The organism is Planotetraspora silvatica (genome assembly GCF_016863315.1).
GTDB lineage: Bacteria > Actinomycetota > Actinomycetes > Streptosporangiales > Streptosporangiaceae > Planotetraspora > Planotetraspora silvatica.
Genome location: NZ_BOOQ01000055.1, coordinates 1 through 94,002 on the forward strand (window position 1 = coordinate 1; position 94,002 = coordinate 94,002).

Consider the following 94,002-nt stretch of genomic DNA (forward strand, 5'->3'; position numbering starts at 1 on the left):
ATCCCTCTACCCAGTCGACCATACGAGCCGGAAGACGCAGCAGCCCGGGGGTCGGCCGGAGAAAGGACTGTCCACCTACGCGAATTCTCATCGAGGCCGGCATGAGCGGTCACCGGTCGCCCGGGAAGGACGACACCCGGCCGGGCGCCCGGTTTCGACGCCCGGCCGGTGATGGGCGCTGCCTGGGTGATTACCTCTTAGGTCTGAAGTAGTGCCCGACCATGTATGCGGTGACCTGTGCGCCGATCTTCGCGCCCTGCACGTCGGCCGTGCGGGTGTGGATGCCTCCCCATATGCGGGCGTTGATCACCTCGGCGATCGCCTGCGAGAAGCCGCGGAAGTACCTGGTGGTACCCGAGTCCGCGCTGTACCCGCTGAAGGAGATGTCGTCCCGGCCGAAGAAGTACGCCAACGCCGACATGCTCGCCGCGGTGAAACAGGTATGTCCGGACGTGAAATCGGGGTGCGGCGGCGTGACGAGTAACGGCATCCAGGTGGGGTCGGCCTCCGTCTTCGGGTTGCCGTCGGTGTCGGCCAGCTGGATGGCGGTGACCGGACGCCAGAAGGTCCACGCCGCCTTCTCGTTGTAGCAGGCGGTCGTGGCGTCGGCTTCAGCCAGATCGACCATCGCGAACATCCGCGACGTCTGGAGCGTGTTCAGTCGCTGTGTCGTCGCGAGCTGCCGCTTGATCTCCCATTCGCCCAGATGCCGGTCATGCCACCAGATCGCGGCTTGCGTCTGGTCGGCCGTCCTGACCGTACTGGTCACCGAGCCGATCGTCTTGACCTCGTTGAAGTCCCGGGCGTACTGGCGACTGGTGAGCGCCGGCGGGCCGGACGTACGGAACATGGACGCACTGGGGATGAAGAACGGCTTGAGGTATCCGACCCACGCACCGTCGTTGGCGAGTGTGGGCGGCGTCGGCCGCCACTGACCAGGCTGGGTGCCGACGGGCCAGGTCTGGCTTCCGAACGCCCCGTCGTTCTGCCGCGCGGCGATCATCGCGGCGGCCGCCTGATCGCCCACGGTGATCCCGCGCTGCTTCGCGGCGCCGTAAGGAATCGCGGCCAGCGACTCGTCGTACTGCGTCTTCAACCTCTCCTGCTGAGCCGGGAACAGCGCGCTCAGCACGCGGAAGGCCGCGGTCGCGACGGCCGCGTCCGTCGACTCGTTTCCCTTTGCGGCCGGTGCGGTCAGGTACGGCTGGTACGGGGTGCCGGCGATCGCGTTCACCGCGTCGTAAACGGCTCCGTGGACCATCGCGAAACTGCGTGCCTGGACCTGCGGCTGCTGACGGGCGATGTCCCAGATCGCTGTCTGAGCGTTGCGGTCCCAGACAATGACGGCATTATCGGGCCTGTGCGAATCCGACGCGTACGCGAATGACGATCCGGCTCCCGCCGGCAACCCGGCGGCGACGACTCCGGCGACGGCCAACCAGACGACCTTGCGTTTTAGGACGGATGACCAGTGCATTTTACGTGATTTACGCATTTGGGCAAACTACTATACCGACCGCGGGCGCCACAGTGCCCGATCGGTCAAAAAGCCGATAATGACGTAACCGAAAACATGATCCCTCGCCGATAGGGGAACCGGTCGCATCTTCCTGCTTCGCGGACGGCATTCGACGGCTACCTGGAGGTCATCTCGAATTCGCCCGGGTGTACCGATACACGGAACCGCCGCGAACACGACCGGGAGTTTCCACCGGTCATCAGCCCGTAAATCATTCATCGCCGACGACCCGGGAACGATGTCCGTCAGTCTCGACCTTTCTGTTCGTAGATGCTTTCCGCGACCGCCGGAATCGGGGGCCGAATTTGAATGCGAACTCCTCATTTGAACGTCCTGCCCGGCCCCCGCAACAGCCCCATAGGGCTGCGGTACGAGAAGGCGCCGATGGTTCCCGTGTTCATGCGGAACATCACGCTGACCGGCGGCGTGGCGCCGTCACCCCCCGTGACCCGGTGGAGTTCGCGGCCTGGCAGCCGGATGTCGATCCGGGGCCGCGGCGGCGCGGGCAGTTAGTTACATCTGGTTGATTAAGCTATTGTAAGTATCCATGGAGCACACACCTCTGCCCTCCGACGGCCCACCCGTCGACGCCACCGAGGTCGCCGCCGCGCTGCGCCTGGCGGTCGGCCGGATCGCGCGCCGGGTGCGGCAGGCACATGCCATCGGCGACCTCACCAACGCCGAGATCTCCGTCCTGGCCCGGCTGGAACGGGACGGCTCGGCCTCTCCCGGTGCGCTGGCCGAGCTGGAGCGGGTGCGCCCGCAGGCCATGGCCACCACCTTGGCCGGGCTGGAGGAGGGCGGCCTGGTGACCCGGCGGCAGGACGCTTCCGACGGACGCCGGCTGCTCATCTCGCTGACCGACGCCGGGCTGCGCATCGTCACCGACCGCCGATCGGCGTCCCTCCAGCGCCTCGCCGCCGCCGTCAACGACGCCCTGAGCCCTGCCGAGCAGCAGCAACTGCTGGACGCTCTGCCGCTGATCGAGCGGTTGGCCGAGCACCTGTGACACCTGCACACCCTCAAGCCCCGCAGGAGGCGCGGCCCACCGCCTCCGATCGCTACAAGTGGATCGCCCTGTCCAACACCACCATGGGCGTGCTGATCGCCACCATCGACGGCTCCATCGTGATGATCTCGCTGCCGGCCATCTTCCGGGGCATCGGCCTGGACCCGCTGGCTCCCGGCAACATCGGCTACCTGCTGTGGATGATCCTCGGCTACACCCTGGTCTCCGCCGTGCTGATGGTCACGCTGGGACGGCTGGGCGACATGTTCGGCCGAGTCCGCATGTACAACCTGGGCTTCGTCATCTTCGCCTGCGCCTCGCTGGCGCTCTCGCTGGACCCGCTCGTGGGCGGAGGCGGGGCGCTGTGGCTGATCGGCTTCCGGGTGGTACAGGCCGTCGGCGGATCCATGCTGACCGCCAACTCGGCCGCCATCCTCACCGACGCCTTCCCAGCCCGGCAGCGTGGCATGGCGCTGGGCATCAACCAGATCACCGCTCTGGCCGGGATGTTCCTCGGCCTGCTGGCCGGCGGCGTGCTGGCGGCCGTCGACTGGCGCGCGGTGTTCTGGGTGAGCGTGCCGTTCGGCGTGATCGGCACCATCTGGTCGTACCGCTCCCTGCGGGAGGTCGGCACCCGCCGGTCAGGGCGGATCGACTGGATCGGCAACCTGACCTTCACCGCCGGGTCTGGCGTGTTGCTGGCCGCCATCACCTACGGCATCCAGCCCTACGGCGGCCACTCCACCGGCTGGACCAACCCGTGGGTGGTCAGCGGCCTGGTCGGCGGCGTGGCGCTGCTCGGCCTGTTCTGCTTCGCGGAGATCCGGATCGCCAAGCATCCGACGCTGCGGCCCATGTTCCAGCTCAGCCTGTTCCGCATCCGCGCCTTCGCCGCCGGGAACTTCGCCTCACTGCTGGTCTCCATCGCCCGAGGCGGCATGCAGTTCATGCTGATCATCTGGCTACAGGGGATCTGGCTGCCGCTGCACGGCTACGACTTCGAGCGCACCCCGCTGTGGGCCGGCATCTTCATGCTGCCGCTGACGGTGGGCTTCCTGTTCGGCGGACCGGCCTCCGGCTACTTCTCCGACCGCTTCGGCGCGCGACTGTTCTCCACCACCGGGCTGCTGCTGGTCGCCGCCTCCTTCATCGGCCTGGTGCTGATGCCGGTCGACTTCTCCTACCCGGTCTTCGCCGCGCTGCTGTTCGTCAGCGGGCTCGGGCAGGGAATGTTCTCCGCGCCCAACACCTCCGCCATCATGGGCAGCGTCCCGCCCGAGCAGCGCGGCGTCGCCTCCGGCATGCGGTCCACCTTCCAGAACTCCGGTAGCGCGCTGTCCATCGGCCTGTTCTTCTCACTGATGATCGTCGGCCTGTCAGGCTCGCTGCCGCAGGCGCTGAACAGCGGCCTGCAGGCCCAAGGCGTGCCGGCCGCCACGGCCGGGCAGGTGGCCGCGCTGCCGCCGGTCAGCACGCTGTTCGCCACCTTCCTCGGCAACAACCCGATCGGCCACCTGCTGGGCCCCAGCGGCGTGCTGAACACGCTGACGCCAGGCCAGGCGGCCACGCTCACCGGCAACCGGTTCTTCCCCGGGCTGGTCACCACGCCCTTTCACCACGGCCTGGTCACCGTGTTCGGCGCGGCCGCGGTGATGTCGCTGATCGCCGCGCTCGCCTCCGCCCTGCGCGGCAAGCACCAGCGCGCCGCGGCGGAACCCGCCGCACCGGCATCCACCCCTGCCCCCACCTCCGCGAACGGATGAGAACAGTGACACTCTCAGCAACCGCCCCGTCGGCCACCGCCCTCCTGGTCATGGACGTCCAGATCGGCATCGTCGCCCGCCTGCGGGACGAGGGCTACCTGCCCCGGCTGCGCACCGCGCTCGACGCGGCCCGCACCGCCGGCGTCCCGGTGTTCCATGTGGTCGTCGGCTTCCGCGAGGGCAGCCCGGAGGCGCACCCGCGCAACCGGTCCTTCGGCCACATCCCGGCCGGGTACTTCACCCCGGACGACCCGAACGCCGCCGTCCACCCGGACGTCTCGCCACTCCCGGGCGAGCTGCTGGTCACCAAGAAGCGGGTCAGCGCCTTCGCCGGGAGCGACCTGGAGCTGCTACTGCGCTCCGGGGACATCCAGAATCTGGTGCTGACCGGGATCGCCACCAGCGGCGTGGTGCTGTCCACCCTGCGTCAGGCCGCTGACCTGGACTACGGGCTGACGGTGTTGGCGGACGGCTGCGCCGACCCGGACCCGGAGGTACACCGGGTGCTGACCGAGAAGGTCTTCCCGCGCCAGGCCGAGGTGCTGACGATCGAGGCCTGGGCCGACTCGCTCAAGGCGGCCTTCGGGGATGCCGAGTACGGAAATCAGCGGTAGCGGTCGATCCTCGTCATGGCGCCTCTGCTCGGTCCGCGGGAGGCTGTGACACAGAATCCGCAGTACCTTTCGGCCCTGCCCACCGCACTGACGCCCGAGGATTCACGCCGCGGTACTTGCCGCTTCTCATGGGCCATCCCTCCCAGGCGCGGGCGGGCGAACGAGGCGTGCCGCCACCCCTCCGGGCACCGGTTCACACCTACCGCCAAGGCACGGAATCCCTGCCGGCCGCGCCGTAGAAGTCCACGCGCACGCTGACGTGTGAGTGGGATGGCGCGCCGTCAACGGGCGGGGGGAACGTGTCCCCTTGTCCGGCGCCCTGGCCACTCGCGATATTCACAACCGATGGGATATCAAATTCCAGGAGATGAACCAGACAAAGGCCAGTCCGAGAATTCCGGTGACCAACATGAGACCGCCCTCTGATTCGCTGCCCTGGCCATTGGTGATTTTCACAACCGTCGGGGCAACGGGGTCATAGAGAATCGGTACGCTGCTCCCCACGACGAACGGCTCCGTACTCTCGCCTGGGCCGCGCGCACGGACCACCTGCCCGTCCTCGGTCCTGAACTCGATCACCGGGCGATGTCTCACCCTGATCTCATCGTCCGACCTGCTCCCATACGATCTGCTGGACATGCTCGACGCGCCCGTGCCTCCACTCACCAAGGCTCGCCACCCAGTCCCGGATACGTTATCCACGACAATACCGGTGGCGGATCGACCGACCTGGTCGAGACGTTGGGATCGCCGCATGAGCCTGATCCCGCCGGCCACCAAAAACAGCGCTATTCCGTTACCACCGGTGAAGATGAACAGCGTTACCAACTCGAACCCCATATCGGCGAAGGTAGCGGGCAGCCGGTGCCATAAACAGCCATCCGTTCAGGGATTATTTTGTAGATCACACGGAACGGGTGCGCGTGGATTCGGGCGGCGGTTCACGGCGATCTTGGTGTGTCCCGCGGGCCCGCCGTCGCCGTCCAGGCCGAAGTAGCCGGCCATCCAGGTTTGGAACTCCTGCGAGATGGCGGCGCCGGGGCAACTATTCACTTGGGCGACACCGCAGCGAAAACGCCAGAGATCTACGCTGCCCGTGTCAAAGTCGACGACAGGGGGCGACATGGGGGCGAAATCAGGCCCTGCGGATACGCGGATCATGGGCATCGTGCACGGTGCGTTGCGCCGCGACCTCGACCGTACGCGGACGGCGCTGACGAGCGAGCCTCATCCGCTGGGACGCCAGCGTCGCGCGCTCGGCGAACACGTGGTCTGGATGATGGACTTCCTGCACCACCACCACTCCGGTGAGGACAAGGGACTCTGGCCGTTGGTGCGCGACCGCAACCCCGCCGCGGGCCCGCTCCTGGATTCGCTGGAAGCAGAACATCACAGGATCGTCCCGGCCATGGAGACGATGACGGCCACCGGGCGGCGCTACGCGGACACGACGACGGACGAGGCCCGCGTCGAACTCGTCGCGGCGCTGGACGAACTGAACGAAGTGCTCGTTCCCCATCTCGACCGTGAGGTCGAGGAGGGCATGCCGGTCGTGTCGAAGAGCATCACCCAAGCCGAGTGGCAGGCGTGGGACGAGGCCAACAACATCAAGCCGAAGTCGTTCGCCCAGCTGGGCCTGGAGGGACACTGGCTGATCGACGACATCGATCCCGAGGGCTACCAGATCGTTGTCAACCTCGTTCCCGCGGTCCCGCGGTTCATCCTCATTCGCGGTTTCGCCCGCGCGTACCGTCGCAGAGCCGCCGCTCGCTGGCAGCCCGACCTGTCGGCGCCGCGGGCCGACATGTGACGACGCAGTAGGCCGCATTTCATGATTGCCAAGGGCGGCTCGGCGTAAGGCCCCCGCGCATGGGACTCCATCGCGCGGGCAGGTCAGGTGGTGATGACAGCTCCCGGACCAGGCAGGATGTCGATGCCGGTGACGTCCATGGGACGGTCGCACACGGAGCAATGCAGCTCGACGTGGCCGATCTCTCCGCAGGCATGATGCCGGTACAGCACCGGCGGCCCGGCCCCGCCCGCCGTCCAGCGGTCACCCCACCGCACCATCACCATCAGCAGGTCGCACAACTCGGTCCCTTTGACGGTGAGCGCGTACTCGTACCGGGGCGGCCGCTCCGAATACTGCCGCCGTTCCAGCACGTCGTTGTCCACGAGCCATCTGAGCCGCTCAGTCAGCACCTTCCGGGAGATGCCGAGGCTCTGCTGGAGGTGGTCGAAGCGGCCGACGCCCACCATGACGTTGCGCAGGATCAGCGGCGACCACGGCTCGCCGATCACGTCCAGTGTGCGCGCAATCGAGCAGGCCATGTCACCAAACCGGGTTCGCTGCATGAGCTCGATGATAACCGAGAGGGTTCCCTGAGGAGACGGACCTCTGCTAGCGTTGGGGCACTGTAAGTTCCCTTAAGAGATGCACAAAGGAGCCCGCGTGAACCGTCCTCCCGTCGTGTCGGCACAGGAATGGCAGGCCGCGCGCGAGGCGCTACTGGTCAAGGAGAAGAAGCAGACCCGAGCATTGGACGCGCTGGCCGCGGAACGACGCAGGCTCCCGATGGTCCGCCTCGCCGACGGCTACCGCTTGACCGCGCCGGACCGATCGACGGTCGATCTGCCCGGCCTGTTCGAGGGCCACCGCCAGTTGGTGATCTATCACTTCATGCAGGCCCCGGGGCAGGACTGGCTGTGCACCGGCTGCGCCACCTTCACCGACAACATCGCCGACCAGTCTCACCTCAACGCCCGGCACACCCGGCTGATCCTGATGTCCCGCGCGCCACAGGACGAGATCGACGTCGTACGGCGGCGAATGGGCTGGACCGTGCCCTGGTACTCAGCCGGCGACGACTTCTACGACGACCTCGGGCTCGGCAACGGTTTCGGACTGAGCGTGCTGCTGCGCGACGGCGCGGAGGTCTTCCGCACCTACTACACCAGCGATCGCGGAGTCGATCGGCTCCGACTCGACTTCAACCTGCTCGACCTCACGCCTTATGGACGTCAGGAAGAGTGGGAGGACTCCCCCGAGGGCTGGCCGCAGGACCCGACGATGAGCCGGCTCCGGCCGCGTGACGAATACCCCGCACCGCCGCGGCCCTGACCCCCCTCCCGCCCTCGACCGGCGATCCCTGACCGCTTGCCCAGGAGGCAGCCATGGCACGCACCCTCACCGCCCCGGAGCGCGAGCACTTCCTCGCCCTGCCACACGTCGGCGTCCTCAGCGTCGCCGCGGACGACGGTCGTCCCCCGCTCACCGTGCCCGTCTGGTACGCCTACACGCCCGGCGGAAACCTGACCTTCTTCACCGGCACTCAAGGCCGGGTTGCACGCAAGACCCGGCTGCTCCAGCGGTCGGGAACCCTGAGCTTCTGCGTGCAACAGGCCGAGTTCCCCTATAAATACGTCACGGTCGAGTGCACGGTGGTGGAGGAGGACTGGACACCCTCGGTCGAGGAAGTGACAGCCATCACCTCCCGCTACCTACCGCCGGATCTCGCCCGCGCCTTCGCCGAGGCCGAGACCTCCCACTCGGCCGACACCTTCGTGCTGTTCACCGCGCGTCCCGACCGGTGGCTGAGCTTCGACTTCGCGGACGACGCGCCCACCTCAGCCGGAGACTGAGGCGCAGGTGGCGAGCACGAGGTCCTTCTGAATCCGCGCACGTTCTCCCTGGTGTGCTGCGGGATTCGCCTGACCCGCAAGCGACCTGCGAAAACGCTTCCGTCCGTGGCCATCGCTTGCCGGCACTTTCCGGTGCCATGCGCGGCCGGCAGACACGGATGTCAGAGACTGTCGAAGCTGACTTCTTGCATCGTCCCGTCCGGTCCCATCTGGAACATCCGCGGCGGCTCCATGGTCCGCAGCGCCTCGGCGTACATGGCTTCCCGTTCGGCCTGTTCCCTGCCCGACGGGTCGGTCACCTGGAACCCGTACAAGTGAACGGCTTCCGTGTCGATGTCGTCGGGTGCGGAAACCCCCTCCAGTACGAAGCCGAACAGCGCACGCAAGGCGTCCTCGCCCAACTCGAGAGGATGGAACGGCAACGGGTAGGGGCCCTCGTCCGGCCAGCCAGGCACGGGCTCGACAGGTCGCTCGCCTGCCCAGTACGGCAACTCGAAGTCATACGGCTCGCCGATGTTCTCCTCGATTCCGCCATCAGGCGACAGGCTCAGCGACCGGACCAGCACGCCGTCCTCCCACACCGCGAAAGCGAGCCAGTCCACCACCGAATGCATCCCATGCATGATGATCCGCCTGCCCGCACCGGCCTTCAGCAGGTGCTCAGGCAACTCAGACGGGAGGTCGAACACGAGCCTGCGATCACAGAAGAGTTCGGCCCCGGCCAACACGGTGGCGTACGTGACATCGTCCGGCGGGTAGACGCTGTCCCACAACGTGCCGTCCTCGGCGGGCGCGACCGCGTAACCGGGGTGAACCTGGCGAACCAGCGCCTCTGTCTCGGCCCGCTCCGAGCGCGTCGCGCCCAGCAACGCGGGTCGGATGTCGCCATCAGTGAACGCCAGCAATGCGGTCTTCGCGCCCATGCGGTCCTCCCGAATCTCAGCAAGAGCCCGCATATTACTTGCCGAGAACGACACAAGTCGATCTTGCGGTCAGCTCTGTACGTGGCCGACGGCGTCGAGGATGGAGGCGGCCACCGCGTCGGGCTGAGACGCCCCGACGGCGTGGGAGGCACCCGCGAGCTCACGGGTTCCGCGCGAGCCGGCGCGTTCGGCCATGAACCTCAGCGCCGCGGCCGGGATGTTGAGGTCGCGATCACCATGGACGAACCACGACGGCTTGGCACGCCAGCCCGGCTCGCTCACCGTCAGCCCGTCGGTCAGCGCCCGCTCGGTCACCGGCCGCTGCGTCGCCGCCATCAGGGCGGCCTCACCGGCCTCGAGATCGGCGCAGAACTGGTGATGGAACTTGTCCTCGGCGATCCGGAACTCGTTGCCGCCCGAGGCGACCGGATATGCGGCCAGCGCGCCACCCAGGCTGCTGCCCTCGAACTTGCCGGACAGCACCAGCGCGCTCTCCCCAGGCTCGGGCGCGAAAGCGGCGACGTAGACGAGGGCCCGCACGGCGTCGTTGGCGGCCGCCGCCTGACTGATCACCATGCCCCCATAGGAATGGCCGACCAGGACGACCGGCCGTCCGATGCCGGCGATCACGTCACGCACGTAGGCGGCATCGCCCTCCACACTGCGCAACGGGTTCGCCACCGCGACGGCGGACAGCCCGCGGCCGTGCAGACGCTGGATGACACGATTCCAGCTCGCCGACTCGGCGAACGCACCGTGGACGAGGACGACGACGGGTTGTTCGGTAGTGGTCATGAATTCGCCTTTCCGGAGGTCAGAGCTGCCTCGAGTACCTCGATGGCCTGGGTCACAACGTGCCGATCAGGCCGCCGTCGATGACGAAGTCCGCGCCGGTGACGTTGCCGGCGCGCTCGCTGGCGAGCAGGACGACGAGGTCGGCGACCTCGTCCGGGTGGGTGAACCGGCCGGTGACCGAGTCGGCGGCGGCCTGCTCCGCCACCGCGTGCGACTCGCCGCCGTTGTGGTGGGCGAGCGTGGCGGCGACGCCGTCCTCGCCGAGCCACAGGTCGGTGGCGACCGGCCCGGGGCTGACGGTGTTGACCCGGATCCCGTGCGGGCCCAGCTCCTTCGACAGGGACTTGCTGAAACTGGCCAGGGCCGCCTTCGCGGCGCTGTAGTCGATCACCAGCGGGTCCGGCAGCGACGCGTTGACCGAGCTGACGGACACGATCGTGCCGGCGCCGCGGCCGAGCATGAGCGGCAGCGCCTCGCGGGTGGCGCGCACCGCGGACAGGAAGTTGACGGTCAGGGTGGCGAGCCAGTCCACGTCGGTGACGGACGCGAAGCCGCCGGTGCGCGGGCGTACCGCGCCGACGTTGTTGACCAGGATGTCCAGGCCGCCGAAGGCCGCGCCGGCGGCCTCGACCAGTTCGGCCGGGCCGTCCAGGGTGGCGAGGTCCACCGCGACCGGGCGGACGCGGCCCCCCGCCGCCAGCTCGGACAGCTCGGCGCTGATGTGCCGCGCTCCGGCGGTCACACTGACGCCCTCTGCGGCGAGCGCCCGGGTGATCGCCAGCCCGATGCCCTTGCTCGCGCCGGTGACCACGGCGGTCTTGCCTGACAGGTGCAGCTCCACGACGGGCCTTTCTGCGGGACGCGGCCCCGCCCAGGAGCGGGGCCGCGTGCGGGTTCAGCGGGCGGACTTGGCGGCGGCGACGATGACGTCCACCACGGCCTGCGGCCGGGAAAGCATCGACAGGTGCGACGCGGCGACCTCGGTGACATGGCTGTGCGCCCGGTTCGCCATGGTGACCTGCAGCGACGGCGGGAGGATACCGTCCTTCGTGCCTACCAGGTACCAGCTCGGCAGCTTCTTCCAGGCGGGCGGCCCGGACGGCTCCTGCAGCGCGCTCAGTGCGATCGGGCGCTGCTCGGCGGCCAGCCGGGCGGCCGTGGCGGCCGGCAGATCACCGGCGAACGCCTGCGGGAACACCGCCGGCTTGATGTAGAGGTCGACGTCTCCGGCCGGCGCTCCGGGGTAGGCCACGACGTCGAACAGCGCGCTCGGGTCGCCGCCGCCCTGCAGCCCGAGGACCGTCTCGCCCTCGTCGGGCACGAACGCGTTGACGTAGACGAGCGCCTTCACGTCGGGGTCGGTGCCGGCCGCGTTGGTCACGACCGCGCCGCCGTAGGAGTGGCCGACCAGGACGACCGGGCCGCTGGTCCGCTGGGCGAGGAACGCCGACAGGTACGCGGCGTCGCCGCGGAGCCCGCGCAGCGGGTTGGGCGCGGCGAGCACGGTGTACCCGAGCCGTTGCAGCCGGCCGGTCACGTCCGACCAGCTCGACGCGTCGGCCCAGGCGCCGTGCACGAGAACGATGGTCGGCTTCGGGCGATCGTGACGGCTGGCGGCCGATGCCGGGGCGCCGAGCGTGAACAGGGCGAGGGCGGCCAGCGCGATCATCGCGCCGCGCCGGCGGAGGGGGCGGTTCAACATGATGGATCCAGCTCTCAGTCGAGGAAGGCGAGCAGACGCCGGGTGAGGTCGGCGGGATGTTCTTCGTAGATCCAGTGACCGGAGTCCGCGATCACGAGTCCGGTCACGCGGGCGGCGTACGACCGCACCTGACTGGGGACGAGATCGCCAAGGCTGCCGCTCGCGCCGATGGCGAGGTTCAGAGCGACTGGCGGGCGAGCCAGGCCAGCGTGACGTCGGCGACCTCGCGCCAACCGCCGTCGATGGTGAGCGAGTGCGCCCGGTCAGGGAATTCGTGGAAGTCGGTGACCGCGGCGGAGTGCCGGTACTGCTTCAGGGTGGCCAGGGTGACGGCCTCGGGCACGGTGTGGTCCCGGCCGCCGGTGATCAGCAGCAGCGGGCCGCGGGCCTCGTTCCCGGTCGCCACCTTGGCGGGCGAATGCGGGTCGAAGTTGGCCGCCGCGGCCTCGAACAGCGGCTTCCCGGGCGCCGGGATGCTCCAGCGCCGGTACAGCTCGCCGGACTCCTCCTCGGAGACGGCGTTGCCGAAGGCGTACCGGAACTGCTCCTCGGTGAGCGACACGGCCCGGTTGCGGTTGGCGGGGTTGCGGAACACCGGCAGTGCCGAGCGCAGCGCGGTCAGCGGCACCGGCAGCACGCCCTTGATCTGCGCGGCGTCGATCGCGACGGCGGCGGCCGCGAGGTCCAGCCCGAGCAGCTTCTGGGCGATCATGCCGCCGAACGAGTGACCGATCAGGATCGGCCGTTCCGGCAGGCCACTGATGATCTTCGCGTAGTGCTCGACGACGTCGTCGATGCCGTGACCGGCGATGGCCTCAGGGTTCGCCCGGGACTCCTCGACGGTCGCGCCGTCGCCGGGCCAGCCGGGCGCGCTCGGTGCGTAGCCGGCCTCCTGGAACAGGTCGGTCCAGGGAGTCCAGGAGGTGGCGTGCAGCCACAGTCCGTGGATGAAGATGACGGGGGTGCTCATGGTGACCTCTCAGCAGGTGATCAAGCCGACGGCGGGGACCCGCGACACTGCGGACGGGCACGGGTGATTCGCGGTTCCGCGGCCGGAACGGGCGTACGCCCGGAGGATCAGGACGCCGTGCCGAGCGCGGATGCACCCATCACGCTAGGGATCCGGCCCGCGAGCCACCCCACGTGAACACGTAGTCCTCGACCATCCGGGACCCGCACGTCGTGAACCCGCGATGTTCGGGCTCAGCCGGCCTGGATCGCCATCAGCCGGGCCAACTCCACCCGGGACCGCACCTGGAACTTCCGGAAGACCTGCCGCAGGTGGTAGTCGACCGTGTGCGGCGAGATGAACAGCAGGGCGGCCGTCTCCCGGTTGGTGAGCCCCCGGGCGACGTGTTCGGCGACGGTCCGTTCCGAATCGGTGAGCCGGGACCAGGCCGGTCCGGTATCGGCCGGCCGGCCGGCCAGCCAGATCACCGCGCCGGCCAGGACATGGCTGTCGTAGACGCCCTCACATCGCCCGGTCAGCGTCCCCGACGGCAGGGTCAGCCGCCCGGGGTGCCGCCCCGACGCGGTGCTCAGCCGCCGCCCGGCCCACTCCCACAGCAGCGTGCGGTCCGCGGACGACAGCAGGCCCGCGGCGGCGCTGTTCACGAACATGGTGTGGGCGTCGACGACGGCGACGGGCCCCTTCGCCTTCCGGCGCACCTCAAGGAAATGCGCGTGCAAAGCCCGATGCGGGCCGGGCCCGGCAGTGTGCGAATCGTGAGCGAGCACCGTTTCCTCCCCCTGTGTCACCTTGACCGGTCGTCCTCATGGAACCGCGCCGGGGCGGGCCGCCGAATCAGGGAAACACCCCAGTGTGTCCAAAGGCAGGGGTCAGTCGGCGGGGCCGTCCTTGAACAGCTCGCGCAGCTGCCGCCGGGAGGTGAGCCGCAGCTTCCGGAAGACCTTGGTGAGGTGGTACTCGACGGTCGAGGTGCTGACGTACAGCCGCCGGGCGATCTCCGCGTTCGTCGCGCCCTCGGCGGCAAGGGTGGCGATCTTGGTTTCCTGCGGGGTGAGCACGGAGCCGACCGGCGCGGCCGGGGGCGCCACCCGCTCGCCGGTCGCGGCGAGCTCCACCCGGACGCGCTCGGTGAAGATCCCGGCGCCCATCGCGGCGAACATCTCGTGCGCGATACGCAGCTGCGCCCCGGCCTCGCCGCGGCGCCGGTGCCGCCTGAGCCATTCTCCGTACAGCAGGTGGGTGCGGGCCAGGTCGGTGCGCATCCGGGTACGCCCGAGCAGTTCCAGCGCCTGCCGGTAGAGCGGCTCCGCGGCGCCGCCGGTCTGCTCGCCGAGCAGCGCACGGCTGCGCGCGAGCAGGCCGAGTCCCCAGGGCATGCCGCTGATCGGCGCCCGCTCCTCCAGCCGTGCCAGCGCCTGCCGTGCCGTGTCGGGGTCGCCTGCCCGTACCGCCGCCTCGACCAGGTCGGGCAGCACCCGGTTGCCGTTGCCCGGCGGGTCGCGGTCGAACAGCGGGCGGGCCCGGTCGAGCGCCTCACGGTAGTTGCCGAGGCTCACCTCCAGCACCGTCATGGCCAGGGCCGCCTGGTTGACCAGGGCTGTGACGTTCTGGATCGCGATGACGGCGATCTGGTCGGCGGCGGCGCGGGCCTCCTGCTCCCGGCCCTGCCAGACCAGCTGCTCGATCTGCCATTGCGGGCCGCCCCGCGGCATCACCCCGCTCATCGCGTACAGGTCGAAGTTCTCGGCGTAGTGCCCGTCGGCGACGGCGATCCGGCCCGCGCGCAGCTCGCTGCCGGCGAGCATGGTGAGCGTCACCCGGAGCGCGTGCAGCGCCCCGCTTTCGCGGCCGGACGCCGCCAGCCGGCGCAGCAACGCGGACCGGCCCTGCTCATCCCAGAGCTCGTCGGCGGCGAGCCCGCCGAGCAGCGCGAGCGGCATGCCCTCCTCGCTGAGCCGCTCCGCCGTGCACAGCTCGGCGACCGCGGCCCGCATCAGCGGCACCGCGGCCCGGTACCCGTCCGTGACCCGGGTGGCGAACGCCCGGGCCAGCAGGTCGGCCGCCGTCTCGGCCGGATCGGCCGGTACGGCGAGCACGGCACGAGCCACCTCGAGCGGCGTGGTGCCCACCGTGTGATCCAGCGCGACCATGGCGGTCTCCATCGCCTCCCGGAGCATCACCCTGGTCAGCCGCTCGTCCCGGCCGCCGAGCGCGGCGGCGGCGTCCATCAGGATCGCGGGCGCGTGCGCCACCCGGTCGTCGAAGTTGGCGACGGCGGCGCGCAACCGCTCCCCCATCGCCCGGGCGACCGGGGTGTGCAGCATCGGCCGCGCCTGGTCGAGCAGCCGGCGGACCGCGGCGATGTCCCCGGCGACCAGGAACGCCCCGGCCGCGGCGAGCAGCCGGCCGCCGCGCGCCGGTGCGTCCGGGCTGAGCTCGGCGGCGCGGGCCAGGAAGGCGGCCTGGGCGGTGTGGCCGCCGCGCAGTCCGGCCCGCTCGGCGGAGGATTCCAGGTCCCGGGCGACGTCCTCGTCAGTGCCCGCGGTGGCGGCGGCGAGGTGCCAGGCCCGGGTGTCGGGGTCGAGCACGGGGTCGCTGGAGTCCGCCAGCGCGCGGTGCGCGCGGCGGCGGTCGGCCGGCGTGGACGCGTTGTAGACCGCGGCCCGGATGAGTGGGTGCCGGAAGGTGACGCTGCCGCCGGCCAGGTCGCCGAGCAGCAGGATGCCCTCGGCGAGCGCCGGGTCGGCGTCCACCGGGGACATGCCCAGCAGCTCGCCGGCCCGCCAGAGCAGCGCCTGGTCGTGCGCGGGCGCGATCGAGGCGACGAGCAGCAGCTCCCTGGTGGCCGGGGGCAGCGCCCGGACCTGGCCCAGGAAGTAGGTCTCCAGGTGCACGCCCAGCGGGAGCCGTACCGGCAGCTCGGTGTGGCCCGCGAGCTGCTCCGGCGAGAGGGCGGTGGCGAGGGTGATGAGCGCGAGCGGGTTGCCGTCGGTCTGCTCCACCACCCGCTCGGCCACCGCGTCGTCGAGCGGCCCGGCGACGCACTCTGCGAGGAGCCGGCGGGCGGCCGCGTCACGCAGCCCGCGGACGGGGCGCACCGGCAGGCCCTCGAAGAGCGCGGCCCCGGATTCGCGTAGCGCGACGAGCACCCCGACCCCCTCCGCGTGCAGCCGCCGGCCGACGAACGCGAGCGCCTGGGCGGAGTCGCGGTCCAGCCAGTGCGCGTCGTCGACGAGGCAGAGCAGTGGCCGGTCGGACGCGATCTCGGCGAGCAGGCTGAGGGTCGCGAGACCGATCAGGAACTGGTCCGGCGGGGGGCCGTGCATCAGCCCGAACGCCCGCCGCAGGGCGTCGCCCTGGGGGCCGGGGATCCGTTCGAGCCGATCGAGGAACGGCGCGAGAAGGTGGTGCAGCGCGGCGAAGCCGAGCGGAAGCTCGGACTCGACGCCGGAGATGGTGAGCACCCGCAGCCCCGCGGCCGAGGCCGCCGCGGCCGCCGCCTGCAGCAGCCGGGTCTTGCCCACGCCCGGATCGCCGGCGAGGACGAGCGTGTCGCTGAGCCGCGCGCCGAGCCGCCGGATCACCTCGTCGATCGCGTCTCGTTCCGCGTCCCGGCCGTGCAGCGACGCGGGCGCCGGCCGGGGTCCCCGAGCGGTGACGTCGTCGGACACGATTCCCCCTCTCCCCCTCGACGATGCGTGCGCATGTGCCGGGGCCGGATTCGGTTCGACCAGGAGGCGGCACCAGGAGACTATGTCACCATGTCCAGCGAATCCGCTAAAACGGCACTTTTCGGGCGCGATCCGGAGATCGCCCGGCTCTCCGGCCTCCTCCGCGGACTTCGCGACGGAGGCGGTTCACTGGTCGTCCGCGGCGAGCCCGGCATCGGCAAGTCCGCACTGCTCACCGCGGCTGCGGACGCCGGCCGGGACGCCGGGCTGCGGGTGCTGTCCACGGCCGGAACGCAGGCCGAGTTCCATCTCCCGTACGCGGGGCTGCACCGCCTGCTGCATCCCGCCCGGCTGGACGACGGGGCGCTGCCCGATCCGCAGCGGCGCGCGCTGGCGGCCGCGCTGGGGCTCATCGACGCTCCCGTCCCCGATCTGTACCTGGTCGCGCTCGCCACGCTCAACCTGCTGATGGAGGCGGCGAGCCGGACTCCGCTGCTGGTGCTCGCCGACGACGGCCAGTGGCTCGACCCGCCCACCGCAGGGGTGCTGTCCTTCGTCGCCCGGCGACTGGAGGCCGAGCCGGTGGCGCTGCTCGCCACGCTGCGCGACGGCGTGCCCTGCGCGCTGGCCGAGGCCGGGCTGCCCGAACTCGTGCTGGGGCCGCTGCCGGACGCGGCCGCGGCGCGCCTGCTCGACGCGCGCGCCCCCGGCATGGATCCGCGGACCCGGCGGCGACTGCTCGACGAGGGCGCCGGCAACCCGCTCGCGCTGGTGGAACTGACCGGCGAATGGCGCGACCAGGGGGCCGGCCTGCTCTCCTCGCCGTGGCTGCCGCTGAGCGAGCGGCTGGAGCGCGCCTTCGGCGCCCGGCTGGGTGACCTGCCCGCCGCCACGCGAGCTCTGCTGCTCGTCGCGGCCCTCGACGACGGCACCGCACTGGAGGAGGCGATCGCGGCCGCCGCCGTCGTCACCGCCGGGCCTGTCGCGCACCACGACCTGGCGCCGGGGATTCGCGCCGGACTGATCGAGCCGGACGCCGCCCAGATCCGGTTCCGGCACCCGCTCATGCGCTCAGCGATCTACCAGGCCGCGACGCTGCCGCAGCGCCGCGCGGGCCATGCCGCACTCGCCGAGGCGCTCGCCCAGCAGAGTGGCGAACACGCCGCCGACCGCCGGATCTGGCACCGCGCGTCCGCCGCAGCCCGGCCCGACGACGAGATCGCGGCCGAGCTGGACACCATGGCCGCCCGCGTCGCGCAGCGTGGCGCCCCGACCGAGGCGGTGACCGCGCTGGAGCAGGCGGCCAAGCTCACCGAGGACGCGCGCCGGCGGGCCGACCGGCTGCTCCGGGCGGCGGACCAGGCCGTCGAGCTGGGTGGCCGCGACGTCGTCGTACGACTGCTGCGCCAGACCGAACTGCTGCCGCTCACCTCCCGGCAGCAGGCCCAGCTGCGGTGGATCCGGGGCACCCTCAACGACGGTTCGGACGGCCGGGCGACCGGCCCGCAGGAGCTCGCCGCCCTCGCCGAGTCGGTCGCCGCCGACGGCCGGCCCGAGGAGGCGCTGCGCATCCTGTGGAGCGCCGCGCTGCAGTGCTTCTGGATCGAGCCGGGCGCCGAGGCGCGCCGCCGGATCGTCGCGGCCGCCGAAAGCCTGCCGGTGCCGGCCGCGAACCCGCTGCTGCTGGCGATCCTCGCGTACGCCGCGCCGCTCGACCGCGGCGCCGTGGTCATCGACGGGCTGCGGGAGCTGTCCACGCAGCCCGTCATCGACCCGCAGGCGGCCCGGCTGCTGGGCTCCGCGGCGGTACTCGTCGGGGCGTTCGAGCAGGTGGAGAGCTTCTCCGCGGCGGCGCTGCCCGGGCTGCGCGCCCAGGGACGGCTCTACCTGCTCACCCGCTCCCTCGCCCAGCAGGCGTGGAGCGCGGTGCACCGGACCAACCTGAACGTGGCGATCCCGGCCGCCGAAGAGGCGGCCCGGCTCGCCCTCGAGACGGACCAGCCGCAGATGTACGGCACCGCCGTGTCCACCCAGGCGATGCTCGCGGCGCTGCGCGGCGAACCGGACCGCGCTCGGGAGCTCGCGGCGCGGGCCGAGGCGATGAGCGTCGCCGCCGGGGTGCGGCCGGTGCTCGCCACCGTGCAGATGGCCCGCGGCCTGGCAGCGCTGGGCGAAGGCCGGCACGCGGAGGCGTACGAGCACCTGCGCCGTCTGCACGACCCCGCCGATCCGTCGTACCAGCTCGCGCTGCGCTGCTATGTGGCGGCCGCGTTCGCCGACGCCGCCGCCGGGAGTGGTAACGCCGGCGCGGCGCGGACGGTGCTGCGCGAGCTGGAGGAGGTGGCGCGGACGACGCCCGCGCCTGCACTGCACGTGGGCCTGCCGCTCGCCCGGGCGCTGCTCGCCGACCCCGCGGACGCACGGGCCCGGTTCGCCGACGCGCTCGCCGCCGACCATGCCCGCTGGCCGTTCGCCCGGGCGTACGTGCAGGTGGCCTACGGCGAGTGGCTGCTCGACCAGGGCGATCCCGGCTCGGCCAGGCCGCTGCTGCGCACCGCCCGCGACACGTTCGACGCGCTTGGCGTCGTGCCGTGGAGCGACCGCGCCCGGCGCGGACTCCGCGCCTGCGGGGAGGCCAGTGCCGACCGCGTCCTGGCGGCCCGCGACAAGCTCACCCCGGTGGAGCTGCACATCGCCCGGCTCGCCGCCGAGGGTCTGTCCGACGAGGAGATCGGCGAGCAGGTCTACCTGTCCCGCCGGACGGTCGGCGCACACCTGGCGCAGCTGCTGCCCAAGCTCGGCATCGGCTCCCGGGCGGACCTGCCCGCCCTCCGCCGGGAACGGGCGGACTGACCCGCGCCGGCGGCAAAGGGCGGTGTTCAAGGTGCAAGTTCACCCTTGAGCAGCGCCGCCAACTCTGACGGCATCGACAGGAACGGGCTGTGGGAGGAATCCAGGCGATGCACCCGCTCCGCCCGCTGAGCCATCGCCTCCTGAGCGAACGGGGGGATGGCGTTGTCCGCCGTGCAGATGATGTAAGTGCCGGCAATGGTGGGCCAGGCTGCCCTGGAGACCGGTCCGGTCTGCGAGGAGTACGTCAAGCCGCCAAGTGCTACGACGCACGATCCGGTTCGAATGTTCCTCAGACCCTGGGATGTCACCGGACTACGGCGGGAATGGGCTGCGTCCTGGCGGCGCTTCCCAGCGGACCGCTGACCAAAGGGCGTGTCTCGGCAGATGCGCTCGCGGGTCTGCGCGGTCAGCGCCCCAGCGGCGGACTCGCGTCGCGCGATCTAGGATCGGGTCATGCCCTTGACCGCGAACGACGTCGACCGGTTCGAGGCCTCCAGACCGCGACTGGAGGCCATCGCCTACCGCCTCCTCGGCTCCGCCGGGGAGGCCGAGGACGCCGTGCAGGAGACGTTCCTGCGCTGGCAGGCCGCCGACATCGACCGCATCGAGGTCCCCGAGGCCTGGCTGACGAAGGTCCTCACCAACCTGTGCCTCAACCAGCTCACCTCCGCGCGGGCGCGCCGCGAGACCTATGTGGGCCAATGGCTTCCCGAGCCGCTGCTCGCCGGGGACCCGATGCTCGGTCCGGCCGACACCGCCGAGCAGCGCGAATCGGTCTCGTACGCGGTCCTCACCCTCATGGCGCGCCTCTCCCCCAACGAGCGGGCGGTGTACGTGCTGCGGGAGGCCTTCGACTACCCGCACCGGGAGATCGCCGAGATCCTCGACATCACCGAGGCCGCCAGCCAGCAGATCTTCCACCGCGCCAAGAAGCACGTCGCGGCCGGCAAGGCCCGCACCGAGGTCGACGAGGCAGCCGCCCGGCGGATCGTCGAGGAATTCCTGGCGGCCGCCACCAGCGGCCAGATCGAGCCGCTCGTGCGCCTGCTCACCGAGGACGCCATCTCGATCGGTGACGGCGGCGGGAAGATCCCGGCCGTCGCCAAGGCGATCGAGGGCGCCGTCGCGGTCGCGAGGTTCCTGAGGGGCCTGTTCAAACCCGGCGAGGCCAAGCGCGCCCTGGCCGGCGGCGCGCCCGAGGTCTATGTCTGGACCGCCAACGGCGACCCCGCCGTCGTGGCCGTCGTGGACGGCCGGGTCGTCGGCGTCATGTGCCTGGAGGTCACCGCCGGGGGCATCTCCGCGGTCCACAACCAGGTCAACCCCGACAAGCTCGAACGCGCGACCGCGCATTGGGCGGCCGCCGACCACGGGAAGCCCTTGTTCAACGCCTTCTAGCCACTGTGTGAGGTGCTTCACATCGCGTTCCTGTCAGGAAACGGCGGGCCGCCCGGTTCAAGGGGCAAACCCGCGCAAGACAGGAGCAAGGGAATGCAGCACCGCATCGTCGTCCTCGGGGCCGGATACGCCGGAGCCATCGCCGCCGGCCGCCTCGCCAAGCGGCTCCGCCGCGAGGACGTCGCCATCACCCTCGTCAACGCCGAGCCCGACTTCGTCGAACGCGTCCGCATGCATCAGCTGGCGACCGGCCAGGACCTCACGCCCCGGCCATTCAGCGAGATGTTCGCGGGCACCGGCGTCGAACTGAGGCTCGCGAAGGTCACCGGCGTCGACGTCGACCACAAGACCGTCGCCGTCAACGACGCGAACGGCGCCGAAGAACTCGCCTACGACACGCTCGTCTACGCCCTCGGCAGCGGCTGGAACGCCCAAGGCGTCCCCGGGACCGCCGAGCACGCCTATGAGATCGCCGGCCGCCCCGGAGCACTCCGGCTGCGCGAGCGCCTGGCCCGCCTCGACGGCGGGCAGACCGTGGTCGTCGTCGGCGGCGGCCTCACCGGCCTGGAGGCCGCGACCGAGATCGCCGAGGCCCGCCCGGACCTCAGCGTCGCCCTCGCCGCCCGCGGCGGCCTCGGCGACTGGCTCTCGCCCAAGGGCCGCGAGCACCTGCGGAAGGTCTTCGGCAAGCTCGGGATCACCGCGCACGAGCACGCCGCCGTCACCGCCGTCGAAGCCGACCGCGTCGCCACCGCCGACGGCACGGCCATCCCGGCCGCGGTCGCCGTGTGGACCACCGGCTTCGCGGTCCATCCGATCGCGAAGGCGACCGCCCTGGAGGTCACCGACACCGGCCAGATCGTGGTCGACGGGACCATGCGCTCGGTCTCGCACCCGGACGTGTACGCCGTCGGCGACGCGGCCATGGTGATGGGCCCCGGGGACAAACCGCTGCGGATGTCGTGCGCCTCAGGAACTCCGACCGCGTGGCAGGCCGCCGACGCGATTGCCGCGCGCCTGACCGGCGGGAAGCTCCCGAACGTATCGATCCGCTACTTCAACCAGTGCATCTCGCTGGGCCGCAAGGAGGGCTTGATCCAGTACGTCACCGCCGACGACCGCGCCCTGCGGGCGGTCCTGACCGGACGGCTCGCCGCCCTCTACAAGGAGCTGATCTGCAAGGGCGCCGCCTGGAGCGTCGCCAACCCGAGGCTCGGGCTGCCGACCCGGCGCCACCGCGTCACGCGGGAGCAGGCCGCGGGGGGCTCGGCCGTCCAGGCGACGGCGTAGAGCACGAAGCGAAGCGAGCGCCCTCGAGGCTGCCGCGTCCCAGGCCGGCCCTAATCGTGAACACCCCCTGAAGATCCGAACTCCGTACAGGCCCCAGTCAGCGGGCGACGCCGGCCGATCTGATCGAGGTGGTCGAGCTGCAGAGCGGCCGCCCGTCTGCCTGACTCACGCGGCCAACCTGGCGAGCACGGCCAGTCTGGCCAGAGCATCCGCGGACGGGCTGCCCGGCTGGGCCCGGCCGACGATGAGCTGCTGATCACGGGCGCTGTTGATCGTGAAAGACTCCGACCACAGGGTCATATCGCCCACTTCACGATGGTGCAGATGTTTCGACTCATGCGCCTTGACCCGCACGTCATGGCGGGCCCACAGGCGGCAGAAGTCGTCGCTTCCACGGCGGAGCTCCTCGATCAGCTCAAGCATGGAAGGGTCGTCACAAGCCGGTCCAGCGGCGGCACGCAGATTGGCGACCTTGGAACGGGCCTCGTTCTCCCAGTCTCGATAGAACTCGCGCCCGTCAGGGCTGAGGAAAGTCAGCCGCATGAGGTTGTCGCTGTCTCGCAACCCTCTGAACTGGGCGACTGCCAGCGGGTTCTTCGCCAGGACGTCGAATCGGCGGTTCACAATGAACCCGACGACGTGGTCCAGCTCCTCCAGGAACTGTGACACCTCGGCGCTGACGTAGTCGCTCCGATGGACGGGCATGTTCCGTCGGATTCGCGGGTCGGCGAGAGAGTGAAGATGATCGGCGGCTGCGGGCTCGAGCTGGAAGACACGTGCCAGAGCGGCGAGTACTTGATCAGACGGGTTACGCTCCCGGCCCTGCTCAAGGCGCATGTAGTAGTCGGTGCTGATGCTGGCCAGCGCTGCCACTTCTTCGCGGCGCAACCCCGAGGTCTTGCGGCGCGCAACGGTGCCGGCCAGCCCTGCCTGATCAGGCGTGATGAGCTGCCGTCGAGCGCGAAGGAACTCGCCCAGGTCGTTTCTGCTCATTCTCGTGACGGTAGGCATCGTCCACCCGCGGGGCCACCCAGCTAGCTGGTATATCTCAGCCTGCCTGTTGCGAGCCGACCGGGTGGTGAGGGCGCGATCCCCGATGTTCCGTCAGCTACTGGTCGATCACGACCTATGCCGACGGGCGAAGAGGAGAGCCGCGGCGCCGCCCGTGAGCAACGCCCCGGCGATCACGCGGGTCAGCCGTCCATACCCGCCAGAACCAGGGCCAGGCGGGTTTCCCCGTCACCGCTCAGGCGGACGGGGACACCCCAGTCCTGCTGGTGGACGTGGCAGGCGGGATACTCGATGTCCGGGTCGTCGTCGCATGAGGCGGCCATCACCGACACATGGAGCACCCCTTCGGCGACCTCGCCGTTGAGGACGAGATCCCGAAAGAGATCCGTGCCCTTGCCCTCGCCCTGGAGGAGCAACTCGGGCGGGGTGGAACCGACCAGCAGCCGGGTGGACGGCCCATAGCGCTCGTCCAGCTTCTGGCCGGCGGGGGCGGTGAAGACCACGTCCAGTCGCACGGCCCCCGGCGCCACAGCGGTGGCGGGCCGCTGGGTGCGGTGAGCCGCGCCCTCGACTCGTACGGACTCCTCCGGCAGCCGAAGCCTGGTCAGCCGGTGCCGGGCGGACTCCACGACGACGATGTCCGCGCCGTCCAGCACCGCGCCGGAGGGCTCGCGCAGATCGGTGGCGAGCGTGGTGACCTCGCCGGCCACCGGGTCGAAACGGCGCAGCGCGTGGTTGTAGGTGTCGCTCACGGCGACCGAGCCGTCAGGCAGTGCGGTCACACCCAGCGGGTGCTGCAGCAGCGCCTGTCCGGCCGCGCCGTCCCGGTGCCCGAAGTCGAACAGGCCGCGGCCGACGGCCGTACGGACCGTGTAACCGTCACCGTCCCGCTCCACCCAGCGCAGCGCGCTGGTCTCGGAGTCCGCGACCCACAGCCGGTCGCCGGCGGCCGCGAGACCGGACGGCTGGGCGAACCACGCGTCGGCCGCCGGGCCGTCGGCCAGTCCCTCATTGCTCGTCCCGGCCGCGAGTCCCACCGTCCCGGCCTGCGGGTCGTACGTCCACAACTGGTGGACGCCCGCCATCGCGATCCACACCTTGCCGTCCCACCAGGCGACGTCCCACGGCGAGGACAGGTCCACTTCCAGGGCCGGCCCCGCCGTCGGCGAACCCTGCCACCACTGCCGCCCGGTGCCGGCGACGGTCTCGATCGCGCCGTCCGCCGGGTCGTACGTCCGCAGCCGGTGGTTGACCGTGTCAGCGACGATCACCTTTCCGTCCGGAAGCAGCGCCAGCCCCTGCGGCTCGTTGAAGTCACCCGGCTCGCCGATCCGCCGCACGACGGTCTCGGCGTCCGCCTCCAGCTCCACGAGCTGATGCCGGGTCGAGTCCGACACGAGCAGGTTGCCGGACGGCAGCCGCAGCGCCTTCCCCGGGAACCGCAGATCCGTCGCCACCGGTTCCGGCGGCACATACGGGCCGTCTCCGCGCCGCAGAGTCCCCTTGGCGCCGTGCTCGGCCTCCAGTTGCGCGACGAGCACCTCCAGCGCGTGCGCGTGGCCCTCCCCGGAATGCTGGGCGACGATGTACCCCTCGGGGTCGATCACGGTCAGCGTGGGCCAGGCGCGCACCGCGTACTGCTTCCAGGTGACCAGGTCGGGATCGTCCAGCACGGGGTGGCGCACCCCGTAGCGCTCCACCGCGTCGACCACCGACTGGTGCTCCGCCTCGTGCACGAACTTCGGCGAGTGCACGCCGACGATCACGACGGTGTCGCGGTGCTTCTCCTCCAGCTCGCGCAGTTCGTCCAGGACGTGCAGGCAGTTGATGCAGCAGAAGGTCCAGAAATCAACGATGACGATGGATCCCCGCAGGTCGGAGAGAGTCAGCTCTTTGCCGCCGGTGTTCAGCCAGCCGCCCTTGCCTATCAGCTCGGGAGCCCGGAGCCGGGCACGGCGGGGAGCGGGTGCCGCGTCGTTCATGACGCAAGGATGCCATTCGCACACGACCGTTCGACCACGCCGGGGGTCGGCTTGCTCGTGACCATGCCGTTCGAGTGACCGGTGCGGACGGCGGACACCGTCCCTGTCGTCATTCGGTTGAGGGGTGTCCGGCCGGGGGTTGGTGTTCGGAAGCCCATCGAGCCCAGTCGGCGAGGGCCTGCGAGAGGCGGACGGCGGCTTCGATGGTCACCCGCATCGACTGCACCGGAGGGGCGGTGCCGAATTCGCCGCGGTCCTTGCGCTCGGCGTAGGCACTGTATTGCTCGGCCATACCCGAGTAGAACTCGACCTCCCGGCGCAGATGCCTGTCCAGGTCGTCGGGTTCCATCAGCCAGAAGAACAGGGACCGCAGAAGGGGCTGGAGACGCATGGTGTGGTCGACGTCGCCTTCGGCCAGCCATCGCCGGATCTCGGCCACCCCGGATTCGGTGATCCGATAGGCCGTACGGCGTCGCGGGCCCTCGCTGTCGACCTCGATCAACCCGTCGTCGGCAAGTCGCCGCAGCTCGGCGTAGATCTTGGGGTGCTGGGCGGGCCAGATCCGCCCGAGCACCTCCTGGAAGCGGCGGGCGAGGTCGTAACCGCTGGCCGGCCCCTCGGCCAGGAGGCCGAGCAATCCGTAGCGCAGCGACATCGCCGCCTCCTTGTCCGTGCCGACCGCCCTGGCCGGCCCCAGGACACATCTTGACATGTCCGATGGTCCATGTGATTACATGTCCCTAGGTACATGTCCTTTGGATACTGTGAGGTTCTCATGCGAAGCGATAGGTCCGTGCTCGTGACCGGGGCCGCCGGCGGGATCGGCACCGCCACCACACTGCGGCTCGCCGAACTCGGATTCACCGTCTACGCCGGCGTACGGTCGGAGGCCCCCCATTTGGCGAAGCAGCCGAGGGTACGGGTGGTGCAGATGGACGTCACCGATCCCGTTGCCGTCGAGGCGGCCGCCGCAGTGATCACCAACGAGACGGGCGGCCTGCACGCGGTGATCAACAACGCGGGGATAATCATCCAGGGTCCGCTCGAACTGGTTCCGCCCGGCGAGCTGCGCCGCCAGTTCGAGGTGAACGTGTACGGCCCCGCCCAGGTCACTCAGGCGTTCCTGCCTCTGCTGCGGGCCGGCCACGGACGGTTGATCAATGTCAGCGCCGCCACGGCCCGCGTCGCGTTCCCGTTCATGGGTCCCATCTCCGCCAGTAAGGCAGCGCTCGACTCCCTGTCGCACGCGCTCCGCGTGGAGCTGGCGAGCTGGGGGATCCCCGTGGTGATCGTCGACCCGGGATCGGCGGACACCCCCATCTTCGCCAAGGCGGAGAAGGCCGCCGCCGCGGCCCTGGCGCAGACCCCCGCCGACCGGGCCGACCTCTACGGCCCCGCGCTGGAGGCCATGGGCCGGGCGATGGCCAGGCAGAAGCCGGGACCCGTCGATCCGGCGGTGAAACTCATCGTCGAGGCTGTGCGGGCGGAGCATCCCAAGCCCCGGTACGTCGCGAGCAGCGCCCGCGTGATGACCGTTCTGTCGCGCCTGCCCCTGCGAACCAGAGACCGGCTACTGGCCCGTTCGCTCGGTCTCAAGGCCACGCGATGACGCCTCGCACGATCGTGGTGGTCCGCGCGGTCTGAGGCGGTGCGGGGCCTGCTCCCCCGCACCGTCCGCTATCGCCAGTCGGTGCCCGCATCGGTGTCCGCAGCCGGCGTTGGGCCGAGGGCCGTCCGTATCACGGTGACCGTGTACGCGCAGAGTACGGCGAGACCGGCCCACGCGGGGAGCGGGAAGTACCCCGCCGACGGCGCGTAGTGTTCCGTCACCTGCGGATACTCCACCAGCGTCTGCTTGACCGCGAAGCCGGCGGCCGGCGTGAGCCGCAGCAGCCAGTCGGAGACCGCGTCGGGGAGCAGCGGGAACGCCGTGACAGCGTAGGGCAGAGCGATCAGCGACACCCCGATGAGGATCGCTGACCAGCCGCGGCGCATCCGCACGCCGAGCCCGTATGCGACGACGGCGCAGAGCGCGAGCACTGCCGCGAGGCCGACGATCACCCGAGCGTCGGTCGGCACCGGCAGCGACGGCACCACGATGCCGTTGCCTTTCAGGCTCGCCATGCCCGCCGGGAGGACGATGCCGACCGCGACCAGACCGGTGACGAAGTTGGCCCCGGCGACGACAAGTGCCCGGGCGACGATCACTCGCCGGGATGCCGCCTCTCCGGCCGTGCGGGCGCCGTAGCGAGCCGCGACGATGACCACGATGATCAGCGCGACCGGCAGGCCGAGCAATGTGTTCTCGACGATACGCGTACCCTCCTCACCGAGCGGCCCGATGTCGCCGGTGCCGCTGATCGTGATGACGCCGTCCTTCTCCACGGCTCCCGATGCGTTGTGGTATTTCTCCCAGTCGGTGTGGTTCATCTCGCCGACCGAGTCGCTGTCCCACTTGCCGGTGGCGCCGCCCTCGACGGTGACGTCGTCGAAGACGCCGACGGCCTGGGTGAACCGGACCTCCTCGATCGCGCCGCCGAGGCCGACCTTGCGGAGCGTGAGGTCGCCGGGGGAGGTGGCGAAGAGGCCGACCTGCACGGTGTCCGGCAACCCGTCGAGCGTCGCGGTTGCGACGGTGTGCCACTGGCTGCCGTCGGCGGACTCGGAGCCGGTGATCATGTTGCCTGAGCGGGTCAGCCGCAGCCAGCGGGGGGACTGCGCCGAGACTCCTCCAGCACTGCCGGCGACGTCGTTCCGGTAGTCGTGCTGGAAGCGAACGCCGTGGCTGCCGGTCATCATGAGTGCCGCGTACTGCGAGCCCTCCCGCATGCCGTCCTTGACGATGATCCCGGCCTTCGCCCACGGCACCAGCCCGGACACGATCTGATCGTGGTTCGGCGGTGGATAGGTGATCGTCCCGGTCATCGAGGTCATCCGGACGGTGATGCTGCCCTCGCGGCTCAGGTCACGATGCAGGAACCAGAACTTGTCACTGACGATGGAACCGTCATCCGCGACAGGCACGGCCGGGCAAGGACCCGGGCAGGACGAGTGGATGTTGAACGTGAACAGCAGACCCAGTGCGATGACGGTGAGGGCCGCGGCGGTCAGGGCGATCAGACGCCCCGGGCGGCGGAACGCGGTCCATTCCCGGCGGAGGAGTTCGGTGGTCGACATGCCGTCGGTTCTACGGATCGGTGCGTAACACGACCCGAACCGGCGCCGTCATGCTGTTGTTAGGTTTCCCAGGGCATGCTGGCAACATGATCGGGCTGCGCAGTGGGACCGTGGGAGCACGGTTCACGATGTTGTACGCCGTCGTGTTCCTCTTGTCGGGCGTCGGGCTGCTGGGCTTGGCCTTCCTGCTCTCCGGCGGCAGCCTGAGCGACGTCTCGCCTGCTGGAAATCTCCCCGGCCAGGGCGGCGTCATTGCGGCGCAACAGCGCGTCCGGGAGTTGGAGGACCAACTGGCCGCGGTGCACGAGCACCAGTCTCGCCAACTGCTGGTCGGCTCGCTGCTGGCGCTGATCGTGATGGCAGTCGTCTCGGTGTTGCTCGGTCGGGTGCTGGCCAAGCGTGTCCTGCGGCCGCTGCGGCTCATCGCGGCCGTCACCCGCCGCATCTCCGCCGACAGCCTGGATCAGCGGCTGGCCGTCACCGGTCCGGCGGACGAGGTCAAGGACCTCGCCGACACCATCGATGAGCTGCTCGGACGGCTTGAGGCGTCGTTCACCGCGCAGCGGCGCTTCGTCGCCAACGCCTCCCATGAGCTCCGTACGCCGCTGTCGACGATGCGGGCATCGCTGGACGTCGCGGTCGCCAAGCCCGACCCGGCCGCCTCGACGGTGGCGCTCGCGGCCCGCCTGCGTCGGCAACTTGACCGGCTCGATCACCTGCTCGAAGGGTTCCTCGTGCTGGCCCGGGCGCAGCACGGCGCGCTGGCCGACGCCGCTCCGGTCGACCTCGGCGACCTGATCGACGCCGCACTGCGGGAAAGGTCCGCAGACGTGCGGCGGAAGGGGCTGAGTGTGACGGTCGACGTGCCGCCGGCAACGGCGACCGTGGGCAGCCCGGCGCTGCTGGCGCGACTGGTGGGCAACGTCGTCGACAACGCCGTGACCCACAACGAGAACGGCGGATGGATCGAGATCACCGGGTCCGCGAACGCGCAGGAGACGGCGCTGATCGTCGAGACCGGCGGGCCCGTCCTCGACCAGGGGAAGGTCGGCCGGCTGGCACAGCCCTTCGAGCGGCTCGGCGGCGAACGTACCGGCTCCTCGGGTCTGGGCCTGTCGATTGTGGCGGCCGTGGCCGCCGCACATGGCGGCCGGCTCGCCCTGCTCGCCCGGCCGGAGGGCGGCCTACGCGTGTCGATCACCCTTCCGGCCGCGAAGGTGCCGGTGGTGGCGTGAGGATCCTGGTGGTCGAAGACGACGACGCCCTCGCCGAGGTCGTCGCCGAAGGGCTACGCGACCAGGGGATGGCCGTCGACCTGGCGTACGACGGGCTTGCCGCCGCCGCCAAGCTGGACCTCACCGCGTATGACGTGGTGGTCCTGGACCGGGACCTGCCCAGCCTGCACGGCGACACCCTGTGCCAGATGATCACCGAGCGGGCGCACCGGCCGATGGTGCTGATGCTGACCGCGGCCAGTGCGCCCGGCGACCGGGTCAGCGGGTTGACCCTGGGCGCGGACGACTATCTCGCCAAGCCTTTCCACTTCCCGGAGCTGATCCTGCGCATCCAGGCGCTGGCCCGCCGCAAACCGGACGCGCGGCCCCGCATGCTGCACGTGGCCGGGATCGCGCTGGACCCGCTACGCCGCACCGCCGTTCGCGACGGACTGCGACTTGACCTCTCAGTGAAGGAGTTCGCCGTGCTCGAGGCACTGCTGCGGGCAAGCCCGGGCTTCCTGAGCACCGAAACCCTGCTCGAGCAGGTATGGGACGAGAACGCCGACAGTTTCACCAACACCGTCACGGTCACGGTGGGCCGGCTGCGGCGCAAGCTCGGCGACCCACCGGTCATCGCGACGGCGCGGGGAGTCGGCTACCGGATCGCCTCATCCACCGGCCTGCAGAGGCACGCAGGCGAGTGATGGCCGGGCAGGCGGCCGGGCAGGCGGCCGGGCAGGACACCCCGTAACCGCGGAGCCGGGGCTTACGCCTGTCCGCACGACGGCGCACGGGGCCGGCCCGGTCGGAGTCCGGGCCGGCCCCGTGTGGTGGGGTGGGTGTGCGTTACGGCGCGGGGACGCCGTCGAGGATGCCCACCGCGTCGGTGCCCGGGGTGACGACGAGCTTGCGGGTGAGGGTGTAGGAGCCACCCGCCGGCACGTCGACGTTGAACCGGCTCATCACCCAGTTGCCCGCGGCGTAGACGTCGAAGGCGCCGGCCGGCGTGCCGTAGACGAGACCGAAGACCTGCGGGTCGGTCCCGGTCATACCGATGTACGGCTTGGCCGGGGCGTAGGCCGCCGTCGCACCCGGCGTCACGATGCCGGTGCCCGGGATGACACTGGCCTGGCCGGCCGCGTCGTGGTCCATCGCGTCACCGGTCCACACGCTGAGTGGAGCCGAGCCGGAGTTGCTCAGCTCCGTCGAGACCGTGGCGAAGTCGTCGCCCGGCTTCAGCGTGTACGTCGTCGTCGCCGTCAGGCCCGTGATGTCCTTGACCGGACCCGACACCCGGACGACGGCCTTGTCGCCGGTCGCCTGGACGATCTGGACGTCGGTCGCCGCCACCGACCGGATGTCCCACGCGCTGCCGCCGGTCGGCTGGGTCGCCGAGACGTAGGGCAGGTTGATCCAGTCGAACTGGTCGGCCATCCCGCGGACGGCGATGTCGACCGGCTTGCCGCGGGTGCCACCGGAGAGCTGCGAGTCGTTGTAGGCGTCGGCGATCGCCATCGAGAGCTTGTCGTTCTCGAGCATGACGTCGCCGTAGCCCGCCTCGACCAGACCCGAGCCGATCTGCTTGCCGTAGCTCGCCTCGACCGTGACCGGGCGCAGCGCGACGTCGGCGACGCCGCTGCCCGCCGCCGGCACGGTGACCGCGCCGGTGGCCGTCTGGTAGCCCAGCTTGGACACCCGGACGTCGTACCGACCGGCCGGGGCCTTGACGAGGTACTTGCCCTGGGCGTCGGTGCTCGTGGTCGCGACCGCCGTACCGGCCTGCTCGAGGGCGACCCGGGCACCGGAGACGGCGGCGCCGCCCGCGGTGATCGTGCCGGCCGCGCGAGCGGCGTCCGGGACGGCCGCGTCGTGCAGGTCGATCTCGTCGGCCCACTTCGCGATGTTGCCGGTGGGGTCGCCGCCGGCGGTCGCGTAGTCGGTCAGGTGGTAGAAGCTGAACTGCTTGGTGGCACCGGGCGCCATCGTGGCGTCGTAGTACAGACCCTCGATGTAGCCGTACGCACCGACCGCGGCCGGCGTGTCCAGTGCCCACGCGAGACCGTGGGCGGCCTGGCCGTTCGTGGTGGCCGCGTCGGCACCGACGTATACGTACTTCCCGGTCCAGCCCGAGGTCTTCAGACCCGGGTTGACGCCGCTGAACCCGGGGATCCGCCCGTTGTCGGCCGAGCTGTCGGGGTCGATCATGTAGTTGAAGTAGCCCTGGTAGCCCGTCGTGCCGGTGTTGGTCAGCTTGACCGTCATCTTCACGATCGGAGAATCGGGCAGGGTTTCGTAGCGGACCTGCGCCTTGATGGCCGGGTCCGCCCGGTACTGCCCGTTGCCGACCACCGCGGCACCGTCGACCGCGAGGTCGGGCAGGTCGAGCTGGTCGTTCGGCCGGTCCCACGAGTCGGGCGGCGTGAGACTCGGACGCAGCAGCATTTCGCCCCAGTCGAGGGTCTCGGCGCCGTTGACGTCGTTGAGCATGAGGTCCGTCAGCGCGCCCTGGCCCAGACCACCGGCGAGGTTGTTGCCGCCGACGCCGTTGTTGCCGGCGGCGTACGGCGTCACGGACGCCCGGATCTTGTCGTTGGCCAGGTAGTAGTACTCCTTGCCGGTGACGACGTCCGTGCGCGTGCTGCCGCTGCCGTAGTCCGGCGCGTACGTCGACTTGCCGGCGACCGGGTGGACCACCTTGATCAGCTTCAGGTCGGCCGTCGTGTTGCCGGTGGTGCGGACCGTGACGCCGGCGGTTGAGCGGCCATCGGCGATCAGGCCGCGCTTGGCCGCCGTGACGGTCCAGGTCGACGCCGGCAGACCGATCCGGTAGTGGCCCCGGTCGTCGGTGGCGGTCACCGCGGTGTCCTGACCGTCGGCGATGGCGGTGACCTTCGCGCCGGCGATCGGAGCGCCCGTCTCCGGGTCGCTGACCGTGCCGGTCACGGTCGCCCAGCGCTGCGCGGACTCGCCGCCGGGCACGTAGGCGTAGAGGTTGCCGTCCCAGGCGCCCGCCACGACGGTGTTGCCGCTGACGGCCGGGCCGGCGCCCACCCAGGTGCCGATCTCGTGGCTCCACAGGATCTGGCCGGTGTCGGAGGCCAGCGCGTAGAACCTGCCGTTGTTGGCGCCGACGAAGAGCGTGTCGCCGGCCACGACCGGGCTGGACATGACGCCACCGTGGTAGATGTCGCCGGGCAGCGCCCGCTCCCAGATGACATTGCCGGTCTGGGCGTCGAGCGCGACGACGGCACCGCTCGGGAAGCCCATGTAGACGACGCCCTGCTTGACGGCCGCGGCGCTCGGGGTCGAGCCGCTCGAGACGAGCGAGGAGCGCGAACTGTTGTACGTCCACAGCGTCGCGCCGGTCGTGGCGTCACGCGCGACGATGCCGTTGTTGGCGCCGATGAAGACCTTTCCCTCGGCCGCGGTCGGCACGCCGTCCTGCCAACTGCCGAGCGACTCGGTTCCGGTCCACTTGCGGGCGCCGGTGGCCAGGTCGTAGGCGAGCACGCGGTCCGCGGTCTCGTTGCCGACGTACACGGTGCCGTCCATGACGGCGGGCGTGCCGTCGCTCATGGTCGCGCCGGACATCGGGGAGGCCCAGATCTGCCGCCCGGTGCGGGTGTCGAGCGCCTTGAGGACGCCCTGGCTGCCGATGCCGAAGCGGGTCTGGTACGGCCAGAGCACCGTGTGGCCGGAGACGGCCGGCGAGTAGTAGCCGTACGTGCGCTGGTTGTTCGGGGCCGGCGCCTGCTCGGGCACGGCCTTCCAGCGCAGCTTGCCGCTCTTCGCGTCGACGGCGTAGAGCTCCGAACCGAGGGTCGGCGCGAAGATCAGGCCGTCACCGTACGCGAGGCTGCCGTGGATCGACTGCGGCACCTTGACGTTCCACAGCTCCTTGCCGTCCTTCAGCCGGACGGCGTAGATCCGGCTGTTGCCGTCGCCGTTCTCGTCGCGGGTGCCCGCGTAGACGACGCCGTCGTGGATGACCGGCGACCCGGTGAGGAAGGTGCCCTCGGTGCGGAAGCTCCAGGCCAGGCGGCGGCCGGCCTCCTGCGCCGGCGCGACACCGGAGTGGGCCACGTCGCCGTGGTGCTGGTCCCAGTCACCCCCGGCGACCGGCTTGAGCGCCGGCCCGTGAGTGAGGGTGAAGTCCGCCGACTTGGTCCAGGTCTTGCCCGCCGCGTCGACCACCTGCACGTCGACGCTGTGCTCACCGGCCTTCTGCCGGTTGTGGGGCAGGTCGCCCTGCCAGGTGAACTCGCCGCTGTGGTGCAGCGGCATCCAGTTCTTGTCGCCGTCGATCCGGTAGCGCGCCGAGACGACCTCGTCGCCGGTGTCGTACGCGTTGATCTGGATGCCCGGGAACTTCGCGGCCGGCACCTTGGAGCCGGGCGCGGGGCTGACGATGGTGAGGTGCTCGTTCTCGCCGTACATCCGGAACGGGTTGTCGAAGCCCCGGCCCGCCATGTGGATGTAGCGGAAGCCGCGGGGCGCGTTGTCGATCGTGTACGAGCTCGACACGGTCTGGATGTGCTTGGCGGTCGAGGCGAACGCCGAGTTGTTCTCGACGTGGTTGGAGTGCTCGTGGCCGACCAGGATCAGCTGCGCCTTGTATTTCTCGAGCACGTCACCGAAGGCGTCGTACTCCGATGGCGAACCGAACGGGACGTTCATCGGCTGGTGGGTGAGGACGACGAGCTCGATGTCGTTTCTCGGGTTCTTGTCGAGCGGAACGCTCGCGGCGAGGTCGTCCTTGAGCCAGTCGAGCTCCTCGTCGAACGGCGCCGAGCCGTTGTTCTCGAGCACCACGAAGTGCCGGTTGCCGTAGTTGAACGAGTACCACTCCGGACCGACGTTCTTGCGATAGTTGTCGATCTTGTCTGCGTACGCCGACCCGCTCGCGTACTCGTGGTTGCCGACGGCCGGCCACACGCCGACGGCCGACTGCTGGGTGCCGCGACGATACGTGTCGAACTGCCCCTGGCTGGCGTCGTTGGTGAGGTCGCCGCTGACCGCGATGAAGCGCAGGTCGGTGCCCGTGGAGTTGATCTCACGGATCTGGTCGGGCAGCTGTGCGTTGACGTGCGGGTCGGCGACGTTGGCCCAGGAGAAGGTGTCGCCGTCGGAGAGGCCGTCACGGACGAGCGCGAAGTCCGCGGTCGGCGTGGCGTCGTCGGCGAGCTGGCCGAGGCCGGCCCAGAACTTCGGCTCCTTGTACTCGTCCAGGCCGAACCGGTAGCCCCTCGGCTGGGCGGCCCACACGATGTCCGTCTTGCGACGGTCGGTGGAGATCGTCAGCGAGTAGGAGCCGTCGGCGGCGGTCGTGGTGGCGACCTTGCCGTCGGAGACGCGCACGCCGGCGAGGCCCACCTCGTCGGGGCTGCGCCGGCCGTCGTCGTTGGCGTCGACGTACACGACGCCGCTGACGGTGGCCTCCGGCGGGTCGATGGCGGCCGCCGCGTACGACGCGAGCGGGCCCGCCACGACGCTGGCGGCGAGCCCCAGCATGGTGACGTACAGGACGACGCGCAGGCGCGCGCGTGTCCAGGTGAACGCGGACATCGGGATCCTTCGGGATGGGGAGAGGGCTGTCAGGTCAGGAGCGGCGAGCGTTCGACGAACCAGACCAGACCGGCACCGGCGACGGCGACGGTCGCCGCGACGGTGCCGAGCGTGAGAGCGCGGGCGGCGACCGGCGTGGTCGCGGCCTTGCGCAGGAACAGCAACGCCGGGAAGGCGAGCGCGATGATCGTCAACTGGACGAGTTCGATGCCGACGTTGAAGGAGACCAGGTCGGCCAGCGTCGAGAGCGACAGTGGCCCGTCGACGCTGAGCGCGCCCGCGAAGCCGAGCCCGTGCAGCAGCCCGAAGCCGAAGACCACGGGCAGCCGGTGGCTCGTCCTCGGCGAGAGCAGGTTGTCGACCGCGACGAACGCGATCGACAGCGCGATGAGCGGCTCGACGATCCACCCCGGCACGCTGATCCAGCCGATCGCGGCCAGCACCAGGGTCACCGAGTGGGCGACCGTGAAGGCCGTGGCGACCTCGACGACGTCACGCAACCGCTTCGCGCCCAGCAGCAGCGCCAGCAGGAACAGCATGTGGTCGAGCCCGGAGAGCAGGTGTTCCGCCCCGAGCCGGACGAACTGCGGGATCTCGCTGAGCAGGTCGGTGCGCCCCACCGTGACGCTGGTGCGGGCGGTGTCGAGCAACGTCGAACCGCGGCGGCCATCGATGTCGTAGGCCACCAACGTCTTGGTCTCGTCGACGACGCCGTCGGAGGCGCGGAAGATGTCGCTGCGGACGGTGAGCGCGCCGGACGCCGGGCAGCCGTAGGCGAGCGCGACCTGCACCGCGCCCGAGTCGGCGAGTTCGACGCGGGCGCCCTCCTCAGCGGTGCACCCGATCGAGCCTCGACTCAGCCGCAGCCGTTCGCCGACGTACGCCGCCACGTCGCTCGCGTGCGCGTCCAGTGAACTGCGCCGCACCTCGGTCGGCACCTCGGGGGCCGCGCCGTCGACGCCGACCGCGTCCGGGCTCAGGACACCGTCGAGACTCAGCAGCCGGGCGAGGGCGTCGTATTCCACGTCGACGACGGCGGCGACGTCGTCGCCCTGGCTGCGCAGGTCGACCGCGACCGAGGTCGCGCGGACGTGCGCCTGCGCCGGAGTGGCGATGAGGAGCACGGCGGCAAGGGCGGCGAGAAAGGCCAGCAGACGCACAGGCGAGCACTTCCGTCGTAGGGGGAACGGCGGTCGTTCCCCAACCCTGCAGTGCTCGCTCCACGCCCGGCAACTCGAGACGGCCCAATTCACCGACCCTTCCGCCGCCGGTCACCAGCCGGCCGAAAGCCGGGTTTCTGGGCGCCGAAGCCGGGTTTCGAGGCCCGGCCACGAGGCTCGCGTACGAATCCGGGTGAGCCGGCGCGTTCCAGTCAGCGCCACGGCTCTTCGGGGGTGTCGATTCGCCGGTTGTGGTGGTCCAACAGCCTGGACAGCAGATCGGTCAACCGCAGTCGCTCCTCGGGTGACAGCGGAGCCAGGAGTTCGTCCTGGCGTTCGGCCAGCCGCTCCTCCAGTCGCCGCAGCTGCCGCGTGCCCGCGGCGGTCAGCGAGATGATGTTGCGCCGCCGATCGGAGGGGTCCGGGGCGCGCTCGACCAGTTTGCGATCGGCGAGCTCGTTGACCGTTGCGACCATATCGCTGAGGTGGATGCCGCTACGGCGGCCCAGCGCGGCCTGACTGGCCGGGCCGAGCTCCTCCAGCGTCGCCAGCAGGCGGTAGTGGTAACCGCGGGCGTGGACGGACGAGAACCCGTCGGCCACCAGGCGATGCGCGTGGTTGGCGGTCTGGGTGAGCAGCCAGCTGGGCAGGCTCTCCCACCTGGCGGGCGTCTCCTCGGATGGGTTCTCCATGTGGCAAGTCTAACGAATCGTTGGGGGCACTAATGATTGTGATATCGTTCGGGCATCAAACGTTGGCCGACCAAACATTTGAGTGCCGAATGAATCCCCTGGAGTCAAGAAAATGATCAAGCCGTTCCGTATCGACATCCCCCAGGCCGACCTCGACGACCTGACCGACCGTCTCTCCCGCACCCGTTGGCCCAACGAGGTCGCCGACGCCGGGTGGGACTACGGCTTCCCGCTGGCGCGGCTCAAGGAACTGGCCGAATACTGGCGCACCGGCTACAACTGGCGCGAGCACGAGGCCAAGCTCAACGAGCTTCCGCACTTCACCACCGAGATCGACGGCCAGAACATCCACTTCGTCCACGTCCGGTCTTCGAAACCGGACGCGCTCGCGCTGATCCTCACCCACGGCTGGCCCGGCTCGTTCCTGGAGTTCCTCGACGTGATCGAGCCGCTGTCGCGCGACTTTCATCTGGTGATTCCGTCCATCCCGGGTTTCGGCTTCTCCGGGCCGACCCACGAGCGCGGCTGGGATATCGTCCGGGTCGCGCGGGCCTGGGCTGAGCTGATGCGCCGTCTCGGGTACGAGCGCTATGGCGCGCAGGGTGGCGACTTCGGCTCGGGCATCTCGACGGCGCTCGGCGCGGTGGCCCCGGAGCAGGTCGTCGGGGTGCACATCAACTACCTGCCGACCCGGCCGGTCCCGGACGCCGACATCGAACTGTCCGAATCGGATGAAGCCCGGCTGGACAAGATCAGGCAGCTGATGGCGAATCGTCCGCCGTACCAGGCTCTGCAGGCCACCACCCCGCAGACCATCGGCTACGCGCTGACCGACTCGCCGGTCGGCCAGCTGGCCTGGATCGCCGAGCGCTTCGCACAGTGGACGGACCCACGCTCGCAGATCAGTGACGAGCGGATGCTCACCGACATCTCGCTGTACTGGCTGACCGCCACCGCGGCTTCCTCGGCGCGGCTGTCCCGCGAGACTCCGCGGCGGATCGAGCCGTGTCCGGTACCGGTCGGCGTGGCGGTGTTCGCGCACGACATCACGCAGTCGGTGCGACCGCTGGCCGAGCGGCTGTACGACATCAGGCACTGGTCGGAGTTCGAGCGCGGCGGCCACTTCGCCGCGATGGAGGTGCCGGAGTTGCTCGCCGCGGACGTCCGGGACTTCTTCCTCACCCACATCAAGTAGGACTACCGGGTCGCCACCGGCCAGGAGACACCGACGTCGAGCTCGGCGAGCAGGCATCCCAACTCGTAGCGGGAAAGCGCATCAACACCGCCACCTCATGTCTGGATATAGGTGATTCCTGGCCGGACGAAAGCAGCGCCGTACGCCGATCGATGGGGAGCATGGAAGTAGGACAGACGGTCCACAGCCCGACATGATCCCCGGAAGGTCAGAGGTCAATGCCAGAGGTCATCGCGGGGTTGGAGATTCCTGAGACAGCGGCAGTCGCCGAAGCGACCAGGCTCATCCAGGAGACGACCAGCCCCCTCATCTACCACCACTCCCGGCGGGTCTTCTTCTTCAGCCAGATCCACGCCCACAAGCTCGGCGTGAAACCGGACCCGGAGCTGCTCTACCTGGCGACCATGTTCCACGACACCGGCCTCCTGACCCCCTTTTCCGACGTCGAGCAGCGCTTCGAAGTCGACGGCGCGGACCACGCGCGCAAATTCCTCCTGGACCGGGGCTTCTCGGCGGCCGCCGCCCAGACCGTCTGGACGGCGATCGCGCTGCACACCACGCCGGGCATCCCCAGCCGGATGGCCCCGGAAATCGCGACCACGCACCTCGGCGTCCTGACCGACGTTCTCGGCTTCGGCCTGGACGGACTGGAACACGATCAGCTGGGCGAAATCCTCGCCGTCCACCCACGAGGGGACTTCAAGAACGAGTTCCTGCGAGCCTACGTCGACGGGCTCAAGAACCGCCCCGAAACCACGATCGGCACCGTGAACTCCGACGTGCTCGAGCACTTCGTCCCCGGCTTCCGGCGCACCACGACGGTCGAGCACATCATCGGCTCGCCCTGGCCGAGCTGACCGGCCATCACCCGGGGCCACGCGATGAACGGTGGGGCACTTCGACAACGGACGTGGTGCTTCATTCGTCCTGCCCGTCCGCGCCATCGTGCGGTTCCCGAGCATGCCGCGCTGAATCCGAAAGGATTATCACATGAGCAAGCCCGCCAGCAGCCCCCTGTCCGCCGAGACGGGTGAAGTTCGACATCGTCATGGCACCCGCCTAGGAAACCTCGGCCGCCGGCTGAAGTCGCGCGGAGTCGTCGAGCAGGAGGAAACGGGCGGGCCGCCATCCGGTTACCGTTGCTCCGCATGACTCACACCGAGACAGAGATCAACGCGGAGTTGGTTCGGGATCTGCTGCGCGATCAGCACCCCGACCTGGCCGATCGCCCGTTGCGGCTCGGCGCGCGTGGCTGGGACAACCAGCTCTGGCGGCTCGGCGACGACCTCGCCGTCCGGTTGCCCTGGGCGACGCAGTCCGCGGACGCGCTGCTGCGTAAAGAGCACACCTGGCTGCCCGTCCTCGCCCCGCGCCTTCCTCTGCCGGTTCCCGTTCCGCAGCGTCTCGGCGAGCCCTCCGCTCTGTTTCCGCGACCCTGGATCGTCACCACCTGGGTGCCGGGCGCACCTGCCGACCGCGCCCCCGTCACGCGCGCTGCGGAGGCGGCCGACGTCCTGGCCGCCTTCCTGACGGCTTTGCACCAACCCGCCCCCGATCAGGCGCCCGCCGGCCGGGACCGCGGAGGGCCGCTGGCCGACTACTCCGAGGGGTTCGTCAAGGGGCTCGCCTCGGCCACCGAGATGGGGTTGATCCCCGACCCGGACGCCGTCCGCGCGGTCTGGGACGACGCCGTCGCCGCGCCCGGCTGGGCCGGCCCGGCGCTATGGCTCCACGGCGACCTGCATCCGGCCAACGTCCTCACCGCGGACGGCACCATCTGCGGCGTGATCGACTTCGGCGACCTCTTCGCGGGGGATCCGGCCGGCGACCTCGCCGCCGCCTGGAGCCTGCTGCCGGACGGCGCCGCCGACCGCTTTCATGACGCCTACCAGCCGGCCCCGGACGCCGCGACCCTGCGCCGCGCCCGCGGATGGGCGGTACGCCGCGCCCTCGGCGGCATCCATATCGGAGAAGCCGGCGTCCGCGGCCGCCCAGGCGGCAAGGCCACGTGGGGCCCACCCGCCCACGCCGCACTGCGACGCCTCATCGCAACGGCCCATCGCTGATCGATCGCCTCTCCACACGCTCGAATACCTTCGCGCCGTGAGCGGCAGTACGGCGACATCATCTGTCGCGATCAGGTGACTACGGGGTCAGGACGATCCTCCCGAAAACCTCGCCGGCGTCCATCTTCTGGTGCGCCAGCACGGCCTGCTCCAGGGGCAGCACCTCGTGCACCACCGTCTGGAGCTCGCCACGACCCGCGGCGGCGAACTGCTCCATCCTCACCGCACGTCGAGCTGGCTCCGCTACCGTCGCGGCGCTGAAGGCGGCAAAGGACATCGACTTCTGGAATGCGGACATCAACCTCGTGCCGAAGTCTGCCCGCGGCTGGCCCCCGACTGCGCCGACAACCACGAGTCGGCCGTTGGGGTTGAGCCTGTCGAAGAACGAAGGCATGTCTTCACCTGCTACGACGTCGATGATGACGTCGTAGCCCGGGGGATCGTCCGGCCCTCCTGCTCCTGAGCGGTCCAGCACGTGGGTCGCACCGAGGTCGCGCAGTCGACGGCCACGCTCAGGGGAAGACGTGGTGACCGCCACGGCGCCGGCACCACCGCGAGCCGCGAGCTGGACCGTCATGATCCCGATGCTGCCGGCCGCGCCGCGCACCAGCACGGCCTCGCCCGAAGAGAAGTGAGCATGGGCGAGACCGAAGTGGGCCACGACCCCGGAGCTTCCGAGCGTCACGGCGTCGACAGCGGAAAGGCTCGCCGGGAGGGGCAAGACCTCTCCGATCGGCGCAATCGCCTGCTCGACGTATCCGCCGCCCGTACCGGTGAACGCCCACACGCGCTGCCCGACCCATGCGGGATCGACGCCATCGCCCACCGCGGTCACCGTCCCCGCCACCTCGCCTCCTGGGACATGACCTTCCCGGAAGCCGTAGGCGGCGAGAGCACCGCTTCGGATCATGACGTCGACGCCTCCGACGCCGATCGCCTCACTGGCGATCAACACCTGTCCCCGAGCGGGAACCGGTCCGGGGATGTCGATGACTGCCAGACCCTCGGGACCCCCGAACTCCTCGATCGCAACTGCCTTCACTGTCGTCACTCTTCGTGAGCTCAATCAAAGCCGCAGCTAGGCGACCTCTGGTTGCTTGGGACGCTAACGGACGCCGGCGTCCGTTTAGCTAAAGTGAGAGAGTGGTCGACGATTTGCCTCAGAGGCTGCGTTCGGACGCGCTGGACAACCGCGAGCGCATCCTCGACGCGGCTCGGGCACTGTTCGCAGCCGAAGGCATGGACGTGCCGATGCGCGAGATAGCCCGGCGCGCCGGGGTCGGCCCTGCCACCCTGTACCGCCGCTTCCCCACCAAGCAGGCGCTGGCCACCGAGGCCTTCACGGAGCAGATGCATGCGTGCCAGGTCATTGTCGAGGAGGGGCTCGCCGACCCGGATCCGTGGCACGGCCTGTGCCTCGTGATCGAGAAGCTCTGTGAGCTGCACGCACGAAACCGCGGCTTCACCACGGCGTTCACCTCGGCCTTCCCCCACGCCATCGATCTCGCCGCGGGACGCGAACACGCGCTCACCTCACTCGCCGAGCTCGCGCGCCGTGCAAAGGACACCGGCCACCTGCGGTCCGACTTCGTCCTGGACGACCTCATCCTCATGCTGATGGCCAACGGCGGCCTGCACGCCACATCGCCAAACGCCCGGGTTGCCGCCTCCCGCCGCTTCGCCGCGCTCGCGATCCGGGCGTTTCGAGCTTGATCGGCACTCACCGCGATGCCCCGTGCCGCCTCGTGATCATGTAAAGCATCAGACGGGGCCCGAATTGTCAGGCATCAACCGAGGTCCGACAGGGCTGTAGCGACCATGGACGCCGGTGACAGTGGAGTGGGATCAGCGACACGCTGTTGATGGTCTTGAAATGAGTGCGGGCCTTCTGGCGTGGTGTGAGTCGACCAAGAAGCACGGCAGCAGCCGCCCGCCAGCACCGTCGCCTGCAAAAAGGACACAGTGATGCCTCTTTGGCACGTCTACCATCCCGTTGACACCTACACCGCGCAGCAGAAGGAGGAATTCGCTGCGGACGTCACACAGCACTACGTAGGTGCCGGTCTGCCGAGGTTCTACGTCGTCACCCTCTTCCACGAGGTGCCCGAATCCTCGTTCCTGATCGGCGGCGAACCGTCGAACACCGCCGTACGAGTGGTGATCGAGCACCTCGCTCGCCAACCGCTGGATCCCGCCACGCGAAAGCGAATCGCCGAGGAGTTGAACCGCCTGCTGGCCCCCCACACCCGGGACCGGGGCCTGTACTGCGAGTTCCACATCGACGAGACCCCCCGGGATCTGTGGATGATCGACGGGCTACGACCCCCTCCCGAGGGCAGCGAAGCCGAACAGCTTTGGGCACGCGAGAATCGGCCGGTTCCCTACTACTGACCGGCAAGTGATTCGAGGGATCCGCTAAATGACACGCTCGCTATCGCCGACGGCTTCTTAGTGCGCAAACGAATAAACCCTCTCTTCGCACCTGGGGCTACGGCCCAGCACATGACTCTTTTTCTGCTCACTTTTCATGGTGTGTACGATCTTGTCAAGGTTTCTTTGGAGTGTTACCAATATCAAGTTGGACGCTGCCAATGGCCCGTCACGTCCCATTCTGGAGGCATGTGTGTCGTCGTCTCATCGATTACGCATCGTCATCGCCGCATTAGCCGCAACCTCACTCGCCCTGCCCCTCGCCGGAACCGCCCAAGGCGAATCGAAGCAGGAGCAGCGGAAACTCCCGGCCGTCCACGGAGATGGGCACGGCAAGCCGGATAAGGACAACAGGAGGGGCCGAGTGGCGCCCCCGCCCTCGCCGAAGAAGCCCTCCAATGCGACCGTGCGATGGAACAACCTCGGCACACCCGCTCTCGTCACCTCGGAAGCGCCCCTCGCCGAGGGGCTCCCCGCCGACCCCGCACAGGCCGCACGCGACTACCTGAAGGCCAACACCAGCCTCTTCGGCCTGCAGGCCGACGCCGTCGACGCCCTGGAGACGGTCGCGGTCAACCCGATCGGCGAGGGACATGTCGTGCTCCTGCGGCAGAGATTCGGCGATCTGCCCGCCGGCTATGACGGCCTGGCGTCCGTCGGCGTAAGCGGAGGCAAGGTCGTGTACGCCTCCTCGACACTGTCGAGAGCCACGCAGACGCCTCCCGCCGCGGCCATCACCGAGCAGCAGGCACTTGAGGCCGCGGCCGCGGACGGCGAGATCGACCTGAGCGCCGCCTCGACCAAGCAGGTCGAGGAGGTGGCCGTCCCCGCCGCCGACGGCGTACACCGCGCCTACCAGGTCACACTGATCGACGAGGGGCACGACGCCGAAGACGAGCCCACCGCGTACACCACCTACGTCGACGCCGCCACCGGCGAGATCCTGGTCAGGGAGAACCTGGTCGATCACTTCGATCCCGACGGTCCGTCATGGTCGGTGTTCCCGGCCAACCCGCCGGCGGACTACTCCTCCAAGGACACGCGCCAGACCTGGTGCGCCACCCCCGGCCGAGGGTGCGACTACGTCGTCGGCGGGGACCCCGCCACCGGCAAGGCATGGGACGTCGACCCCAGCACGGGCACGCCGACGAACACCAGCCTCGGCAACGCGGCACGCACCTTCGAGAACCGCGCCAACGGCTCCTCCTCGTCCGTCGGCACCCGCACCAACATCCTCACCCCGAGCCGGAACTACAACTTCCCCTGGCAGAACCAGTGGTTCAAGGCGAAGTGCGACCCGGCCGCGTTCGACCAGCCCGGCGAGGCGGATCTCGAGGCCGCGATCGGCAACCTCAACGCGATGCACAACCGCATGCACGACTGGTCGTACCGCCTGGGCTTCACCGAGACCGCCTGGAACATGCAGACGAGCAATGGTGAACGCGGCGGTCTCGGCGGCGACCCCGAGCGCGGGAACGCCCAGGCGGGCGCCAGGGTCCTGTCGGTCAGGAACAACGCCAACCAGATCACCCCGGTGGACGGCGTCGCTCCGATCACCAACATGTACCTGTGGCAGCCGCAGGCCGGTGCGTTCTACGCGCCGTGCGTCGACGGCGACTACGACATGTCCGTCATCGGGCACGAGTTCACCCACGCCATCTCCAACCGCATGGTGGCCGGGCCGAACGCGGGACTCAGCGGAGCCCAGGCCGGAGCGATGGGCGAAAGCATCTCCGACCTGTTCGCCATGGAGTACCTCTTCGAGAACAGCTTCCGGCCGCGCGGCGACACGCCGTACGTGACGGGCGGCTACGTCACCGGGGACCCGGAGCGGGGCATCCGCAACTACGACATGTCGAAGTCGCCGCTGAACTACAGCGACATCGCCTACGACCTGGTCGGCCAGCAGGTGCACGCGGACGGTGAGATCTGGTCGGCCACTCAGTTCGACGTGCGCGACGCGTTCATCGACAGGTACGGCAAGGGCTCGTCCAAGGACCAGCAGGCCTGCGCCGAGGGCAAGAAGTCACTCGAGAAGTGCCCGGGCAACCGGCGATGGGTGCAACTGCACTTCGACGCGTTCCTTCTCACGGCTGCCGGCAACCTCAGCATGGTGGACATGCGGGACGCGATGCTGGCCGCGGACAGGATCCGCTTCGGCGGCGCCGACCAGGACATCATGTGGAAGGCGTTCGCCGAGCACGGCCTCGGCGATGGCGCGGCCAGCAACGGGACGGCCGACCCCGATCCCACGCCCAGCTTCGCCTCTCCGGACGGCGGCAACGCGACGCTGACCCTGGACCCGGCGGGTGAAGCCGCCGAAGCGCCCGTCCGGCTGTACGTGGGCGACTATGAGGGCCGCGCGGTCCCGATCGCGGACACCGATCCGGCGACCGCCCTCGGCGCGACCTTCCAGATCGTGCCCGGCTCCTACTCCTTCGTCGCGGCGGGTCCCGGCTTCGGCCACAAGCGGTTCACGTCCACGGTGAAGAAGAACCAGGTCAGGGACTTGCACGTGGAGATGTCCCGCAACTACGCCTCAGCCGCGGCAGGAGCTGCGGCGACCGGCGACGGAGTCAACCAGGGCAAGCTGATCGACGAGACCGAGGCGACGAACTGGGCCTCGCTCACCGCCCCGGTGGCCGGCCGGTCCGTCGTCGTCGACCTGGTGGGCACTCAGGCCGTCCAGATCCGCAGGGTCGCGGTTAGCGCCATGCTCCGTCCGGACATCGGCGACCTCTCCGACCCCGGCGGCCAGAACCGGTTCAGCGCACTGCGGGCCTTCGAGGTTCTGGCATGTGACTCGACTCACGGGACCGACTGCGCCGACCCGGCGAACTACACCAAGATCTACACCAGTCCCAAGGGAGCCTTCGACACCAGCGTCCCGCGCCCCCGCGGCGGCGACCTGATCATCAAGTCGTTCGACGTCCGCAAGACCAATGCGACCCACCTGATGTTGCGCACGGTGTCCAGCCAGTGCACCGGCAACCCGCTGTACGCGGGCGAGCAGGACAAGGACCCCAACTCCACCACCGACTGCGCCACCGCCAGCGCGTTCGCCGGTCAGATCCGGGCCGCCGAGTTCCAGGCGTTCTCCCACTGACCCGTCGACCCCATCACGTCAGCAGCACCGGTGCCCGCCACCCCGTGGCGGGCATCTTGCGTACCGAAGCGTGAACCGTCGAACGGGCTCGATCCGATGATGGGGTGTGAGCGCCGTATCTGAGCAGAGCGACGCGGAGTTGCTGGCCGCGATCGCGGCCGGCGACCGCGCCGCGTTCGAGGCGCTGTACCGGCGTTACGGCCCGTGGTTGGCGACCCGGCTGCGGTACCGGTGCGCGGACTCGGCGCTGGTGGACGACGCGGTGCAGGAGACGTTCCTGGCGGTATGGCGCGGTTCGGCCCGGTACCGGGAGCGCGGTGACGTCGCCGGCTGGCTGTGGCAGATCGGGTTCCGGCGGCTGGTCGACGCGATCCGCGGACAGCACGCCCGGGATCGGCTGCTGCGGCTGCTGTCCGGTCACCGCTGGCGTGCCGCGCCCTCGGCGGAGGAGGAGCTGCTGCTGGGCGTGGAGCATGGCGACCTGGCTGGGGCGCTGGCCCGCCTGTCCCCGGAGCTGCGCGCGGTGATGCAGGCCACGGTGCTGGACGGGCTGAGCACGCACGAGGCGGCGGCCCTGCTGGGCATCCCGGTGGGCACGGTCAAGACCCGGGCGATGCGGGCGCGGCGGCAACTGCGTGGGGACCTGACATGACGACCCCGGGAGGTGGGCGATGAGCGCCCGTGACTGGCACGTCGCGGACGACGACTTGCGGGCATACGCCGTCGGCGCGGCGCAGCCGCCGTGGCTGTGGTCGACCGAGGCACACCTCGCGGCCTGCCCGCGCTGCCGGCAACGACTGGCGGAGCACGTCGATCCTGCCGCGGTCCGGGCCGGCTGGGCACGGCTGGACGCCGAGCTGGACGCCCCCCGGCCCGGGCCGGTCGAGGCGCTGCTGGTGCGGCTGGGCCTGCCGGCGCACACCGCGCGCCTGCTGGCCTGCACACCGGCGCTGCGCAGATCGTGGCTCACCGCGGTGGGCTTCGCCCTCGCGATCACCACGGCCGCCGCGCACCTGGCGCGGTCGAATACGGTACCGATCCCGCTGCTCGCGATCGCCCCGCTGCTCCCGCTGATCGGCGTGGCGATCTCGTTCGGTCCGCGCGTCGACCCCAGTTACGAACTGGCCGTCGTCGCGCCGCTGCACACCTTCCGCCTGCTGTTGCTGCGCTGCACGGCGGTGCTGTCCACGACCACGGCGCTGACCGGCGTGGCCAGCCTCGCCATGCCGGAATACGGCCCGGTGGTGCTCGGCTGGCTTGCACCGTCGCTGGCGTTGACCCTGTTGAGTCTGGCGCTGACGCCCCGGTTCGGCCCGGTCACGGCGGCCCTCGCCGCGGGGTTCGGTTGGCTGGCGCTACTGGGGGCCACCGTGCACGTCACCACCGGCGAGTCGGTCCTGTTCACCGCGCCCGGCCAGGCCGGGCTCGCGGCCGGCGCCGCCGCGTCCGCGATGGCCCTGTGGAAGGTCCGCGCCGCCTTCGATACCAACCGCCACCTGGGTCGCGCCGCCGACCCGACCACGAGGAGGACGATGTGACGACAGTGCAGGCCGAGGGACTGTCGCTGCGGTTCGGGCGCACGACGGCCCTGGAAGGCGTGTCGTTCGCGCTGGACGACGGGGTCACCGGGCTGCTCGGGCCGAACGGCGCGGGCAAGACCACGCTACTGCGCATCCTGGCCACCGCGATCCCGGCGGACGCCGGGCAGTTGCGCATCCTCGGCGCGGACCCGCGTGGCGCCGCCGGGCGGCTGGCGGTCCGGCGCCGCCTCGGGTACCTGCCGCAGAACCCCGGGTTCCACCAGCACTTCACCGCGTTCGAGTTCGTCGACTACATCGCGATCCTCAAGGAGATCGTGGATGGCCGGCACGACGAGGTACGCCGGGTGCTGCACGCGGTCGGCCTGGACGACCATCGCGGCAAGAAGATCAAAGCCTTGTCCGGCGGTATGCGCCAGCGCGTCGGATTGGCCGCGACACTGCTCGACGACCCGGCACTGGTGATCCTCGACGAGCCAACCGTCGGCCTGGATCCCGAGCAGCGGCTACGGTTCCGGGAGCTCATCGCGCATATCGGCGAGGGCCGTACCGTGCTGCTGTCCACCCACCAGACAGAGGACGTGTCCACCGTCTGCCAGCGCGTCATCGTCATGAACCAGGGCCGGATCCGGTTCGAGGGCGAGCCGTCCGCCCTCGCCGCGGTGGCCATGGGCCGGGTGTGGACGAGCCGGGCCCGGGCGGATGGCGCGCTCGCCGCATGGCGCACCGGCAACGGTGACTACCACAACATCGGCGACCCGCCGCCCGACGCGCGACTGGTCGATCCGAGCATCGAGGACGGGTACCTCATGCTGATCGACGCCGCGAGCCTGGCGGGTGCGGCATGACCGCGGTGCTGGCTGAAGCGCCCGGCACCCCGGCGGTCGACGCCGCCGCGCGGCACCGGGCCGTCCTGGCCCTGGCCCGGGTGGAGACGGTACGGATGCTCCGGCACCCGGTGACCGTCGCCGCGACGCTTCTCCTGGCCGGCTTCTGGGTGTCCTCGTGGTTCGCGATCGGGACCAGCCGCTACCCCGTGCTGCAGGACCTCGACCGCGACAGCGCGATCGGCATGATGATTCTGCTCGGCGGCGCCGCGCTGATCGTCGGCAACCTCGCCGTGCTGCGGGCGCACCGCGACGGCACCACGGGCCTGAGCCAGGTGCTCATCCTCCCGGACCGTGCGCGTACCGTCGCTCACCTGTTCGCACCGCTCCCACTGGCCGTGCTCGGCGCCGTCCTGATCGTCGCCCGCATGGCGATCCTCGCGATCTGCACTCCGGCCGCGGGCCACCCGAACCCGTACGAGCTCGCGACCGGCCCGGCCACCGTCCTGCTGCTCGGCGCACTCGGCGTCCTGCTGGGCCGGCTCACCCGGTCGGCGGTCGTCGCACCCCTGGCGCTGCTCGTCGTGCTCGCCGGCCTTGCCGTACTCGAACCGCTCGCCAACGGCGGAAAGGCCCTGTGGCTGGCACCGCAGGGCGGGTCGGTACTCCCGATGCCCGTCCCGGTATCCCTGATGGGCCGCCCGGCCGCGGCCCACTTCGCGTACCTCCTCGGCCTGGCCGGGCTGCTGTCCGCCGCCGCCGTGCTGCGCGCCGGCGCCCGTGGCGTCCGGGTGGCCGTGGCCGGGGTGGTGGCGCTGGCCTGCGCGGTGGCGGGCGGCACGGCACAGCTGTCCGCGCCGGGTCACGCCGTCGTCGCGGCCCGGACCGCGGCCATGAACCACCCGTCCCAGTACGAGACCTGTCGGGAGCTCGGGCACGTCGCCTACTGCGCCTTCGCGGGATTCAGCCGCTGGATCCCCGCGTGGAACACGGTCGTGCAGGCCGTCGTGGCACAGGTACCCGCCACGGCCCGGTCCGCGCGGCTGACCATCCGGCAACGCATCGTGTTCGTGAGCTTAGGCGGCGGAAAAGGGCCGGAGCAGCTGCTCGCCGCGTGGCGGTCGGACAACGCGGCCGCCGGTACCCCCGGGGCGATCGGCATCGACACCCAGTGGGGTGACAGCCGCTCCGCCGCCGACCTTGCCGCGCAGGTCGCGTACCGGCTGGTCACCGGCCGGGCCGGCGAGGCACACGTCGAGCAAGGCGCCGAACTCGCCGGCGCCACCGCCTGCGGCGGCGCCGGCGTGCTCGTCGTCTGGCTCGCCGGGCAGGCCGGCACGCAGGCCCGCACCGGGCTGCGCCGGCTCACCGAGGACGGGCGAGATCCACGGGGCGGTGTCTCGTTCGACCAGAACCAGCTGATCCCCAGCGTCTACGTACCGGCGCCCGAACTCACTGTGGCGACACAGGCGCTGGCCCGCCCGCGCGCCGACATCGCCGCCCGGGTCCAGCGGTCCTGGGCCACGCTGACCGCGCCCGGCACCACCGCGGCGCAGGCAGCGCAGATCCTCGGCGTACCTGCCCCAGCCGCGGGCACGGCCTGCTGATGAACGCCAGGACCCTGTACCTGCTGCTGCGGCCCACCGCGCACGCCGTCAAGTGGCGGCCGATGGTGGCCGGCGCGACCCTGGGGCTGGCCATCCTGCTGGTACCCGAGGCGCTGACCTCGCGGCTGACCGATGCCCATCTGACCACGCTGGCCCGCATCGCGGCGATCTGCGTCGCGCTCGGCGCGGCGTTCCTCCTCGACGACCCGGCCACCCGCAGCACCCTCACGGTGCCGACGCCGCGGCTGGCCCGCAACCTGGTTCGGGTCGCCCTGGCCGGGCCGGCCGTCGCTCTGTGGTGGGCGCTCACGCTCGGCCTGGCGAAGACGACCGGCCACCACGCGGCCGCCGCGCACTTGCCCGTCGCCGCGTTGACGCTGGAGGCGGCGACCCTGCTGGCCACCGCCCTCGCCCTGTCCGCCATCGCGCAGCGCCGCACCGTCGATGGGAACACGAGCGTCGTCGCGGCGCCGGCCGTACTGCTACTCGTCGCTGTCGCCTGGTTCCTGCCGCACCCGGTGGAGCTGGTCCTCAGGCCCACCGACCCGCACTGGACGGCGTCGCACTACAACTGGGCGGCTGCCCTCGCGACCGCGCTCGTCGCATTCCTGTGGGCCAGCCACGAGCGCGCGTAACTCGTAGGCCATGGTTCGGCGGCATCGGCGTGACGCTGGTGCCGGCCGTCCTCGTGTCGTTCTCTTCATACGATCTGCTCGCCGACCCATGCGGCACGCATGATGCCTTCCAGGTCGGACACGGTCACTGGTCGGGGGTTGGACGGCGGGACCGCGGGCAGGGCCAGTTCCGCTGCCCGGCGGATATCGGACTCCTTCAGCCCGATGGCGGCGAGTGAAGCCGGTGCGCCGAGCTCAGCACGCAGCGCGTCGAGCCCGGCCGCGGCGTTCGGCACGCCGAGCAACTCTTGGATGCGCTCGGCGGCATCCGGCGCGAAGGGGGCGTTGAACGCGGTGACGTACGGCAGCACGATCGCGTGCGTCTCGGCGTGCGGCAGGTTGTACGCCCCGCCGAGGGTGTGGCAGATCTTGTGGTGCAGCCCGGAGCCGGCCGAGGCGAATGCGACCGCGGCGAGGTAGGCGCCGTACAGGGTCTGCTCGCGCGCGTCGAGGTCACCGGGGTCGGCGATCAGGCCGCGCAGTCCGGGGAAGAGCGCCCGCAGCCCCTCGGTGCCCAGCGCGCGGTTGATCGGGTCGGCGCGCGGCGCCCAGAACCCGTCGACGGCGTGCGCCACCGCATTGAGGCCGGACGCCACCGCCAGGGTCGTCGGCAGGCCGGCGCTCAGCGCGGCGTCGTAGACGACGACCTTCGGCAGCACCCTGGGATCCACTCCCGTCGTCTTGCGCTGTCCCTTGGTCATCCCCCACACGTCGGTGGCCTCGGACCCGGCGAACGTCGTCGGTATCGCCACGATCGGGGCGCCGGTCCTCAGCGCCACCGCCTTCGCCAGACCGGTCACCGAGCCCCCGCCGATGGCGACGATCGCGTCGACGTCGGCGGCGGCCGCAACCGCCGTCGCCCTCTCGGCGTTCTCGACCGGGACGTGCTGCACGATCTCATCGATGCGCCGCACCACCGGGGCTCGCTCGGCGATGGCGTCGGCGAGCGCGACGGCGAAGGCATCGTGGACGAGCAGGATCCGCCGCGCCCCGAGTTCCTCCACCGCCGCGACCGCGTTGTCGGCGGCTGCGCCCGTGCCGAACAGGACGCGCTGCCCCAAAGTCACATGGTCGAACGTGAATGACACGATCTACACCATACTGAGCATCGAGCAGCGGGCACCGCCCGCCGAGCCGCTTCCCGGTGACCGCGGGAGCAACGTCCGTCCCTTTGTTACGACTTGGCGCGCTCTGCTTCTGCGATCGCCGCGTACTGGCGCTCGAGCGCCTTCGCCGCGCCGCTGCGCCAGCTCTCGGCCATGGACGCCGCCATGGGATCGGGGAAGATGTCCTCCTCCTCTTTCTCCACTCCGTCGAAGATGCCTTGCGCGACGGACTCCGGAGAGGCCTTCGGCATGTCGACGTCTCGGCTCATATCGGTGTCTACGATGCCGGTCAGGACGGCATGAACGCTCACGCTCCGTCCGGCCAGAAGGGCGCGCAGCGACTGCGTCATGTTGAACGCGGCTGCCTTTGAGATCGAGTAGGCCGGGATGAGCGGCAAGGGGGCGAAGGCGTTCACCGACAGATTGTTGACGACCGCTCCCCCGGAACGCATCAGCAACGGCAGGAACGCCTGGGTCACGTCGTAGGTGCCGAAGAGGTTGACGGCCAACTGCCGCTCGAGCACGAAACGATCGCTCAAGTCATCGTAAAGCGCCACGCCGGCATTGTTGACGAGCACATCGAGAGATTCGACCGCTTCGACAGCCATCTGAATCTGCCCTCTGTCGGTCACGTCCAGGGTCAGAGGCGTGACGCGCCCATCCGAATGGTCCATGGACGCGCGCGTACCGACATACACCCGGTTCGCGCCTCTCCTCAATGCCTCCTCGACCAGCGCCCGCCCGATACCGCGATTGCCGCCGGTAACCAGAACCGCCCTGTCTGCGATTGTCGCCATGATGACGATCTCTCTTTCTTCCCATGTGGTCGTATAGGCCGGACACGCCGGGATGACACGCCTCGGCCAGGTATTCCAACCCAAGGCCGCTGCCCGGTTCAGGTCGCGAGCGCGGGCGTGAGACCGAACGTCGGTACCAGGCTCGGGTCCATGAATGCTGTGATGCGGCTGATACGGGCCCCGATCAGGGTCAGGACCTGGACGCCGTACGCCTCATACCGGCCGTCGTCCGCGCGCTGGTAGATGACGTACGCGGGCTGGTCGTTGGCGCGGGTGGGCACCATCCGCCACAGGTCGCGGCGGAGTACCCCATCAGCCAGGAACTCGACGACGGCACGCCGGCCGGTGAACCAGGTCGGGATCGGTGGCATCTCCAGTTCGACGTCGGCGCGCAGCAGGTTCACCAGCGCGTCGGGGTCGGCCCGGGTGAAGGCGTCGACGTAGTTGTCGAGAAGGGTTCGCCGGGTTTCCTCTTCCGGCTCGGCCAGGTCGTCCTGGACCGGTCCGGCCTCGGCCAGGTGGGCTCGGGCGCGCCGGAGCGCGCTGTCGACGGCCGCGGTCGTCGTGTCGAGCATGTCGGCGACCTCGGCTGTCCGGAACGCCAGGACGTCACGCAAGGTCAGCACGGCCCGCTGCCGGGCGGGCAGGAACTGCAGTGCGGCGATGAAGGCGAGCCGCACTCCCGTCCTCCTGGCCACGATGGTCGCCGGGTCGTCGGCGGCGAACAGCGCGTCGGGCGCCGGCTGGAGCCACGGCATCGACGGCTCGTCGGCAGCCACGGCCACCCGGTGATCGTCCGAAGGAGCGCCCAATCCCGACGGTAGCGGCCGCCGTGAGCGTGTTTCCAACGCCGTCAGGCAGGCCATGGTGGCGATCTTGTACAGCCATCGCCGCACCGAGGAGCGGCCCTCGAACCGTTCGAACGCGCGCCACGCTCGCAGGTAGGTCTCCTGCACCAGGTCCTCGGCGTCATGGATGGAGCCGAGGATCCGGTAGCAGTGCGCGAGCAGTTCCGGCCGGAACGGCTCGGCCAGGGCGGCGAACTCGGCGTCCGAGGGCATCGCGGCTTCTCCCGGGGGTGCTGTGAGGGTCACTGTAGGCCGCGGCTCAGCTGACCGGGCGCAGTCCGGCGCCGCTGACCAGGTACTCCGGAGCGCTGCCGGGGTCCCCGGCGTATCCGCCGCTGAGCGCGGATCCGGCCAGGGCGGCTCCGCTGGACATCGCCACGACCACGCTGCCCGGCGCCAGCGGCTCCCGCAGCGCCGCCCGGGTCCAGGTGAAGACGTGCCGGGTGTCGGTGTGCCAATTGCGGCTGAAGGTTTCCCAGGTCTGCTCGTGTACGGGCGCCATGTGCGGCGTGGCTCCGGCGTTGAGGACCAGCAGGCTGGGACGGTATTCGCGGATCACGTCCTGCGCGAGCGCTTCGTCGGTGGCATCGGCGGCGACGGGTGTGAAGCCCTCACCGTGTTCGTTGCGTACGGCGCGTAGCTCCTGCTCGTCGCGGGCGACGCCGACGACGCTGGTGCCCATGGCGACGAGCGCACTGGCGATCGCGCGCCCAAAGCCCCGGCTGGCACCAGTGACCACGGCAGTTTGCAAGAAATCGGACATCAGGCACTCCGAAGAGGTGATCGGGTTCAGTCCTCATCTAGACCAGCCGCCGGAGGAGAATCCGTCGCCGCAGCCGGAATCGGGGGAAGTGATGTAGGTCACAGTCGCCCGGCCAGTTCATGGGCCCAGCGGGGTCGTAGCCCAGGTCCAGGGCTGCCACTGAGACGGTCAGCAGCCAGGTGGCAAGGCCGCGGTCTTGTCAGGGTGTCGAGGAAGCCAGCCAGAGGGCTGCTCGGCTGCGGCCCGGCTGGGGCTGCTCCCGAGATCGCCTGCGCTGCGTATCAGCGGGTCATGCCAGGCATAGATGGGCACCCGGCAGCCACTGACGTCAACCCAGTCGGCGACTCACCGACTGCCGATGAGCTGGACGCCCGGGGGGAGTTGAGCCTGTTCCTGGGCATCCAGGAAGGCCTTGACGACGGCGGCATCCGAGCGGCGCCTGGTCCAGAAGAGGGCGACTTCTCGATGGGCGGTCGGGGAGTCGATGGTGCGGGTCGCGAGGCCTTCGGTGCTGGTGGTTTCCAGGGCGAGGCGGTTGATGATCCCGATGCCGAAGGCCGAGCGGACGAGCGCGACCAGGGTGGCCGGCTGGTCGGTGAGGTAAGCGATGTCGGCTCGTGCCGCCTCCTCGCCGAGCGTGTTGCGGAGGTCGAATCCGCCGCCTTCCTCCTCACTTCCGGCCGGGTTTCCGATCAGCGGGCGCTCCAGGATGTCGGCGACGCTGAGCGAGTCCTTGTGGGTGAGGGGATCCTGCTCGCGCATGACGGCGACGATGTCCTCCCGCCAGATCGTCCGGTGGCAGAGCGTCGTCTCGTGCATCTTGGGGAGGAGGGGCCGGAACGCCAGGTCGACGGCGCCGCTGACGACCATTTCCTCCAGCGTCGAGGCGTTTCCCTCGTGGAGCTCGATGGTGATGCCCGGATACTTCGCCGTCAGGGCCCGAAGGACCGCGGGCAGGTAGGTGGAGCTGACGCTCGGATAGCTGCCGATCTTTACGTGGGCGACGAAGTTGTCGAGCGTGCTGCGGGCCATCTCGACACCGCGCTGGAGCTCCAGCAGGGCGTTCAAGGCATGGCTGCGGAACAGTTCACCCGCCTCGGTCGTGCAGATGGGGCGTGCCTTGCGATCGAAGAGGGTTACGCCGAGGGCGTGTTCCAGCGCGGCGATGTGCGCGCTGACTCGCGACTGCGACAGATGCAGCACGATGGTGGCCGCGCCGAACCCGCCCTTGTCGGCCACGGCGAGAAAGCTGCGCAGCCACGCGGTCTGGAGCGACATGGCGTCCCGGGGATCGCGCGGGGCGAGATCCACGATCTCCTCTGCGGGTTCCCCGACCGGTGGGCCGCTCATCGTGGTCCCCGCTGGGCCATCTCGACGAGTTCGGCCAGATGGAGTACCCGCGTGCGGAGCCGAGCCCGGCGCACCTCGGTGATCAGCTGACGCTGGCAGCCAGGGTTTACCACAACCAGGAAATCTAGTTTAAGGCTGGACAATTCCGCCATCTTTGGGGCCAGAACTCGTCGGCTGTCGCGGCGTCTGAGCAGGGAGTAGGTGCCTGCCGCGCCGCAGCAGTCGGCCGCGCCGGGCACCTCGATGTAGTCTCCGAGCGCGCTGATCACGCGGCGGGGCGCCTCGCTGATGCCCAGCCCGTTACGCAGGTGGCAGGAGTCCTGGAGGCCGATACGGGCCCTACGGCCGTCGACGAGGATCGGGCCAGGCAGCGGGCCGTCCTCGAGCAGTGCTTCGGAGTAGTCGACCACCCGGTCCCGGCCCACGACGGCGGCGAGGTGGGCGCTGCAGCCCCCGGCGGTGGAGATGATCCGGCCGGGTCGGTCGGCGAGCCGGCGGGCCATCTGTTCGCCGAGGGCTCGCTCGCCGTTGTGGGCGTGGAGCGCTCCGCAGCACCCCTGGTCCAGTGGGATCGCGACGCCCGGCAAGGTGGTCGCGGCGGCGCGGCTGACCCCGGGCAACAGAACGCGCTCGAAGCAGCCGAGCATCAGGGTCGTATCCGTCTCGGGGGTGGTGAACCGGGCATGCCGCCGGAACCTGCCCACCAGCCGGATGAGCCGCTCGCGCGCTGCGAAGGCCAGCAGCGGGCGGATGCGCATCGGGCGCCTCCGACCCTTCCACTGGGCGTCGCGTAGGTCTTCCAAGAGCCTCCCGTAGGGGACGCCCGCGGGACACACCGGTTCGCAGGCGCGACAGCCGAGGCAGAACGAGCCCTGTTCGAGCGCCGCTGGATCGAACAGGTCGATTTCCCCGCCCTCGACGGCGCGCATGAGGGCGATGCGTCCGCGCGGCGAGGACGACTCGTCGCCCGTCAGCTTGTAGGTCGGGCAGGAGGGCAGGCAGAAGCCGCACGAGATGCAGGTGCCGAGGTCGTCGGCGTCGAAGACATCGGTCATCGCGTGACCTTCCCGGGGTTGAGGATGCCCGCTGGGTCGAAGGTCTTCTTGATCCGGGCCTGCAGGGCGGTCTGGGCGGCCCCGAGCTGTGCTGAGAGGTAGGGCAGTTTCGCGGCGCCGACTCCGTGCTCCCCGGTGATGGTGCCGCCGAGGTCGATCGCGGCCTGGAACACCTCGGCGAACGCTGCGTCCACTCGCTCGCGCCCGGCGAGGTCGGCTGGGTCGAAGCAGCCGGTCGGGTGGGTGTTCCCGTCGCCGGCATGGCCGAAGGTCGCGATGGTGACCTCGTGGGCCTCAGCGATGGTGTTGATGCGGTGGACCAGGTCGGGCAGGCGGGAACGCGGCACTCCGACGTCTTCCAGGATGGTCGCGCCGCCCGACCGAGCCAGTGCCGGTAGCGCGCAACGCCGCGCAGCCAGCAGTGCCTCGGACTCGGCGGCCGCGGTGGCGACCTGTACCGAGGTGGCTCCGTGGTCGGGCATGAGCCCGGCCATCGTCCGCAGCGTGCGGGCCACCTCGTCCGGGCTGCCGTCGTCGCCGAACAGCAGCAGAGCGCCCGCCGCGGTGTCCAGGCCGAGCCGGGCGTGGGCCTCGACGGCGCGGATGCACCGCGCGTCGAGGAACTCCAGGGTCGCGGGGAGGATTCCGGCGGCGATCACGCCGCCTACCGCCTTGCTCGCCGATTCCAGGTCGGGGAAGTAGGCCAGCCCGGTGCCACTGGCCGCGGGCGCCGGCCGCAGGGCGAGCGTCAGTTCCGTCAGCACCGCAAGGGTGCCCTCCGACCCGGTGAGCAGATGGACGAGGTCGTATCCGGCGACGTCTTTCAGTAGCCGCCCGCCTGCCCGAATGATCTGCCCGTCTGCGAGGACGGCCTGCAGGCCCAGGACGTAGCCGCCGGTGTTGCCGTACTTGAGGCCGTGCAGCCCTCCGGCGTTGGTGGCCACGTTCCCGCCGAGGGTGGACACCCGCTTGCTGCCAGGATCGGGCGGGTAGTGCAGCCCGTGTTCGCGCACCGCCGCCGCCAGGGCCTGCGTGGTGACGCCAGGCTCCACGACGGCGATCAGGTCGACCGGGTCGATCGACAGGATGCGGTTCATGCGCGTCAGCGCGAGCACGATCCCGCCCTGGACCGGAACGGCCCCGGCGGCGAGGCTGCTGCCGGCGCCGCGCGGGACGACAGGGATCGAGCGTTGGTTCGCCCAGGCCAGGATCCGTGACACCTCCTGTGCGGAGCCCGGCCTGACGACCGCGGTCGGCAGGCCGGCGAAGCCGAACGTGGCGTCCGTCCGGTAGGGCACCAGGGCCGCCGGGCGGACTTCCACGTTGACCGACCCCACGATCTTGCTCAGGTCGGCGGAGATCGCCTTGGTGCCGGAGAGGGTCCTCATGCCGCCGTCATCCCGCCGTCGAGGACGAGGGCGGCCCCGTTGACGAACCTGCCCTCGGGTCCGGCGAGGAAGGCGACCATGGCCGCGACCTCCTCGGGCGATCCCATGCGGCCGTCCAGTTGCCGTGCGGCCATCGCCGCGCGGGCCGCCGCCGGGTCGGGGGCGTTGGAGAGGATCTTGCCGATCCATTCGGTTTCCACGGTCCCGGGGCAGACCGCCACACAGCGGATCCCCTCGCGGGCGTGGTCGACGGCGACCGCGCGCGTGAGGCCGACCAGCCCGGCCTTGGACGCGCAGTACGCGGCCCGGCTGGCGAGCCCCACCTGGCCGCCCACAGAGGCGATGTTGACGATGACGCCGCTGCCGCGGTCGAGCATCAGCGGAAGGATCGCCCGGATGGTGAGGAACGGCCCGGTCAGATTGACCGCCATGACGCGGTTCCAGTCCGCGTCGCTTGTCTCCAGGACGGTCGCGGCCAGCCCGATCCCGGCGACGTTCACCAGTACTTCCGGGGCGCCGACGGTGACCGCGATCTCCCGGGTGACCGACCCGACGGCCAGCGGGTCGCATAGGTCGACGGTGAAGGAGCGAGCCAGGCCGCCGGCTTCCCGGATCAGGCCGGCGGTCTCGGCGAGGCCGGCCCCGTCGAGGTCCATCATCGCGATCTCGTGGCCCTCACGGGCCAGGCGCAGGGCCGTGGCGCGTCCGATGCCGGAGGCGGCGCCGGTCACTACGGCGACGGCGCTCATGAGTACGTCGTCCCGGGCAGCGAGCCGTCCATGGCGTATCCACCGTCGACGTCCAGGCAGGCGCCGGTGGTGTAGCACGCCTCCTCGGAAGCGAGGTAGGCGATGGCGGACGCCACCCATTCGGGGGGCGCGATCTTTCCTAGGGGGATCTTCACCTTCAGGCGGCTGACGATCTCTGGGGTGTAGATCGGCTCGCTCATCGCCGTACGAGTGGCGCCCGGCCGCACACAGTTGACGGTGATGCCGTGGGGCGCCAGTTCCGAGGCCATCGTGCGGGTCATGGCCTCCAGGCCGCCCTTGGTCGCGGTGTAGGGCGCGGCGTTCGGCTCGGAGACCACCGCGTGGACGGAGGACACGCTGACGATGCGACCTGGCGTGGCGTGGTCGACCATGATGCGGGCGACGGCCTGGCTGAGGAAGAACACTCCGGTCAGGTTCACCGCGAGGACGCGGTCCCAGTCGGCCCGGGTGACCTGGAGGAAGGGGGCGATGTGCAGGATCCCGGCGACGTTGGCCAGCACGTCGACCCGTTCGAACTCCCCGCGCAGGTATTCCTCCAGCCGCTCGGCGGCGTCCGGTTCGGCGACGTCCAGGGCGAGCTGGTGGAGCCGCTTGTCCCCCGGCTCCGCCCAGGGCCGGGAGTGATTGATGTCGACCGCCACGACGGTGGCGCCCTCGCTCAGCAGCCGGACCGCTGTCGCGCGGCCGATGCCGGAGTCTGCGCCGGTGACGACGGCGACCTTGTCGCTGAATCTCATGCGGTGACCTCTCGGGTGAGGCGGAAGGGGGTGGCGGGCCGTCCGGGCGTCTGGGCGTCGCGCCGCAGCACCGCGCCCGACAGCGGCCACTCCACCAGCTGGGAGGGTGTGAGACCGAGGGAGGCCGAGGTGATGTACATCGTCTGGAGCCCGGGCCCGCCGAAGGCGACACTCGTCGGACGCAGGACCGGGACCGGCACTCGCTCGGCCGCGGCGCCATCGGGTGTGAAGCGGGTCACGTGCGCTCCGTCCCAGAAGGCGCACCAGACGTCGCCCTGGGAATCCACACGCAGGCCGTCGGGAACGCCGGGCAGTGAGGAGGTGTCGGCGAAGATTCGGCGGACGGTGGCCTCCCCGGTCTCCGCGTCGAAGGCGTACCGGTGGATGAGGTCGGCGCGGGAGTCCACGAAGTACATCCACCGGCCGTCCGGCGACCAGTCGATGCCGTTTGAGCAGTAGAAGCCCTCATCGACCGTCGCGTAGGTGCCGTCGCCGTCCAACCGGTAGAGCCGGCCCTCCGGCCGCGTCTCGCCGTCCTCCAGCGACCCGGTCCAGAACCGCCCGGCGGGGTCCACCGATCCATCGTTGAAACGGCAGGCTGGACGGTCCGCCTCGGGATCGCTGAGGAAGGTGCGGCCGCCCGTCCGCAGATCCAGGAGATGCCACCCGGTCCGCATGCCGGCGATGAGCACCTGCGGATCGTCGGTGAGGCCGAGACAGCCGACCTGGGCCTGGACATCGATCCGGGCCGGCTGCGCGGCATCGACGGCCTGGGCGAAGACTGTTCCCTCCATGATGTCCACCCAGTAGAGGGTGCCGGTCCGCGCGTCCCACAGCGGCCCCTCGCCCAGCGTGGCACGGCCGTCCCAGAACACTGACGTCATACAACGGCCCCCATCCGCCACGGCACGATCTCCTCGGTTCCGAACCCGAGTGCCTCCGACTTGCTCGGGGTGCCCGACGCCATGTCCACCAATGCCTCGAACAGCAGGATTCCATGGCGGATCTGATCGTCCCGGGACATCGCCGGACCGGCGTCGAAGTCCATGTCGGCGCGCATGTGCTCGAACAGCCGAGTGGTGGTGCTGATCTTGAGGCTGGGGGTGGGGCGCGCTCCGAAGACCGATCCCCGCCCCGTGGTGAACGCCAGCAGGTTGGCGCCGCCGGCGACCATGCCTGTCGCCGAGACCGGGTCGTATCCCGGGGTGTCCATGAACGTCAGTCCCTTGGCGGTGACCTGGTCGGCGTAGGCGACGACGTCGTTGAGCGGGCTCGTGCCGCCCTTCAGCACGGCGCCCAGCGACTTCTCCCAAATGGTGGTGATGCCGCCGTCGCGGTTGCCCTTGGACGGGTTGTTGTCCAGTTCCGCGTCATTGTTCGCCGTGTAGGCCTGCCACCAGGCGATCAGGTCGTCGATCCGCCGGCCGACCGCTGGTGTGGCGGCCCGCGCGCGCAGAATGTGCTCGGCGCCGTAGATCTCGGGCGTCTCACCGAGGATGACCTTGCCGCCCGCGGCCACCAGCAGGTCGGCCGCGACACCCAGGGTCGGGTTGGCGGTCAGGCCGGAGTAGGCGTCGCTACCGCCGCACTGCAGTCCCAGGGTCAGTTCGGAGACCGGGATGGGTTCGCGCCGCATGCCGGCCAGGCGTGACGCCATCGCCCGGAGGGTGTCCAGCGCGGCGTTGACAGTGGCGGCCGTCCCGCCGAGGTCCTGGATGGAGAGGGTCTCGACGGCCGGGCCGTCTCCCAGGACGTGCTCCGGCTGGTTGATCTCGCAGCCCAGACTGACCACCACCGCGCCGGCGAGGTTCGCGTGCCCGGCGTAGCCGCGCAGGGTGCGGCGCAGGATGTCGTCTCCCGCGGTGCCTTCGGCCATACCGCAGCCCAGGTCGTGGGTGAGGGCGATGACGCCGTCCAGACCCTCCGCCTTGATCTGGGCGTTGGCGGCCTGCGCGATCATCCGTGCGACCGTCGAGGAGCAGTTCACCGTTGGAAGAACCGCGAAGTAGTTGCGGGTCGCCGCCCGGCCGTCGGGCCTGCGGTAGCCGAGGAAGTGGTCGCGGGTCGGTGTGGCCGGAGGAGTCCAGACGGACGGACCGGCAGGTGCCGTCGCCGGTCCGAGGTTCTGCGACCCGACCCCGAGGTTGTGCAGGTGCACGTGGGCGCCTGGAACGATGTCGCGTAGCGCGATGCCGATGACTTCGCCGTACTTGCGCACGCGCGCGCCCTCGGCGATGGCGCGCACCGCGACCTTGTGGCCCGCCGGGACGTCGTCGACCGCGGCGACGACGCCACCGACGACCCGGACGGGCGTCCCGGCGCTGACGTGGTTGCGGACGAGCCCTACGTCATCCACGCCCTCCAGCGGAACCAAGGGGACGGCGATTTCGGGGGGCGGTTGTACGGTCATCCACGCTCCAGCGCGCGGAGCAAGTCAACCTTAAATACGCTCGATAGGGATGCAGATGTGGTCACGCACGTCACCTTAGGTCCGGCAGTAGTTCCGGACGAAGCGCGAGTAACGAAACGATGCCATCCGTCCTGCAAATAGTCGCAGGCCTGAGGCGGAACCTGAATGGCGCCCGCCGAATAGAAGTCGCCGGGGAACGAATTTCTGCGGCTAGTGTGGGAAACCGTCCCGGTCCGAGGAAGGCAAGAGCATGAAATTCGCACGGCACGGCAGTCGCGGCGCGGAAAAACCGATCGTGTGCGACGCCGACGGACGCTGGCGGGATCTCACTCCGGTCGCCGGGGACGTGACGCCGGATGTGCTGACGCGGCCGGAGTCCGAGTTCGGCCTGGAGTCGCTGCCGGTCGTCACCCGCCTGGAGCGATTCGGGCCACCGCTGGCGGGCGTGGGAAAGATCGTCTGCATCGGACTGAACTACCGGGACCATGCCGAGGAGACCGGGGCCGTACCGCCTGCCGAGCCGATCGTCTTCCTCAAGGCGCCCGATACCATCGTCGGCCCGGACGACGACGTGCTGATCCCGCGCGGCTCGCGTAAGACCGACTGGGAGGTGGAGCTCGCCCTCGTCATCGGGGCGAAGGCCCGCTACCTGGACGGCCCCGAGTCGGCCCTGGCGTGCGTCGCCGGTTACACGATCAGCAACGACGTCAGCGAGCGCGAGTTTCAGCTGGAGCGGGGCGGCCAGTGGGACAAGGGCAAGAATTGTGAGACCTTCAACCCGCTCGGCCCGTGGATCCTCACCGCCGACGAGGTCCCCGATCCGCAGAAGCTGGACCTGCGACTGTGGGTCAACGGACAGGTGCGCCAGGATGGGACCACCGCCGACATGATCTTCAATGTGGCATACCTGGTCTGGCATCTCAGCCAGTTCATGGTCCTCAACCCCGGCGACGTCATCAACACCGGCACCCCCGCGGGCGTTGCGCTCGGCAGCCCTGGCCTGCCCTATCTGCGCGCCGGCGACGTCGTGGAGCTGGAAATCGACGGCCTGGGACGCCAGCGCCAGAACTTCAAAGCCGCGCACTGAGCGCGGAGGGCCGGTCGCGGAGTCCGCGACCGGCACGGGCGTCACTCCTCGTCAGAGGACCTGCTGCCACTTCTGGTTGGTGCCATTCCCGCACGACCACAGCTGAACGTTCGTCGTGCTGTACAGATCGGCGTCCAAGCAGAGCTTGGAGTCGACACCGCGGATCGTCCCGTCGGAGAAGAACAGCCACTTCTGGTTGGCGTTGCCCAGGCAGTCATGGACGACCACCCGGGTGCCGTTGGTCTTGCCGAAGCCGTAGGCGTCCAGGCATTTCGTTCCGTCGTAGACCGTGAGCGCGTTGCCGGCAGACCTGGTCCACCGCTGGTTGTCGCCGTTCCAGCAGTCCCACACCTGAAGCTGGACGTCATTGTTGTGTGAGATGCCCGGTATGTCGAGGCACTTGTTGTACCAGGGGGTGCGTAGCTGGCTCGTGCTGGAGCCGGATCCGCCCCAGGCGTACTTCAGCCGGTCGACGGCCGTGGGGTTCGGTATCCACAGTGGCAGGTTCTGGGTGCCGCCGGCGAACGCGCTGTAGAGCCGCAGGATGTTCAGCGAGTCGTGGTCGGGGCTGGTGGTCCGACCGCCGATGCCGTGACACCAGATCGCGCCCAGGTGGTAGTCGTGAACGACGTCGGTGATGGCGCGCAAGTAGGCGACCTCCTTGGGGGTCGCCGCGCCGGGGGTGGCGGAGTAGTCGATGCCGTTGTCGGCGTCGGCGCCGAACTCCTCGATGACGGTGCGGGACGAGCAGTTGCCCATGTAGGTCTTGATGTCGTTGACCCACTCGGTGTAGGTCCGCGCCGGGTAGGGGAAGGCGTAGCGGTGCATCGCGAGGTAGACGCCGTCGAAGCGGGAATCGTTGCACAGCGGGCGCAGGTCGGTTCCCCAGCCGCCGCCGTCCGCCTGGGCGCCCTCGATGAACATCCGCTCCCTGGGGAAGCCGTTCGCGGTCTGGCGGGCGATCCAGTCAGCCGCGAAGTTCAGCCACTGGGGGGTGGTGAAGCCGATGGGCTCGTTGATCGGGTCGAAGTAGATCAGAGGATTGCCCCGGTACCTGACGGTGAGGGTGTCCCACATCTGGTTCCAGGTATTCAGGTAGCTGTCGACGACCTTGTTGCTGCCGTCCTCCACCCAGTAGCAGAGGATGACCTTGAAGCCCCGGGCGGTCGCGGCGTCGATGACGCCGTTGTAGGTGTTCCAGGCAGTGGTGGCGGGGTTGATCGGCAGCCGGACGGTGTCGGCGCCCAGGGAACTCTGGAACGCGGCGAACATGGCGTCGGCCTTGCTCCGGGCGGCGTTGTAGTCGTCGCCGGCCGACAGGCCTTGCAGGACGAGTCGGTCGAAGGTGAAGTTGTCACCCAGGCGGGACCAGTGCACGCCCTTGAACTGGCTGGGGTCCAGGACGGCGGCGGCGGCCGGCGACGCGCCGGCCATTGCCATGATGGGCGCCAGCAGCAGGGAGATCAGTGCGGCCGACAGCCAGGCCAGCGTGCGGCGGAAGAGGTCGGGTGGGGCGGCTTGGGGGCGCGGCATGGATTTCCTTTCCGCTCTGGCGCGCAAATTGCGAATGCTGTTTTTCATTCGCCCGTAGCGCGCCCTTAATAGCTTGGAAATGAACGTATCGGCGCTTCCCAGACGCGTCGATCGCGACTTCCGGGACTCGCCGATCCGTTGAACGAATTGCCGCTGGAGTTTCAGGACCTACGTCTCGACCACCGGCCGATTCCGTCGACGGACGCTGCGATGAATATGACGGCTCCGGTGATGATCTGCTGGTCGAAAGAGGCCAGTCCGAGCAGGCTCATTCCATTGGAGACAAATCCGAGGAAGAGCACTCCGACAGCTGTGCGCAGCAGGCTGCCGCGTCCGCCGAACAGGCTTGTGCCACCAAGGACGACGGCGCCCACGATGTTCAGCAGCAGCGGGCCGCCCATGCTGGCGCTCGCCCCCGCCAGCCCGGACGTCAGGACGATTCCGGCGATCGCCGAGAACAGCCCCGCCACTGCGTAGACGCTCGCCTTGGTCCTGGCGACATGAACGCCGCTGATTCGCGCGACTTCGACGTTGGCGCCGACGTGCAGGACGCGCCGTCCCCAGGCGGTGCGTGTCAGGACGGTCTGGGCGACGGCGTACAGCACGACGGCCAGCCACACCGAGTACGGGACACCTCCAGGGCCGTCGATGCTGAACTCGATGAATCCGGCGGGGACCGGAGCGATCGTCTTGCCGTGGCTGAGGAGCGTGGTGGCTCCGCTCACGACGTAGAGCGCGGCGAGAGTCACGGCGAACGGGACGACAGGCAACTTTGCCGCGACGGTCCCGACCACCAGGCCGATCGCGGTGCCTGCGAGTATGCCCGCCGCGGCACCCGCCAGGACGCTGCCGGTGCTCGTGATCACCCAAGCCGCAGTGACCCCGCCGGCGCCGATCACGCTGCCAGTGGACAGGTCGATGCCGCCCGTCAGGATGACGAACGTCGCGCCGATCGCCGCGATCGCGACGACCGCGGACTGGCTGCACACGTTGATGATGTTGGAGGGGGTCAGCACTCCCTCGGTGAGGACGCTCAGGACGGCGATGAGGACGACCAGTGCGGGCAGCATCGACAGGTCGCCGAGCCAACCGGGACGGCGGGCCGTATCGCGCAGCCACGACGCGGGCTTGATGGACCGGGTGGGAGGCGCGGCGGAGGGCGCCTTGACGGCGCCCTCCCCGCGGACGGATTCAGGCACCGTCGCAGCCCCACACCTGCGAGCTGGTCGTGGCGAAGTTGGCCTGGTCGAGACTGAGGCCCTTCGTCTGGACCGAGTTGGGGCTGACGCTCTTGCCTCCCAGCGCGGTAGTGATCCCCGATATGGCCTGCTTGCCGAAGTCGTCGACCGGGGTGGCGATGTCGGCGTCGAGGGTCTTGTCCCGCATGGCCTTGCAGCCGTTCTGGTCGCCGTCGATGGTCACCAGGAACACGTGCCCAGGATCCCCGACCGGGGCCAGGCGCCCGGCCGCCTTCAGCGCGGACTGCACGGAGGGCAGCAGGAAGTCCGACGGAACGAAGATCGCGTTGATGTCGGGGTTCTTCTGGAGCGCGTTCGAGGTGCCGTCGAGGGCCTGAGCCGGATCCCAATTGGTGGGGACCTGGCTGACGACGGTGACGTTGGGGTCGCCCTTCAATGCCTCGTTGAACCCGTCCCTACGGCCGATCGCGTTCTGATCGGTGAGCGCGCCCACCAACTCCAGCACCTTCAGCGGTTTGGTCTTGCCCGCGTCGACGAACTCGGCGGCGGACAGCTTGCCGTCGGCGACCGGGTCGCCGGTGATCTGGAACGTGATGTTCTGCTGGTCGGCAACAGCCCGGTCGATCGCGATGAACGGGACATTGCGGGCCTTGGCCAGGCTGACGGAGGAGGCGATCTGCTGGCCGTCCTGGGCGATGACGATCAGCGCGTCAACCTTGCGCGTCTGGATCAGGTCCTGAATCTGGGAGGACTGCTTCTGTGGGTCCTTGTCGGCGACAGTGAAGACGACCTCGTACCCGGCCTCAGTGGTCGCCTTCTCGATCGCCGACTTCTCGGCCTGGCGGATGGCGTTGAGCAGATCGAAGCTCACGCCGATCGTGATCTTCTTGGCGGAGCCGTCCGAGCCGGACGCCTTCTGAGACGAACCGCAACCGGTGAGCACCAGAGCCGACGCCGCAAGGGCGGCCGTCCATCGGATGAAGGTGGGGGCGTGCATTGGGGGATGTCCTTTCCTTATGACACAGCGGCCGGACGCAAGGCTTGAGCCAGAGTCCGCCACCGGGTTCCGGCGGCGATGACCGCGACGAGCAAGATGCCGCCGCGGACGATGTCGAAGACGTAGGGCGAGGCTCCGGAGAACACCAGCCCGGTCTGAGCGGTAGTGAGGACGAGGGCGCCCAAGACGGTGCCGGTGATGCTGCCCCGCCCGCCGAACAGACTGGTTCCGCCGAGCACCACCGCTGTGATCACCGTGAGCTCGTAGCCGTCACCGATGGACGGCTGGACGGCTCCCAGCCGGGCGGTCTGGGTGAGCGAGGCGAGCGCCGCCAGCACGCCCGCGAGCGCGTATGCGCCGATCGTCACCGCCCGCACGGGCAGCCCGGCGTTGAGGGCCGCGGCCCGGTTGGAGCCGACAGCCTGGAGGTACCGGCCGAAAACGGTCCGGCCGAACACCAGCACTCCGCCCAGCGCGGTCGCGGCGGCGAGCAGGACCGGAGCGGGTACGCCGAGGAGGCTGCTGGTGCCGATCCCCCGCAGGTGCGCGGGAAGATCGATGTTCTGCTGGCCGGTGATGTGGCCGCCGGCGCCCCGGAAGACCTGCATCGAGGCGAGGGTGACGATGAGGGCGGGAACCCTGGTCAGCGCGACCGCCACCCCGTTGACCAGGCCCATCAGCAGCCCGGTCGCGGCGATGGCGGCGAACACCACGCCGGCGGGGGCCGAGGCGAGCGCCCAGCTGGACTCGATCGCAGCCGCCAGAAACAGCATCGACCCGACGGACAGGTCGATCCCTGCGGTCATGATCACAAAGGTGGCCCCGACGGCCGCGATGATCAACGGGCTCGCCTGGATGGCGATGTTGCGGAAGTTCGCCACGGTGCCGAACTCGCCATAGAGGCCAGACAGGGCGAGCACCAGGACCAGCCACACGGGCAGAAGCGGCTGCCGACGCAGGGCACGTGCACACCATTGGGAGGCGGATCTCATCGGATGCCTCCCGTCGCCAGGCGGATGACGGCCTCCTGGGTCGCACGTCGTCGGTCGAGGATCCCGGCCAGCCGACCGTCGTGCATGACGCCGACGCGATGAGCCAGCCCGAGCACTTCCTCCATTTCGGAACTGATCAGCAGCACAGCCGTTCCGGCGCGCGCGAGATCGGCCAGGAGCCGGTAAATCTCGGCCTTGGCACCGACGTCGATGCCACGAGTGGGCTCGTCCAAGATGATCAGCCGCGGTTGTCCGCTGAGCCATTTGGCCAGCACGACCTTCTGCTGGTTGCCGCCGCTCAGTGATCCGCCGTCCACCTCCTGCCCACTGCGGGCCGTCAGGGCCACTGCAGTCGCAAGGTCCTTGGTGAGACGGCTTTCGGCCGCATGGTCGAGCCACCCGAGCGGCCGGCAGACCGAGCCGAGGCCGACGATCGAGAGGCTCTCGCGGATCGGCCGTTCCAGGAACAAGCCCTCGTTCCGCCGGTCCTCGGTGACGAAGGCGATTCCCGCGGCGATTGAAGCGCGGACGTCGCCGCGCCGCAGCGGCTGTCCGGCCACCTCGATCCGCCCGATCTTGCCCGCGAGCCCGAAGATCGCCCGGGCCACCTCGGTACGGCCCGATCCCATCAGCCCGGCCAGACCGAAGATCTCGCCCTCGGCGACGTCGAACGAGACTCCCTCGACCCGCGCACCGTCGCCCAGATCACGAACCGACAGCGCGATCTCCTGCCGCGGCTTCGTGGTCTCGGGGTATCCCTGGGCGAGCTCGCGCCCCACCATGAGCGCCTCGAGCGTGGAGCGGTCGAGCTCGCCGGCCGGCCGGTCGGCAACCAGCCGCCCGTCCCGCATGACTACGATCCGCCGGCTGAGCCTGAAGATCTCTTCGAGATAGTGGGTGATGTAGAGGACCGCCACCCCGTCGTCACGCAACTGCTCGACAATCCGCATGATCATCTCGCGTTCGTCGAGATTGAGCGAGGCGGTCGGTTCGTCGAAAACGATGGCCCGGGGCTCGGTGGCCAGCGCCTTGGCAATCTCTACCAGCTGACGCCGTCCAGCGGAGAGTTCGCGCACGACGGCATCAGGCCCGAATCCGGCGCCGACCCGCCGTAGCAGGACAGAAGCGGTGCGCCGCAAGGCCGCGGGCCGAACCGTGCCCACACGGGACGACCTGAGATGGCCGATGAGAATGTTCTCGGCGACCGTCAAGTCCGGAAAAAGGCTGGTCTCCTGATGCACCGTGGCCACGTTTCCCGCGTCACCGAAATCGACGTGACCGGAGTCAGGCCGCAGAATTCCGCCGATGATGTTCTTGATCGTGGACTTTCCAGCCCCGTTCTCCCCGGCCAGAGCAACGACCTCGCCGCCCCGGACCGTGAACGAGACGCCATCCACCGCTACGACACCACCGAACGATTTCGACAGCCCGGTCACCGTGATCGCGGTCACTCGACATGCCACCTTCGGCACACGGCGATAGGCATGGGGCCTCCTCAAATTTCTTCGACGCCGCTCATACGGCAGTGATGCGCAATTCCCGAACGATCTGTCTGGCTGCGGGAATGTTGCGAACCTATGGCCCGAGGTGCACAGTGTGAAGCGCATGTTCCGGCAGGCACCGATCCGTTAATCGAATCAGCGTGTTGCGGGCAGACCTAGTCGACCTTGGCGACGGGCCCCTCGCCGCTTCTGCGCCCCCGGTGCGAAACCGCCCACGCCCGCGACCAAAAGAACGGCCGCCGCCTGCGCAAAGCCGCCGACCGGCAGCCCGTCGCCCCGCAACGCCCCGGGAGACGGTCAGACCTCGGCGCCGGAGGATCGTGACGCGGGCTCAAGCTGGAGGACGATTCCAGAGGACCGCCCGGTCCGCCCCTTGCCGGTTGAACTCCAACCTGTCCTGGATCAGGGGATGAGTCGGCCGCGCCACGAGGTTGGCCGGGCCTACCGGACCATGCGGTCGATCACTTCCTTGGTCGACGGGACCCAATGGGCGAGGAACCGATAATTGATGATCGCCGCCTGGTAGCCGTCACCCCAGTCTGGGTGCCGGGGGCCGGCGGTGGCGTCCTTGACGACCGCGACCTGGAAGCCCTGTTCGAGGAATTCGCGCAGGTGGGATTCGACGCACAGGTTCGCGAGCATGCCGCCGAGGATGACCTTGCCGATCCCGCGTTTGCGCATCTGCAGGACCAGATCGTTGGTCTGCGGCCCGAACACCTTGTGCGGCGCGGCGACGATCGTCACGCCGTCGTCGATGTACGGCTTGAACCGATCCAGCCAGTCGGCGCCGGAGTCCGCGAAACCGGTCAGATCCAGCGGTCCGCTCCGGGCGAACGTGCGGGTCCGGAGTTCCTCCGCCTCCAGAGGACCGTTGAACAGCCAGCCGTTGTCGGTGGGATAGAAGTAGTGAGGGGATATGAACACCTCATAGCCCTCTTGCTTCGCAGCCCGGAAGATCCGCTCCATGTTCTCGACCGTGCCGTTCTCAGTGACGCTTGCGCCGACCGCCGCCCAGCTCGTCCCGGTCTCGCTCAGCACGTCGTTCTGCGGGTCGATGAACACGACTCCGGTGTCGCTTCGCTGGATTTCCATTGCATCGTCGCCCCCTTTGCCGTTCGCGGAGGCAGCGGGCTCGGCTTCGCGGGCCCGACCCCTATACGCACGGCTATAGCCGTCACGTACCCGCTTACGGCCGGTTGGCAACAGCCACTGCCGCCAAAGCGAGGCCGGGTGCCCCCAGCAGGTGACGCCTCGATCGGCGGATGTCGGGGTGGCCCGGCGGACAACACCGGATGTTAACGGTCACCCGACGGCCGGATGATGCGTGCGTCAAGTGCCTGCTCCTTTCGACCCCACCCAGAGGAGACCTGTCCATGCGACCTCCGCGCCGGTTATCACGCTGGCGGCTGGTGCTGATCGGGCTCGCGACCGTGCTCACCGCGACCACGTTGGTCAGCGTCCCGGCGAGCGCCGACGGCCCGATCATCCGTCCGACCACCCCGCCCGTTCGGCCGACCCTGTTACCGCCCCCGCCGACTTTCTTTCCGACTCCTCCGCCGACTTTCCCGCCGATCCCTCCGTCCGACCCCACACCCAATCCGCAGCCGACGTGTCCGCCCGACTGTGCGCCGCCGCGCACGCTCAAGATCGCAGGGGCGGGCGACAGTTACACCAGTGGTGAAGGCGCGACCCATGACCACAAGTACCTGACATTCCCGGACGGCTCCGAGGACTTCCGGCATCAGAGCGGCTACGCCCCGCTCCCCCTGGCGTGGGACTACCTGCAGTCGGGCCGCTATCCAACCGGCCAGTACACGGTCCAGCCCGATGAGATCAGCACCACCTGGGGCACCGGCAACAGCGACCGCTTCATCTTCAACGCGTCCTCGGGCGCCAAGGTGAGCCACCTGACGGACGTGCAGTTCGAAGACGAGGACCACACCGACATCCATGAGGTGCGGAACGTGCGTCAACTCGCGGGCGTACCCAGGGACCTCGACATCTTCTACTTCGGGCTCGGCGGCAACGACGCCGACTTCGGGCCGCTGATGAAGATGGTGCTGATAGGCCACTACTCCACCGTGGGCACCGACACCTACATAAGCAGACGCAAATCTCAGGCGCGCCTCGTCCACTACAAGGTGCAGCAGCTGATCGGGAACATGCCGCAGGTCTCGGCCAACGTCGAGCAGGGCCTGGTGAACGTGAAGGACGCCACAGACAACGCGGAGATCGTCGTGGCGCTTTACCCGCTGCCCGTCAAGCCGTCAGGCAACACCGATCACAAGCAGATCGGCGGCCTGGCCATGGACGAGATCTATCCGTTCGCCGTCGCGTTGAACCAGGCGATCAAGGACGCGGTCGACCGGTTCCGTACGAGATTCCCGCAGAGAAAGGTGCACGTGTTCGACCCGAACACCGCGGGGCCGAACGGCACCAGCGTGGTGGCCGGCCACGAGCTCGGCCAACCGGATTCGTACTTCAACGGAGTGATTTCCCGGACCGAGCTCTTGGCGCGAGGCAAGATCTTCAACGCGCTTCAGGAGAGCTTCCACCCCAACGAGCTCGGCTCCGTGGCGATCGGGCGGGCGCTGGCGACCTGGATGGCCGGCGAGTTCCCGGCCTTCTTCCCGAACGGACCCGACTTCAACAGGGTCATCACCAACCCGCAGGCCGCCGCCGACGACCCGGAGGCCGACCAGGAGCTTGAGGAATGGGTACGCGCCAACCCCGGCAAGCTCTGCGACGGAGACTCCATCGACAGCATCTGCCACTTCATAGGCCCGGACGGTGACGTGACGATCCCGCTTGAGGTGTTGCTGAACCCGATCCGGCTGAAGCCGATTCCGGGAGCTCCGACGGTCGGCGGCTCCGGGGGTGGCGGGTCGAGCGGCGGGCCGGCACCGTCGTCCTGGATTCCGGCCACCTACAGCAGCGCGCCGTCCGGCGTCCCGGCTGGCGGCATCAGCAACACCCCCACGGGGGATCCCTGCGATCTCCTCGTGAAAGCGGAGCCCGGCCTGCAGGTGGCGGTCTCCTCGTCCACGCTGAGCGGCGGTGGCCTGCAAGCACCCATGGATCTCACCTGGGTCCACTTCCTGACAACCGATCGGGCCGACCCGTGTCAGAAGGGCGAGAAGATCGACCCGGAGAAGCTCCGGGAGCAAGCAGAGGCGTGGTTGAACGGCGGTCCGCTGCCGGAATGACCGGCACCGGACGCCGCCGTTGATCGCAACCGCCGGGCGGGCGCGCACCGCCCGGCGGCCCTGGATCACCGGCAGCACCGACGGGGCTCACTCGGCGGGCGGGAGACCGTCCGGGCTGGTCAGCCGCCGGGTGAGCGCCACCCGGGAGCGCACGTCGTATTTGTTGAAGATGCGGGCGACGTGGGTCTCCACCGTCTTCTGGCTGACCTGGAGGCGCTCGGCCACCTCCCGGTTGGTCAGCCCTTGGCTGACCAGTTCGGCCACCTGGCGTTCCCGCGCCGTCAGCACCGGCGGCCCGGCGGTGCTCCGTGCCGCGTGCCGGGGACCCTGCGCGGCCAGCCGGCGCTCCACCCTGGCCAGTTGGCCGGCGAGCCAGTCCGCGCCCGACTCCCTGTAGGCGGCCTTGGCCCGGGCGATCTCGGCGCGGCACTGCGCCACGTCCCCCATGCGGCCGTGGATGTCGGCGAGCAACTGGTGCACCAAGCCGCGTTCGGCGGTGGCGCCGCTCTCGGCGAACCGCTCGGTGGCGATCCAGGCCGCCCCCACGGCGCCGCCCAGGTCGCCGCGGTGGTACAACGCGCGGGCGCGGGCGTCGTAGGCGGTGCCAAGGCGATAGGCCGGGCCGCCGGCGGCCGCTGCGACCGCCGCGGCCGATCGGGTGAGCGCGGTACCGACGTCGCCGTCGGCACCGGCGTGGATCGACTGCACCGCCAGCCGTTCCACCTCGGTGTCGCGGGACAGGGCCGGGGGCAGCGGCGGCGCGTGACCCGCCCCGGCACGGCCGGCGGCGAGCCGGACCCGCACCACGGACACATGCGCCATCGCCAGCCACCAGGGCGAACCCGGAGCGGCGTCGGCGAGCCGGTCGGCGAGCGCCATGGCGGGGCGCACGCCGTGCCGCCACAGCACCGGCAACAGCATGACGCACCGGGCCATCGCCAGGGTCTCGCTGCTCTGGATGTACTCGGAGGCCGCGGCGGCGTGCTCCGCGACGTCGATGGCCTCCGCCAGCCGGCCCGTCCGGGCCTTGTGGTGGGCCTGGGCGATCAGCAGGTACGGCATGTCGTTGCTGCGGCCGTACATCGTCGCCAGGTCGATGCCCCGGGCCAGGTGGCGCTCCGCGTCGTCGAGCCGCTGGAGACAGGTCTCGCCCCAGGAGAGCGGCGCGACGAGTTCCACGTGCGTCGCGAGGGCGGTGTCCGGCGCGCTGTCCATCAGCCACCCGGCTCGCCTGCTGTGCGAACGCGCCGCCGCGACGTCGCCGTCCTGCAGGCAGGCCAGGGCCAGCAGGGCGTACGCGGCGGCGCTGAGCGTCGGGTCGGCCGTCTTCGACAGGATCTCGATGGCTTCGAGCGCATGCCGGCGCGCGCCGCCGGGGTCCGCCCGCAACACGGCCACGGCGGCCAGTTCCAGCAGGAGCGGGGCCCGCGCCCGCAGGTCCTGCCCGGCCCGGCGGGCCTGCGCACTCAACAGGGCCCGTGCCTCGTCGAGCCTGCCGAGCAGCCGCGAGATCACGGAGGAGAAGGCCACCGCCTCGGTGGCCACGTCGTACGGCAGGTGGATGACGTCGTGCAGGATGCGCCGGCCCTCGGTCAGCGAACTCACCGCGGTGCCCCGCGCCAGCCAGGTGAGCAGGTGGCCGCGATACGGCACGAGGTCCTCGCGTTCCGGCAGCACCCGCAGGGCGTCATGCAGCAACCGCACCGCGGTCGCCGGGGCCGAGCCCACGTACGCGATGCCCGCGTCGCCCAGCGTCCTGGCGGCCTCCTCGTCACCGTGCTCGGCGCACCGCTCGGTGTGGTGGGCCAGCAACGCCAGCGACCCGTCGTTGCGGCGCAGGTAGCCGGCGACCCGGGCATGGGCGGAGATGCGCCAGCCAGGCCCGCACGTGTCGTACGCGGCGGCGCGTACCAGTGGGTGGCGGAACACGAACCGGGCGCCCGTCAGCGCGCCGAGCCCCTGCCGGCAGAGCTCGTCCACGGCGGCGGCGGCGGCCGTCGCGCCGTCGAGTTCCGCGACGTGGGAGATGACGACGAGTGAGGCCAGCTCGCCGGCGACCGCCGCCGCGTGGGCCGCACGCCGGCCGGTCGGGGTGAGCCGGTCCAGCTCCCGGCGCAGCACCGCCAGCAACGTCTGCTCGAGGGCGAGCGCCGCCCCGGGCCGGCCGTCGGCCAGTTCCGTCAGTGTGTGGTCGTCGGCGTCCAGCAGCGACCGCAGGAACAGCGGGTTGCCGCCGCTGACCCGGTACATCAACCGTCGCCGGTGCGGGTCCACCCCGGGCGGGAGCAGCGCGGCCACCGCGTTCTCGTCGAGCGGGTGCAGGCTCAGCCGGGTGACGCGCGGATCCTGCCGGGCGAGGGCGTCGCCCACCACGGCCGGGATCATGGCCGACCGGCAGGCGATGGCCAGCACGAACCCGGCGGCCGGCGGCCGGTGGAGCAGGAACTCGGTCAGTTCGAGCGACGACGCGTCCGCCCAGTGCAGGTCGTCGAGCGCCAGCACGGCGCCGCGGTCGGCGGCCAGATGGGAGAGGAGCGCTCGGACGCCTCGATAGGTGTGGTACCGATCCAACCGGCCTCGAGTTGTGTCGCTCGTCTCGCCCGTCGTCAACAAGGTGCGCAGCGCCGCCTCGGCGAAATCACCGGGCCGGGTGCCGGTCGGCGCCGCACCCGGGGTGCCGTACTCGTCGGACAGGCGGGTGAAGGCGTCCACGTACATGCCGAACGGGACGAGGCTCTCGAACTCGGTGGCGCTGCCGGCGAGTACGGTACGCCTGGCGGCGTGCGCCCGTTCGGCCAGGTATTCCAGCAGCCGCGTCTTGCCCATGCCCGGCTCGCCGTCGATGAGGACCAGGCGGTGTTCGCCGGCCGCCGCGTCGGCGAGCGCCGCGTCGATGCGGGCGAGCTCGTCGCCCCGCCCGACCGGCTCGGGCCGGGACAGCCGGACAGATCCCGATCCCGCAGGCCCACCATCGGACATGGAGCCCCCCGGTTCGTCCGGCGGTCACACCGGCTGCCGGAGCGCAAGTCGGCGAGCACGCCAGGACCCAGTCGCACGGTCACGTCGCGATGATCATACAGATCGGGATCGGGGTTCATGGCGGCCGGGTCGCCCGCGGGAGCCGTCGTGCCCTCTATCCCGTCGGCGCGGGTTTGATGGCCAGGTTCGCGACGGTGGCGTGGTCTGCCTCGAGGCTGAAGACATGGGTGAAACTGAAGCTCGCCCGTTTCGTGTCCGAAGGCAGGTGCCCGGGGAACACGACCACCCCGTCGACCCGGACGCCGGGCGGGACGGCCGTGGGCCACCGGCTGCGGAACGGGTCACCGCTCAGTGTGGTGCCGTCCGCCGCACTGAGCTGGCTGTATCCGTAAACGGGAAGTGACAGCGACTCGGAACCCCTGTTGCGTGCGGACAGTTCGACCCGGGTGAAATGTGAGGTGACCAGGATCCGGCGAACGGTGAGAGTGAGGGATCCGGACGTGGTGGTCTTCTGTGCTCTGAGGACGTTGGTCCCCGTCTCGTCGCCGGTGACGTAGCCGCCGACATAACGCACGCCCAGGGCGACGGCGGCCGCGCCGCCTCCGCACAGCGCGATCACCAGCAGCACGGCGGCGAAGGCCGGCATTCCGCGCGACCGCTTCTGCGGGGAAGCAGGAGGCCAACGGATCTGATCGCTCGGCGCACTCGGCGGCGATCCGCCGTCCCCCTGCACGACCGTGATGACACCGGTGATCGCGACAAGCCCGACGACCAACCCGAGCCCGACGGGGTTCGTCCAGTCCTTACCGGCGAAGCTGATGGCCGCGTCGAGGGCGATGCCGACGACAGTGGCGATGATCGAGAAGAGGATCGCGCGGGCGAACCGCCCACCGCCTATCCGCCGCATGAGCACCACCATCTCGTGGTACGCCTGACTGCCAGGATGTCCAGGAAGGGCGTCCGCTCCGCTGCCGTAAGGCTTTCTTTCACGTCTCGGGCCCGAGTTCATGATCTCCGAGGCGGCCTCCTCACACAATGGGTCAATTCGCCAGAACGATCACCGTGATGGCTGAGGGCGCTATCGGGGCCGGGGCGATACCGGCCCAGAGGATCGCCGAACACGGGCCGGCCCCGCACAGGCCAATCTGCGTACGTCAGTCTCCGGCGAGCGCGGCGTGGACGGACGAGACCGCGCTCGCGCCGTCGCCGACAGCCGTGGCCACGCGTTTCGTCGAACCCGAGCGCAGGTCGCCGACCGCGAAGACCCGGGGTGCGCTCGTCTGGTACGGCAAGGCCGATCCGGCGGGCAGCCCGACGTCAGTGAGCACGAACCCGTCCTCGGCCTTGGCCACGCCGGTCAGCCAGCCCGACACCGGGTCGGCGCCGACGAAGCAGAACAGCGCACGGCTGGCCAGCCGTTCCGGCCGCTCGCCGGGCCGTTCGACGACGACCGACGTGAGGGTGCCGTCGCCGGCCAGTTCGCTGACCGTGCTGCCGGTGTGGACACGGATCCGGGAATGGGCCCGGATCCGGTCGGTCAGGTAGGACGACATGCGGGCCGCGAGGTCGTGGCCGCGGACGACCAGATCGACCGTCGCGCCGCGGGCGACGAGGGACAGGGCCGCCTGCCCGGCCGAGTTGGCGCCCCCGACGACGGTCACCGGCCGGCCCTCGTAGCCCCGGACGTCCGGCTCGGTCGCGGCGTACCGGATGCAGCCGGACCGCTCGAACACCGCCCATCCGGGGATGTCCAGACGCCGGTATCGGGCGCCGGTGGCAGCGATCACCGCGCGACACTCGACGCGGACCCCCTCTTCCAGGACGACGACCGGCCGCCGCTCGTCGGAGAGGTCGAGGCCCCTCACGACGCAGGGCGAGTGGATGCGTACACCGAACTTGAGAGCCTGGACCATGGCCAGGCGGGTCAGGTTCACGCCGCTGACCCCGTCCGGGAAGCCCAGGTAGTTCTCGATGCGGGCGCTCTTGGCGGCCTGGCCGCCGAGCCCGCTCCGGTCCAGCAGCACGGTGACCAGGCCCTCGGACGCCCCGTACACCGCGGCGGCCAGGCCAGCGGGACCGGCGCCGACGACGACGAGGTCGACCGGACCTCCGCCGTCCCGGTACGTGAGGCCGAGCGTCTGCGCGACCGTTCTCGGCGTCGCGCGCCGCACCACCGAACCGTTGGCGATGGCCGCCGGGAGGTCGGCCTCCGTCAGCCCGGCCGAGGTCATCAGGGAGCGCCCGGGGGGTGAGGTGGCGCTGCGCCAGGTGTGGGACAGCAGCATCTGCGTCACGTAGCGGCGTAGTTCCAGCGTCTCCGCGGAGTCCGGCCGGCCGACGATCTCCAGGGCGCCGCCCGCCGCCGCGCGGAAGACCTCGCGCCGCTCCTGGAACGCCGCGAGCAGCAGTCCGGCGATGTCGTCCTGCTCGGCGAGGGCCCGGCGCAGCCGCGTCGCCCCGATGCGGACGACCGTCCCAGCGGACGTCACCCGGGCGGTCAGGTAGACCTGCTGTCCGGTCAGAAGGTTGAGCTCGCCGAGGAAGTCTCCGGGGCCGCCCCGGTAGATCAGGCGTTCCGGCTCGATCGCCGTCGCGTCCCGGACGATGTCCACCGTCGCCGTCCGGAGCAGGAAGAAGTCATAGGAGTCGTCGCCGGAGGTGTACAGGTTCCGGCCGGCCCCGACGTGCTCCTCCTCGCCGTATCCGGCAAGGCGGCGGAACTGCTCGTCGTCGAGGACCGGTCCCCGCCGGGCCGGACGGTGGCGCTTCGGCCAGGCGACGGTCACGACGTACAGGAGCAAACCCGCCGACGTGAAGACGAAACCGGCCCAGACAGTGGACAAGGTGCCCCAGCCGGCCTCCAGGGTGACCGCGCCGCCGATCGCGCCGAGGGAGTTGGCCAGGTTGAGGGCGGCCAGGTTGAGCGCGCCCATCAGGGTCGGGGCGTCCGGCGCGAAGCCGGTCAGCCTGACCTGGATGGTGGGGATCGCGAACATCATGGTCGCGCCGACGCCGAACAGGCACGGCAGCAGGACCAGCAGATCGCCGCCCGCCACGCCGATCAGCACCAGCAGCGCCAGGACACCGCCGTACCCCCAGATCAGGCCCCGGTGCTTGTACCGGTCCGCGACGCGCCCGCCGAGGTGGTTGCCGACCGCCATGCCGAGGCCGAAGACGGCCAGGGCGACGGGGATGAGCGCGGCGTCCCGCCGCGCCGCGTCGGTGACGAAGGGGCCGATGAACGTGTAGACGGCGAAGATGCTGGAGATGCCGAGCGAGGCGACGGCGACCATCAGCCAGACGTTGATCCGGCGCAGGCCGTTCAGCTCGCTCCTGACGGGGCTGCCGTGCAGGTCGTCGGTACGGGGTAACCAGGCGACCAGTGCGACGCCGGCCAGCAGGCCGACGGCGACCACGGTCCAGTACATGACACGCCACCCGGCGTGCTGGCCGATGAAGGTGCCGACCGGCGACCCGGCGATGGTGGCGACGGTGAGTCCCCCCATCACGGTGGCGAACGCCTTGCCGCCCTTGCCCGGCCCGTAGACGTACGCGGCGACGACGGCACCGGCGCCGAAGAACGCCCCCTGGACGCTGCCTGCGACGAAGCGGAAGACGACAAGCAGTACGACGTTCGGCGCCAGCGCGGACAGCCCGTTGCCCACCAGGAAGAGCACGACCAGGCCGAGCAGCAGCGTGCGCCGGTTGACCCGGGCGGCGAGCAGAGTGATCAGCGGAGAACCGATCACCACCCCGAAGGCGTAGGTGGTGATCGCGTACGTGGCGACCGGGATCGACACGTCCAGGTCGGCGGCGAAGAGCTGGATGATGCCGTTGCTGCCGAACTCGCCGGTTCCGATCGCGAAGGTGCCCAGTGCCAGCGCGAACAGAGCGAGCCTGGGGTTGACGGCGGGCTTCTCGGCGGAGGTGTGCCGTTTCTCCTCGGCGGCGCACTGGCCTTCGTACGCGCGGACGAACATGGTCAGCGGGCCGCGCGCTTGATGAGGTCGGCGGTCACGGCGGGTTGGGAGATCATCGCGACGTGCGAGGAACCGACCTCGCGTATCTCCGACCCGGCCCGCCGCGCCATGAACCGCTGCGCCTCGGCGGGCAGCACCTGGTCGTTCCTGGCGACGAGGTAGTAGGAGGGAATGGTCTTCCACGCCGGGGTTCCGGAGGGCTCCCCGAGGGTGCGGGCGTCGGCGGGCCGCTGGCCGGCGTGCATCAGATCGGTGGTCGATTTCGGTACGTCACCGGCGAAGACGTCGCGGAAGAACTCCTTCTTGATGTAGCCGTCGACGAGTCCCTCACCGTAGGGACGGAAGTCCAGCGCCGCCTCGCTGAGCTTGCTGCCCGGGAACCTCGTCTGCAGTGCCAGCAGCGAATCGCCCTCGTCGGGGGCGAACGCGGCCACGTAGACCAGTGCTTTCACGTTCGGGTTGCCGGCCGCGGCGTTCGTGGCGACGATCCCGCCGTAGGAGTGCGCGGCCACGACGATCGGGCCGCTGAGGGTGGCGAGAACACTGGCCAGGTAGGCCGAGTCGGTGGCCACGCTGCGCAGCGGGTTCGCGGGCGCGATGACCTGATGGCCGTCGCGGATGAGCTTGGCGGCGACGTCGTTCCAACCGGAGGCGTCGGCGAACGCGCCGTGCACGAGGACCACCGTGGGTTTGGGCTTGGCTTCCGTCCGGGGATGCGCCTGCGCCTCGGACGTTCCCAGCAGCGCCCCGGTCGCGACCGCGGCGGATCCGGCCAACACGGCTCGGCGAGTCGTCGTCATGATGTTGCACCTTTCACCTCGAATTGCAGTCAATGTAGATTCCGGGCACTTGACGATCACTGAACGAGCGATTCAATCGTCGTCCAGTACGCCGATTTAGCCTGCGGCCATGAAATCGGCGAAAAGTGAAAGCTCCCGGATCTGGGGCCTGCGGTTCCACCTGCTTTTCTACGTCCTGGGCAATCTGGCTCAGGTCATCGTGTGGTGGGTCTACGACCCCGACCACTTTTTCTGGCCCCTGTGGTCGATCGTCTTCTGGGGCATCGGGCTGGCCTTCCATTTCTGGGGTGTCTACTCGCCGCCCAAATCCAGAACCGAGTACTGAGCCGTGTCGTTCTTCGCCGAGTTCGTGCGCGCCCCCATGACGGTCGGTGCGGTCGCGCCGAGCGGTCCGGCGCTGGCCATGGCGGCGACGGCGGTGGTGCCCCGGACCGGTTCCCCGGTCGTGGTGGAACTCGGTCCGGGCACCGGCGCCTTCACCGGCGCCATCCAGCGACGCCTCGCGGGTCGCGGCCGGCACATCGCCGTCGAGATCAACCCACGGTTCGCATGGCGGTTGGCCGAGCTCCATCCGGCGGTCGACGTCGTGACCGCGGACGCGGCCGGCCTTGTCACGGTGCTGACGCAGCGCGGGCTCAACGAGGCCGATGTCGTGGTCAGCGGCCTTCCGTGGGCGGCGTTCACCGAGAACAGGCAGCGTGACGTGCTGGCCTCGGTGTCCGCCGCGCTGCCGCCGCACGGCGTGTTCACCACCTTCGCGTACGTGCACGCCCGATGGGCACCACCCGCGCGGGCGCTGCTGCGGTCGCTGCGCTCACGCTTCGACGAGGTCGTCGTCAGCCGGACGGTGTGGGCCAACCTTCCGCCCGCGCTGGTTTACTACTGCCGTCGCCCCAACACCCGCTGAGCGGTCAGGTCGGGGAGCAGTCGCTCGGCGCGATGCGCGAAGAGGTGCGCCTCCCGCAACGACAGGCTGCTCGGCACAGACTGCCAGAACTCGTCAGGATGCCCCAGAATGTCCGCCATGGATTCCCCCTTGGTTCTGGCCAGTCTGCCTTTCGCCCTCGGCATCGTCATGCTCGGACTTGGTCTCGGCCTGACCCTGGACGACTTCCGGCGGGTGGGCCAGTATCCGAAGGCGGCCGTGGTTGCGCTGCTGTGCCAGGTCGTGCTGCTGCCGGCGATCTGCTTCGGCCTGGTGGTGGCGTTCCGGCTCCCGCCGGAACTGGCGGTCGGGATGATGGTGGTCGCGGCGTCGCCCGGTGGCCCCACGGCCAACCTGTTCAGCCACCTGTTCGGCGGGAACGTCGCGCTGAACATCACGCTCACCGCGGTCAACTCGGTGCTGGTCGTGGTCACCCTGCCGATCGTGGTGAACCTCTCGGCCGGGTACTTCCTCCCCGGCGGGGCCACCCTCGGGCTGCAGTTCGACAAGTTGCAGCAGGTCTTCGTGATGGTGCTCGGGCCGGTCGTGATCGGGATGCTCGTGCGCGCGCTGGCACCGCGGGTGGCGCAGCGGCTCAACCTCCCCGTCCGGGTGCTGTCAGTCGTGGTCCTGGTCACGGTCATCTCCGCCGTGCTGTACGGGGAGCGGGAGAACCTCGTCGACTATTTCGTCTCGGTCGGGCTGGCCGTGCTGGCCTTCAACATCGTGAGCCTGCTGATCGGCTACGGCGTGCCGCGCCTGGCCGGGGTCGATCACGGCGCGGCCACCGCGGCCGGGTTCGAGATCGGCATCCACAACACCGCGCTCGCCATCACGATCGCGCTGAGCCCGGCGCTGCTGAACAGTGCCGAGATCGCCATCCCGGGCGCGGTGTACGGCATTGTCATGTTCTTCTCGGCGCCCGGGTTCGGCTGGTTGATCAGCCGTCGAACTCGAATGAGCTCCGCCCTGTGACCCTTCTCGGCCCGGGTGGCCTGATGTCACGATCTGACGCCGAAGGCGGCTCCCCGAGACGGTGTCGCTCGTGCTGGGCAGTGCGATCAAAGCTCGGCGAGGAACCTCTCCGCGCGGCGGGCGAAGAGGTGGGACTCGCGTTCATTGGACTGGTCGCGGGCTTTTTCGGCAGCGGCTCGTACGACTTCGGCGGGTTCGCCGCGGGCGTGGAGCAGGCGCGCCCGCAGCAGCAGGACAAGTCCTTCGGCGTAGCGTTGGCCGTAGGCCTCCAGTGCCTGGTCCGCTCGGTCGAGGGCGATGGCCGCCTTGTCCGGCCTACCGGCGGCCAACCACATCTCGGCGAGCAGTCCGTGGTGGTACGCGACGCCCCACCGCGGCGGGTCGACCAGCGTCCCGGCCACGAGCTGTTCGGCCTCCGCCGCGATACCGGCCGGGTCGTCGCCTACGAGGGCACGGGCCCAGTACCAGTTCAGCCGGATGTAGTGCTCCTGCTGGATGGCGGCGCGGCCGGTGCCCACGGCCGTCCACCGGTTGATCGTGCGCATCACCCAGTCCGCGTCCCCGGCCATCGAGGCGATGATGGTGATGTAATAGGCCCAGGTCGCGACCGCATACGAGTCGTCGGGGCCGTTCCACTTGTTGATCATGACCCCCGCCGTCTCGGCGTCCCCGTGTAGTGCCGTGACGACGGCCTGCCAACCGGGCCACTCCCCCGAGACGTCACGCCGGATCGGGCTCTCGCTGTGCGAGGAGACGACCCCGTCGAGAAGGGCGGGGTTGTTCTCGCTGAAGCACCGGTATGCCTCGCCGATGTTGCCGATGTCCCACTGGTGCAGGCCCCAGGCTTGCCGGCCGTACACTCGGACGACCGGATCGGAGGACGCCTCCCCTTGGTCGTACAGCCGGCGGACCAGGCGAACCCGGTCCCACTCCAGGAAGGTGTAGGCCCCGAACAGGCGGGCGAACAGGAGGCCCGCGGCCTCCACCTCCCGGCCGAGTTGACGGGCCAGAAGTTCCGCTCGCTCCAGCAGATCGAAAGTCGTGCCGCCGAACCCGGCTTGCCGACGCGGGGCGATGGCGAGGAGCGAGAGGGCGGAGAGCTCGAGTTCCGGGAGCCCGGCGGTCCGCGCGATCTGGGCGGCTGACTCCAGGTGCCGATCTGCGGCGGCGAACGCGAGCTTGGCCGCCGCGCGACGACCTGCGCGCTTCAGCGCCTCTACGGCGCGAACCGGGTCGGCGAGGGGCCTGGCGGCCCACAAGTGGAAGGCGAGGCGTTCGGTGATGGACTCGTCGTCCGCATGGCCTTCTTCGAGCGCGTCCGCGACCCGCAGGTGCAGCCGGATGGCCCGCCCGTGCTCCGTGGTCTCCGTGACCGATTCGCGAACCAGGTCGTGCGCGAAGCGCCACGCGAACGGGTCCTCCGGCTCCGATTCGAGCAGGCCGAGCGCGCGCAGCGGTTCGAGGCGTTCGAGACAGTCCGCGACGTCGGCACCGGCGGCGCGGGCGAGCAAGCCGAGGTCGACGTCGCGGCCGATCAGCGCCGCGACCTGCAAAAGGTCGCGAGCGTTGTCGTCGAGTCCGGCCATTCGATCGCGGACGACGTCTCGCACGGTGGACGGCACCCCACCCCGGGCCGATGCGTCACCGTCGCCGAGCGCGCCACGGTCGCTGAGAAGCCGCGCCAGTTCGCGGACGAAGAAGGGATTGCCGGCGGTCCGAACGTGGATGTTGCGGGCGATGTCCGTGCTGGGTTCGTGGCCGGTCTCGCGGCGGATGAGTTCGGCCACGGCGGTCAGACCGAGCGGGCCGAGCCGGATCCTGCGGTGGCTGGGCAGCCGGCTGGCCGCGGCCAGTGCCCGCGAAAGGTCGGAGCCGGGTGTCGGTGCGCGGTCGCGAAGGGCACCGATGATCGCGGTCCGGGCGGGTAGCCGGCCCACCACGTGGCCGAACAGCTGGAGCGAGGCGGCATCGATCCATTGAAGATCGTCCATGACCAGCAGAATCGGCTGTTCGGCCGAAGCCTGGCCGATAACAGTGACGACCTGCTCGAACAGGCGGAACTGGGCACGGCTGCCGGTAACCGGCGGCGCGGCGTCATCGTCTCCGGATTCGAGGAGACGACCGAGTTCGCCGGCCCGCCACTTCTCACGCGCCGGCGCGGGCAGGCTGTCGACGACGACGGTGAGTGCCTGCTCCCATGGCCACATCGAGGGTGTTCCGTCGCCTTCCAAACAGGAAGCCCAGACGACGAGCGCGCCACGCCGGTCCGCGACGGCGGCGGCCTCTTCCAGCAGGCGCGTCTTCCCCGCGCCCGGTTCGCCTTCCACGATGCCGAGCCCGGTGCGGCCGGTGAGCGCCGCCTCGATGGCCTGCCGCAGTACGCCGAGTTCCTCACCCCGGCCGACCAGTCCGGCTGCCTGCCTCGCCGGTGCCCGGTCACCGTCATTCTCCGTGCTCGTCGCCACCGGCGGCCTTGAGGTCTGCGTAAGCACGCGCAGGTGCGCGGCCTGCAGCGCCGGGCCGGGGTCGATGCCGAGTTCCTCGGCGAGGCGGTCACGGACCGCGTGGAACGCTGACAGCGCCTCCGCCTGCCGTCCAGCGGCGCCGAGGGTGGTGATGAGGCCGGCATGTACGGGTTCGTGGAACAGCGCCATCGACGCGGCCAACTGCAACGGCGGGATCACTCGCTCCGGTCGATGTAACGCCACGGCCAGTTCGGCCGCTGTCGCGCATGCGACGTGGAACTCGTCGTCGAGGGCGGCCAAGACCGGCATCGCGATCGATCCATGGGAGAGTCCGTCCCCCGCGGGTCCCTGCCAGAGGCCGAGCGCTGTGACGTAGTGGTCGAGCGCCACTTCGCGAGCCTGCTCGGCGAGGGCGGCCTGGGCGGCTTCGAGGAGTTCCCGGAACGTGACGAGGTCGAGCGTGCCGGGCCCGGCGCTGAACACGTACGCGTCGCCGCGGCGGTGCAGGTACGCACCGGCTGCCCGGGCGGGGACCGCGGGTTCGAGCACCCGCCGCAATGCCCCGACGTACTTCTGGATGATGTTGAGCGCGCTGGCGGGGGGGTCCTCGGCCCAGATCAGGTCGATCAATTCTCTCGTGCTGACTGGACGGCCCACGCGCGCCAGGAGCAGGGCCAACAGCTGCGCCTGCTGGCGGGGACCGGCGTCCAGTTCGACGCCGTCGCGCCACAACCGCAACGGACCGAGGATCTGCAGGCGCAGCGAACCGGCGCCGACCAACAGACCTTCGCCGTCGGGCCTAACGGAACGGGCTGGCCCAGTCACGTCTGTCGACTCCCGGATGGGCATTACAGATTTGTCCGCCTGCGACCCGTTTCGGACCGCAGGGTGCACCGAGTCTACTGGTCCAGGATTGGTCGTAGAAAGGTCGGCGGACACGCCACCTCGAGCCGGGTTGAATGAACGAGCGGAAGTCGCCGTTCACTGCTTTCGATATTCGTTCAGTAGTAGTCAAGTTCGCTTTCGTATGTTGAGGCCGGGCGCCGATGAGGTGCTTCTACGCCCGCCGTGACCTCCTTGAAAGCGACGACCCGTCCGCGCAGGCAGATGACCTGCCTCCCACACCAGCCCATGCGTAACCCGAGCCATAAGGAGCGTTGGATGCCGACGCGCGTGAACCGGCAGACCGTCGATCTATCCGCCTATCCCGACCTCATGGTCCTGTACCTCGGCATGCGGGTGAATCGTCTGTACGGGATCCGGACCTTCTTCAGCTTCGGCCGGAAGATCAGTGAGTCGGTCGCGGGCAAGCCGGACGGGCTGTTGCTGCACGAGCCCGTGTACTACTCGTTCTTCCCGATGAACATGGGGATGCGCCAGTACTGGCGGGACCTGCCGTCGCTGCTCGCCTTTGCCCGGTCCGAGCCACATCGGGAGTGGTGGCTGGACTTCCTGCGGGACTCGGGCGGAACCGGTTTCTGGCACGAGACGTACTCGATCAGGGGCGGCATGGAGGCCGTCTACGACGACGTGCCCAAGCCGCTCGGGTTCGGACGGTTCGCCGGGATCGGGCGCGCTCGTGGACCCATGTTCGGTTCCGCGGCTCGCCTGGGACGCACCGAGCACGGCAGCCCGGTCCTGAGTGAGACGGACCTCTACGAGTCCTAGGTGTACTGACCACGGAGTGTCCGCCCTGTGACACCGACCGTCGGCGGAATTCACGGGTAGCGGCACATGTTCGCCGGGCCCGCGAATGCGGCGATCGTGGCGGCGGACATACCCTCCCGGGCACCGTCACCTCGCTCGTGCCGACGGTCATGGCTGCCCAGAGCTCATGAGTGGTGTCACCCTCCTAGAAGCGAAGGCGCGAGTTGGGGCTGACGGGAACGTTCTGGGAACTCCCATGAGTCATGCCGAGTTGTCGAGCAAGCTTCCTCACGCTGACCAGCGTGCACGCATCGGCGCCCACTGCCGCCGCGCGGTCGAGGCGTACCTTCGGGTGGTCGTCAAGCTGCCGTGCAGAGGCAACAAGCGTCGGAGACGGCCTCGCGCGAGCCGACCACCGAAGCAGACCGGTGAGATCCCACATCGCGGGACCCGCTGAACAGTGCCGCCCCAAAAGCGAGTATCGCCCCGTGCTGTTTCATCCGTTCGAACCGGCTACCAGGGCGTCGCACGCGGTTGAGCGGCGCGGTGCACGGAATGATGGTCGGCGAGTTCGCCTGAGAGTTGACGGGAGCCATGAATGCGGATCGGTGTCGTCTTTCCCCAGACCGAGATCGGCCCGGACGTAGGCGCGGTGCGCGCCTACGGCCAAGGGGTCGAGGAGCTCGGTTTCCGGCACGTGATGGCCTATGACCACGTCGTCGGAGCCGACCCGGCGGTCCACCAGGGCTGGCAAGGTGTCTACGACGTGCGGACCACGTTCCACGAACCGATGGTCCTGTTCGGCTACCTCGCCGCACTGACCTCACTGGAACTCGTCACCGCCATCATCATCCTGCCCCAGCGGCAGACGGCCCTGGTGGCCAAGCAGGCGGCGGAGGTCGACCTGCTCAGCGCCGGCCGGTTGCGGCTGGGCGTGGGCCTGGGGTGGAACCAGGTCGAGTACGAAGCCCTCGGCCAGGAATTCACCACCCGGGGCAAGCGCGTCGAGGAGCAGGTCGAGTTGCTTCGCCGGTTGTGGACCGAACAATCGGTCACCTTCGACGGCACCTATGACCGGGTGACCGGAGCGGGGCTGGCGCCCCTGCCGGTGCAGCGGCCGATCCCCATCTGGTTCGGCGCACAGTCGCCCGCGGCGTACCGCCGCGCTGGACGACTCGCCGACGGCTGGTTCCCGCAGATGGCCCCAGGCCCGAAGCTGGATGAGGCCAAGGCGATGGTGGACGAGGCCGCCGCGCAGGCGGGACGCGACCCCTCCACGCTCGGCATGGAAGGACGGGTCAACTGGACAGGCGACGCGGAGGAGCTGAACGATCTGGCCCGCCGGTGGCGGCAGTCCGGCGCCACTCACATCGCCATCAACACCATGAAAGCGGGCCTGCGCTCGGTCGACGAGCACCTGTCCGCGCTGGAGACCGCCGCCGAGACGCTCGAACCGCGGAAAGGCTAGGCCGGTCGGGAAACAGGCTCGGAGATCAGGCGTAATTCGGGTTGGGTGAACCGCCTCCCGAAACACGGGACGGCGGTGCGGCCCCGCGCGGGGCCGCACCGCCATCTCATCCGGGTGAGAACGTTATGCGATCGCCGGTTCGCCCGAGGAGCGCGGCGCACTCACCGGCGCCTCGTCGAGCGGCTGCGGAGGAGCGTTGAGCACCGCCTCGTCGATACGGCCCTCGCTACGGGCGACGAGGACCGGCACCACGATCTGCCCGGCGACGTTGGTCGCGGTGCGGATCATGTCGAGGATCGGGTCGATGGCCAGCAGCAGGCCGACCCCCTCGAGCGGCAGTCCCAGCGTGCTCAGTGTCAGCGTGAGCATGACGATCGCGCCGGTCAGACCGGCCGTCGCGGCCGACCCGACCACGGACACGAACGCGATGAGCAGGTACTCGCCGATCCCCAGATGAACGTTGAACACCTGCGCCACGAAGATCGCCGCCAGCGCCGGGTAGATCGAGGCGCAGCCGTCCATCTTGGTGGTCGCGCCGAAGGGCACGGCGAAGGAGGCGTAGTCACGGTCGACGCCCAGACGCTCGATCGTGACCTTCTGCGTCAGTGGCAGCGTGCCGACCGAGGAACGGGAGACGAAGGCCAACTCGATCGCCGGCCACGCGTTGCGGTAGAACGTGATCGGGTTCACCTTGCCGACCAGCGCGAGCAGCGTCGGGTAGACGGCCAGCAGGATGATGAAGCAACCGATGTAGACGCCGAGGCTGAGCTTGGCCAGCGGCGCGAGCAGGTCCCATCCGTACGTGGCGACAGACTTGCCGATCAGGCCGGCGGTCCCGATGGGGGCCAGGCGGATGACCCACCACAGCGCTTTCTGGACCAGTTCGAGAATCGAGCGGCTGAAGTCGAGGAACGGCTCGGCCTTCTCGCCGATCGCGATGGCCGCCGCGCCGAGGACGATCCCCAGGAAGACGATCTGGAGGACGTTGAGCTCGGTGAACGCCGTGACGATGTTCGTCGGGATGATGCCCGTGAGGAAGTCGACCCAGGTGCCGACATTCTCGGGCGCCTTCGCGCCCGCCGTGCTCAGGGTGACGCCCTGGCCCGGGTTGATGATCAGTCCAAGGCCGATGCCGACGATGACGGCGATCAGCGCGGTGGCCAGGAACCAGAACAGCGTCTTGCCCGCCAGCCTGGCCGCGCCGTTGACGTTGCGGAGGTTGGCGACGCTGACCACCACGGCGGTGAACACCAGCGGCGGCACTGCCAGCTTGAGCAGCTGGACGAAGATTTTTCCGACTTCGGTGAGGGTGGTGGCAAGCCAGGCGACGTCCCAGATGCGGGCGGCGAAACCGAGGGCCACGCCCACGACCAGGCCCAGCAGCAACTGCAGGGAGAAAGAGAATCTCTTCACGATGAGGAAGGCTCCGAAAGACGGCATGCCTGAGAGGGCATGCGAAAGGGGGGTGGGTGAGGGGTCGGGGGATCGAGCGTTCGTCGAAACGCGATCAGCGACAGAGGGAGCCGGTCAGACGACAGAGATCGATGTGCAGCCGCTCAACAAGCCACACAGACAGGACGGAAAACCTCACGCGATCAGCAAACCGCAGTCAATAGGACAGTATTCCGATCGCAAAAGTGATCTAGCTCATAATCCGGACTTTCCTAGCCGGAAGCGCCGGGAGATCAAGGGAGATCGCCGCAGCCCACATCGCCGGCGCGCTGTCCCTCGCCGATGCCGCCGCGGTCGTCGCACTCCGCAGCCAGGCGATCGCGACCATCGGAGCGACGGGCCGGATGGCCTCTGTGCCCCTTCCCGCCGACGAGGTGCGCAGACGACTGGCCGACTGGGGCGACCGGCTCAGCGTCGGAGCCGTCAACGGGCCCGCGGTCACCGTGGTGTCCGGTGAAGCCACAACACTGACCGAGTTCGTCACCGTCTGCCGCGCGGACGACCTCGACGTGCGGGAGGTGCGGGTCGACTACGCCTCCCATTCGCCCCTGGTCGAAGCGGTGAAACCTCGTCTCATCGAGGTCCTGTCGGATATCCGTCCTCGCACGTCGGACATCGCTTTCTCGCGGTGAAGCTGGCCACCGACCGCTCACGCGCCGTCGTCGTCACGCCGTGACGGCCTTGCCGCGTCCGTACATACACGGGCTCGACTGCGGCAGGCTTCACACCTGCCACTGCTCATCACGGTCAACCTCATCGGAGGGCTGACCCGCATCGACCGGCCGGCCGCAATGATCGCAGCGTTCACGCTGCCCAACGGCCGGAGCCGTAGCTGATACGGAGAGCGGCCATCGACGCCCGCGTTCCGCCCACCGGCCCGGCGGCCGTAACGCGCCGGCGGAGGCACGTCCCCGAACCTCCGACTCTGCCTCCCGACAGCAGAGATCGCCGACGATGAAGCGCCCGTGCCGACGCCGGCCAGGTACTCCCCCACGGCGTGCCTTTGCTGAACATCCATCCCGCACCTGGCCACGCCGACGACCCTTGGCCGGCACCGCCTCCACAGACGAGTCCCGGCACCCAGACCCAGCCGTCGGCCCCACCTGCTCTGGGCGATCCGGGTCGTACGTAAGAAGGCGGCCATCGGCTCGCTGATCGGGCGGTGAACTTCATCACGTTGATCCGGAACTTAGCTATGCCTAACCTAAGTAAATCTGCATTTACTTGGCCTATCCCCCGAGGTGAACCGTGCCTTTCCCCACCATCGCGGCGGCTCCGCCGCCTTCAACGCCGCTGGGTCCCTTCTCTGACTCCGCGGTGGCATGGACGACATGGATCACACTCATGGGATTCGTCGGCCTGACCGCGCTGGCGCTTTTCGCTGTGGGGCCCGCAGTCCGGCGGATCGGCTCCGACGGGCTCGCCCCCGTCACCGCGCGACTGGCACGAGCCGCCCTCGTCCTCGGAGTGCTGGCGGTGCCCGCGGTGCTGACCGACCTCGCGCACGGGGCGTCGGAGTCCGGCGGATACGACTACGCCGCGGCCTGGAACTCGCTGTATGACGGCAGCAACGCCGGACGGTTGTCCGGACTGGAGGTCACCCTCGCATTGGTGGGCGCCGCGCTGGTCGCTCCGCTCGCGTACCGGACCGTGGCCGGCGGCCGTGCGAGATCGTGGCTGCTCGGCATCGGCCTGGCGGCGGGCGCAGTGGCGCTCGGCACGACCAAGTTTCCGACCAAAGCACCCGACGACTGGGGCCGGACCAGTTTCGAGACCGTGATCTGGATGGTGCACCTGCTCGGCGGCTCGGTCTGGATTGGCGGGCTGGCCGGGCTGCTGCTCCTCGCCCTGCCCGGCGCCGTCCCCGAGACAGCGCGGGCTGCGTTCTGGTCTGCGGCCATCCGCCGATTCTCCGTACTGGCGATGAGCTGCGTGGCGGCGATCACACTGTCCGGCCTGTTCCTGTACTGGGAGCATGTCGACGGCCCCGCACAGCTGTTCACCACCATGTACGGCCGGGTGCTCGGCGTGAAGATCCTCATCTTCGGCACCATGCTGTCGCTCGGCATCTTCAACCAGTTCTGGCTGCATCCCCGCATCGACGCTCTGCGTGCCGACGGTGACCAGCGGCGCCTGCGGACCATCCTCCTCCGGCAGTTCCCCGCCCTGCTCGCAGTCGAGTTGCTCCTCGGCATGACGGTGCTGTTCGTCGCGCCCTTCCTGCATGGCTCCGCCCGTAACCAGGCATTCCAGGCCGAGGCCGCCAAGCACGCCACCTCGCCGTCAGCGGAGCTACCGAAGATCCCCGCCAAGCAGGTCAGCGCATCCACCTGGGCCTGGGGCACCGCCGAGACTCTCGCCGTCATCGTCGTCATGGTCGCCGGCTACCGCGTGTCCGGGCGCATCGCCCGGAGCAGGACCGCAGCGGCCGCCGCCGTCACGATGAGCAGAGGTCCCGACGACCTCGTCGGCGCATAGCCGTTACATCTCTGCGTACAGCCGTCTCTGTACGCAGAGATGTAACACTCAGACGGATGATCTTGAAGTGACGGCTACGGCCGGGCCGACTCTCGATCCGGGTTCGCAGCCGGCAGGCGGAGCACGAACCGCGCTCCCCTCTGAGAATCCTCGATCGCGAGAGACCCTCCGTGAGCGTTCACCGTCTCGAGGGAAAGGGCCAGGCCGAGCCCACCACCCCCGGGATCCAGGCGCCGCCCCTCCGCCAAGCGGACAAAGGGTTCGAAGACCCGTTCGCGGTCCTCTGGTGCGATGCCCCGGCCGTCGTCCTGTACGGTCACGACGGCCTGCTCGCCGATGCACTCCGCTGTGACGTCGACGTGAGAACCGGCGTGCCGCTGCGCGTTCGTCAGAAGGTTGCGCAGGACGCCCGCGACTTGCACCCGGGTGCCGAGGACGGTGGGGTGGCACGTCGCATTCACCCGTATCGGCGTGCCGGAGGAGAGGGCGACCGTCTCCTCCTGAAGAAGGGCTGACAGGTCGAGCGGCTCGGTGGCGGATGCGCGGGTCTCCGTGACCCGGGTGTAGGCCAACAGGTCGTCGATGATCGCCTGGAAGCGTTCCGTGGTGCGCAGAGCCGTCCGCATGGTCTGGTGCGGATCCACCCTCCCGGGGGTAGGTCAGCGCCTCATCCAGTTGGGCATGCAGAGCGGCGACCGGAGACCTGAGCTCGTGCGAGGCCACGGAAGCGAAACGCCGCTGAGCGGTCACCGCCTCCTCCAGCCGTTCGAGGTACTCGTTCGAATTGTGCGCGAGTTGTGCGATCTCGTCATCGCCGGGCGGTGTCGGAACTCGTAGGGTCAGGTCGCCCGCCGTGGCCTCGCTCATCCTCTCGCTGATCGCCTTCACCGGGCGCAGGGTCCGGCCCATCACCACCCAGGTGACCCAGACCGCCGTCGCGGAGGCGAACAGGACGGCGGCCCCGATGCCGATCTCCAGGTAGTGATTCGCCAGGCCGGGGGGCTGCTCGACACCGACGTAGACGTAGTGGGACTGGCCGTTCCACACCAGGTAGGACGCCTGTGGACTGAGCCGCATGGCCGTGACCAGGATGGGCCTGTCGTCCCACGACGGGTACTCGGTGAGGTTGATGATCCGGTCGTCGGCGGGGGGACGGACCGAGCTCAGCGGGGGCTTTCCCGCCGCCGCCGTGTTGGCCGCCGCCACTCGCCCCCGATCATCGACGAGTTGGAGATAGGCGACGTGACCCACCGAACCCGGCGGTGGCACGTAGCCGGGCCGCATCGCGTCGGCCCACTCGAAGGCGGCCCGGCGTGTGTCGCGGAAGATCCAGCCGTCGACGAAGGCGCCCACCACCGTGAGAACGATCAGAAAGAACAACCCCACGATGAGGGCGTAACGAGCACGGAGTGCGGGAACGACCGACGCCGGCGCGTGACCGGCCCCCACCGTCGGCCAGTCATTGCCCCCCTTGGCGATGCATCTCCGCTGAGAGCCGCCATAGAGTTCTGACAAGAATCCTTTCACCCCACTTGACGCCATGTGTGGAGATTCATACGGGTGTGCGGCCGCCGGATCCTCATCCCTTACGTCCACCCGGTCGCGGGGTGGCCGGCCACCTCGACCTGGCCGACCTCGTCGAGGTCGTGGAGCTCCCACGGAACACCCTGTTTCCCCGACTTACTCGACTGCCGGTGGCGGAGACCTGCCAGCTTGGCCAGCGCCCGTTCCGACGGGCTGCCGGGATCGGTCTGGAAGACGATGAGCCTTTGGCCGGGAGCGCAGTCGACGCTGAACGCCTGGTAGCGCAGGGTCAGGTCTCCCGCGTCCGGGTGGTGGACGCACATGGAAGCGCCGGCATCCGTACAGACGTCATGGTGGGCCCACATTCGCCGGAAGTCCTCGCTCGCATCCGACAGCTCCTCGACCAGCTCGAGCAATGTCGGGCTGCAGTCCGCTCCCGCCGCGGCACGGAGATGGGCCACCCTGAGTCTGGCTTGCGCCTCCCAGTCCACCCACAACTCACGCACCGCTGGGTTCAGGAAGGCAAAGCGCATGATGTTGTCGGTGTGCTCCAAGCCCTCTTGTAGCGCGGCGAACAACGAATTCTGGGCGAGAACATCCAGAAGGTGATTCATCACGAACGCCGGCTTGTCGTCCCAGCTATCCAGAAGGCGCAACACGTCCGGATGAACCCGATCCGTCTGCTGCGGACGGCCGCGATCGCATATTCCAGAGTGTGCGAGGCGGTGAAGGTGCTCGGCGGCCTCGGGACCCAGTTGCAAGACCCGCGCCAGTGCGCCAAGCACCTGATCCGAAGGCCGGCACTCCCGGCCTTGTTCGAGCCTGATGTAGTAGTCGAGGCTTACGGCTGCCAGGCTCGCGACCTCCTGCCGACGCAATCCCGGCGTTCGGCGGCGGTCGTCGATCTGTATCAACCCCACCTGATCAGGGGTGGTGAGCCGGCGCCGAGCGCGAAGAAACTCACCCAGCTGTTTTCCGCTCATAGCTCGCCACGGTAAGCATCACCCACCCGATGGGGTACCCGGCCAGCTGGTAAATCTCAGCCCGGCCTGATGCGAGCCAACCCGCATCGCCGGTGCGATCCCCATATCCGACCAGCGATGAAGCGCCCCCATAGCGCCCCGGGGGCCGCGGAATCGAAGGCTGGGTGCCCGCCGCGGATAGTCGGCGGGT

79 protein-coding genes and 1 pseudogene are annotated in these 94,002 nt (G+C 69.8%); 33 read left to right on the plus strand and 47 right to left on the minus strand.

Features of this window, described 5'->3' with window-relative positions; translation table 11 throughout:
• Positions 1-190 precede the first annotated feature (190 nt).
• The gene (locus Psi02_RS35135) at positions 191-1,477 is read right to left on the minus strand and encodes a vanadium-dependent haloperoxidase (protein WP_203980181.1); all 1,287 of its coding nucleotides are present in this window, start codon (positions 1,475-1,477) and stop codon (positions 191-193) included.
• 589 nt (positions 1,478-2,066) lie between these two features.
• On the opposite strand from Psi02_RS35135, the gene Psi02_RS35140 reads away from it, so the two are divergent.
• From Psi02_RS35140 to Psi02_RS35150, 3 genes are read left to right on the plus strand one after another with little or no spacing between them, the layout of a single operon-like run.
• Positions 2,067-2,528 (plus strand): MarR family winged helix-turn-helix transcriptional regulator, encoded by a 462-nt coding sequence (locus Psi02_RS35140; protein WP_203980182.1) that lies wholly within the window; start codon positions 2,067-2,069, stop codon positions 2,526-2,528.
• Positions 2,525-4,291 carry an MFS transporter gene (locus Psi02_RS35145; protein WP_239095428.1) on the plus strand — a complete coding sequence of 589 codons (1,767 nt, stop codon included), beginning with the start codon at positions 2,525-2,527 and terminating at the stop codon, positions 4,289-4,291. Before Psi02_RS35140 ends, Psi02_RS35145 begins: the two co-directional genes overlap by 4 nt.
• A gap of 5 nt (positions 4,292-4,296) precedes the next feature.
• The gene (locus Psi02_RS35150) at positions 4,297-4,905 is read left to right on the plus strand and encodes a cysteine hydrolase family protein (RefSeq protein ID WP_203980183.1); all 609 of its coding nucleotides are present in this window, start codon (positions 4,297-4,299) and stop codon (positions 4,903-4,905) included.
• Between the two features lie 336 nt (positions 4,906-5,241).
• Here Psi02_RS35150 and Psi02_RS35155 read toward each other — a convergent pair whose 3' ends face one another.
• Positions 5,242-5,745: a DUF3592 domain-containing protein gene (locus Psi02_RS35155; RefSeq protein ID WP_203980184.1), complete on the minus strand. Its 504-nt coding sequence runs from the start codon at positions 5,743-5,745 to the stop codon at positions 5,242-5,244.
• A 319-nt stretch (positions 5,746-6,064) separates the two neighbouring features.
• On the opposite strand from Psi02_RS35155, the gene Psi02_RS35160 reads away from it, so the two are divergent.
• On the plus strand, positions 6,065-6,715 hold the full coding sequence (locus Psi02_RS35160; RefSeq protein WP_203980185.1) for a hemerythrin domain-containing protein: 651 nt from the start codon (positions 6,065-6,067) through the stop codon (positions 6,713-6,715).
• An 83-nt stretch (positions 6,716-6,798) separates the two neighbouring features.
• On the opposite strand, the gene Psi02_RS35165 is transcribed toward Psi02_RS35160, so the two are convergent.
• Positions 6,799-7,260, minus strand: coding sequence for a winged helix-turn-helix transcriptional regulator (locus Psi02_RS35165; protein WP_203980186.1), 462 nt, complete (start codon positions 7,258-7,260; stop codon positions 6,799-6,801).
• Between the two features lie 97 nt (positions 7,261-7,357).
• On the opposite strand from Psi02_RS35165, the gene Psi02_RS35170 reads away from it, so the two are divergent.
• Complete coding sequence (locus Psi02_RS35170) at positions 7,358-8,026, plus strand: DUF899 domain-containing protein (RefSeq protein WP_203980187.1); 669 nt, start codon at positions 7,358-7,360, stop codon at positions 8,024-8,026.
• Positions 8,027-8,079: 53 nt separating this feature from the next.
• The gene (locus Psi02_RS35175; RefSeq protein ID WP_203980188.1) at positions 8,080-8,547 is read left to right on the plus strand and encodes a pyridoxamine 5'-phosphate oxidase family protein; all 468 of its coding nucleotides are present in this window, start codon (positions 8,080-8,082) and stop codon (positions 8,545-8,547) included.
• Positions 8,548-8,708: 161 nt separating this feature from the next.
• On the opposite strand, the gene Psi02_RS35180 is transcribed toward Psi02_RS35175, so the two are convergent.
• From Psi02_RS35180 to Psi02_RS35210, 7 genes are all read right to left on the minus strand, one after another.
• On the minus strand, positions 8,709-9,524 hold the full coding sequence (locus Psi02_RS35180) for a DUF6928 family protein (protein WP_203980189.1): 816 nt from the start codon (positions 9,522-9,524) through the stop codon (positions 8,709-8,711).
• A 15-nt stretch (positions 9,525-9,539) separates the two neighbouring features.
• A complete protein-coding gene (locus Psi02_RS35185; RefSeq protein WP_203980190.1) occupies positions 9,540-10,265 on the minus strand; it encodes an alpha/beta fold hydrolase in 726 nt (241 codons plus the stop codon).
• Positions 10,266-10,317: 52 nt separating this feature from the next.
• Positions 10,318-11,106 (minus strand): oxidoreductase, encoded by a 789-nt coding sequence (locus Psi02_RS35190; RefSeq protein WP_203980191.1) that lies wholly within the window; start codon positions 11,104-11,106, stop codon positions 10,318-10,320.
• Positions 11,107-11,160: 54 nt separating this feature from the next.
• Complete coding sequence (locus Psi02_RS35195) at positions 11,161-11,967, minus strand: alpha/beta fold hydrolase (protein WP_239095429.1); 807 nt, start codon at positions 11,965-11,967, stop codon at positions 11,161-11,163.
• A 178-nt stretch (positions 11,968-12,145) separates the two neighbouring features.
• Positions 12,146-12,937 (minus strand): alpha/beta hydrolase, encoded by a 792-nt coding sequence (locus tag Psi02_RS35200; protein WP_203980192.1) that lies wholly within the window; start codon positions 12,935-12,937, stop codon positions 12,146-12,148.
• Between the two features lie 233 nt (positions 12,938-13,170).
• Complete coding sequence (locus tag Psi02_RS35205) at positions 13,171-13,704, minus strand: helix-turn-helix transcriptional regulator (protein ID WP_203980193.1); 534 nt, start codon at positions 13,702-13,704, stop codon at positions 13,171-13,173.
• A gap of 102 nt (positions 13,705-13,806) precedes the next feature.
• On the minus strand, positions 13,807-16,608 hold the full coding sequence (locus Psi02_RS35210; protein ID WP_203980194.1) for a helix-turn-helix transcriptional regulator: 2,802 nt from the start codon (positions 16,606-16,608) through the stop codon (positions 13,807-13,809).
• A gap of 90 nt (positions 16,609-16,698) precedes the next feature.
• Here Psi02_RS35210 and Psi02_RS35215 point away from each other — a divergent pair, with 90 nt between their 5' ends.
• Positions 16,699-19,461: an AAA family ATPase gene (locus tag Psi02_RS35215; protein WP_203980195.1), complete on the plus strand. Its 2,763-nt coding sequence runs from the start codon at positions 16,699-16,701 to the stop codon at positions 19,459-19,461.
• A gap of 26 nt (positions 19,462-19,487) precedes the next feature.
• Here Psi02_RS35215 and Psi02_RS35220 read toward each other — a convergent pair whose 3' ends face one another.
• Complete coding sequence (locus tag Psi02_RS35220; RefSeq protein ID WP_203980196.1) at positions 19,488-19,769, minus strand: alpha/beta fold hydrolase; 282 nt, start codon at positions 19,767-19,769, stop codon at positions 19,488-19,490.
• A gap of 145 nt (positions 19,770-19,914) precedes the next feature.
• Here Psi02_RS35220 and Psi02_RS35225 point away from each other — a divergent pair, with 145 nt between their 5' ends.
• Both Psi02_RS35225 and Psi02_RS35230 read left to right on the plus strand, forming a co-directional pair.
• The gene (locus Psi02_RS35225) at positions 19,915-20,859 is read left to right on the plus strand and encodes an RNA polymerase sigma-70 factor (RefSeq protein WP_203980197.1); all 945 of its coding nucleotides are present in this window, start codon (positions 19,915-19,917) and stop codon (positions 20,857-20,859) included.
• A gap of 93 nt (positions 20,860-20,952) precedes the next feature.
• A complete protein-coding gene (locus Psi02_RS35230) occupies positions 20,953-22,149 on the plus strand; it encodes an NAD(P)/FAD-dependent oxidoreductase (RefSeq protein WP_203980198.1) in 1,197 nt (398 codons plus the stop codon).
• A gap of 165 nt (positions 22,150-22,314) precedes the next feature.
• On the opposite strand, the gene Psi02_RS35235 is transcribed toward Psi02_RS35230, so the two are convergent.
• The 3 genes from Psi02_RS35235 to Psi02_RS35245 all read right to left on the minus strand — a co-directional run bounded on the left by Psi02_RS35235 (position 22,315) and on the right by Psi02_RS35245 (position 25,854).
• On the minus strand, positions 22,315-23,142 hold the full coding sequence (locus tag Psi02_RS35235; protein WP_203980199.1) for a helix-turn-helix transcriptional regulator: 828 nt from the start codon (positions 23,140-23,142) through the stop codon (positions 22,315-22,317).
• A 200-nt stretch (positions 23,143-23,342) separates the two neighbouring features.
• Complete coding sequence (locus Psi02_RS35240; protein ID WP_203980200.1) at positions 23,343-25,142, minus strand: NHL domain-containing thioredoxin family protein; 1,800 nt, start codon at positions 25,140-25,142, stop codon at positions 23,343-23,345.
• 109 nt (positions 25,143-25,251) lie between these two features.
• Positions 25,252-25,854, minus strand: a complete 603-nt coding sequence (locus tag Psi02_RS35245) for a PadR family transcriptional regulator (protein WP_203980201.1) — start codon at positions 25,852-25,854, stop codon at positions 25,252-25,254.
• Positions 25,855-25,917: 63 nt separating this feature from the next.
• Between Psi02_RS35245 and Psi02_RS35250 the strand changes: the two genes are divergently transcribed.
• Positions 25,918-26,751, plus strand: a complete 834-nt coding sequence (locus Psi02_RS35250; protein WP_203980202.1) for an SDR family NAD(P)-dependent oxidoreductase — start codon at positions 25,918-25,920, stop codon at positions 26,749-26,751.
• 68 nt (positions 26,752-26,819) lie between these two features.
• On the opposite strand, the gene Psi02_RS35255 is transcribed toward Psi02_RS35250, so the two are convergent.
• Positions 26,820-28,319, minus strand: a complete 1,500-nt coding sequence (locus tag Psi02_RS35255; protein WP_203980203.1) for a DUF1349 domain-containing protein — start codon at positions 28,317-28,319, stop codon at positions 26,820-26,822.
• Between the two features lie 86 nt (positions 28,320-28,405).
• On the opposite strand from Psi02_RS35255, the gene Psi02_RS35260 reads away from it, so the two are divergent.
• Both Psi02_RS35260 and Psi02_RS35265 read left to right on the plus strand, forming a co-directional pair.
• Positions 28,406-29,554 (plus strand): sensor histidine kinase, encoded by a 1,149-nt coding sequence (locus Psi02_RS35260; RefSeq protein ID WP_203980204.1) that lies wholly within the window; start codon positions 28,406-28,408, stop codon positions 29,552-29,554.
• Positions 29,551-30,240: a response regulator transcription factor gene (locus Psi02_RS35265; protein ID WP_203980205.1), complete on the plus strand. Its 690-nt coding sequence runs from the start codon at positions 29,551-29,553 to the stop codon at positions 30,238-30,240. The genes Psi02_RS35260 and Psi02_RS35265 overlap by 4 nt, the downstream gene beginning before the upstream one ends.
• Before the next feature lie 142 nt (positions 30,241-30,382).
• Here Psi02_RS35265 and Psi02_RS35270 read toward each other — a convergent pair whose 3' ends face one another.
• The 3 genes from Psi02_RS35270 to Psi02_RS35280 all read right to left on the minus strand — a co-directional run bounded on the left by Psi02_RS35270 (position 30,383) and on the right by Psi02_RS35280 (position 36,953).
• Positions 30,383-35,101 (minus strand): outer membrane protein assembly factor BamB family protein, encoded by a 4,719-nt coding sequence (locus Psi02_RS35270; RefSeq protein WP_203980206.1) that lies wholly within the window; start codon positions 35,099-35,101, stop codon positions 30,383-30,385.
• A gap of 29 nt (positions 35,102-35,130) precedes the next feature.
• Positions 35,131-36,261 carry a HupE/UreJ family protein gene (locus Psi02_RS35275; RefSeq protein ID WP_203980207.1) on the minus strand — a complete coding sequence of 377 codons (1,131 nt, stop codon included), beginning with the start codon at positions 36,259-36,261 and terminating at the stop codon, positions 35,131-35,133.
• Between the two features lie 212 nt (positions 36,262-36,473).
• The gene (locus tag Psi02_RS35280; RefSeq protein WP_203980208.1) at positions 36,474-36,953 is read right to left on the minus strand and encodes a MarR family winged helix-turn-helix transcriptional regulator; all 480 of its coding nucleotides are present in this window, start codon (positions 36,951-36,953) and stop codon (positions 36,474-36,476) included.
• A 112-nt stretch (positions 36,954-37,065) separates the two neighbouring features.
• Between Psi02_RS35280 and Psi02_RS35285 the strand changes: the two genes are divergently transcribed.
• From Psi02_RS35285 to Psi02_RS35295, 3 genes are all read left to right on the plus strand, one after another.
• Complete coding sequence (locus tag Psi02_RS35285) at positions 37,066-38,148, plus strand: epoxide hydrolase family protein (RefSeq protein WP_203980209.1); 1,083 nt, start codon at positions 37,066-37,068, stop codon at positions 38,146-38,148.
• 218 nt (positions 38,149-38,366) lie between these two features.
• Positions 38,367-39,005 carry an HD domain-containing protein gene (locus Psi02_RS35290; RefSeq protein WP_203980210.1) on the plus strand — a complete coding sequence of 213 codons (639 nt, stop codon included), beginning with the start codon at positions 38,367-38,369 and terminating at the stop codon, positions 39,003-39,005.
• A 291-nt stretch (positions 39,006-39,296) separates the two neighbouring features.
• Positions 39,297-40,214 (plus strand): aminoglycoside phosphotransferase family protein, encoded by a 918-nt coding sequence (locus Psi02_RS35295; RefSeq protein ID WP_203980211.1) that lies wholly within the window; start codon positions 39,297-39,299, stop codon positions 40,212-40,214.
• 79 nt (positions 40,215-40,293) lie between these two features.
• On the opposite strand, the gene Psi02_RS35300 is transcribed toward Psi02_RS35295, so the two are convergent.
• Positions 40,294-41,256, minus strand: coding sequence for a zinc-dependent alcohol dehydrogenase family protein (locus tag Psi02_RS35300; protein ID WP_203980212.1), 963 nt, complete (start codon positions 41,254-41,256; stop codon positions 40,294-40,296).
• 101 nt (positions 41,257-41,357) lie between these two features.
• On the opposite strand from Psi02_RS35300, the gene Psi02_RS35305 reads away from it, so the two are divergent.
• The 8 genes from Psi02_RS35305 (at position 41,358) to Psi02_RS35340 (ending at position 50,357) form a co-directional block, all read left to right on the plus strand.
• Positions 41,358-41,927: a TetR/AcrR family transcriptional regulator gene (locus tag Psi02_RS35305; protein ID WP_239095430.1), complete on the plus strand. Its 570-nt coding sequence runs from the start codon at positions 41,358-41,360 to the stop codon at positions 41,925-41,927.
• A 252-nt stretch (positions 41,928-42,179) separates the two neighbouring features.
• The gene (locus tag Psi02_RS35310) at positions 42,180-42,605 is read left to right on the plus strand and encodes a tautomerase family protein (protein WP_203980213.1); all 426 of its coding nucleotides are present in this window, start codon (positions 42,180-42,182) and stop codon (positions 42,603-42,605) included.
• Positions 42,606-43,008: 403 nt separating this feature from the next.
• The gene (locus Psi02_RS35315) at positions 43,009-45,750 is read left to right on the plus strand and encodes a M36 family metallopeptidase (protein WP_239095431.1); all 2,742 of its coding nucleotides are present in this window, start codon (positions 43,009-43,011) and stop codon (positions 45,748-45,750) included.
• 106 nt (positions 45,751-45,856) lie between these two features.
• A complete protein-coding gene (locus Psi02_RS35320) occupies positions 45,857-46,402 on the plus strand; it encodes an RNA polymerase sigma factor (RefSeq protein WP_203980215.1) in 546 nt (181 codons plus the stop codon).
• A gap of 19 nt (positions 46,403-46,421) precedes the next feature.
• A complete protein-coding gene (locus tag Psi02_RS35325) occupies positions 46,422-47,288 on the plus strand; it encodes a cupin domain-containing protein (protein WP_203980216.1) in 867 nt (288 codons plus the stop codon).
• Entirely contained in the window at positions 47,285-48,136 is an 852-nt protein-coding gene (locus Psi02_RS35330; protein ID WP_203980217.1) for an ABC transporter ATP-binding protein, read from the plus strand. The genes Psi02_RS35325 and Psi02_RS35330 overlap by 4 nt, the downstream gene beginning before the upstream one ends.
• Positions 48,133-49,722: a hypothetical protein gene (locus Psi02_RS35335; protein ID WP_203980218.1), complete on the plus strand. Its 1,590-nt coding sequence runs from the start codon at positions 48,133-48,135 to the stop codon at positions 49,720-49,722. Before Psi02_RS35330 ends, Psi02_RS35335 begins: the two co-directional genes overlap by 4 nt.
• Positions 49,722-50,357 (plus strand): hypothetical protein, encoded by a 636-nt coding sequence (locus Psi02_RS35340; RefSeq protein ID WP_203980219.1) that lies wholly within the window; start codon positions 49,722-49,724, stop codon positions 50,355-50,357. The genes Psi02_RS35335 and Psi02_RS35340 overlap by 1 nt, the downstream gene beginning before the upstream one ends.
• Before the next feature lie 65 nt (positions 50,358-50,422).
• Here Psi02_RS35340 and Psi02_RS35345 read toward each other — a convergent pair whose 3' ends face one another.
• The 11 genes from Psi02_RS35345 to Psi02_RS35395 all read right to left on the minus strand — a co-directional run bounded on the left by Psi02_RS35345 (position 50,423) and on the right by Psi02_RS35395 (position 61,566).
• Positions 50,423-51,484 carry a maleylacetate reductase gene (locus tag Psi02_RS35345; protein ID WP_203980220.1) on the minus strand — a complete coding sequence of 354 codons (1,062 nt, stop codon included), beginning with the start codon at positions 51,482-51,484 and terminating at the stop codon, positions 50,423-50,425.
• A gap of 86 nt (positions 51,485-51,570) precedes the next feature.
• The gene (locus Psi02_RS35350; protein WP_203980221.1) at positions 51,571-52,299 is read right to left on the minus strand and encodes an SDR family NAD(P)-dependent oxidoreductase; all 729 of its coding nucleotides are present in this window, start codon (positions 52,297-52,299) and stop codon (positions 51,571-51,573) included.
• A gap of 98 nt (positions 52,300-52,397) precedes the next feature.
• Complete coding sequence (locus Psi02_RS35355) at positions 52,398-53,393, minus strand: sigma-70 family RNA polymerase sigma factor (RefSeq protein WP_275415326.1); 996 nt, start codon at positions 53,391-53,393, stop codon at positions 52,398-52,400.
• A 13-nt stretch (positions 53,394-53,406) separates the two neighbouring features.
• A complete protein-coding gene (locus Psi02_RS35360; protein ID WP_203980223.1) occupies positions 53,407-53,910 on the minus strand; it encodes an SDR family oxidoreductase in 504 nt (167 codons plus the stop codon).
• A 345-nt stretch (positions 53,911-54,255) separates the two neighbouring features.
• On the minus strand, positions 54,256-55,260 hold the full coding sequence (locus Psi02_RS35365; protein WP_203980224.1) for a LysR family transcriptional regulator: 1,005 nt from the start codon (positions 55,258-55,260) through the stop codon (positions 54,256-54,258).
• Positions 55,257-56,315: a (Fe-S)-binding protein gene (locus Psi02_RS35370; protein ID WP_203980225.1), complete on the minus strand. Its 1,059-nt coding sequence runs from the start codon at positions 56,313-56,315 to the stop codon at positions 55,257-55,259. The genes Psi02_RS35365 and Psi02_RS35370 overlap by 4 nt, the downstream gene beginning before the upstream one ends.
• Positions 56,312-57,703: an FAD-binding oxidoreductase gene (locus Psi02_RS35375; protein ID WP_203980226.1), complete on the minus strand. Its 1,392-nt coding sequence runs from the start codon at positions 57,701-57,703 to the stop codon at positions 56,312-56,314. The genes Psi02_RS35370 and Psi02_RS35375 overlap by 4 nt, the downstream gene beginning before the upstream one ends.
• Entirely contained in the window at positions 57,700-58,452 is a 753-nt protein-coding gene (locus Psi02_RS35380; protein WP_203980227.1) for an SDR family NAD(P)-dependent oxidoreductase, read from the minus strand. The genes Psi02_RS35375 and Psi02_RS35380 overlap by 4 nt, the downstream gene beginning before the upstream one ends.
• The gene (locus tag Psi02_RS35385; protein ID WP_203980228.1) at positions 58,449-59,210 is read right to left on the minus strand and encodes an SDR family NAD(P)-dependent oxidoreductase; all 762 of its coding nucleotides are present in this window, start codon (positions 59,208-59,210) and stop codon (positions 58,449-58,451) included. The genes Psi02_RS35380 and Psi02_RS35385 overlap by 4 nt, the downstream gene beginning before the upstream one ends.
• The gene (locus Psi02_RS35390; RefSeq protein WP_203980229.1) at positions 59,207-60,094 is read right to left on the minus strand and encodes an SMP-30/gluconolactonase/LRE family protein; all 888 of its coding nucleotides are present in this window, start codon (positions 60,092-60,094) and stop codon (positions 59,207-59,209) included. Before Psi02_RS35390 ends, Psi02_RS35385 begins: the two co-directional genes overlap by 4 nt.
• On the minus strand, positions 60,091-61,566 hold the full coding sequence (locus Psi02_RS35395) for a UxaA family hydrolase (protein WP_203980230.1): 1,476 nt from the start codon (positions 61,564-61,566) through the stop codon (positions 60,091-60,093). Before Psi02_RS35395 ends, Psi02_RS35390 begins: the two co-directional genes overlap by 4 nt.
• Positions 61,567-61,870: 304 nt before the next feature.
• On the opposite strand from Psi02_RS35395, the gene Psi02_RS35400 reads away from it, so the two are divergent.
• Positions 61,871-62,707: a fumarylacetoacetate hydrolase family protein gene (locus Psi02_RS35400; protein ID WP_203980231.1), complete on the plus strand. Its 837-nt coding sequence runs from the start codon at positions 61,871-61,873 to the stop codon at positions 62,705-62,707.
• 51 nt (positions 62,708-62,758) lie between these two features.
• On the opposite strand, the gene Psi02_RS35405 is transcribed toward Psi02_RS35400, so the two are convergent.
• The 6 genes from Psi02_RS35405 to Psi02_RS35430 all read right to left on the minus strand — a co-directional run bounded on the left by Psi02_RS35405 (position 62,759) and on the right by Psi02_RS35430 (position 70,022).
• A complete protein-coding gene (locus Psi02_RS35405; RefSeq protein WP_203980232.1) occupies positions 62,759-64,240 on the minus strand; it encodes an RICIN domain-containing protein in 1,482 nt (493 codons plus the stop codon).
• Positions 64,241-64,401: 161 nt separating this feature from the next.
• Entirely contained in the window at positions 64,402-65,439 is a 1,038-nt protein-coding gene (locus Psi02_RS35410; RefSeq protein ID WP_203980233.1) for an ABC transporter permease, read from the minus strand.
• Positions 65,432-66,436: a sugar ABC transporter substrate-binding protein gene (locus Psi02_RS35415; RefSeq protein WP_203980234.1), complete on the minus strand. Its 1,005-nt coding sequence runs from the start codon at positions 66,434-66,436 to the stop codon at positions 65,432-65,434. The genes Psi02_RS35410 and Psi02_RS35415 overlap by 8 nt, the downstream gene beginning before the upstream one ends.
• Before the next feature lie 17 nt (positions 66,437-66,453).
• The gene (locus Psi02_RS35420) at positions 66,454-67,428 is read right to left on the minus strand and encodes an ABC transporter permease (protein WP_203980235.1); all 975 of its coding nucleotides are present in this window, start codon (positions 67,426-67,428) and stop codon (positions 66,454-66,456) included.
• On the minus strand, positions 67,425-68,879 hold the full coding sequence (locus tag Psi02_RS35425) for a sugar ABC transporter ATP-binding protein (protein WP_203980236.1): 1,455 nt from the start codon (positions 68,877-68,879) through the stop codon (positions 67,425-67,427). Before Psi02_RS35425 ends, Psi02_RS35420 begins: the two co-directional genes overlap by 4 nt.
• Before the next feature lie 492 nt (positions 68,880-69,371).
• Positions 69,372-70,022, minus strand: coding sequence for an isochorismatase family protein (locus tag Psi02_RS35430; protein WP_203980237.1), 651 nt, complete (start codon positions 70,020-70,022; stop codon positions 69,372-69,374).
• Positions 70,023-70,303: 281 nt separating this feature from the next.
• Here Psi02_RS35430 and Psi02_RS35435 point away from each other — a divergent pair, with 281 nt between their 5' ends.
• Positions 70,304-72,136, plus strand: coding sequence for an SGNH/GDSL hydrolase family protein (locus Psi02_RS35435; RefSeq protein WP_203980238.1), 1,833 nt, complete (start codon positions 70,304-70,306; stop codon positions 72,134-72,136).
• A gap of 87 nt (positions 72,137-72,223) precedes the next feature.
• On the opposite strand, the gene Psi02_RS35440 is transcribed toward Psi02_RS35435, so the two are convergent.
• The 4 genes from Psi02_RS35440 to Psi02_RS35455 form a co-directional block, all read right to left on the minus strand.
• Positions 72,224-75,115, minus strand: coding sequence for a helix-turn-helix transcriptional regulator (locus Psi02_RS35440; protein WP_203980239.1), 2,892 nt, complete (start codon positions 75,113-75,115; stop codon positions 72,224-72,226).
• 154 nt (positions 75,116-75,269) lie between these two features.
• Entirely contained in the window at positions 75,270-76,022 is a 753-nt protein-coding gene (locus Psi02_RS35445) for a hypothetical protein (protein ID WP_203980240.1), read from the minus strand.
• Positions 76,023-76,269: 247 nt separating this feature from the next.
• Positions 76,270-79,095 (minus strand): MFS transporter, encoded by a 2,826-nt coding sequence (locus Psi02_RS35450; protein WP_203980241.1) that lies wholly within the window; start codon positions 79,093-79,095, stop codon positions 76,270-76,272.
• Between the two features lie 2 nt (positions 79,096-79,097).
• The gene (locus tag Psi02_RS35455) at positions 79,098-79,895 is read right to left on the minus strand and encodes an alpha/beta fold hydrolase (RefSeq protein ID WP_203980242.1); all 798 of its coding nucleotides are present in this window, start codon (positions 79,893-79,895) and stop codon (positions 79,098-79,100) included.
• A 109-nt stretch (positions 79,896-80,004) separates the two neighbouring features.
• Here Psi02_RS35455 and Psi02_RS35460 point away from each other — a divergent pair, with 109 nt between their 5' ends.
• Together Psi02_RS35460 and Psi02_RS35465 are read left to right on the plus strand one after the other, a co-directional pair.
• Positions 80,005-80,220, plus strand: coding sequence for a 2TM domain-containing protein (locus tag Psi02_RS35460; protein ID WP_203980243.1), 216 nt, complete (start codon positions 80,005-80,007; stop codon positions 80,218-80,220).
• A 3-nt stretch (positions 80,221-80,223) separates the two neighbouring features.
• Positions 80,224-80,802 (plus strand): class I SAM-dependent methyltransferase, encoded by a 579-nt coding sequence (locus Psi02_RS35465; RefSeq protein WP_239095432.1) that lies wholly within the window; start codon positions 80,224-80,226, stop codon positions 80,800-80,802.
• Here the strand turns inward: Psi02_RS35465 and Psi02_RS35470 are convergent.
• On the minus strand, positions 80,775-80,921 hold the full coding sequence (locus Psi02_RS35470; protein ID WP_203980244.1) for a hypothetical protein: 147 nt from the start codon (positions 80,919-80,921) through the stop codon (positions 80,775-80,777). The genes Psi02_RS35465 and Psi02_RS35470 overlap by 28 nt on opposite strands.
• Between Psi02_RS35470 and Psi02_RS35475 the strand changes: the two genes are divergently transcribed.
• Positions 80,920-81,795, plus strand: coding sequence for a bile acid:sodium symporter family protein (locus Psi02_RS35475; protein WP_203980245.1), 876 nt, complete (start codon positions 80,920-80,922; stop codon positions 81,793-81,795). The two genes, Psi02_RS35470 and Psi02_RS35475, sit on opposite strands and share 2 nt — an antisense overlap.
• 86 nt (positions 81,796-81,881) lie before the next feature.
• On the opposite strand, the gene Psi02_RS35480 is transcribed toward Psi02_RS35475, so the two are convergent.
• Positions 81,882-85,040: a BTAD domain-containing putative transcriptional regulator gene (locus tag Psi02_RS35480; protein WP_203980246.1), complete on the minus strand. Its 3,159-nt coding sequence runs from the start codon at positions 85,038-85,040 to the stop codon at positions 81,882-81,884.
• 381 nt (positions 85,041-85,421) lie between these two features.
• Between Psi02_RS35480 and Psi02_RS35485 the strand changes: the two genes are divergently transcribed.
• Positions 85,422-85,928: a monooxygenase family protein gene (locus Psi02_RS35485; RefSeq protein WP_203980247.1), complete on the plus strand. Its 507-nt coding sequence runs from the start codon at positions 85,422-85,424 to the stop codon at positions 85,926-85,928.
• A 577-nt stretch (positions 85,929-86,505) separates the two neighbouring features.
• The gene (locus Psi02_RS35490; protein WP_203980248.1) at positions 86,506-87,375 is read left to right on the plus strand and encodes an LLM class F420-dependent oxidoreductase; all 870 of its coding nucleotides are present in this window, start codon (positions 86,506-86,508) and stop codon (positions 87,373-87,375) included.
• 123 nt (positions 87,376-87,498) lie between these two features.
• Here the strand turns inward: Psi02_RS35490 and Psi02_RS35495 are convergent, their stop codons facing one another.
• A complete protein-coding gene (locus tag Psi02_RS35495) occupies positions 87,499-88,788 on the minus strand; it encodes a dicarboxylate/amino acid:cation symporter (protein WP_239095433.1) in 1,290 nt (429 codons plus the stop codon).
• A gap of 94 nt (positions 88,789-88,882) precedes the next feature.
• Positions 88,883-88,966 carry a putative leader peptide gene (locus tag Psi02_RS41225; RefSeq protein WP_373317351.1) on the minus strand — a complete coding sequence of 28 codons (84 nt, stop codon included), beginning with the start codon at positions 88,964-88,966 and terminating at the stop codon, positions 88,883-88,885.
• A gap of 103 nt (positions 88,967-89,069) precedes the next feature.
• Here Psi02_RS41225 and Psi02_RS35500 point away from each other — a divergent pair, with 103 nt between their 5' ends.
• Positions 89,070-89,459 (plus strand): acyltransferase domain-containing protein, encoded by a 390-nt coding sequence (locus tag Psi02_RS35500; protein ID WP_275415328.1) that lies wholly within the window; start codon positions 89,070-89,072, stop codon positions 89,457-89,459.
• Between the two features lie 712 nt (positions 89,460-90,171).
• Positions 90,172-91,305 (plus strand): CopD family protein, encoded by a 1,134-nt coding sequence (locus Psi02_RS35505; RefSeq protein WP_203980250.1) that lies wholly within the window; start codon positions 90,172-90,174, stop codon positions 91,303-91,305.
• Between the two features lie 74 nt (positions 91,306-91,379).
• Here the strand turns inward: Psi02_RS35505 and Psi02_RS35510 are convergent, their stop codons facing one another.
• Together Psi02_RS35510 and Psi02_RS41230 are read right to left on the minus strand one after the other, a co-directional pair.
• Entirely contained in the window at positions 91,380-91,949 is a 570-nt protein-coding gene (locus Psi02_RS35510) for a sensor histidine kinase (protein WP_203980251.1), read from the minus strand.
• Positions 91,950-92,121: 172 nt separating this feature from the next.
• Positions 92,122-92,172, minus strand: a pseudogene (locus Psi02_RS41230) (hypothetical protein); the annotation flags it as partial.
• On the opposite strand from Psi02_RS41230, the gene Psi02_RS40905 reads away from it, so the two are divergent.
• Positions 92,159-92,287 (plus strand): hypothetical protein, encoded by a 129-nt coding sequence (locus tag Psi02_RS40905; protein WP_275415327.1) that lies wholly within the window; start codon positions 92,159-92,161, stop codon positions 92,285-92,287. The pseudogene Psi02_RS41230 and the gene Psi02_RS40905 sit on opposite strands and share 14 nt — an antisense overlap.
• Before the next feature lie 604 nt (positions 92,288-92,891).
• Here the strand turns inward: Psi02_RS40905 and Psi02_RS35520 are convergent.
• Positions 92,892-93,812: a helix-turn-helix transcriptional regulator gene (locus Psi02_RS35520; RefSeq protein WP_203980252.1), complete on the minus strand. Its 921-nt coding sequence runs from the start codon at positions 93,810-93,812 to the stop codon at positions 92,892-92,894.
• Positions 93,813-94,002 lie beyond the last annotated feature (190 nt).

Coding starts and splice junctions, on each gene's coding strand:
- Psi02_RS35340 (WP_203980219.1), top strand. CDS start 49,722: ATGAACGCCAGGACCCTGTACCTGCTGCTGCGGCCCACCGCGCACGCC.
- Psi02_RS35135 (WP_203980181.1), bottom strand. CDS start 1,477: ATGCACTGGTCATCCGTCCTAAAACGCAAGGTCGTCTGGTTGGCCGTC.
- Psi02_RS35240 (WP_203980200.1), bottom strand. CDS start 25,142: ATGAACGACGCGGCACCCGCTCCCCGCCGTGCCCGGCTCCGGGCTCCC.
- Psi02_RS35245 (WP_203980201.1), bottom strand. CDS start 25,854: ATGTCAAGATGTGTCCTGGGGCCGGCCAGGGCGGTCGGCACGGACAAG.
- Psi02_RS35445 (WP_203980240.1), bottom strand. CDS start 76,022: ATGCGGCGGATAGGCGGTGGGCGGTTCGCCCGCGCGATCCTCTTCTCG.
- Psi02_RS35295 (WP_203980211.1), top strand. CDS start 39,297: ATGACTCACACCGAGACAGAGATCAACGCGGAGTTGGTTCGGGATCTG.
- Psi02_RS35175 (WP_203980188.1), top strand. CDS start 8,080: ATGGCACGCACCCTCACCGCCCCGGAGCGCGAGCACTTCCTCGCCCTG.
- Psi02_RS35290 (WP_203980210.1), top strand. CDS start 38,367: ATGCCAGAGGTCATCGCGGGGTTGGAGATTCCTGAGACAGCGGCAGTC.
- Psi02_RS35455 (WP_203980242.1), bottom strand. CDS start 79,895: ATGACGACGACTCGCCGAGCCGTGTTGGCCGGATCCGCCGCGGTCGCG.
- Psi02_RS35335 (WP_203980218.1), top strand. CDS start 48,133: ATGACCGCGGTGCTGGCTGAAGCGCCCGGCACCCCGGCGGTCGACGCC.
- Psi02_RS35155 (WP_203980184.1), bottom strand. CDS start 5,745: ATGGGGTTCGAGTTGGTAACGCTGTTCATCTTCACCGGTGGTAACGGA.
- Psi02_RS35270 (WP_203980206.1), bottom strand. CDS start 35,101: ATGTCCGCGTTCACCTGGACACGCGCGCGCCTGCGCGTCGTCCTGTAC.
- Psi02_RS35250 (WP_203980202.1), top strand. CDS start 25,918: ATGCGAAGCGATAGGTCCGTGCTCGTGACCGGGGCCGCCGGCGGGATC.
- Psi02_RS35325 (WP_203980216.1), top strand. CDS start 46,422: ATGAGCGCCCGTGACTGGCACGTCGCGGACGACGACTTGCGGGCATAC.
- Psi02_RS35430 (WP_203980237.1), bottom strand. CDS start 70,022: ATGGAAATCCAGCGAAGCGACACCGGAGTCGTGTTCATCGACCCGCAG.
- Psi02_RS35380 (WP_203980227.1), bottom strand. CDS start 58,452: ATGAGCGCCGTCGCCGTAGTGACCGGCGCCGCCTCCGGCATCGGACGC.
- Psi02_RS35215 (WP_203980195.1), top strand. CDS start 16,699: ATGTCCAGCGAATCCGCTAAAACGGCACTTTTCGGGCGCGATCCGGAG.
- Psi02_RS35485 (WP_203980247.1), top strand. CDS start 85,422: ATGCCGACGCGCGTGAACCGGCAGACCGTCGATCTATCCGCCTATCCC.
- Psi02_RS35440 (WP_203980239.1), bottom strand. CDS start 75,115: ATGTCCGATGGTGGGCCTGCGGGATCGGGATCTGTCCGGCTGTCCCGG.
- Psi02_RS35460 (WP_203980243.1), top strand. CDS start 80,005: ATGAAATCGGCGAAAAGTGAAAGCTCCCGGATCTGGGGCCTGCGGTTC.
- Psi02_RS35200 (WP_203980192.1), bottom strand. CDS start 12,937: ATGAGCACCCCCGTCATCTTCATCCACGGACTGTGGCTGCACGCCACC.
- Psi02_RS35370 (WP_203980225.1), bottom strand. CDS start 56,315: ATGACCGATGTCTTCGACGCCGACGACCTCGGCACCTGCATCTCGTGC.
- Psi02_RS35405 (WP_203980232.1), bottom strand. CDS start 64,240: ATGCCGCGCCCCCAAGCCGCCCCACCCGACCTCTTCCGCCGCACGCTG.
- Psi02_RS35490 (WP_203980248.1), top strand. CDS start 86,506: ATGCGGATCGGTGTCGTCTTTCCCCAGACCGAGATCGGCCCGGACGTA.
- Psi02_RS35435 (WP_203980238.1), top strand. CDS start 70,304: ATGCGACCTCCGCGCCGGTTATCACGCTGGCGGCTGGTGCTGATCGGG.
- Psi02_RS35420 (WP_203980235.1), bottom strand. CDS start 67,428: ATGAGATCCGCCTCCCAATGGTGTGCACGTGCCCTGCGTCGGCAGCCG.
- Psi02_RS35255 (WP_203980203.1), bottom strand. CDS start 28,319: ATGTCGACCACCGAACTCCTCCGCCGGGAATGGACCGCGTTCCGCCGC.
- Psi02_RS35310 (WP_203980213.1), top strand. CDS start 42,180: ATGCCTCTTTGGCACGTCTACCATCCCGTTGACACCTACACCGCGCAG.
- Psi02_RS35450 (WP_203980241.1), bottom strand. CDS start 79,095: ATGTTCGTCCGCGCGTACGAAGGCCAGTGCGCCGCCGAGGAGAAACGG.
- Psi02_RS35350 (WP_203980221.1), bottom strand. CDS start 52,299: ATGGCGACAATCGCAGACAGGGCGGTTCTGGTTACCGGCGGCAATCGC.
- Psi02_RS35185 (WP_203980190.1), bottom strand. CDS start 10,265: ATGACCACTACCGAACAACCCGTCGTCGTCCTCGTCCACGGTGCGTTC.
- Psi02_RS35160 (WP_203980185.1), top strand. CDS start 6,065: ATGGGCATCGTGCACGGTGCGTTGCGCCGCGACCTCGACCGTACGCGG.
- Psi02_RS35260 (WP_203980204.1), top strand. CDS start 28,406: ATGATCGGGCTGCGCAGTGGGACCGTGGGAGCACGGTTCACGATGTTG.
- Psi02_RS35520 (WP_203980252.1), bottom strand. CDS start 93,812: ATGAGCGGAAAACAGCTGGGTGAGTTTCTTCGCGCTCGGCGCCGGCTC.
- Psi02_RS35285 (WP_203980209.1), top strand. CDS start 37,066: ATGATCAAGCCGTTCCGTATCGACATCCCCCAGGCCGACCTCGACGAC.
- Psi02_RS35400 (WP_203980231.1), top strand. CDS start 61,871: ATGAAATTCGCACGGCACGGCAGTCGCGGCGCGGAAAAACCGATCGTG.
- Psi02_RS35385 (WP_203980228.1), bottom strand. CDS start 59,210: ATGAGATTCAGCGACAAGGTCGCCGTCGTCACCGGCGCAGACTCCGGC.
- Psi02_RS35195 (WP_239095429.1), bottom strand. CDS start 11,967: ATGTTGAACCGCCCCCTCCGCCGGCGCGGCGCGATGATCGCGCTGGCC.
- Psi02_RS35230 (WP_203980198.1), top strand. CDS start 20,953: ATGCAGCACCGCATCGTCGTCCTCGGGGCCGGATACGCCGGAGCCATC.
- Psi02_RS35415 (WP_203980234.1), bottom strand. CDS start 66,436: ATGCACGCCCCCACCTTCATCCGATGGACGGCCGCCCTTGCGGCGTCG.
- Psi02_RS35390 (WP_203980229.1), bottom strand. CDS start 60,094: ATGACGTCAGTGTTCTGGGACGGCCGTGCCACGCTGGGCGAGGGGCCG.
- Psi02_RS35365 (WP_203980224.1), bottom strand. CDS start 55,260: ATGAGCGGCCCACCGGTCGGGGAACCCGCAGAGGAGATCGTGGATCTC.
- Psi02_RS35225 (WP_203980197.1), top strand. CDS start 19,915: ATGCCCTTGACCGCGAACGACGTCGACCGGTTCGAGGCCTCCAGACCG.
- Psi02_RS35470 (WP_203980244.1), bottom strand. CDS start 80,921: ATGGCGGACATTCTGGGGCATCCTGACGAGTTCTGGCAGTCTGTGCCG.
- Psi02_RS35360 (WP_203980223.1), bottom strand. CDS start 53,910: ATGTCCGATTTCTTGCAAACTGCCGTGGTCACTGGTGCCAGCCGGGGC.
- Psi02_RS35280 (WP_203980208.1), bottom strand. CDS start 36,953: ATGGAGAACCCATCCGAGGAGACGCCCGCCAGGTGGGAGAGCCTGCCC.
- Psi02_RS35235 (WP_203980199.1), bottom strand. CDS start 23,142: ATGAGCAGAAACGACCTGGGCGAGTTCCTTCGCGCTCGACGGCAGCTC.
- Psi02_RS35475 (WP_203980245.1), top strand. CDS start 80,920: ATGGATTCCCCCTTGGTTCTGGCCAGTCTGCCTTTCGCCCTCGGCATC.
- Psi02_RS35505 (WP_203980250.1), top strand. CDS start 90,172: ATGGGATTCGTCGGCCTGACCGCGCTGGCGCTTTTCGCTGTGGGGCCC.
- Psi02_RS35165 (WP_203980186.1), bottom strand. CDS start 7,260: ATGCAGCGAACCCGGTTTGGTGACATGGCCTGCTCGATTGCGCGCACA.
- Psi02_RS35140 (WP_203980182.1), top strand. CDS start 2,067: ATGGAGCACACACCTCTGCCCTCCGACGGCCCACCCGTCGACGCCACC.
- Psi02_RS35375 (WP_203980226.1), bottom strand. CDS start 57,703: ATGAGGACCCTCTCCGGCACCAAGGCGATCTCCGCCGACCTGAGCAAG.